The following is a 111,901-nucleotide window of genomic DNA, read 5'->3' as shown; positions in this document are numbered from 1 at the left end:
AGCATGTCTGAGGTAATGGCATTCGTGGAGCGCGAGAAGCTCTACGGGATGGGGGGCGGTCTCGTCGATCTGACCTTGTTGGCGTCCACGTTGATCACGCCGGGGGCGCGCTTCTGGACCCTGGATCGTCGTCTTGCAGCGTTGGCGGATCGTTTCTCGGTCGAATTCCGTCCGACTTCAAAGTGAGCTAAAGACGGCATGCGCCGGCGTCGGCCGCAGGGAAGGAATCGGAATAGAACAGGGCCTACTCTGGTCGTCGTGGCGCGGCAGCGTCAACTGGCTCGGGCGGCGGAACCGCCGCGCCGCAGTTCGGGCAGCAGCGTGTATCCGTATCAGCATTCGGGCGCTTGCGCTCCATCGCCGATGCAACCAGCTCCGCGCCCATGATCCCGGTCGGAAACGCGATGATCCCGTAGCCGAGCAAGATCGCGCACGACGTGATCAGCCGGCCGAGCGGCGTGACGGGTGTCAGGTCGCCGTAGCCGGTCGTACTCATCGTCACGGCCGCCCAGTAGACGCCGACCGGAATGCTCGTGATCCCGTGCTCCGGCCCTTCGACCAGAAAGATCACGGTGCCGAGTATCACGACGAGCACGAACATCCCGCCGATGAACACGAAGATCTTGCGCCGCGCGCGCGTGAGCGCCCGCATCAGCAACTGCCCTTCCTCGAGATAGATCGACAGCCCGAGGATGCGGAACACGCGCAGCAGGCGCAGCAGCCGCACGTCGATCAGCGCGTGCAGGCCGGGGAAGAAGAACGCGAGATAGGTCGGCAACACCGACACGAGATCGACGATGCCGAAGAAGCTGCGCGCATACGCGGCCGGCTTCTTCGCGGCGCAGAGGCGCAGCAGATACTCGGCGGAAAACAGCAGCGTGAACGCCCATTCGGCCGCGTAGAGCGCGTGGCCGTATTGCTGGTGCAGCTCCTGCACGCTGTCGGCCATCACGACGAGCACGCTCGCGACGATCAGCACGAGCACCGCGATGTCGAGCTTGCGCAGGAACGAAGGGCGGCGCGCGACTTGCGTGACGGCATCGCGCGCCGTATCGAAGGAGGACTGGATCAGCGAAATCATGGATCCGAGTGTACGGACCGCGTATCGCCGGGCCTATCGGACATGTCTGATTTGAGCCGGGCGGCATCCAGCCGCCGCGCTAGCGGTCAGATCAGCAGCGTGAGCGTGTGAAACAGCGCGAGATCCTCCTTGCGCGCCGAGCGCGCATGCTGGCGGATCACGTGCAACAGGCAGTCGATGAAGCAACGCGCCGCATCGCCGAGCGTGCTGCTGCGCCGCGTGACGATGCCGAGTTCGCTCGGCTCGAAGGTCTCCTTCAGCGGCAGCACGCGCATCCGCTCGCCGAATGGCGGCACCGCGGCGAGGATCGTCGGGCACCACGTGCACATGCCGGCCTGCTCGAGCATCGTCTGCAACATCGCGACCGACTGTGCGCGCACGATGCGCCGTTCGTCGATCCGCGCGCCGTGCCGCGTGAACAGGTAGTCGATCAGCGCGGCCTGGCCGTCGGCCGACGAATTCAGCACCCAGTCGCAATCGAGCAAATCGTGCACCGACGTCGCGCGCTCGCGCGGATGCCCGGCGCGCACCATCACCGACGTGTCGTAGCGCAGCAGCGGCTCGAACGCGAATTCGCGCGCGCCGCTGCCGGGCTGCACGTGGCCGAGCGCGAAATCCATGCTGCCGTCGCGCAGCAGCGGCTGCGCGACGGCCATCAGCGCTTCATAGAGTTCGAGGCGCACGTCGGACATCCGCTCGCGAAACTGCAGCACGGTCTCCGCGAGGAACGTCATCGTCAGCCACGGCGTGACGCCGACACTCAGCCGCCCCTCGACGCGCCCGCGCATCCGTTCGAGATCGCTCTGCGCATGCTCGAGCTGCTTGAGCACGAGCTTCGCGTGCGTGAGCAGCGTCTTCCCGTAGTCGGTGAAGCCGATGCCTTCCGGGGCGCGAACCAGCAGCGGCAGGCGCTCGCTGGCCTCCAGCTCGCGCAGCGCGCGCGTGACGGCCGCCTGCGACAGCCCCAGCGTGCGCGCCGCGCCACGGATGCTCCCGGCTTCCGCGCTCGCGACGAGCGCCTGCAACTGATGCAGCTTGATCGTGCTCATGGTGCGGGATGGTGTGAGAGGGGATGAATGCCGACAACGAAAGGTTGTCATCATAACGAAACTGCGGCTGTTCGCCGGTTTTTTCGCTGCCTACGATTTCGCCACGATCAGCCATTCCGGCGATCGGAAACCGGCACGTATCGAGGAGTATCGAGGGTGGATCGAGCACGAATTTCGCCTGAAATGGCGGCTATCGAGGCGGAGATGATCGCGCTGCGCCGCCGGCTGCACGCGCATCCGGAGCTGGGGTTCGAGGAACACGCGACGAGCGCGCTCGTCGCCGACTGCCTGACAACATGGGGTTATCAGGTGACGCGCGGCGTCGGCGGCACCGGCGTGGTCGGCACGCTCGCGCGGGGCGCCGGGAAGCGCCTGGGGCTGCGCGCCGACATGGATGCGTTGCCGATCCGCGAGACAACCGGGCTGCCGCATGCAAGCCTGCACGACGGCGTGATGCATGCGTGCGGCCACGACGGCCATACGGCGATGCTGCTCGCAGCGGCTAGGTGCCTGGCCGAGCGCGGGCGCTTCACCGGCACGCTGAACCTGATTTTCCAGCCGGCCGAGGAAGGGCTCGGCGGCGCGAAGCGGATGCTCGACGACGGGCTGTTCACGCGTTTCCCGTGCGATGCCGTGTTCGCGATGCACAACGTGCCGGGCCTGCCGGCCGGCGTGCTCGGCTTCTGCGACGGTCCCGCGATGGCGTCGGCCGACGAGGTGCGCGTGCGCGTGATCGGGCGCGGCGGCCACGGTGCGGCGCCGCACACGACGATCGACCCGGTGGTGGTCTGCGCGTCGATCGTGATGGCGCTGCAGACCATCGTGTCGCGCAACGTGAATCCGCAGGAGCTGGCGATCGTGACGACCGGCTCGATCCACGCGGGCACCGCATCGAACGTGATTCCGCCTCATGCGGATATCGAACTCAGCGTGCGCGCGCTGTCGCCGGACGTGCGCGCGCTGCTCGAACGGCGCATCCGCGCGATCGTGCACGGCCAGGCCGACAGCTACGGCGCAACGGCCGAGATCGACTATCGCTACGGCTATCCGGTGCTGGTCAACCATGCAGCGGAAACGGCATTCGCGCGGGACGTCGCACGTGAATGGGGCGGCGACGACGCGCTGATCCCGCATCTGCGGCCGATCGCGGCGAGCGAGGATTTCGCGTTCATGCTCGACGCGTGTCCGGGCAGCTACCTGTCGATCGGCAACGGCGACGGCGCGGCCGGCTGCGGGCTGCATAACCCCGGCTACGATTTCAACGACGCGTGCCTTGCAATCGGCGCGAGCTACTGGATCGCGCTCGCGGAGCGCTACCTCGCGTGAGCCGGACAGGCGGACACGCGGGACATACGGATTCGATTCACCTTCAACGACGGAAACAAGGAGACAGGCAATGAAACCATGGATGGCCGCGCTCGCAATGGCGCTGACGGCAACGACGATCGCAGGCGCCGCGCACGCGGGCGACTGGACGGGCAAGGAGATTCGCCTCGCGGTCGATCCCACGTACCCGCCGCTCGAATACAAGCAGCCGGACGGCACGCTGACGGGCTTCGGGATCGACATCACCAACGCGTTGTGCGCGGAGCTGCATGCGCGCTGCGTGTGGGTCGAGTCGAGTTTCGACGGGATGATTCCGGGGTTGCTCGCGCGCAAGTTCGACGTGATCGCGTCGTCGATGACGATCACGCCGAAACGCATGCAGCAGATCGCGTTCACGAACCGGATCTCGAATGCGCCGGCGCGGCTGGTCGCGCGCAAGGGTTCGCCGTTTCTGCCGACGGCCGCGTCGCTGAAGGGCAAGCGCGTCGGCGTCGAGCAGGGCTCCGCGCAAGCCGACTATGCGATCGCGAACTGGCAGCCGGCCGGCGTGCAGATCGAGTCGTACCAGAACCAGGACCAGGTGTACGCCGATCTCGTGACGGGGCGGCTCGACGCGGCGTTCCAGGCGTCGATCGCGGCCAGCGACGGCTTCCTGAAGAAGCCGCAGGGCAAGGACTTCATGTTCGTCGGCGCGGCGATCGACGACGCGAAATACTTCGGGCAGGGCGACGGCCTCGGGCTGCGCAAGCAGGACACCGACCTGCGCGACGCATTCAATCGCGCGCTGGCGACGATCCTCGCGAACGGCACGTATCAGCGGATCAACCGCAAGTACTTCGACTTCGACATCTACGGCGCGAAGTAAGCGGCACCGCATCATAGCGAGCGGGTGGGGATAATCAAATCAATAAGGAAAGCGAATGAACTGGAGATTGTTTTTCGTCGTGATGCCGGCACTCTGTGCGGTGCCGGCGTTCGCGCAGAGCAGCGTCACGCTGTACGGGCTGATCGATGCGGGCATCGACTATACGAACAACGTCGGCGGGCACGGCGCGTGGCAGATGGCGAGCGGCTTCGCGCAGGGCAGCCGCTGGGGGCTGAAGGGCACCGAGGATCTCGGCGGCGGCTACAGTGCGCTGTTCCAGATCGAGAGCGGCTTCAACGTGAACAGCGGCACGCTCGCGCAGGGCGGCCGGATGTTCGGGCGGCAGGCTTACGTCGGGCTCGGCAGCACGCGCTTCGGCACGCTGACGCTCGGCCGGCAATACGACGCAGTCGTGGATTTCCTTGCGCCGACGACCGCGAACGGCAGCTGGGGCGTCTATCCGTTCTCGCATCCGCTCGACAACGACAACACCGGCAATACGTTCCGGGTGAACAACACGGTCAAGTACGCGAGCCCGGATTTTGCCGGCTTCTCGTTCGGCGGCACGTACAGCTTCAGCAACGACACCGGGTTCGCGAACAACCGGCAATGGAGCGTCGGTGCGGAGTACGAGCAGGGCGGCCTGCTCGTCGGCGCCGCGTTCCTGAATGCGGACAACCCGGGCGCGACGGCCGGCGGCGCGATCGCGGGCGCGGGGTCGGTCGGCGCGGATGCGAACTTCGCGTCGGCGAGATTGCGGATTTTCGGCGCGGGCATCAACTACACCGCAGGGCCCGCGACGGTCGGGTTCGCGTATACGAACAGCAACGTCACGCGGCCGACCGCGAACGTCGGCTACCTGTTCGGCGACGAGACAATCGAACCGGTGACAGGGCCGCTCGCGGGCGGCGCGGTCACGGCGATCAAGTACCAGAACTTCGAAGTGAACGGCAGGTATCAGTTCACGCCGGCGTTCTTCGTGGGCGCGCAGTACGTGTACACGACCGTGCGCTACGACGCGACCACGGGCAGCGCGAAACCGAAGATCCATTCGATCGGGCTGATGGCCGACACCAACCTGTCCAAGCGCACCGACGTCTACCTGATGGGCGCGTACCAGCGGATTGCCGGCGACGCGACCGGCTCGTCGCTCGATCAGGCCTATATCCCGGGGGCGGCGGATCTATCGTCGACGTCGAAGCAACTGATGGTGCATGCGGGGATTCGGCACAAGTTCTGAGTGCGTGACGCGGGAAGACCGGCGGCCGGCATCGTGCAGGGCGCGCACTGCGTGCCCGGCGCGTGGGGTCGCCGGTCATTACTGCCCGAAGCGTTGCGTGACGGCATCCTTCAGCCGCGCGGCGGTCAGCTCGCCCATATGCGATTCGACGAGTTCGCCTTTCACATTGAAGAACAACGTGGTCGGCAGCCCGCGCGAGCCATACGCGTGCATCGCGTGCAGCGAAGGGTCGAGCAGCACGTGATCGAAGCGCAGGTTCTGCTGTTCGAGGAACGCGCGCACGGCTTGCGCGTTTTCCCCCTGGTTGAGCATCAGGACCGTGATGCCCGGATGGTCACGCTGCGCCTGTTCGAGGATCGGCATCTCACGGCGGCACGGCGCGCACCACGTCGCCCACAGGTTCACGACGACCGGCTTGCCGACGAAGCCCGCGGGCAATACGGGCGTCGAATCGAGCGCCTGGAGCGGCATCGTTGCAAGCGGCGGCGCGCCGCGCTGCAACGTCGCCAGCGTGCCTTGCGCGATGCCCCACGCGCCGAGGCCCGCGACGATGCCGGCCAGCACCGGCCGACGCAGCGCGGGCAGGCGGCGCAGACGCCAGCCGGCGAACACCAGCGCGGCCGCGATGCCGATGCGCGCGTCGAAGCCGCCGTCGCCGAGCGCGACGATCGCGCGCGGCGACGCCGCGTAGTCCGGCCACCATTGCGCGACGTAACCGGCACGCGCGGCAATCAACCCGAGCAGCAGCGCGTCGAGGATCAGGCCTGACGCGGTCTTGTGATGCCCGTCCGGCGGGCGACGCTGGATGACACGCGCGACGAGCCACGCCAGCAGCGCGGCGACGGCGACCGCGACGACGCGGATCGAGAAGGGACCGATGCTCAACATGAAATAGGAAGAATGGACGTGATCGAGCGGGACAGAAGACGGGATGGTCCGCCGCGACGATGAAGCGGTCGACGGTCGTGCGGCGTTTCGACCGGTTGCCGCGCATGGGGGTTCCCTCCGCGAACGTAACGGCGTGTTGCGGATCGCGACAGGCGCCCGGGGCAGCTCAGGACTGCGTGATGTGCACGCCGACGTGCAGCGAATCAGATCGGTCTGGTGTGGTGTCCGCCGGTATCCCGCACAGGGATCTCTCCTTGACGGCCGCTCCGCTCGCGAGCGGCCGCTTTTTTAGCGTCGTGCTTAGCGTGGTGCGTGCGGGCATGAGTATCTTGTGGCGGTCGGTGGGCGCGGCGGCATCCGATGCATATCGGCTGGTTCAGCGGGATGGGAACGCTGCAAGATGCGAGCGCTAGGCATTCACTTACGCATTGCCTGGCACCCGGTTGGCGGCTGGCGCGGCCGCTCGTTGGCGGCGACACAGGGCTGCCGCCATGGCCCGACGGGCCGCGCATCCACGAGCCGTCGGGCGCCGGGTCTTACAGCTTCTTCGACGCCGTCGATGCCGCGTCGCCTTGCGTTGCCGCGGTCGCCGGATCGAGCGTCGCGATCGTCTTCTCGGTGAATTTCTCGTACAGCCAGTCCATGCGCATGCTGTCGATGCCCGCGATACCGCCGAGCGCATACGACGCCGACACCTTGAAGTGGTCGAGCGGATGATTGTCGGCATCGGCGAACGTGACGGTGCCGTCGACGTAATCGCTGCCGGCCATGAAGCCGAACATGACGGCCGAGAAACTCGAGCGCACGCGAATGCCGGTGACTTCGACATTCAGGTGCATCGCATCGGTTGCATCCGCTTTGGCCAGCAGCTTGCGTGCGTCCAGTGCCTGTTCGATTTTTTCCTGCAGTTTCTTCGCATCGAACTTCAGGTTGTCTTTCAACGCTTCCTGCGCGGCGTTGTCGAGCGTGACCTTCACGATCACGGGTTTCTTGCCGAATTGGGGCGTCGATGCGGTCACGGTGGCCCCTGCCGGATCGCGGGCGTCGCGCGTCACGCTGCTGGCGCAGCCCGACAGGAAGCCGATCGTCACGAATGCCAGTGCGGCATGGCGGATAAGAGATTTCATGATTTGGTCTTTGATTGAGTTTATTTGAATGGGCCTTGTGGCCGAGCGGGAATTTAGCACGGCGCGATCCGATTCAAATCGCCGAATAGCGGGGGAAATCGATTCGGTATTGGGACGGCGCGGCGGGTTTGCACCGAGGAAGCGCCGAGACAATGTGCGGCGAGTGATGAGCGGCGTTGGAGATTTGCTACTGCTTTCGCGATGACATCGCTTCGCGGGCGATTACTGGCCGTTGCCCGCCCGTGCTTCACCGAGCCGATACGCGGTAAAGAACTCGTACCACGGCGACCCTTGCTCGACCGGCACGCCGAGTGCCGTCGTGCGCTGTTTCAGCGCGCCGAATACATCGTTGATGAGTGCGTTCAGCGCGTTATCGCGGAATGGAACCGGTCGCGTCCGCCCCGCGGCGAACGCCCCGTACGCAATCGCCAGCAGACGTTCGCGGTCATCTGTGCCCGCGATCGTCGCGTCGATCGTTTCGACGAAGCGCGGCCGGTCCTCTTCGCGCGCTGCGGACAGGCACAGGAACACGATCGCCGACAGTTCGTGCAGGTCCTTCCCGCGCAGCAGCGTGGGCAGTCGCGCAACGATCGGGCCCACTGGTTCCTCACGCAGCGCGTCGTCGAAGTCGAGCACGGCGGCCATCGGGTTCATGTCTGTTTTCAGGCGATCGAGCGCAGGCGGGGCCGACGACGCGCCGTCCGGCCCCGCAGCGGGCGGAGACCGCAACGCATCGGCCACGTGCTGCGTCCATTCCGGAAAAATCATCCGCACGTTGCCGAACTGCTCGCCGCCTTCCGCGGCCGGATTCCACCGATAGACGATCGTGCCGCCGCGAATGAACGGCGAATACAGGTGCTCGGGCGTTTGCGGCAGCGGCCGCCGGTTGATGGGCAGCCACGCGAGCGTGAGCCAGTCGTAGCGGCCCGTCGCGGGGACGGCAGCGCTCGAACTCGCGACGACCTGCCACGTGCCGCGATTCGCATAGCGGCGGCGCGCGTCGGGTACCGGGACGGTCCGGCCTTTGGCGGTGTCGAAATACGTCTTGCCCGTGACGTTCGCGCCGCTGTCAGCGGCCGGCGTGATGGTCGAGATGACCCACGACGCGCCGTCCGCCGACCGGTAGTCGGACGGCTTCAGCGTTGCTACGTCGTGCACCATGCGCGTTTCCGCGGCGACGGGGCTTGGCGGGGCATCGGCGGGCGCGGCGAAGATACTCGGCATGGCTTTCCTCGGAATCGGGGCGCGCATCGTCGAGCGGGGCGATGTGCGGCGGCACGGATGACGGTGTCGTAACTGTAGAACGTCGTGACCGGAAACGGAAACTGGCCGAATGGGGTAATCGGTGCACGCCGTTCGCCGCTTCGCTTACGATGTGCATCCTGAGCCAAGGACGCATATCGAGCGGGAGGGCGGGCGCATGACCGATACGAAAGCCATTGCCGAACACTGGGCGCGGGTTGCCGGCCAATGGATCGGCTGGGCCGGCAAGCCGGAGATTGGCTGTGGCGAAGGTCGCGTGCGCGACGCGGCCAGCGCAAGCCCGTTATGAGCGTGAGCAGGTCCCAGGCAGTGGGCGCGCGTGCCGCTGTTTTTGTGGATCAAGGCGCGGCCGCTGGGATGGGTGGGGCCGGGGTCGGGTCCGGGGGATTGAATCGGACGGACGTCAGGGTTTCTTGTCGTGATTGGCCAGCAATTCCGAGCGACCAATGATCGCTTTCGCGTTGCCGGCCTGATCGGCGTCTGAAAAACCGGCGGCCTCGATGACTGGCGTGAGCGCTTTGAATGCGACCTGCGGCTTGGCGCTGCGGAGTGATCCCATGCCTTCGTTCCATGCATGCAGCATCTGCTTCGCGGTCCAATGCCAGCGCGTCTCGTTCCTTGCTGCTTCGACGATATCTTTTCCCGTCGATACGGCCGAGTCGCACAGTGCTTCGACCATCTCGCGGTATTGCTTCGGCGGGATGCCGAGACGCGTGTTGAAAAAACGCTCCAGCGTCTTCCCGGGGGCCCACGTTTTTCGACCGTCGATGCTCAGCCCCGGCGGATTGTTCGCAAAGCGCGGATAAGCCTCCGTGGTGACTATGTCATAGGCAGGTGTGTAGATGACGTCGTCGATGTTCGAGTAGAGGAGTGCGATGTTCTTCGCGTGGCAGTCCGCGTTGCGCACGACGTAGTTGGTGATGAGTTGCCAGCCGAGTTGTTCGGCCTCCCGCCGCCAATTGGCAGGACCGATGTAGGGCTTTGTCGCGTTGAGAACCTGTTCGGTCGACGGACGGTACTTCTCGTGCGGCGGCAAGCCAAGCAGGCCGGCGCCGCCGATGACGGCCAGGAGCGAAAGGTCGGTTCCGTCGAGATAAGGGCCGAACTCCTCGCGAATCACTTGAAAAAGAAATCCTTCGGGCAGATTCTGCCGGAAGAAGGGATGCAGGTCGCGTGGCCAAATCCAGGCATCTTCGCGAACGGGCATGGTCAAACTGGCAAAGTCGGCATCGAGTGCGTCTGCGGTGTAGCGCAATGCATAGTCGTCCGCCTGGCGATAGAGATGCGCAACGAGTTTGCCTTTGACGTACACATGAAGCCGCATGGTCACGCGTCTCCCATCGTGCGCTGTTCGGCCAGCACGTCATCGAGGGTGCGCCCATGCCCGCGCTTCACCACGCGCAAGTCATAGCCAGCAGCCTCCAGCAGCCGAACGAGCGCAGATACGCTCATGTCGCCTCGCGCGAGTGTCTCCATCCGTGCGAGCGTCGTGCGTGCGACACCGGCGTGCGCGGCCAGCTCTTTCTGAGAAAGTCCTGCTGAATGGCGGACCGCTCTCAGCATCTCTCCAACATCGGCCAAGGTTGTCATTTGTAGCCCCAGGGCGTCAAAAGTCCTCACATTGACTGATGTTGTAGCCCTTGTGCTACAAATTCGCATGTAAAATTGGTGTCCGCAGGGCTACAAAATTGAACCGACAGGATGATTTTGTATCCCTGTGGCTACTGTGGCCGTTCTGCGGCGACAGCCATTGGCGGTGGTCCTGTTCCCGGACCGCGCGTACGGACAGGCTCCGTTCATGTCGCGGGCCTTTTCAGGACGGGGCGCGGTCAGAACTGGTCCCGGGTTTTTCCGGCCGCCCACGCGATGCGCAGCGCCTGCACGACGCGGCCGCGAAGGCCACGATCCTGCCGTTCATCGACGGCTTGCGGGACGGGTTTCGCACGACGGTCGGCGAGCGCGGACTGAAACTGCCGGTGGCGAGCGTCAGCGTATCGCGCGCCCGCGCGATGTACGGTTCGACAGACAAGGTCGTGCTGCTCGGCCACGCGCGCGTGCTGGCCTGATGCCGATGCCTTCGCGGCTTACCCGCGCATCGGCGGATTCAACCGCGCGAACGCCGCCTGCCGGCGATACGGAAAATACGGATACGGCGCTTCCACCGCGCTCGCCGCATCGAGCTTCGCGACCTGCGCATCGGTCAGCGCCCAGCCGACCGCCCCGAGGTTCTGCCGCAACTGTTCCTCGTTGCGCGCGCCGACGATCACCGACGACACCGTCGGCCGCTGCAGCAGCCAGTTCAGCGCGATCTGCGGCACCGTCTTGCCGGTTTCTTCCGCGATCGCGTCGAGCACATCGACCACGTCGTACAGGCGTTCGTCGTCGACCGGCGGCCCGTAGCTGGCCGTTTCATGCAGGCGGCTGCCTTCGGGCAGCGGCGCATTGCGCCGGATCTTGCCGGTGAGCCGGCCCCAGCCGAGCGGGCTCCACACCAGCGCGCCGAGGCCCTGGTCGGCGCCGAGCGGCATCAGGTCCCACTCGTAGTCGCGGCCGACGAGCGAGTAGTACACCTGGTTCGCCACGTAGCGCGTCCAGCCGTGCCGGTCGGCCTCCGCGAGCGACTTCATGATCTGCCAGCCGGCGAAGTTCGACACGCCGATATAGCGCAGCTTGCCCGCGCGCACGAGATCGTCCAGTGTCGACATCACTTCCTCGACCGGCGTGCCGGCGTCGAACGCGTGCAGTTGCAGCAGGTCGATGTAGTCGGTGTCGAGGCGGCGCAGCGCGTCGTCGACGGCGCGCACGAGCCGTGCGCGCGACGTGCCCGCGTCGTTCGGGCCGTCGCCGGTCGGCAGGCCCGTCTTGGTCGAGATCAGCACCTGGTCGCGGCGCCCCTTGAGCGCGGCGCCGAGGACGCGCTCGGACGCGCCGTCTGAATACACGTCGGCGGTGTCGAACAGGTTGACGCCGGCTTCAATGCAGATGTCGATCAGGCGGCGTGCTTCGTCGACCCCGGTATTGCCCCAGGCACTGAACAGCGGGCCGGCGCCGCCGAACGTGCCGGCGCCGAAGCTCAGGACAGGGACCTTGAGGCCGGAGCGGCCGAGCGTACGATATTCCATGAGCGTTTCTCTCGTCGTGTGAGCGCGGCGCGGCCGCGCGTCGATCGTCAGGCGACCAATGTACCGTTTGCGGCTTTCCCGGATAATCCAGAAGACGACGAAAATAACCTTCGGAAGGAGCGAACAATGCTGCTCGACAACCTCGCGCTGTTCCTGCACATCGTGGAGAAGGGCGGGCTGGCTGCGGCGGGCCGCGAAGTCGGCCTGTCGCCGGCCACGGTGTCCGAGCGGCTGACGGCGCTCGAGCGCCACTACGGCGCGGCGCTGCTCACGCGCACGACGCGCGCGATCAGCCTGACCGACGAGGGGCGCACGCTGGCGGAGGGTGCGCGACGCCTGCTGGCCGAGGCCGATGAACTCGAAAGCCGTGTGCGGCTGGGCGTGCAGACGCTGTCGGGGCCCGTGCGGCTGAGTGCGCCGGCCGATCTCGGGCGCGAGCGCGTCGTGCCGGTCCTCGACGCGTTCCTGGCCGAGCATCCGGGCGTGACGGTCGACCTGCATCTCGGCGACGGGTATGTCGACCTCGTCGGGCAGGGGCTCGATTTCGCGATCCGTCGCGGCACGCTGGCAGACAGTTCGTTGCGCAGCCGTTCGCTCGGCCGTGCGCGGCGTGTGGTGTGCGCGGCGCCCGCGTATCTCGCCGCACGTGGCACGCCGATGCACCCGGACGAACTTGCCGCGCACGACTGCATCGTGATGCGCTTCGGCCAGGAGCTGTATGCCGAATGGCCGTTCAGTATCGACGGCGCATTGAAGCGCGTGGTGGTGCGCGGCCGGCGCGTCGCCAACGACGGGGCGCTCGTGCGCGCGTGGTGCGTCGCGGGGCACGGCGTCGCGCTGAAATCGCTGGTCGACGTCGAACGGGAACTGGCGTCGGGCGCGCTCGTCGAGGTGCTCGGCGCGTTCTCGCCCGGCGACGTGGATCTGCAGATCGTCTATCCGGGGAGTGCGGCGCAGCCGCGGCGTGTGCGCGCGTTGATCGACAGGCTGGCGGAGGCGCTCGCGTAACAGCACGTTGCCCGCGCGGCCGGCGAGACGTTGCGACGGCGATCTCGCCGCGATCGCATCGAATGCGCGACGGTGCGTGCGGGCGCGCGGCATCGCAGGCTGAAACCGCTGTTCAAGCCCATTGCCCACATTTCGTCATTTAGCTAATATTCAAAACGTCAAACGAAGCCGAACCCCATGGACGACGTGATCCGCATCAGCGCCTTGGCCAACGAAAGCCGTCTCGCCGTGCTGCGCTGGCTCAAGCAGCCGCGCAAGCATTTCCCGCCGCAGCCGCACGGCGACTTCGACGAACTCGGCGTGTGCTGCACGTACATCACCGAGAAGCTCGGCATCGCGCCGGCCACGACGACGCGGCACATGCGCATCCTCGCGGACGCCGGGCTCGTGCAGGCGACCCGCGTCGGCAAGTTCACGTACTACAAGCGGATCGACGGCGCGCTGCAGCAGCTCGGCCGCGATCTCTCGCAACTCTGACCCTGACCGAGGCAACCGACATGGACGAACTCGCCCTGCTGGCCGACGCCGATCGGCGCGCGCACGCGTATCTGGCTGCAACGAACGAACGGCGCGCGTTTCCCGATGCGGCCGCGCTGGCCGGCCTCGCGGCGTTCGACGAAGCGCTGCCCGATACGGGACGCCCGGCCGACGACGTGCTGCGCCTGCTCGACGAGCACGGCACGCCCGCAACGGTCGCATCGAACGGCCCGAACTATTTCGGCTTCGTGATCGGCGCGACGCTGCCGGCCGCGGCGGCGGCCGAGCGGCTGATGCTCGCGTGGGACCAATGCGCGTCGTCGTACGCGAATTCGCCGGTGGCCGCAACGCTCGAGCGCCAGGCCGCGCGCTGGGTCGTCGAGGCGCTCGGATTGCCCGAAGGCAGCGCGGTCGGTTTCGGCACGAGCGCGACGGCCTGCACGCTCGTCGCGCTGGTGGCCGCGCGGCGCGCGCTGCTCGCGCGCAAGGGCTGGGAGATCGACGAGGACGGCCTGATCGGCGCGCCCGAGGTGAAAGTCGTGATCTCCGCGCTCGCGCACATCACGGTGAAGAAGGCGCTGCGCGTGCTCGGCTTCGGAATGAAGCGCATCGTCGTCGCGCCGGTCGATGCGCACGGCCGGATCGACCCGGCGCAGTTGCCGCCGCTCGACGACATGACGATCTTCTGCGTGCAGGCCGGCGAAGTGAACACCGGCGAATTCGATCCGTTCGCGGCATTGATTCCGCCCGCGAAGGCGGCCGGCGCGTGGGTGCACGTGGACGGTGCGTTCGGCCTGTGGGCGCGGGCGTCGTCGAAGCGCGCGCTGACGGACGGCGTCGACGGCGCGGACAGCTGGACGACCGACGGTCACAAATGGCTCAACACGCCGTACGACGGCGCGATGGTGATCTGCCGCGACGCGGCCGCGCTCGCCACCGCGATGAACAGCGACGCCGTATATCTGAGCGGCGCGCAGGATGCGCAGAAGAACCTGAACCTCGAATTCTCGCGACGCGCGCGCGGCATTCCCGTGTGGGCCGCGCTGCGTTCGCTCGGCCGTGCCGGCGTCGCGACGATGGTCGAGCGGCATTGCGCGCAGGCGGCGCGGGTCGCGGACGGCCTGCGGGCGGCCGGCTACGACGTGCTGAACCGCGTCGTGCTGAACCAGGTGCTCGTGCGCGCCGGCACCGACGAGGAAACGGCGGCGATCCTCGAAGCCGCGCAGGCGTCGGGCGACGTGTGGTTCGGCGCGACCGTGTGGCAGGGGCGGCCGGCGTTCCGGATCAGCGTGTCGTCGTGGCGCACCGAGGATGCGCACATCGATCGCCTCGTCGCATTGCTGACGAAGCTGCGCGGCGTGCACGTGGGGTGAGCGTCACGCGTCGTTTGCCGCCTGAATGGTTGCGCGTGCAACGTTCTGGCATTCGATGCAATGTAGCGCAGCCGGTGGGGTTCGCGGCACGTCTGCAAGCGTGAAAATATCGGACAATAGCCATTCCGCGCGGGCCGCGCCGGCACCGCGTCCAACCGAAGCATTCACGCTTGCGAGCTCCCCATGTCGACTCCCTGTCCCCGGGAATTGCTGAAGGCCGCCGATATCGCGAAGATGGAACCCACGCGCGCGGTGCATTCGCTCAATCCCAATGCCGTGCGTCTCAAGCGGCAACTCAGCGACCTGACCGGCCTGACGCAATTCGGCGTTCACCTGCTCACGCTGATGCCCGGTCACGAATCGGCCGAATATCACCGTCACCTGTACGAAGAAGAATTCGTGTACGTGCTGTCCGGCGCGGGCTCGGTGACGATCGGCGAGCGCACGAATGAAATCGGGCCCGGCGATTTCATCGGCTTTCCGCGCGGCGGCGAAGCGCATACGGTGCAGAACACCGGCGAGGCGCCGCTCGAATTGCTCGTCGGCGGGCAGCGGCTCGAACACGACGTGTGCGAATACCCGCGAATCGGCAAGCGGCTTTATATCGCGGGCGAGCTCGAGGAGTATGTCGAGCTGCCGAAACGGCCATGACGGTCGATTGCACGTCATTACCGGAGCAGGCCGTTCGGCCAATGAGGATGAATTCGCTTCCCCGCGGCCCCGTCGCGCTTATGATGCGGGAACGCCACTGACAGGGTCCCACGCCATGGACGCGCCGCTGCCGCCGATCTCTGCCCCGATTGCCGAAACCGACACCGAAACCGCTCCAGAAGCCGAAGCCGCCGGCGAGCCGCGCGCGTCGCGCGTGCACCGGCCGGTCGCGCTCGTCACCGGCTCGACGTCGGGGATCGGGGCGGCCGTCGCGCGTCGGCTGGCGGCCGACGGCTACGCGGTGATCCTGCATTCGCGCAGCTCGGCCGACGCCGGCCGCGCGATGGCGCGCGAACTCGGCGGCGCGTACGTGCAAGCCGATCTCGCCGACGATGCCGAACGCGTGCGGCTGATCCGCGACGCGCTCGCGGTGCACGGCCGGCTCGACGTGCTCGTGAACAATGCGGGCGTCAGCCGCGTGATTCCGCATGACGACCTCTCAGCGGCCACGCCCGACGTGTGGCGCGAGATGCATGAAATCAACGTGATCGCGCCGTTCCGGCTGGTCGCCGAAGCGGAAGCCGCGCTGCGCGAGTCGGCGTCGCGCGGGCGGGCCGGGTGCGTCGTGAACGTCAGCTCGCATGCGGGCATGCGGCCGAAGGGCGCGTCGATTCCGTATGCGGCCGCGAAGGCCGCACTCAATCACACGACGCGGCTGCTCGCGCGCACGCTGGCTCCCGCGATTCGCGTCAATGCGGTCGCGCCGGGGCTCGTCGATACGCCGCTGACCGCCGACTGGACGGAAGCGCAGCAGCTCTGGCGCGAACGCGCGCCGATGCGCCGCGCGGCGACGCCGGACGATATCGCGCAGACGGTCGCGATGCTCGTCGCGTCCGATTACGTGACGGGCGAGATCGTGATGCTCGACGGCGGCTTGAATCTGACGTGATGCACTGAGGCGGTGGACACGTATGGCGCGCGTGGCAGCCGGGTCATTCGAAGGCGCTTGCGATCAGCCGAGGTTCGACCGCAGCCGCGCGAGCGCCTGATCGTGCGTGCGCTCGAACTTGAGCGGCGTGACCGAGATATACCCTTCGCCGAGCGCAACCGTTTCAGAATCCGCATCGTCGTCGCGCGGTGCGCGCGCGAGCTTCAGCCAGTGATAGTCGATCTCGCGCGGATCGCGTCCCGACACGATCTCTACACCCTGCAGCGTGCCGGCGCCCTGGTTCGTCGCCTTCAGGCCACGCACGTCGTCGGCTGGCCGCGGCGGGAAATTCACGTTGAGGCACGCGTCGCTGTCCCAGCCGGCGGCGACGAGCCGGCGGATGACGTCCGGCGCATGCGCGAGCGCGGTGCCCCACGGCACCGCGTTGCGGTCGGTGAAGGCCTGGCTCAGCGCGACGGCCGGTACGCCGACCAGCATGCTCGTCATCGCCGCGCCGACCGTGCCGGAAAACACCGTTTCGGTGCCGAGGTTCGCGCCGCGATTCACGCCGGACAGTACGACGTCGGGCCGCGCGCCCTTCATCAGGTGGCTGACCGCGATCGCGACGCAATCGCCGGGCGTGCCGCGCACCGCGAAGCGCCGCTCGCCCTTGCGATGCACGCGCAGCGGTTCATGCAGGCTCAGCGAATGCGATGTGCCGCTCTGGTCCTCGGCTGGAGCCACGATCCACACTTCGCGCGCGAGTTGCGTGGCGACCTGTTCGAGTATGTCGAGGCCGGGAGCGTCGAATCCGTCGTCGTTGGTGAGCAGGACACGGTCGAACAGCGGGCGGGTTGCTTGCATCGGGGCGATCCTCGTGAAGGGCAATGGCAGCGGAGGTGCGGTGTGGCGCAATCCACAAGGCTAGCATTCCGGCGCGAGGATCGTCGTGTCGTGGAAGGTGCGTGCCGGTGCGGCAGTCCGGACCCGCTCAGCCGAGCAGGTAGCGCAGCAGGCCGGCCGACGCGACGCCGACGATGACCGTCGGCAGGATCGACAGGCGTGTCGCCGCGACGAGCGTGATCGCGAGCGCGAGCAGGTCGGCCGGGCGCGTCGACACGAACGCCGGCGCGATCACCGAGATCAGCACGCAGCCGGGCACGTTTTCCATCACCGACGCCATCCGCGGGCTCAGCGTGCGGTTGCGCAGCAGCACGTAGCCGAGAATGCGCGACAGGTAGGTGGTCGACGCCATCAGCACGATCGTCGCGACGGTGCCGAAATCCGGAAGCTCAGGCATCGCGAGGCTCCCACAGCAGCGCGGCGATCAGCCCCGCGCAGGCGCCGGCCGCGACATACCACGCACCGGGCAGCGCGAGATGGGTGGCCGCCGCGACGACGAGGCTCACGAACCACGGGCGGCTCGCACGCACGCCTTTCCACATCCCGCGCAGCAGCACCAGAAACACGGCCGTGAACGCCATGTCGAAGCCGTACTGTTCGACGTCGCCGATCGTCGGACCGACCGCCGCGCCGAGCGTCGTCATCGAGATCCACGTCAGGTAGAGTCCCACGCAGATGCCCGCGTAATAGGGCACGCTGATATGCGTGGCCGAGCGCTCGCGCGCGTCGGCGAGCGACATCGCCCAGCTCTCGTCGCACATGAAGAACAGCGCGACGAACGCGCGGCGGCGCGGCAGGCGGCGGAGGTAGGGCGCGAATGCGGCGCCCATCAGGATGTGGCGCGAATTCACGAGGAACGACATCGCGACGATCAGCGCGATGTGCGGCGGCGAGGTCCACAGATGGATCGCCGCGAATTCGGAGCCGCCGCCGAAGTTCAGGCCCGTCATCATCGGCACCTCGAACAGGCTCAGCCCTTTTTGCGCAGCCTGCGCGCCGAGCACCAGCGCGAACGGCACGAAACCCAGCATGACGGGCAGCGCCGCGCGCAAACCGCGACCCATCTCGGCGACATAGGCGGGCCTGTCGCGAAGCCCGGACGACGTTGAAACGCTACTGCTCATTACTCCTCCTTCGGGGGAGGAATTGTCTGCTTTTTTGACTCGAATCGGGTTGCGTTGTCGCCAGATTTTTCTCAGAATTTGGCATTGAACGTGTGATATGAGAATTTTTTGGAATCGGATGCCAAATGAAACTTGACGCTATCGACCGCCGAATCCTGAGCGCGCTGCAGCGCGACGGCCGCATGCAGAACGTGGAGCTCGCGCAGGAGGTCGGGCTGTCGCCGTCGCCGTGTCTGCGGCGCGTGCGGTTGCTCGAGGAAGCCGGCGTGATCGAGAAATACGTGGCCGTGCTGAACCCGGCGAAGGTCGGCAAGGGGCTGACGATCTTCACGCGCGTATGGCTGAAGGGGCAGGACGCGGAATCGGTGAACCGTTTCGCCGAGGCCGTCCAGCAGATGCCGGAAGTCGTCGAATGCCACCTGATGGCCGGCGACTGCGATTTCCTGCTGCGCGTCGTCGCGGCCGACATTGACGATTACCGGCGCTTCCAGATGGAATACCTGACGCGTATTCCCGGCGTGCTGAGCGTGAAGACCGACATTCCGATGCAGAAGGTCAAGCTCACGTCGGCGCTACCAACCTGAAGCGGGGCGGGGCGTGCGGCGATGCGTCGACGAGCGGTCATGGCACGGTGACAATCGCCCGATAAACTGACGGGGTGAGTCGCATCGCACGGATTGCCGGTGCGGTCGCACGCCGGTCGATGTGCAAGCAACTAACGGTCAATGCCGACGCGATCGGCCGAACGGCGCTGCATAGCGCGCCAGGTCGTGCGTCGCCGCGAATGCGTTTCTTCCTGTCGAGCCCTACATGCAGCCATTCAATACGCCGTGGAATTCGCTGGAAATCGTCAAGCTCGTGCTCGGCGTGCTGACGCCGTTGTCGGTCGCCTGTCTCGGCTGGCTCGTCGCGCGCCGGCTGAAGCGGCTCGAACTCGTGCAGTGGACCAATCAGCGGCTGATCGAAAAGCGGCTCGCGCTGTACGACACGGTCGCGCCGCAGCTCAATGCGCTGCTGTGCTTCTACACGTGGATCGGCTACTGGAAGGACATCTCGCCGGACGACGTGATCCGCGCGAAGCGCGACCTCGACCGCACGTTCCACATCTACCGCTACCTGTTCGACGACGACGTGTACGACGCGTATCACACGTTCATTCATGCGCTGTTCGAGATGCATACGGGGCCGGGCCGCGACGCGCGGATTCGCTCGCTGATCCAGGCGCCCGACGGCGACCGCAGCGTGCACGGCTCGTATGCCTGGAAGCCGGTGTGGTCCGAGCGTTTCGCGACCGCGAGCGTCGTGCCGAAGGACGACGTGCTGCGGCACTACACGCGATTGATGGAGCGGCTGCGCGTCGCGCTGGGGGCGACGCGCTGACGGCTTCGGCGATCGGGCGCCTCGCGCGCGTGCCGGTATCGAAATCCGGCATGGAAGCCGACCTTTTCGAGCGCGCGTGAGTCAGGCGAACGAGATCAGGAGCGTCTTGCCGCAAGCCGCCGCATACTTGCGCAGCGTATCGATGGACGGGGAATGCTGCCCGGTGGCGAGCGCGCGCTCGAGTCGAGTAATGGCGGGTGCTTTCGTGCCCATACGTTCCGCCACATCGGCTTGCGACAAGCCGGCCTCTCGCCGAGCAGCCAGCATCGCGTCGAGCAGCGCGAATTCCTCGCGATTCAATCGTCCGTATTCCGTGCGCACCGCGGGGTCCGCCAGTGCCCGCTCGCGGAGTTCCTTATAGGTTGTCATCTCGAACCTCCTTCAATCGACGACGCGCGATTTCCAGTTCCTTCAGCGGCGTCCATGGCGTCTTCTTCACGAAACAGTGGAGCATGACGATACGCCGCTCGACGATCGCGCGGTAAAACACTCCGGCAATACCTGCCGCGCCTTTCAAACGCATTTCGTACAGGCCGTTTCCCATCGATTGGGAGTGAGGTTCCCCGAGATTCGGGCCGTACCGTTCCATGCGGTCAGCGAGTGCAAAGTACCGGGCAAGCAGGGTCGTCGGCAACGATGCTACGCCCACCGCTACACGCTCATTGAAAAACCGGATCTCATAACCATGAGTCTGCATAGTAACAAATATGTTATGTCGATGCAAGAACGGTGACCGACCGCAGATGCGGACACAGGCGGTGGGTCAGACGTGAGGGGAGTTCGCGACCGTATTTCTTCGGTCGGAGAGATCGGTGACGATGTGCGGACCCGAGCGCGCTCGGGACATTCGGGCCCGGCAGACCGTGCGGTTCGGTGTCGGGGGGACCGCGTACTACGAAATTGCGACGGGGTTAGTCCCGCCCCGCCACCGCGAGCCGCGCCGCGAGACCCACGAATACCGACCCGAGCAGATACTGCGGCACCTTCGACGGCCGGCGGCGTGCGCCGATCCGCTGGCTCAGCCGGCTCGCGGACAGAATCACCGCGCCGTTCACGACGATGCCGATCAGGTTCAGCACCGTCGCGAGCACGAGAATCTGCACGGCGATCGAACCCTGTTCGGGCCGCACGAACTGCGGGAACAGCGCGAGCACGAACAACGCCATCTTCGGGTTCAGCAGGTTCGTCGTCAGCCCTTGGCGAAAGATCGTCGCGGTCGAGCGCTGACGTTGCGACGCGACGGGCGACAGCGCAGTCGCATCCGAACGGAATGTCTTCCACGCGAGATACAGCAGATACGCGGCGCCTGCGAAACGTACCGCGTCGTACGCGAGCGGCACCGCGACGAAGAGCTGCGACAGACCGAGCGCGGCCGCGAGCGCGTGACAGTAGGTGCCGGCCTGGATGCCCGCGAGCGTCGCGAAGCCGGCGCGCCGCCCCTGGCTCACGCTGCGGGACGCGATCAGCAACATGTCGGGGCCGGGTGTAACGGTCAGCGCGAGACACGCGCCGGAGAACAGCGCGAGCGTGGAAAAGTCGATCATGGCATTCCCTTTTGCTGGTGCGGCGTAAAAGGGAACCCAGTTTAGGAGGGCGTGCGAGGCCGGTCAATCGAGCGAACGGACGATGGCCGGACGGCACGGATCGCGTGGCGCGTGCATCGCGCATGCGCGGCCCGCACCCCCCTCACTGTTTGCGACAGGCCACCTGATAGTCGATCACGGTATTCGCGGATGGCCGGTCCGGCTCGCCGCCCACCGTCGTCACGCCGAGCACGCCGGCCGCGTTCCGGTAGCGCAGCGCGCAATACCCCATCCCGGTGCCCGAACACGCTTCGGCTTCGACGATGCCGTGCTTCGCGAGCGTCGCTGCGCCGTCCATCGCGTCCGGTTTCTCGCGCGGACGCAGCGGCTGCCAGCCATGCGCGATCAGTATCTTGCGTGCCGCGTCGAGCGGCTTGCCATACACGTTCGGCACGACCGCGTGGCCGTTGCAGTGTGTGCTTTCGGCGGCGACGCGGGTCAGCCGCAGTTCGCCGTTGTGTTCGTGCAGCTCGCCGACGGGCGGCGCCGGGCCGTCGCCGCCCCAGATCAGCAGCGCGCCGCTTTCCAGCCGATCGGCCGAGCCGAGCTGCCAGCTGGCCTTGCGTGCGGTGTAGCCGAGCGCGACGAGCGTCGTGTCGTCGAATACGCCGATATTGCCGTTGCGCGCGAAGCAGATCGCGCTCGTGCCGGCGCTGAATCCGCTCGCGAACGTGACGACCGTGTAGCGTCCGAGCGGTGCCTCGGACGTCACGATCCAGTTGCGCTGCGCGACCTCGCGGCCGGCCGCCGTGGTCGTTTTCGCGCGATATTGCGTGCAGAACGGATCGAGCGAACCGTTTTCAGGCGAGCGCGGCAGCGTGCCGAATGGCACGAGCGACGCCCCGGCGATATCGGAGCCCGTGCGCAGCGGCTCGGCCGATGCCGTGCCACCGAACGTGGCACTGGCCAACACCGCGATCGAAACGATCGAAGCAAGATGGCGGATGAGCGGTGACGCAATGGAAAGCAACACCCAGACTGTCCCCGGGGAAAGTGGAACGGGCGCGACAATCGCGCTTTTTCGCCCGTATGTCACGGTCGCGCGCACCGCCCGGCGGCACGCCCACGTGCCGCCGCCGACTCTCAGCCGTTCGCGACGACGTCGATGCGCAGCGCGTCGCCGCCCGCGACGATCGCCAGGAGACGATCGACGTTCGGGTGAGCGCCCGGACGATTGCGTGCGTCGGCCGTATGCTCGGCGAACACCGCGAGGCCGTGTTCGGCCGACTTCGCGTCGAGCGTGCCGAACGCCTGCTTCAGATAGTGGTACACCGCGAGCGAGCCCTGCTTGCCCGGCTGGTTCTCGATGGTCGCGACCACGTCGCCGTTCGCGCCGACGAGATCGATGCGCGCGATGCCGTCGATGGCCGGCAGTTGCGCGAGGTTGTCCTTGAATACTTGAGTCGGTTGAATCACTGAAAACACTCCGTCGGTTCGGTCATCGGCCAAGGTGCGTGGCCGGCCGTATCTTATCCGATCGGCTTGGTCGCGCCGCCGCCGCGGCACGCGTCGTACAGCGCGCCCGGCATCGCGACGCCGAATACCGCGTCGATCATCCGCGTCACGTTCGCCAGCGATGCCGCCGTGCCGACGCGTGCGGCGTCATGACCGCCCGGTACCGGTCAGCACACCCGCCTCGCGCGCGCGCTCGATGTCGGGGCTGCGATACGCGTGCTCGGGAATGTCGGCGAGCCGCGACGGATGCATCTGGCGCGGCGCCAGCCCGTAGAACTTCTGGAAGCTCATGATCAGCGGCGACCACTTGTCCGGATCGATGCGGTCCGGATGACCGTCCATCAGCAGGTCGGGGTGCGCGTGCACGCGCTGGATGCGCATCTCGAACACGCGAATGCGGCCGCGCAGGTCGGGCATGTCGTCGCCGATCCCGTATGTGGCCGCGACGACCGCCTCCATATGAACCGGGCATTCGAGCGCGCGCGGCGGCGCGACCGTTTGCGACGCGGCCTCGGTGAACCCGGCCGTGCCGAACTTGTCGGGTTCGAATACGTAGCCTTTCGCGCGCTTGCCGTCGGGCACCGGATACGTGCCGGTCGTGCGCGCGATCCGGTCGACCGCGTTCGCCTGCGCCGACGACGGCAGGTTCAGCACGCATTCGCCGGTGCGTAGCAGGTTGCGGGTGGTCTGCGAACTGGCGGCGATGCCGGTCACGCCGCGCCAGCCGAGCCAGAACGCGGACGAGATCGGCGCGAGATTGGCCGTGCCGTTTTCGTTCAGCGTGCTGACCAGCACGACGGGCGTGCCGAAGTAGAGGATGTTCGGTTCGGTGACGCAATGCGGCGCATTCATGGTCGAGTCCTTCGTTGACGGGATCGGTTCTCATGCTGAACCCGTCGCGGCGACGCGACGCTCCGAATCTTGTCGTGTCATTCCGAACGGTGCGCAAAAAGGCGCCGGCGCCGCGCCTGACCGAGCCGGCAATGCGTGGGCTTTTCCGCTACAGTAAGAAATCGAAGGCCGCGCCCGCTTTGCATCACGCGGGCGCGCGCAGTCACGTTCCGCCAACGCACACGAGGGCCTGATGGACACCGAGCAACGCTACACCGCCAACGCGCCGACCCGCGCGGAAGTCGACGCACTGGGCGGCGCAACCGTCATCGAATTCGGCGCGAACTGGTGCGGGATCTGCGCAGGCGCGCAGCCCGCGATCACGGCGTCGTTCTCCGCGCATCCTGCCGTGCGGCACCTGAAGATCGAGGACGGCCCCGGCCGTCCGCTCGGTCGCTCGTTCGGGGTGAAGCTGTGGCCGACGCTGGTATTCCTGCGCGATGGGGTCGAAGTCGCGCGCGTCGTGCGCCCCGCCGACGCGAAGCAGATCGAATCCGACGGCTTCGCCGCGCTGGCCTGAGGTCACGACGATGCAACAGGCCATCACGCACGTCGGCGTCGATACGCGCGGCAGCGGCCTCGTCGAAGTCACGCAGCAGGTGCGTGCGTTCGTCGACCAGCAGGCGATCCGCACCGGCCTGCTCACCGTGTTCTGCCGCCATACGTCGGCGTCGTTGCTGATCCAGGAGAACGCGGATCCGTCGGTGCAGCGCGATATCGGACGCTATTTCGCGACGCTCGCGCCCGAGGACGACACGCGCTACGAGCACGACACCGAAGGCGCCGACGACATGCCCGCGCATCTGCGCACCGCGCTCACGCAGGTGCAGTTGTCGATTCCGGTCGAGCACGGGCGCATGGTGCTCGGCACGTGGCAGGGAATCTATCTGTTCGAGCATCGTCGCGCGGCGCACCGGCGCGACATCGTGCTGCATCTGATCGGCGAGTAGGCAAAGCCGGCGAGCGGGCTAGCGGACGGAAACGCAAGCGGACGGAAACGCAAGCGGACGGAAACGCAAGCGGACGGAAACGCGTAACGCCGCGCCCGCGCGCGGCTCAGGCGAGCAGCTTCTCGACGAGCGCGCCGAGTTCGCGCAGGTGAACCGGCTTCGGCAGGAACGCGTCGAACGCCCGCTTGTTCTCGCGCAGCGCCGCCGATTCATACGCGCTGACGCCGAGAATCGCCGGATGCCGGCCGTCGTCGTCGGGCTCCGCCACCGCGCGAATGCGCCGCGCCACGTCGAATCCGCTCAGGTCCGGCAGTTCGAGATCGAGCACGACGAGGTCGTAGCGGCCCGTACCGAAGCGTGCGACGCCTTCCTGCCCGGTGCCGCACAGATCGGCCTCGACGCCGAGCGCCGACAGCATCGCGCCAAGCGTCTCGCGCGCGTTGTCGTTGTCGTCGACCACCAGCGCGCGCCGGTCGCGGTGCGGCAGCACGGGCGGCAGCGCGGGCACGTCGCCGGCCGCGGTGCCGGCCGTATCGACGCCGGGCACTTCGACCGGCAGCGTCACGACGAACTCGCTGCCTTCGCCGACCGCGCTGCGCACGTCCACATGCCCGCGCAGCGTCGTCACGATTTCGCGCACGACCGCGAGCCCCATGCCGATCCCGTCCACGTGCAGCCCGACCGCGTCGTTCGCGCGATAGAACGGCTCGAAGATCTTCGACAGATGCTGCTTCGCGATGCCGGCGCCGGTATCGCGCACGGCGATCTTCACCTGCTGGCCGGCCGGCGCATCGGCGAGCGTGATCGCCACCGTGATCGAGCCGCCGGCCGTGTACTTGACCGAGTTCTCGATCAGGTTCGACAGCACCTGTCGCAGCAGCTTGCGATCGGAGCGGATCGCGAGGCCGGGCGGCTCGACGCGCTGCGTGACCGTGATCCGTTTCGTCGCGATCCGCTCGCGCAGCGGTTCGAGCGCCTCGGCAAGCAGCGGCGCGATGCCGACGGTATCCAGTTCGGCGACGCGTTTCGTCGAGCGCAGCTTGATGTAGTCGGTGAGGTCCTTGACGAGCGCTTCCAGCGACAGCGCGGAATTCTGCAGCCGCCGGATCGTCTTCAGGTTCGCGTCGGACTGCGGGCGTGCGAGCAGGATCTCGATCGATCCGCAAATCGCCTGCAGCGGCGTACGCAGTTCGTGGCTGACCATCCCGAGGAACGCGTTCTTGGCCTCGATCATCTCGAACGCGCGGTCGGACGCCTTGCGTTCCGCATCGAGCGCCGCGTTCTGCCGTTCGAGCAGGTCGTCGCGCGTGCGCATCGTATAGAACAGCAGCAGGAACAGTGCGCACAGGATCACACCGAGCACGATGCCGAGGATCAGGATCGCGCGCTGCTTGTCCTTCAATTGATGGAACGTGAAATCGCGCTGCGCCATTTCGATCGCGCGGAAGTAGTTCGCGAGGCCGTTGACCTTCGGCCAGTACGCATTGACTTCGTCGATCACCTGCCGCGCCTGCTTCGGCGAATCGCGCAGCAGCGGCACCTCGCGCTTCAGGCGCGTCATGAATTCGCCGAGCGCGTCGATCTCGTTGCGCGCGCGCGGGATGCGCAGCCAGTATTGGGACACTTCGGACGGCCGCTGCATGAACCCGAACGACACCGACAGGCTGTCGAGCTGCATCTGCACGTGATCGAAATCGTCGTCCTCGCGCGTCGCGTAGAGAATCAGCTGCCGGTCGAAGCGCGTATAGACGTTCCGGTATTGCGCGGCGGTCCAGAACACGCCTTCACGCGGCCCCTCGAGCACGCCCTCGTTGACCGAGGTGGCGAGGAGATCCCACAGCAGGAACGCCCACGCGGCGAACCCCATGATCCACAGCGAGCCGAGGATCAGGATGATCTTTCTATTTTTCCATCGCCGCCGCGTCATGTTACTTCACGGTCAGACCGATGATCTGCCACGCGAACTTCGCTTCGCCGAGCGGCGTCTTCAGTTCGTCGGGATACTGGTCGCGCGGATACATGATCCACAGCGGGCCGTAGTTGTCGTTGCCGAGCACCTTGCCGTTCATCGTCCGCGCGAGGATCACGCCGTACCTGGCCGCATCGGACACGGGAATCGTGAACGTGTACTCGTCGATGCAGCGGAATTCGATCTGCGTGCCGTGCGCGCCGACCGTCTTCAGCACGTCGGACAGGCGCGGGCCCGTGAAGGCGGCCTTCGGCGTCCAGCTCGTCGACGTGACGATCGTATGTTGCGGCAGCGCCATCAGCGCCTGCTCGGAAAAGACGTAGGTCATCTTCCCCTGCTGGTTGCTCTTGCTGATCTTGCCGTCGACGGTGAACGTGAACGACGACGCGGCCCATGTCGCGGCAGCCATCCCGAGCAGGCAGGCCGTCAGCAGGCTTTTGGTCCAGATGGTTGAAACGCGCATGTCTTTTCCTCGGTCTGGTGATGCGTGTAGCGGGTTGTCGCGCCGGTCGCCGTTCCCGGCGCCCGGTTCTCAGTTCGTCGCCGTCGCCGCCGGCAGCGTGAGCTTCAGCTCGCGGGCGACTTCCGCGAACAGGATCGGCAGGCGCACCGGCTTTTCTTCGCAGCGCGCGTTGTAGTGCGACACGATGTGCGCGATCTCGTCCTCGCTCGCTTCGCCGGTCGAGATCTTGCCGGTCAGCAGGAAGATCGGCGCGCCGCTGTTCTCGCTCGAGCGGATGCCGCGCACGAGTTCGGCGGCCGTCTGGTCGCCGAGCATCCAGTCGAGGATGTAGCCGTCGAAATCCTCGACTTCCAGCGCCTTGCGGAAGCTCGCGCCGTCGAAGTACGGAATCGCGTTCACGCCTTTCTCGATGAAATATTCACAGACCGTTTCGGCGACGTCGTGCGAATCGTCGACCACGGCGATCCGAGCCGCATACACGTTCGGCTGCGCGGAGCGCAGCTCGATCACGTCGACCGGATACGTGCGGCCCTCGCGTGCGTGCTGGCGTTCGGTGACGATCCATTCGCCCTGCCACTGCAGCGCGACGAAGTCCGTTTCGATCTGGCTGGTGGCCTTCGTCGAGATTGCCGCGCGGCAGCGCAAGCGCTTCGATTCGATCACGAACGTCGCGTCGATCATCTCGGCCGCGGCCGGCTGCGTGCCCTTGTCGTCGAGCAGGATCGCGGGCGGCACGCCGAAGTGCGTCGCGATGTCCTGCAACTGCGACAGGTTCCACGGGATCAGGCCCTTCATCTTGCGCGTGACGACCGAGAAGCTCAGGCCGAGCACGTTCGCGATCGTCGTGTTGTGACTTCGCGGCGGAATGCCGTTCCGGTTCAGGAGATCGCGCACCTTGTTGGCGGTGATGAGATCGACGTTGGCCTGCTCGGTGGTGGACATCTCGATGGGGTCTCCAGGGGTTTTGGTGAGGAAGAGCATATCAAAGCTGACGCGTCACGCAAACTTTAAACACGCGAAGGGCCTTGACATGCCATTTTTCTCCATTATTATTGCTCACCACGTCACTATTGTTTGTCGCGTCATGTTTGGAGCGCGATGCCGGCACAGTCGGGGCAGCGAAAAGCGGCGGCAATGAAACAGTGACGGAACGATTCGAAGAGAGCCTGAGAGAGCCTAGGGATGCGTGTCGGCGTTGGCGGATGGAATTGTATCCGCTGCGCCGCGCGCAAACCGGGTACGAGCTCGCGGGGTGGAATAGCTCGAAGCATTGCGGCGCCGATAAAACTTGAGGAAAGTACCCATGTATCGCCGTTTACTCGCACCGGGGCTGCTGTTGCTGCTGGGTGCGTGCGCGCAGGATCCGTCGGTTACCGCCGGCACGGTACGGATCTGCGACGACACAGGTTGTTCTTATCGCCCTAAAGATCAGGTCTCCTATCAAAAAAGGGACGATGCGGAAGACCGGGACGATCCACGCATCGCCGCGCTCAAGCAAACCGCGAAGACCCAGCCGAAGGCCGCCTACGACCTCGGCCTGCGCTATTTCCGCGGCGACGGCGTGCGCCAGGACAGCTACCAGGCGCTCAAGTGGATGCGCGAGGCCGCCGAACGCGGCGACCTGAACGCGCAGAAGGCGCTCGGCAGTTTCTACCTGTTCGGTCTCGAGGAAATGGGCTCGGATGCGCGCGAAGCGGAGAAGTGGCTGTCGATCGCGGCCGGCCGCGGCGACAAGGAATCGAAGAAGCTGCTCGACCTTGCACGCAAGGCCAAGAAGGAAGACGAAGAAGACTGGAAATGGCGCACGCAATGGCGTGACGTCTATTACGGCTACTGGTACTCGGGCTATCCGTACTACGGCGTCTGGCAGCAGACGTACTGGTACTACTGACCGGGTATCGAGCAACGGGGCGGCAGCGGGGAGACCACCATCGCGCGCCACGCCGGGGGGCTTATCGAAGTTCGCACGAACACATAAGCCGAACAACGACGCTAATCGATCGATAACGACATGAAGACCAACCTTTCCCAACGTCTCACTCAAGGCGCGCTGGTTGCAGCGCTTGGCGCGTCCGTCGCGGGTTGCGGCGGCGTGGTGACGCCCGGCGGGCAGAACGCCGGCGTGACAGGCGCGGCGGCCGGCGGCGCGAGCGCCGGCGCCGATTCGCAACTGCAGCGCTGCCCGTCGCCGCTCGGCACGATCGCGGTCGACGACGGCCGCAACGCCGACTGGTGGGGCCAGTTCGGCAGCGCGACCAAGGTGACGAGCATCGATCCGCTGCTGCGGCTGGCGGTGCAGCAGTCGAACTGCTTCGTGATCACGTCGATCGGCAACCAGAAGAGCGACGCGCGCCTGTCGCGCATCACGCAGTTGCAGCGCAACTCGGGCGAATACCGCGCGGGCTCGAAGCAGCAGAAGGGCCAGCGCGTCGCGGCCGACTACTACATGGAACCGCAGATCGTGATCAACGATTCGCCGATCGGCGGGATCGGCAGCATGATCGGCGGGCTGATCGGCAACAGCGCGGTGGCGGCGGTGGCGGGCCACCTGCAGACGAAGGCGTCGGTGGTGACGCTGACGCTGTTCGACGTGCGCTCGGCGGTGCAGATCGCGGCGTCGGAAGGCAGCTCGACGGCGACCAACTACGGCGCGGCGCTGGGCGGCTTCGGCGGCGGGGTGGGCGGCGCGCTGGCGGGCTTCTCGTCGACGCCGGAAGGCAAGGCGACGGTCGTCGCGTTCATCGACGCGTACAACAAGATGGTCGTCGCGCTGCGCAGCTACAAGGCGCAGGACGTCAAGGGCGGGCTGGGCCGCGGTGGGCAACTGCAGGTCAATTGACGTCGCCGGGCCGGCGGGGGCCGCCGGCCGACTCCTGATTTCTGATTCTTGATTCTTGATGGTCGGTGCGCGCGGCGTGATTCGCGCGTACGGGCTTCGTTCGTCCCGTTCGTTTGGAAGGTGATCCCGATGAAAGCCGTTGCACTGATCGCATTGACCTGCCTCGCGCTGACCGCTTGCGGCGGCGACGACAATTCCTCGCCGGCTTCGTCAGGCGGATCGGGCACGAGCAACAACGGCGGCAGCGGCGGGACAGGCGGCACGGGTTCGGGCGGAACGGGTTCCGGCGGCAGCGGCGGTTCGGGTGGTTCCGGCGGCAGCACACTGACGTGGCGCTACGAGGCGCAGCCTGTTGCGGCCGACCAGGCGAGCTTCCTGACGCTGGTCAACAGCGAAGGCGCGAAGGGCTACCGCTATCTGGGCGACTACTTCTACAGCGCGGCCAACGGTGGCACGCAGTCGATCTTCGTGAACGACGGCACCGCTCAGACGTATACGTACCAGTTGCAAACGGCGTCGTCCGACATGACGTCCTTCGTCAACGCGGCAAACGCGCAAGGGGCGAGCGGCTACCGGTACGAAGGACCGCTCACGTACGGCGATCTCTATCGCAAGGACGGCGGCTCGTCGGCCACGTACACGTACACGACGACCGGCCTGCCGGCCGATGCGAATGCGTTCCTCACGCAGGCGAACGGCCAGGGCCAGTCGGGCTACTGGTTCGTCGGCCCGCTGATGGTCGGGGCCGCGCAGGCGAACGTATACATGAAGAACAACGCGTCGAACGCGACCTATACGTACGACGCGCTGGCGCCGACGTCGACCGTGAACGACTTCATCGCGCAGGCCAACAGCGAAGGCGCGAAGGGTTATCGTGCGAAGGGCGCGATGGCGTTCGGCACGGCGATCTCGTGGATCTACGTGAAGGACCAGACGCAATCGCCGACCTTCACGTACCAGTCGGCCGCGATCCAGTCGACCGGCGCGAGCTTCGTCCAGCAGTCGAACACGTTCGGTGCGCAGGGCTCGGCCTACCTGAGCGACCTCGCGCTCGGTTCGCCCGTGCCGGCGATGGCGTCGTTCTATTTCACGCCGAAGAACTGCACGGGCTTCCTGTGCACGACGCTGAATCCGCTCACGCAGAACTGAGCGGAAACGTCCGGCGCGGCAGCGTCGCGCGGGGCAGTCATTCGCGAATGACCTGCGCGCGTCCCATCGAGTGCCTCAGGTGCGACCCGCGATGCGTGTCCGCATCTTTTGCCGCCGGCTTGCCGGCGGCATTTCGTTTACGCGTACACCGCGCGTTGCCGTTCCCCTGCGTGACGCAGCGGCCCGGATCAGACGAAATGTCGCATCAAAGACTCGGTCAAGTTCAAAAAAATTATTCAAATTATTCAGACGAGTACTAAAAAGGACTGCATCGACTGATTTCCCCCGAGTCGTTTGGCATGATCGGGACAATTCCATCCCTTTCATTCCATCGTGACGTCCGTTCGGGCCGAGCATCCGCTCGACCGCGGAACCCGACGCGTCGTCGCGCCAGGCTATGCCGTACAGCACGCTTCAGTCCATTCGCCGCTATCAGAGCATTTCGATGTTCGGCGGCGCCATTGTCGTGACGATCCTGATCCTCGTCGCCTGCGGGCTCGGGATCGTTTCGATCGTCTACGGCTACCTGGACGGCGAGCGGCGCAATTTTCTGAACGGCGTCGAGGAAACCGTCGACGAGATTCAGGTGAGCGAGACGTCGTTCCGCAACGGCGTCGCGAATACGCAGCTGATATGGCGCGAGCTGGACCCCGCACCGGCCGACGTCGTGGACGGATTCTTCGCCAACGGCGAGCAGCTCGCGATCAAGCCGTATCCGTCGCTGGTGGTCGGTGTACCGGGCCAGACGGCGCAGCGCGACGAGGTGGCGCGCTATCTCGCGCTGTCGTTCATGCTGTCGCGCATCTGCGCGGCGAGTTCGCTCAATCGCGGGCGCACGTTGGAGGGGTACCACTACAGCACCCGCACGGGACTGTTCGGTCTCGTGCCGCATCTGTCGCGCGACAATCCGGCGCTGGCTACCGCCGATGCGCGCGCGCACGTGCTCGACGCATTGCGCATCGACTTCACACACACGCCCGAACTCGGTGCGGACGGTCGGCCGCACGTGCACTGGCTGCCGCCGTACGTCAACCCGGTGACTGGGCAGGCCCGCATCCGGATCGCCGCGGAGGCGCGTGCCGACGGCCGGCCGTTCGCGGTGCTCGTGACCGAGTATGCGCCCGAGTATCTGCTGTCGTGGCTGCAGGATCGTCATGCGACCGGCGTGTTCTTCATCACGGCCGCCGACAACCGGCTCATCACGGTCGATCCCGCCGTCGAGCGCACGCAGGCGCTCGATGCGCGTCTGCTCGAGCTGGACGTCGCGCACGGGCTCGCGGCGCCGGCCGAGGCGATGTTCCGCGACGGCACGATCGTGTTCCGCGGTCCGCTCGGCGCGACCGGCTGGACGATCGCCTATATGCTGTCGTGGGCCGACGTCGCGGCCGCGATCGGCGTGCAGGCCGGTGCGCTCGTCGCGGCATCGCTGCTGGCGATCGCGGTGATGTGGCTGTTGCTCATGCGTTTCTACCGGCGCGTGCTCGTGCCCGTCTACGCGCGCTCGGCCCGCGTGTTCGACAGCGAGGATCTGTGCCGCAGCGTGATCGGGATGGCGCCGGTCGGCATCGGGCTCGTGTCGCTGTCCGATCGCCGCGTGATCCTGGCGAGCGACGTGCTGGCGCAGATGCTCGTGCCGTACGGTGGCAATCCGCAGGCGCTGACCGCGCAGGTCCTCGCGCAATACGAGGTGTTCGTCGCGGACGGCGGGGCGGGCAGGACGATGATGACCGAACTCGTGCTCGACGCGCACGGCGCCTCGCCGCTGCATCTGGAGGTCATTGCGCACGGCGCCCGTTACCAGGGCGAGGACGTGATGATCGCGGCCTTCGCCGATACGTCCGCCCAGCGCCGGCTCGTGCATCAGCTCGAGGAAGCCGTGCGCGCGGCCGATTCGGCGAATGCAGCCAAGTCGTCGTTTCTCGCCGCGACGAGCCATGAGATCCGCACACCGCTGAATGTGATCCTCGGCAACCTCGAGCTGCTCGAGCGCACGGCGCTCGATGCCTCGCAGCAGAGTCGCGTACAGACGCTGCGCGCATCGGCCGAGGGCCTGCTCGCGATCGTCAGCGATATCCTCGATTTCTCGAAGATCGAGGCCGGTGCGATGTCGGTCGAGTCGATCGAGTTCGACGTGATCGCCGTGATGGAGCGCCAACTGGCCGCGTTCGCGTCCGTGACGAAGGCGAAAGGGTTACCGCTGTTTGCCGATATCGATGCGAGCGACGCGCAGCGCATGCGCGGCGATCCGACGCGGCTCGCACAGGTGGTCGGCAACCTGTTGAGCAACGCGATCAAGTTCACGAGCGAAGGGCGCGTCGTCGCGCGCGTGGCGGTGGGACGCAACGCGCGCGGCGCGCCCGAGCTCGCGATCGGCATCGAGGATACGGGCATCGGGATCGATCCCGCGCAGCAGGCGAGGCTGTTCAAGCCGTTTTCGCAGGTCGACGCGTCGATCACGCGGCGCTACGGCGGCACGGGGCTCGGGCTCGCGCTGTGCGATCGGCTGGTCGCGGCGATGGGCGGGACGATTTCGGTCGACAGCGCACCGCGCGTCGGCAGCCTGTTTACCGTTCGCCTGCCGTTGCGCATGGCCATTGCGCCGAAATGTCCGGTCGGCGCGGGCGCCGGGCAGACGCTGATCGTCGTGTCGCCGGAGGATGCGTGGCGCACGTTCGCGTTTCCCCATCTGCGCGCATGGGGTTTCGATGTCGCGATGCATCCGAGTCCGATCGGAATGGCCGCCGGGTGCCTCGCGCGTGCTCACGCGATCGTGCTCTTCGGCGATTCCGATCGATGGCGGCGCGACGAGCTCGACAGCCTCGGAGGGGGTACGCCGATCGTGCTGGCCACCCCAGACGGCCCGCTGCAGCCGGACGTTGCGGGCCGCACGATTCGCGTGTCGAGCTATTCGCTGAGCGGGCTGCGCACGGCGATCGGGCAGGCGCGGGTCGCGACGGCGGAATCGCGGCGCGGGACGCGTGGCGCTGCGGATGCCGGCCGGCGGGCGGTGCCGGCGGTGCCGGCATCCGATGCGCGCGGGCTGAGGGTGCTGGTTGCCGACGATACGTCGGTCAACGGCTCGATCTTCCGCGAACAGCTCGACGTGCTTGGCCATACGGTCCGCTGCGTGTCGTCCGGCGCGGCGGCGCTCGATACGCTGGCGAACGGTGCATGGGAGGTGCTGCTGCTCGGCGCCGACCTGCCCGACATGCCGGCCCGTGAACTGGCGGAGGTCGTCCATGCGCGCGCGCTGCCGTGCGACATGATCGCCGTGGTATCGCACCTGGGGCCGGACGACGCAAGGCGTTATGCGGTATCGAACGTCGAATGCGTGTTGACCAAGCCCGTGACGCTGGCGGACCTGCGCCGCAGTCTGGCGCGCATCGCGCGGCGGCGCGGGACGGGCGCGCCCGCCGAAGCGGCAGACAGGCGACGGGCATCGGATGCGATGGCCGCAACGGTGGATTGGCCGGGACGATAAGAAAACGACACGCGAAGGCAGCGCAGACCGCCGGCGTCAAACAGGGAAGGCAGACACGCGGCATCGTGCCGGTGCCGCGTGATTTCGACTGAAGAAGGAAGGGTAAGGCCGTGCGCTATATAGGAAAGGTGTTCGGGCTGCTGCTTGGATTCGCGACGTTGCCGGAGAAATCCAGACGGGATTTCCTCACGAAGCTGAACGAATTCATGATGATGTCGCCGTCGCAGAAGCGGCGGGCCATCACCGAGTGGCAGCACGCCGCGGGCGATGGAGCGGATGAACCGGGCAAGTCAGTGGACAAACGATAGACAGGCTGCGGCTCGGGCCACCCCGCAGGGCAGAACGGATCGACGGCGTTGGGGCGCCGTCGATTGGGCGTGCATGGGCGGCGGATCGCCGAAAGGGTCTGCCGCGGCAAGGCCGTGCCCGGTCACGGCGGATGGCGAGGCGACTATTGCGTCGAGCCCCGGCCGCTGTGCGTGGCCGCACGCCGGTGCTCCCGGTCGCACTCCGTCGCATTGAGGCAACGCAGAACCCGCCTATTATCTTAAAATTACGCTGCGCACCGCCCGGTTCGCTGAACACCGCAACGCGATCGTGTTGCGAGATGGATTCGAATCCCGGCGCGTCGCACAACATGGCACGTCGGGCCGCGTGTATCGGGAGAAGAATAGAGATGGATGAATTTTTTGTGCGAGTGATGGTGGCAGACGATCATCCATCGTCCGCACTCGGGATGTCGCAGGCACTCGCGGGCAGCAGCACGATCAGGCTGCTCGGTACTGTCTCGAATTCGACCGACCTGGTGGCGATGCTCGACGAGCAGCAGAGCGACGTGCTCGTCGTCGACTACGTGATGCCCGGCGGCAAGTATGGCGACGGTCTCGCGTTGCTGTCGTTTTTGCAGCGCCGCTATCCCGCGCTTCATCTCGTGACGATCACGATGATCGACAACCCGAGCGTGCTGCATGCGATTCAGCGGCAGGGTGTCGGATGCATCCTCAGCAAATCCGACGCGATTTCGCATCTGGTCGGCGCGGTACACGCCGCTTACGTCGGCGCGAATTATCTGTCTCCGTTCGTCAAGCAATTGCTGGAGGGCACCGAGTCGTCGTCGGGCACACGGGTGCTGACGGCCCGCGAGATCGAAGTCGTGCGACTTTACGGGGCCGGCCTGACGGTGGGTGAGATCGCCGTTCAGCTTCACCGCAGCAAGCAGACGATCAGTTCGCAGAAGTCGAGCGCGATGAAGAAGCTCGGCATCGTGCGCGATGCCGACCTGATCCGCTACGCCAGTGAAGGCAAGCTCCCGGACATGCCCGGCGCCGACGCGCCGGCGCACGGCGAATAGCGGCATGCGATGCGCGATCCCGTGTCGGTTCCGGCGGCGAGCAACGGCTGCCGGCACACGTTTCGGCACGCGATAGTCGATGCCCGCCAAACTGAAGCGATTCGCCAGCCAGGTCGCCCATGCCGGCCGCAAGCCGTTCGATCCCGGCCGGGTGCGCCGTCAGCAGCAGTTCCTGCTGTATGGCGGCGGGATCGCGGTCACGCTGTTCATTCTGATTTGCGCCGCGCTTGTCGTGCGGCTCGACGTGCAGGACTATCGCGCGCAGGCGCGCTCGACTTTCCTGTACCGGGAAGCGCAGTTCTTCGGGAGCATGCAGGCGGCCGACATGGTGCTGGCGACCTACGGGAGCCGGATCGAGCAGCTCTGGAATCAGGGCGCACGGCCGTCGCCCGACGCGCTGACACAATTCTCGGCGGCGGGCGGTGTGCTGGGCGCAAGCAACGGCGCGGGTGGCGAGACGCTGCTCGCCTTGGCGGAAATCACGCCGGATCGCCCCGCCGCATCGTATGCTGGCTATCTCGGTGCGTTGCTCGGCCTGTTCCGGAAGGACGACCGGTTGGTCCCGACGCAACCCTCTGCGCTTACATCCGACACCGAACCGTTCGGTGGCTACCTGATCGGGCTCGATGGCCGGTTTCTCGCCGTCGTGGGGCCGGGGCTCGTCGCACGCGCCCGTTCGCTCGGGCCGGGCATCGATCTGACGGCGCTGATTGCCCGGACGATGCCGACCGGGGTCGCGAAACAGAAGGCGTTCATTCAGAGCCGGCTGGTCATGCTCGATCGCCGTTTCGACCCGTTGTCCGGACGGGACGTCGTGCGGTTCGCGCGTCGGCTCGACGACGCGGCCGGACGGCCGTTCGGATGGCTCGTCGTCAACGGGGCGTACCGGGTCGACGATGCGATGGTGCCGCGTTCCGACGATGAGGACGTCGCGGTCGTCGACGCGCGCGGGAACATCGTCTTCGGGCGCGAGCGCGACCCGGCGATGATCGAGCGCGCGCTGCGCGACGCGCGCGAACCGTTAGGCGAAAACGTGGCCGTGCGACGGCGCGGCGCGCGCTTCATCGTCTACGATCGCTTGCCCGGGTCCAGCCTCGTCGTGATGACGACTTTCTCGTGGCGCAGCGTATTGACGGCAACCCTCGTCAGCTTGAGCGTCACGCTCGGCGCCGCGCTGTTCGGCATCGTGCTGCTCTGGTCGACGATCGTGCTGTTCGATCGCCGCGCGCTGCGTCCGGCGAACCGGCGCGCGATCCGCCTGATCGAGAGCGAGGCATTCAACCGGACGCTGATCCGCCACGCGCCGGCCGGGTTGCTGCTGCTGTCGGTGGCGGACGGCGAGACGATGCTGCGCAACGATGCGGTGCTCGCATACGACCGCGGCGTGCCCGGGCTGTCGCTCGGCAAGCGCATCTGGCAGGCCTACCGCGAGCGCCACGCGGGCAGCAGCGCCCGGCGCGGCGTCATGCAGCACGAACTGGCGATCGAGCACCCGGATCACGACACGGTCTATCTGGCGGCACAGGTCGTGCGAACCCGGTTCCGTGGCGTCGATGTGTTGCTGTGCACCTTGACCGACGTCACCGCCCGCAAGCTGACGGAAGACAAACTGAAGGAAGCGCGCATGGCGGCGGATGATGCGAACAAGGCGAAATCGACGTTCCTCGCGACGATGAGCCACGAGATTCGCACGCCGCTGAACGCGATCGTCGGCAACCTCGAGCTGATGGCGCGCGCCACGCTGCCGTCGATGGAGCAGCGCCGGCTGCAGACGGTCATGTCGTCGTCGGATGCGTTGCTGCGCGTGATCAACGACGTGCTCGATCTGTCCAAGGTCGAATCCAACCAGATGGCGCTGGAAGCGGTTCCGTTCGATGTGCGTGCCGTTCTGCACGACGTCGCGGCGATCTTCCGCCCGCTCGCGGACGCGAAGCATCTCGCGCTCGAATGCCGGATCGCGCCGGAACTGGCCGACGGCTACGTCGGCGACCCGAGCCGCCTGCGTCAGATCGTGTCGAATCTCGTCAGCAACGCGATCAAGTTTACCGAGCACGGCAGCGTGACGATCGATGCGCGCTTGGCCGGCGCATCGGGCGACCGGCGCGGCGTCGAGATCGCGGTGCGCGATACCGGGATCGGCATTCCTCCGGAAGGCCTGCCGACGTTGTTCGATGTGTACGTTCAGACCGATCCGTCGATCTACCGGCGCTTCGGCGGCACGGGGCTCGGGCTGCCGCTTTGCCGGCGTCTCGTGCGGCTGATGCAGGGCGATCTGACCGTCGCGAGCCGGCCAGGCTCGGGCACGACGTTCACGGCGTCGCTGCCGCTGTCCGACGCGCCGCACGGGTGGCGGGCCGCGTTCGACGAGCCGGAACCCGGGGCGCCGCCGCTGCCGATCCTTGCGGACGACGAGACCCCGCTGCGCGTGCTCGTGGCGGAGGATCATCCTGCGAGCCGCACGCTGCTGCGCGATCAGCTGGATGCGCTGCATTGCGACGCCACGCTCGTCGCGAATGGCGTCGAGGCGATGCGTGCGTACTTCCAGCAGCCGTTCGACGTGGTGCTGACCGATCTCGGCATGCCCGAACTCGACGGCTTCGCGCTCGCGAATTTCCTGCGCGAGCAGGGTGCGACCGTGCCGGTGATCGCGATGACCGCGCATGCGACCGACGAGGACCGGCGCCGCTGCGTGCAGGTGGGGGCGGTGGAAGTCGTGCTCAAGCCGTTGTCGATCGATGCGCTCGAGGCGGTGTTGCGTCGGCACGGGGGGCGTGGTGCGGCGGAGACCGGCGCTCGTCCGGCCGATTTCAGCGGTCGAACGCCGCCGGTGATGACCGACGAAATCCGCGAGAAATTGCGGGCTGCGACGCTGCGCTCGCTCGCGGCGATTGACGAGGCGCTGCCGCGCGGCGACGCCGTTCCTGTCAGGATCGAGCTGCACTCGATGCGGGGCGGCTTCGCGCTTGCCGACAATACCGAAGCGCGCGACGCCTGCGCAGCCATGGAGCGTATCGTGAACGAGGGCGGAGCCGAGGCGCTCCGGGCTCACTGGGTTGCGTTCCGCAGCGAGATCGAACGGCATCTCGAGCGTTGACTCCGGGGCGCAGCCGTTCGGCGCTCAGGCCAGGTCTGGCCGAAGCCCGCGCGTGGCCGCACGACTGATAACTCATCGTAAAGGTCGGCACTGCAAATGCCGTGGCGACCTTTACGATGAGCTACCAGTAAGGTGGCGGGCCGGTTTCGAATGGCCCGGACCGGAAACGAGATGGCCGGCAGTTTCGTCGAAGCCGCCGGCCATTGATTTTTCCGCCCCCCACTTTTGAAACGAGCGGGGGCCGTCACGCCAAACCCTACGGTTTCAACGCACCATTATCAGTCGACGGGACCGTACTGCCACCGTCCGTCGATCTTGCCGAAACTCATGCCGACCGTCGAATAGGGCTGGCCCGGGCCGCTGGCCGAGCTGGTTTCGATGTGGCCGCTCTCCGTATTGAACCCCACCAGTCGGCCCCAGTAAAACGGACCGTAGACCGGCGACACCAGGTTCAGACGGCTGCTCGACGTCGAGGCCCGGATCGTGCCGGCGTTTTCACCGACCAGGCCGCCCAGGTTCGAACGGGTGCCCGCAATCGTGCCGGTGGACGATGCATCCTCGATGAGGGCGTCCTTGTCGTTCAGGCCCGCCAGGCCGCCGACGTTCGAGTCGTCCGCCGCAGCATTGCCCGACGCCGACGCATGACGCACGATCGCCTTGTTGCCGCGGTTCGCGCCCACCAGTCCGCCGGCACGGCTACCGTTGCCGGCCGTCACGTCGACGGCGGCCTGCACGGTGTCCAGCAGCCCCGTGTTCAGGCCCACGAGCCCGCCAACGTCGCTCCCATCTCCTGCGCTTGCCTTGCCTTCGGCGCGCGCGTTCGACACGGTGCCGTCGTTGGTACCGACGAGCCCGCCCACGTGGCTGTTGCGGCCGGCCTTCACCGTGGCCGTGGCGTGCGCGTTGCGGATCGTGCCGCGGTTCGCGCCGGCCAGGCCGCCGACATGGCCGCTCGCGAGGTCGGTCACGTCACCGGTCGAGCGCACGTCGTCCAGCGTGCCGCGCGCGTTTTCGCCGATGAAGCCGCCGATCGCCTTCGCACCGGCGGCCGTGACCGAGCCGGAGGCGGACGCGTTCGCGATCGTGCCGCCGTCGCGGTTCTTGCCGACGAAGCCGCCGACATACCCGCCTTTGCCTGCCGTGACCGTGGCGGAGGTCGACGCGTCGCGAATCGTGCCGTAGTTGACGCCGACGAAGCCGCCGGTGCTTGTGTTGTCGCGACCGGACACGCGCCCGCCGCTCGACGAGCGAACGATGCGGCCGCCGTTCATCCCGACGAGCCCGCCGGCACTCTGCACGTCAGGGTTGAACTGCTGGTCGAGCGGGATGCCGGGGCGGCCGGCGAGCGTGACGTCGGCGAAGGCTTCGCTGTCGGCGATCGTGCCGACGTTGGAGCCGACCAGCCCACCCACGATGAACGCGTTGTTGCTGCCGGATACGCGCCCGGCGAAGCGCGCGCGATCGATGGTCCCGACGTTCCGGCCGACGAGGCCGCCCATCTGGACCGTGTCCCTGCCGTTGTACGACACGCTCATGTTTTTCGCGGTGACGTTGGTGATGCGTCCACCCAGATTGTCGCCGACGAGGCCGCCGACGAACGCAGCGCGGGCGGCCGAGGTGCCGTCGACGACGAGCGAATCGAGCGTCAGGTTCGCGAGCGTGCCGCTGCTTTGCCCGAACAGGCCGATGTTCGGGCCGGTGTTGGTGATCGACAGCCGGCTGATCGTGTTGCCGAGGCCGTCGAACACGCCGTGGAACGCGCGGTCGCCGCCGATGCTGCGGAAGCTCGCGTTCGCGCCGTCGATCGTGTTGCCGATCACGTAGCGGCCGCCCAGGTTCGCATCGATGCTGCGCAGGTCGGCAACGGTATGCAATACCTTGTAGTCCTCGCCGTTCGCGCGGAACGACGCGTTGTCGCCGGACAGCGTCACGACGGCTTTGTCGTTCAGCGTATGACCGTTCTTCGCGTTGAGCTCGAGGTGCGCGTTGCGGCCGGTGAGCTTGACTGCTTCGTTGATACGGATCTTGTCGGCGGCATTGACGTTCAGGCTGGCGTTGGCGCCAGTGGCGGACAGCGCCTGCTGCAGATCGACGTTGCCCTTCTGCGAGGTCAGCGTGAGCGAGCGATCGCTGTTCCAGGCGACCGGGCCGCTAACCGTCAGGTCGCCTTGCGTGTTGGTCAGTGCGACGTTGGTGGTGCCGAGGTTGAGCGACAGCGTGTCGGCGTCGATCGACGCGCCGTCCGGATAGAGGCTGTCGGCCTGGTTGCGTGCGACGCCCGCGTTGGCGGCTTCGACGGTCCAGGTGCCGGCGGTGTCGCCGGCGCGCGTGTCGACTGTGGTGTCGCGTGCGACGCGAACCTGTTCGCCGCGCGTGATGACGGAGCCGGCCGGTGCGCCGGCTTCGGCCGCGCTCGTATCGAGCTTGCCAGCGACCTTGACGGTGCCGCCGTCGAGCGTGATCTTGCCGGCGCGGTTGGCGAGGCCCTTCGCTTCGATCGTGCCGGTGTTGTTGACCACGGCGTTCAGCAGGTTGCCGGCCGCGTGCGCGGTCATCAGCACTTCGCCGCCGTCGGCTTTCAGCAAACCGCCGTTGGTGGCCTGCGCGTCGACCGCACCGCCCTCGACCTGCAGGCTGAGCAGGTCGTTGCCGTCGAAGTTGACCTTGAACGCGTTGCCGGCGCCGAGCGCGACGCGGCCCATCTTCGCCTGGATCACGCCGTTGTTGGACACGCGCGCGCCGAGCAGCGCGACGCTGCCGCCGTCGGCGGCGGTGATGTGGCCGTCGTTGACGATCGACGCGGTGGAGTGACCGGAGAAGCGATAGTTGCCGGCGAGGAAGTCGGCGTCGGCGATGTTCTGGGTGGACGCGACGAGGCCGCCGACGTTGATCTGCGCGCCGGAGCCGAACAGCACGCCGTTGGGGTTGACGAGGAAGACCTTGCCGTTGGCGTCGAGCTGGCCCTGAATCTGGCTGCCGTTGTTGCCGACCACGCGGTTCAGCGCGATCGACTGCTTGCCGGGTTGATGGAACGCGACGCGCTCGTTGCCGGCGATGCTGAAGTCGTTCCAGTTGGTGATGAGCTTGTCGGTGTGCTGGTTGATGGACATCGACTTGCCGTCGTTTTCGCGAATGATGTCGGCCTTGCCGGCGGTGATGTTCTCGCCGGTGGGCAGTGCGAAGGCGGGCATCGCGGTGAAGCCAAGCAGGGAGAGGACGGCGGCGGCGCGCTTGGCGCTGCCGGGCTTGGCGCGGCGGCGCGCGGTTTCCCCGACTGCGCTCCAGCATCCCTGGGTCTGGTTCCAGACCAATGCGTAGGTCTTGTTCATGAGATTGTTGTTCCTATGGAAAGGTACAGGGTGTTCGCTTCGTATCGATACGTATACCTAACGAAACGGGAAAGGCCGAAGGCATGCAGGACGCACGCTTTCGACGATGCGGGCGACGGGGCCGCCCGTGCTACTTGCGGCTCGCTCCTGCCTGGCGGGCCGCTTGTCGTGTACCGCTCAGAAATACTGGGCGGCTTGCAACCAGACGCTCGGCGACCGCGTGGCCGACGCGACCGGATCGGCGTAACCGACCGGCAGCGCGGCGGTGAGATTGATTTGATGGCGCGCGCCGAACCAGCTCGCGCCGATGCCGAGCGACGACAGCGGCACGGTGTTGCGCTCGCGGGACCATCGCTGCTTGCTGAGCTGGATGCGGCCCGTGTCGGCGAACGCGCTCAGTTGCCAGCCGGGCGCGACGAGATAGCGCAGTTCGGCCGTGGCCTGCCAGCCCTGATCGCCGCTGCCGGCGCCGAGTGCGAATGCACGCACGCCGTACGGGCCGCCGAGGCTGAATTTTTCCGATGCGTCGAGATTGCGCGACGACAGCTGCGCGCTGAATTGGGTGTAGAGCTGGAATCGCGCGCCGAGCGCCTGCAGCCGCAGCGCGCTGACATTCAGCTTCGCGAACTGGCCTTGGGTATGGACGTAGTAGTCCATGTCGAGCGGATCGTTGCCGCTCAGGTGGCCGATGCCGAGCGTGGCGGAGAAGCCGGTCCGGCCGCCGCCGCCGAGGGTGTCCTGATGGTTGCCGCTTACGCCGAACGACCACAGGTCGACGGTCTTGTCGTTGACCACGTCGAACGCGCCGTACACGTCGCGCAAATGCTTGTTTTCGTAGATGACCTGCGCGTCGAGGCTCGTGCGCCTGCTGCGCAGCAGCGGCTGCGTGACGAACGCGGAGCGAACGTCGGCGCCGCCGTGGTAGCGGAGGTCCTTGAGGCTGCCGCCGATCCGGTAGTTCATGTCGGAATACGCGACGCCGACGCGCGTCGATGCGGGGCCGACGGGCAGTTGATACGACGTGCGGTAATAGCGCTGATTCGTATTGCTCGTCAGTCCGCGCAGCGAGAAGCGATCGCCGACGCGCAGCGGCGCATTGACGTCGACGCTGCCGGTCGCGCGGTAGCGGCCGGTCAGCGGATCGCCGAAGTTGTCGAGTTCGATCGAGCCGGTGGCGAAGCGGCCGGGTTCGGCATCGATCACGAGATCGGTCGTGCCGGGTTCGGCGCCGGGCCGCAGCGTGCCCTTCGCATCGACGCCGGGCATCTCGTTCAGCAGCATGAGGCTGCGCTCGAGGCGGTTGCCGTGCGCAATCTCACCGGGCTGAAGCGACGCAAGCGGCTGCCGCAGCGCGCGGTCGAGCACGCGTGTGCGGTTGTGCAATTCGATCTGTCCGTAGCGGCCTTCGACGACAGCGATGCGCACGACACCGTGTTCGATGTCCTGGCGGGGAAGATACGCGCGGGCGAGGACGTAGCCGTGTTCGCGGTAGTACGTCGTGATCCGGTTGGCGGCCTGCTGCAGATCGCCGAAGCTCAGGTCGCGGCCGACGAGATCGGCGAGCAGCGGGTCGAGCTGTGCGGCGGGAATGGCCGCATTGCCTTCAACGGCGAATGCGCTGACCGGAATGCGTGGGCCGCCAGCCGCAGCAGGCGAGGGCGCTTCGCTTGGCGCAGGCATCGCGAGATCGGGCGCGGCCGGAGCGGGCAGCGCCGGGCGGAGCGTCTCGACGTCGCGTAGCGACTGTCCCGCATTGGGGACTTGGACTTGTGCATGCGCGAGACCGTGAAACGACAGCGCGAGACCGGTCAGGCACGCGATGCGGAACGGGCGGGAGCGCTTTCGGACGGTAGGATCGGGGCGGCAGGACGGCCAGGCACCGGGCATGGCCGCTGGCGTGGCGGGAGGAAGAGCGGGTACTTGCGCCGGCATCGGGGGCGTCCCGGGCACGGCGTCGAGAGAACGGATGAAATGGATTTTCGACCTCGAACGGTTGCGCCTTTGGGCCGAAGCGTGGTCTTCCGCTCCGGCCGTTTGGATTGCCGACGATGTTACGAAATGGTTCCCTCAATGAATATGGAACAAGTACGAGCGACTTGTTTCCATCATTCATTCTTGTCAGATTCTTCGATTCAATCGCGTCCGTGCTCAAGACGCTGCTGCACGGCGCTTCCGCGACAACCGGTGCTTCAAGACAGCAAGTATCGGCCGCTCGATCCACGCATGGCAGGCACAGCCGCATGCGCAGACAGCGGCCAGCGTCGCGAGCGCAGCCGCTGTGCCCGACCACGTGCCGGCGTCGAGGCGCACCCCGACGATCTTGTTCGCTGCACCGATCACGTACGGATGCAGCAAATAGATCGAATAGCTCGCATCGCCGAGGCGGGCGAGCATCGCGTTCCCGATCGTCCAGCCCCGCAGGTCGAGCGCGACCGCGGCGACGATCAGCATGCAGGCCGGCACGCCCCACCAGACGACACGTTCAAAGCCGGTCGGCGTGCCGGACAGGGTGGCGGCGAGCGGTATCGCCGCGAGCGCCGCTACGGATGCCGCGAGCCACGCGAAGCGCGGAAGTCGCCCGGCGATGCCGGTTTCCAGCAGGCGGCAGGCGAGTACCCCAAGCCCGAATTCGAGCACGAACGGCTGACCGAGATGGGCGGCGACTTCGCCTGCCGGGCCGCCGGCGGCCACGTACGCGCAGAACAGCGCAAGCGCGAGCGCCGCGAACGTCGTTGCATGGCGGGCGCGGACGAACCACATCGATCCGGCGATGACGAGATAGAACAGCATCTCGTATTCGAGCGTCCAGCCGTTGAGGTTCAGCGGCCCCCAATGGCCGTTCTCCTTCACGTATGGCACGAAAAGCAGCGACTTGACGAGATAGTCGAGGCCGGCCGTCGTCGAATTCAGCCATTGGGGCTTCACGACCGCGATCGCGAACACGCCCAGCGTGGTCAGCCAGTAGAGCGGCACGATCCGGATCAGGCGCCTGCGCAGGAAGGCGTGCCCCTCGCGCGGCGCGACGACGGACATGATGAACCCGCTGATGACGAAGAAGATATCGACGCCGGCCTGCCCGAACGGAAGCGTGCCCATGTGATAGCCGACGACGGCGAGCGCCGCGAAGGCGCGTGCACACTGGAGGTTCCGGAAGATGCCGGTCTGGACGGGGAAGGTTTGCATGTCGGGTTTAGCGGGTGATGTCCTTGTGCGGCAGGCGGGCGGGAGTCGGCGTGCCGTTCGTCGCGGCATCGCGCTTTGGCCGGCGTCGACCGGCACGCGGTTCGAATCCCGCGAACTGAAGCGCGCACAGCAAGGCGACGCTGGACAGGTGGCGTGTATAGCTGCCGAGATCGGGTTCGAACAGCATCGATACGGCGACGTGACCGATGACGACGCAGGCGAGCAGGTCGCGGGCCGGATGCGTGCGATGCCGTGCACGACGCCACACGGCGGCCAGCGCGATCCACACGAACAGCTGCATCGCGACTTCCTTGGGGCCCACGTCGAACAGCAGCGGCAGATTCAACCGCAGCACCGCGTACGCATAGTTCGCGCAAAAGGCGACGAACGAATCGGGCGCGACCGGGTTGTAGAAACTCGTGCGCGCGCCGAACGGCGAACCGTAGGCGAGATAGTCGGCTGCCATGTCGCGGGGATGCTGGAGCAGGTAGTACACGTCCGGCGGCAGCAGGAACAGCGCGATCGCGGCAGTGCCGAGCAGCAAGGTCTTGCCGCGCCATGACAGGTGCCGGAACAGGAGCGCGGCCAGCGCGACCGCGAGAATCAGCGCGAAGTAGCTGCGCACGACGGCCGCGTAGCCGGCGTAGAGCGCAACGACGGCCACGAAGGTCCAGGCGGCCGGGCGACGCCGCGCGATGCTGGCCAGCACGAGCGCGATCAGCACGACGAGCGTGTCCTTGCTTGCGACGAACAGGTTGAAGAACACACACGGCGCCAGCAGTACGACGGTCGCGGCCAGCGACCCGACGCGGCGGCCTTCGCCGACGATCCGCCAGATGAACGCCGTGCCGATCGCGGCAACGAACAGCGACGTGCCGGCCGGGCCGAGCAGCGCATAGAACTTCGCGACCGCATCGAACGACGTGCCCTCGTAGGTGCTGCCGCCGCCGATCTGGCTCTGGATCTTCTCCGCGTCGCGGAACACGAACTCGGGCAGGAACGTGCCGGCCTTTGCGTAGACGATCCAGTAGACGAATACGATCATCGCGCCGACGGCGCGCGTCACGCCGCGGCTCAGTGCCGGGCCACCGGCAATCAGGTTACGCAGCATGCGGGGCGGCCTCCGTGCGTGCGGCCGCACGGGACCGGCCGGTGCGCGCGACGATCAGCGCCAGCGTGGCGACGATGCCGGCGCTTGCCGCCAGATGGGCGATGGCCGCCCCCATCGCACCAGCGTGAACGATCAGGCTCCATGCGAGCGGCAGGTACGTCAGCGCGAGCGCGATCATCGACAACATCGCGGCGCAGCCGGCACGCAGCGCGATCGCGGCCGTCCACAGCACGTCCGCCGCGCCGCGCAGCACGAACGACACGAGCAGTGTGGCGAGCAATGCGACCTGCCCGGTGCCCGCGGGCTCGTGCGCAAACGCGAACAGGTCACGATGCAGCGCAAGGACCGCGGCCCCCGCGATCGAGGTGACGGCCACGCTGGCCACCGTCGCGCGCACGGCGAGCCGGGGGAACGTGCCCGGTGCGTCGGACAGCACGCGCACGAAGCGCGGGCCGGCCGTCACGACGACGGTCGAGAAGGCGAGCGCCTGGATCGCGTTGGCGATCGACCACGCGAATACGTACCGGCCGAGCGCATCGGCGCTCAGGTGGCCGCCGCCGATGAACCGCTCCGCGTATTGCAATGACGCGAGGACGATGCCGGCCACGTAGAACGGCAACCCGTGCCGCCAGATCGACAGGACACCGCGCTCGCGCACGGCCGGTGCGCGCGTCGCCTGCGGGCGGTCGTGCGCCTGGCGTGCAACCGCGCCGATACGCCGCCACGAAAGCACGACGACGCACGTATTGGCCGCGAACCACAGCGCGAAAACCGATTCGATCGAATGCAGGGCGCCGACGAGCAACCCCGCTCCCGCGACGCCGGCCCATGCGCCGGTGCGGACGAACAGCAGCAGCGAGCCGGCGCGAGGTCGATGCAGCGAGAACAGCCAGCCGTTCGCCTCGAATGCCGCATGCTCGGAGAGCGCGACGAGCAGCACGCACCACGCGAGCCGCGTCGACAGGCCGACGCGGGCGAGCAGGGCCGCGTCACCGTTGGCGGTCGCCACGGCGAGCGTCGCGACGAGCGTCAAGTAGAGGCCGCCGTACGCGACGCAGAGGGTGCGCATCGCGCCGAACGCGGGCAGCGGATCGGGTTCGCTGAGCCGCCGGTTGAGTTCGGGACTGAAGCCGAGGCCGAGCAGTTTCGATGCGATCACGGCGGCGGCGACCGCGAGCCCGTACGCGGCGACCGCGTCGAAGCCGAGCGTACGCGCGACGATGATCGCGAGCGTGAATTTCAGGCCGAGCGCCAGGCTGCGCAGGAGCAGGCGCGTCAGCATGGCATGGCCTCGTCGGCTTCGACTTTTGTTTCGATGTCGGAATCCGCACGACGGGCCGCACGCAGTGCGTCGATCACGCGTGCGCGTGCGGCACGGATGCTCGCAAAGCCGCCCTGCGCGGCGTTCCGGAACGCCGCAGCTGCGCCAGGTGCGAGGATCGTCCGGCAGACGCGTGCCGGATCGAAATCCGCGCCGTTGATGACCCAGTCGTCGAGCTTCATGTTCGCATACGCACCGAAGCCCTTGCGCTCGTAGCTGACGTGGAAGGCGGGTACGCCGTGCAGGATCGATTCCAGCGCGCCGTGCAGGCGAACCGATACCGTGACGTCCGGCCGGTCGGTTTCGAGAAGCGTCTTGAGCGGCGTCAGCGGTTCCCGGATGCCGAGGCTGCGGTAGTACGCGGGATCGTCGTTGCCGCGCCCCGTGCTTTGCACGGCAAAGCTGACCCGGCACGTTGCGCGCACCTGCTCGATCAGCCGCGCGATCGATGCGTCGTAGCGCGCGCGTCGTTTCGCGCTCCACGCGGGTGCGCGGCGCAGCACGAATGCAACATGGCGCGCGGTGTCGCTGTTCGGCGGGGTTTGCCGAAGGATGGTCTCGCTGCGATACCCGAAGTCGAGCACCGCCAGATCCGGCACGCGCCGCGTATTCGGATTCGCGGCGAGGAAGGCGGCGGAGCGGTCGTCGCGCACGAACACCGAATCGAACGCGCCGAGCAGCGACTGCAGATGCATGGCGACGGCGCGTGAGGACAGCACCGGGCCGATGCTTTGCGGCAGATAGACGGCGGGCTTGCCGGAGGCAAGCGCAACCCGCATTTGCAGCAGGTGGCCGGCTTCGAGCTTGAGCGCTTCGATGGCCGTGCGCGCGCGCAGATAGCCGCCACCGACGCCGACGATCAGGTCGACTTCGTCGAGCAGGCGGCGCAGTGCTTTCAACCTGCCGTTGATTCGAACGGGCAGCGCGGCGGTGGCGGCGCCGATCAGCCGGTTCGTGCCGCGCTCCGCGAGCACGGGCGCCGCGCATACGTCGTCGTACGCCGGAAACGAAGCCGGATCGGCCGCGACGATCGACACGCGGACGGCATCGCCGAAGGCCTCCCGGAGCAGGCCGACGGACAGGTCGACCAGCAGGCCGTCACCGGAATTGCGGGCGCTGTACGCGTGCAGCAGCGCGACGTGAATGGGGGGCGTCATGCCGGGCCTCGTCTGGAAAGGGTGTGATAGAGGTCGAGCGTGTGCGCGACCATCGTCTCGGCCGAGAATTGACCGAGGGCCGCCGCGCAGTTCGCTCGCATCGCGTCGCGTGCGGCCGGATCGTTGGCAAGCGCGACGATCGCGCGGGCGAAGCGCGTCGTGTCGTCTTCGTTCGGCACCACGACGCCGATGCCATGCGTGTCGATCAGCTCGGTCGCGCCGGATACCCGCGTGGCGACGATCGGCACATGCGCGGCCATCGCTTCGAGACACACGTAGGGAAAGCCTTCGTAGCGGCTCGGCAACGCGAACAGGTCGAACGCGGAGAAATAGCGGCTCGCGTGGTTCACGCGGCCGACGACGTGAAGATTCGGCGGAAGATCGTCGGCCTCGTTGCCGGCCGCCGTGACGAAGTCGCCGGACCCGATCGCGACGATCTGCACGGTACGGCCGCATTGGCGATACACGCCGCGCGCAATCCGCACGAGACGGTCGATGCCTTTCTGATGATCGAAGCGCCCGACGAAACCAACGACGAGGGCGTCGCGCGCGACGCCGAGTGCGTGTCGTGCCGCCTCGCGCGGCATCAGGGCGGGCGGTCGGACGCCGTTGACGATCGTGTCGACGCGCGCGGCCGGAATGCCGAGCGCTTCGTTCAGGTGTTGCGCCTCGTCGCGCGAGACGGCGACGATCCGGTGCGTGCACAGGCGGCCGAGCAGCCGCTCGATGGTGCCGTAGAACCGGCGCTGGCGGGTACCCAGCGTCGGGTTCAGCGTATAGACCGCGTGCGGCGTGTACACCTGCCGCCACGGCCCCGGGCACAGGCGTGCGATCGCGCCGGCTTTCGAGCTGTGGCTGTGCACGATGTCGGGACGGATGCGCAGCAGGTGGCGATAGACGTGGGCGACCGCGAGCGCGTCGCGCCAGCCGACCGCGCGCTGCATCGGCACCGCATGCACGCTTGCACAGCGTGACAGCACGCGCGCATCGAGGATCGTTGTGTCGAAACGCGGGCCGTGCGGCACGATCAGGTGCAGTTCGATGCCGTCGATTGCGGCGAGTCCGTCGATCAGGTCGGCGAGATGGACGGCCACGCCGCCGCCCGCGGCTTCGACGACGAGCGCGATCCGCAGGCGCGCCGCGCGGGCCGGGGCTTGCCGGGAGCCCAATTCGGTCGTGGCGGAAACGTCCGCCGGCGCGGCATCGCGTATCGCGACGCGTTCGAGGTGACGGGCATCGCTCATCGCGGCTCTCCCCGGCGGCGGGACACGAGCGCGCGCAGCGTGCGGCCGATCGACGATGCCAGGCCGCAACGCGGCGGTGCGTAACGGTACTGCGTATAGCGATAGGCGCCGTAGCGCGAGCTGTACCGGCCGATGTGCGGATCGACGCCGTTGAGCAGCACGCCGCTCGCGGCGATACCGTTGTGCGCGAGGCGCCGCATGGCTTCGTCCAGTTCGGCGACGCGTGTCGTGGCGGCACGTGCCGTGAGCAGCACGGTGCCGGCGTGGCGGCCGAGCGTGACCGCGTCGGTCACCGCGAGAATCGGCGCCGCATCGATCACGACGACGTCGTAGCAGGCCGACAGCACGTCGAGCAGCGCGGCGACGCGTTCGTCGGCAAGCAGCTCGGACGGATACTCGGGCACCGCGCCGGTCGGGATGAAATCGAGGCGCGGCACCACGTCGCGGCAGGTCACGTCGGCTGGCGCGGCCGTGCCCGACAGCAGCTCGGCGAAGCCGCGCTCGCGCGGGACACCGAGCGATTCATGCAGATGACCCTTGCGCAGGTCGCCGTCGACGAGCAGCACGCGCTCGCCGTTGGCCGCGAGCAGCGCCGCGAAATTCGCCGCGACGAACGACTTGCCCGCACCCGGCGCCGGGCCGGTCAGCAGCAGTACATTGTTGCGTGCGCCCTGCATCGCGAAGCGCAGCGCGGTGCGCAGGCTCCGCAGGCTTTCCACGGCCGGATCGTGCGGGTGCCGCGCGCTCAGCAGGTTCGGCCCCGGCGCGTGCTGCGCGATGCGCCGCGCCATCTGCCGCTGGGCCGCCGAATCGGGAATCGTCGCGTAGACGTCGATGTCGAGATGACGCTCGATCTCGTCCGCGTGACGGACGCCGCCGAACAGGAAGTCGCGCGCAAAGGCGAGCGCGATGCCGAGTGCGAGCCCGATCAGCGCGGCCGCCGCGATCACGACGGGTCGCTTCGGGCGTACGGGATCCTCGGGCACGATCGCCGTATCGACGAGCCGCACGCTGCCGGTCTTGCCGGCCTTGACCAGCTCGAGCTGCTGCGTGTTCGCGAGCAGCGCCGTATAGAGATCGGTGTCGACCTTCACGTCGAGCATCAGCCGCACGGCGTTCTGCTGCAGGTCGGGCAGCCGTCGCACCTGATGCTCGAAGCCGCGCTGCTCGCGGCCGAGCGTGGCGATCTGCGCGTCGAGCGCGACCATGTCGGGGTGGCCCGGCGCGAAGCGCGCGGCCATCTCGTCGCGCTTTTGCTGCAGCTCGAGGCGGCGCGTGGTCGCGTCGGCCGTCTGCTGCAGGATCAGCTTCGCTTCCTCGGTCAGGTCGATCGTGCCGTTCGCGTTGCGCATGTCGGTGTAGCGCTGCTCGGCGTCCTGCAACTGGCGCTTGAGCACCGGCAGCTGCGCGTTGAGGAACGCGAGCGATTGCGCCGCGTCGGCGGACTTGCGCTCGATGTGCTGGCGCACGTAGTGGTTCGCGACTGCCTGAAGCTGCGCCTGGATCCGTTGCGGATCGGGGCCGCGCAGCGTCGCGACGATCACGCCCGACTGCTTGATCTTTTCCTGGACGTCGAGGCCGCGCCGCAGCGTGTCGATCGTCTCGGCGCGCGATTCGCGCACGAGCGTGAAGCGGGTGGCCGGGTTCGCATCGACGCGCGCGACGTCGATCGCGATCGGGCCGCTCGCGGTCGGGAAGGTTTCCACGTGCCCGATGCGGCCGGTGACGGCCGACGGCAGCGCGGGCCCGGTCAGCCGGTAGCGCTGGCCGTCGAGCAGCGTCAGCTCGAAGCGCTCGCCTTCGAGCGGCCGGGGCACGTCGAAGCGCGCGACCGCGATCGCTTCCTCGCCCCACGCATAACCGCCGAACCCGAGGAGGCCGGGGTGCGCGAGGCCGGTGTTGAAACGCGACACGAAATCGCCGACCAGCGGAAAGCGCTTCGGCTGCACGACGATGTAGCTGCGCAGCTCGTCGACGGCACGCGTGACGACGAGCCGCGACGCGAGAATCTGCGCTTCGGCCGCGGCGCTCGACTTGATGTCGAACAGCGACGACACGTCGCCGAGCATGCTGTTCGCGGCGGCTGGGTCGCCGCTGTCCTCGACCTGGAGCAGGATGTCGGCCTGGTATTGCGGCGGGGCGAGAAATGCGTACAGCGTGCCGGCGCCGACGCAGGCGGCGGTTGCCAGCGCGATCAGCCAGCGTTGGGACACGAGCACGTCGACGACGCCGGCGAGGTCGAGCTCGGCGCCGCGATCGTGCGATCGCTCGCGGGAAACAGGAGAGGTCATCGATTCGGTCCGGAAAGCGGGGTGGAGGGGGAGGCGGCCGGCGCGATGCGCACGCACCACGCGTCGACACCGCGCTCGATGAGCCGCAGGCTGTGTTCGAACGACGCGCGCGGGCCGAGATACGGGTCGGGCACGTCGAAGCCCTGACCGGTGCCGCCGAGGCGGAACACGCGGCCGCACAGGAACGGGTGGCGGCGCTCGAGCCAGCGCTTCTGCTCCAGGTCCATCGTCAGGATCAGGTCGGCGCGTGCGGCGTGCCGTGACGACACCTGGCGCGCGCGGTGCGTGGCGAGGTCGAGGCCGCGCGCGCGCATCAGGTCGATGGCGTGCGGGTCGGCCGGCTGGCCGTCGAGCGCGCCGATCCCGGCCGACTGCACGTCGACGCCGGGCAGGCGCGCGCCGAGCAGCGCCTGCGCCATCGGGCTGCGGCAGACGTTGCCGACGCACACGACGAGCAGCGTGGCGATGGCGCTCATTTGACGGCGAGCGCCGCGGCGGCGCTGGTGCTGACGCCGGGCAGCAGCAGGCTCAGCACGCGGCTGAAGCGCACCAGGCCGTTGCCGTCGACGTAGACGATGTCCTTCGGCTGCAGCGCGAACTCGTTGGCGAGCACCATCGACACGGGGGAGCGCGCGTCGAGGTGGAACACCTGCGGATCGCTCGTCTGCGAGCCGCGGATCACGAACATCTGCGCGGCGTCGGCGGTATTGGCGTTCACGCTGCCGGCCTGCGACAGCGCGTCGGACAGCGTCAGCCGGCCGTCGCGCAGCGGTACCGCGAGCGACGGCTTGTTCACTTCGCCCATCACGTACACGCCGTAGTCGCTGCGTGCCGGCACGTGCAGCAGGTCGCCGGCGGCCAGCACGACGTCGGCGGGATTGCGGCCGTCGCGCAGCATGCGCGTCAGGTCGAGCGGATAGGACACGCCGTCGCGCACGAGCGTCATGCGGCTCTGGTCGGCGGCCGTGCCGAGCCCGCCCGCGCGGCCGAGCGCTTCGTAGAGCGTCATCGGCACGTCGTTGACGGGCTGCGCACCCGGCGTGCGGACTTCGCCGTCGATATAGACCTGCTGCGAGCGGAACGACGCAACGCGCAGCGTGACTTGCGGATTGCGATAGACGCGCGACAGCGCGGCGGCGATGCGTGCCTGCGCGGCGTCGGCCGTGAGACCCGCGACCGGCACGCTGCCGGCGAACGGGAACGCCAGGTTGCCGTGCGAATCGACGACGAAGCCCGCGACCGGGTCGGCCGCGCGCGGCGCGTTCTGCTGCGCGGCGCCTTGCGCGGCGGCGAGTTCGGGGTGATCCCAGACGGTGATCTGCAGCACGTCGCCGGGGCCGAGGCGATAAGCGCCGGGCGCGGCTGCCAGCCGGTCGGATGGCAGGTGCTGTTGCTGCGCGGCCTGTGCGTCGAGTTGGCGAATCAGGCTGGCGTCGATCGTCGTGATCCGGAACGGAACGCTCCCGCCGGTGTTCGCGTGTCCGGCAGGCTGGCCGTCGGCGGCGGGGGGCGGTGCGCTCATCTGCATGCCGGGTGAGAATGCACAGGCCGAGAGCGCGACGCTGACCGCTGCGGCCAGCAGCGTGCGCATGCGGTAGGGACGTGCGGATCCGGCCCGCTCGATCGTGGCGGAAGTCATCAGTCATCCTTATCGTGATGCGGCGACGCGCGGTGGCGGTGCCGCGTGCGTATCAGTACGCGTTGCGGTGGGACCAGCCGCGCAGGGCGGTGGCCAGGACGATGCGCATGTCGAGGGCGAACGACCAGTTGCGCAGGTAGTGGAGATCGGCTTCGACGCGGCGCTGCATCTTTTCCACGCGATCGGTCTCGCCGCGCAGGCCGTTGATCTGCGCCCACCCGGTGATGCCCGGCTTGACGCGGTAGCGGTGGATATAGCCGTCGACGATCTTCCGGTAGAGGTCGTCGTGCTCGAGCGCGTGCGGGCGCGGGCCGACGACCGACATCTCGCCGCGCAGCACGTTGAGGAACTGCGGCAGCTCGTCGAGGCTCGTGCGGCGCAGGAACGCGCCGACCCGTGTGATGCGCGGATCGTCGCGCGTCGCCTGGTGCACTTCACTGCCCGTGTCGTGCAGCCGCATCGTGCGGAACTTGAAGATCGTGAACGCCTGGCCGTCCGCGCCCTTGCGTTGCTGGCGGAACAGGACGGGGCCGTGCGACGACAGCCGGACTGCTGCCGCGATCGCGAGCAGCAGCGGCGCCATGCCGACGAGGACGGTGGCCGCGAACACGCGATCGAAGATCGCCTTGTGCAGCAGCGCGCGCGACGACAGCGGCGACGCGACCAGGTTGATCGCCGGTGCACCGACGAGGTCGATCATTTCGCCGTCGAACATCGCGAGCTTGCTGACGTCCGGCATGAAGCGGATGTTGACGAGATCGTCGCGGAATGCATCGAGCACGGCCATCACGATGCGCGCCTCGCCGATCGGCAGCGCGAGCCAGACTTCGGGAATCGCGTGCGTGCGGACATGCTGTGCGAACGTATCGAGATCACGGAAGCGCGGCATGCCGCCCGGGCTCGTCGTATCGGCGCGGGCGATATCGAACATCGCCGCCGCGCGGAATCCGGCCGACGGCACACTGGCGATGCGGTCGAGCACGGCGTCGCGATGGGCGCCGGAGCCGACGATCGCGACGAGGCGATCGCTTTCCTGCGGGCTGCCGATCCGTTCGAGCGTCGTGCCGGCGACGACGCGCGACGCGACGAGCGCGATGCCGCTCGTTGCGGTCCAGAGCAGGTACCAGGGCAGCGGAATGGCGAGGGTCGGCGCGAGCGCCCGCATCACGAGCGCCGCGCCGGCCTGCGCGATCAGCCACGCGAACGCGATGAGCAGTGCGGTGCGGTGCCTGGCGGGGCGGGCCGGTGCGTGGTAGAGCCGGAGTGCGGGAAACAGCATCAGCGCGAAGGTCGCCGCGCAGGCGACGGCGGCCAGTTCGGACGAACGGTCGACGTTCGTGCCAGGCAACACGAGCGCGGCGGCCAGCGCGCCGAACGAAATCAGTGCGACGTCGGCAATGCGCGCGATCAGGCCGCCTGCGGCACGCGCTGCATGTGCGTGCCGTGGTTCGAATGAAGTATCCATATACCCTCCTGCTGCCGTTCTGATTGAGATGGACGCCCGTTGTCCCGATTGCGACGCGATATCGCACGCTCGGCCGGAGCGGAGCGTGACCGCTGTTTCCACTGCATGGGAAATGCATCGGGGAAGGAGGCGCTGCTGCGGTGGTGCCGGTCGGCCTGATGAGTTGCGACGGATCTTTTCGAGCTTGGCGCCATGAAGGGCGAATGCTTGCGAAACGTTGCGGCCGACTCGATGGGGTCAATTTTCAGGAAGCAGGGGCCTGATTTATATAGAACGCCTACTAAATTCCAGGGGAATGGATTAGTACGAGTACGAATCAGTGGAATTTCTGTCCGAATGAACGAATGACGGAGTCGGACTTGACTTTAGAAAGACGTGCGATGCCGGGTCGTCGAGGTGGACGGATCGCAACAAGCGGAGCGCGGCGGGCGAAGAAGGGCGGGATTGTGGCAGCCGAAGAAATGGCGTGCGGGACGGCGGGCGCGTAGAGGGAGCCGCAGCAACGGTGAGCGGGGCGATTGCCGTGATCAACGCGCCGGCGCGCGACTCGTGGCACGCCGGCGTTTCATGTCAATCCGGTCACCCGTTCCGGAAAATCTCGCTATACGCGCTCAACGCCGGCACGCCGCCGAGATGCGCATACAGCACCTTCGACCCCGGCTCGAATTCGCCGAGCCGGACCTTGTCGCGACAGGTGCGCTCGTTCATGGTACTCAAGGAGATTCTTTCGACGCATGCGCTGCCGGTGTAGCGCATCGTGATGCGGCTGACCGCGCATGCTGTGTTGGCGGCGTGCGGGCAAAACGAAGTGAGCGCGATCGGCACACGGAGTCACACCTGTTGCGCCGCACGACCACGGCCAACCTCCACGCGTTCGAACACGGCGGTAAAGGCATAGCCTCGCTCGTCGCCGTGACAAGTCGACGCGCTACCGCTTGCGCCGTGTCGGGTCGATGCCGTTTTGTTCGAGTAGCTTTCGCAGTCTTGTGTTATTGCCCCACAGCGTAGCGAAGGCTATCAACATCACGAGTTTTGTGGTCGCACCAAGCAATTCCGAGACCGTCGCATCCGGACCTAGCGTCTTTAGCGCGCCCATCATCTCAAATTGTGTGCTCGTGTTCCGCGACTATCTTGCGGGAAATGTGTCGAGTGGAGACTCGACGAAAATTCTTGAGACGGTTGAAAAAGCGCTCGACAACATTGCGTGTGCGCTCAGCGTTGCCACGGCGCTCCGCCGGGCTGCCGCACCGTTTTTCCGAGCCGTTCGCGCGCCGTGTGCAGCATTGCCTCATCGAGTTCACCGTCATCCGCCAGCGCCTTCAACGCGGCGAGCACGATGCTCGCTCGATCGACTTCGAAGAACGCGCGCAGCGCCTCGCGCGTATCGCTGCGGCCGAACCCGTCGGTGCCGAGCGTCACGTAGCGGCGCGGCACGTATGCACGGATCAGCTCGGGCACCGCGCGCACGTAGTCGGTCGCCGCGATCACGGGGCCTTGCGTCGCGGCAAGCTGCTGCGTGACATAAGGCTCGGCCGCCGTGTCGCCGAGTCGCGACAGCCGTTCGGCTTCCATTCCGTCGCGTTGCAGTTCGCTGAAACTCGTGACGCTCCACACGGCGGCATCGATACCCCAGTCGTCCTTCAGCATCCGCTGCGCGGCGAGCACTTCGCCGAGGATCGCGCCCGCGCCGAGCAACTGCACGTGCGCCGTTGCGTTCGAACCGGACGGCAGCCGGTGCATGCCCTTCAGGATGCCTGCGCGTCGCGTGGCCGGATCGTCGTCGGGCATCGACGGCTGCGCGTAGTTCTCGTTCATCACCGTCACGTAATAGAACACGTCGCGCTGTTGCTCGACCATCTCGCGCATGCCGGCATCGACGATCGTCGCGACTTCGTACGCGAACGCCGGATCGTACGCGCGGCAGTTCGGGATCGTGGACGCCGCAAGATGGCTGCTGCCGTCCTGGTGCTGCAGCCCCTCGCCGCCGAGCGTCGTGCGGCCCGATGTCGCGCCGACGAGGAAGCCGCGCGAGCGCTGGTCGGCGGCGGCCCAGATCAGGTCGCCGATGCGCTGGAACCCGAACATCGAGTAGTAGATGTAGAACGGCAGCATCGGCAGGTCGTGCACGCTGTACGCGGTCGCCGCGGCGATCCACGACGACACCGCGCCGGCCTCCGAGATGCCTTCCTCGAGGATCTGCCCGCGCGTGTCCTCGCGGTAGTAGAGCATCGAGCCGAGATCCTCCGGTTCGTAGCGCTGCCCGAGCGGCGAGTAGATGCCGACCTGCCGGAACAGGTTCGCCATGCCGAACGTGCGCGCTTCGTCCGCGACGATCGGCACGACGCGCGGGCCAAGCGCCGGATCCTTCAGCAGCGCGGCCAGCATGCGCACGAGCGCCATCGTCGTCGACATCTCGCGGCCCGCCGCATCCAGCGCGAACGCACCCCAGGCCGGTGTCGGCGGGACGGTGAGCCCCTCCGACGCCACCATCCGCCTTCTGGGCAGATAGCCGCCCAGGGCAGCCCGGCGAGCGTGCAGGTAGCGCATCTCGGGGCTGTCTTCGGCGGGTTTGTAGAACGTGAGCTGCTCGACGTCGAGATCCGACAGCGGCAGCCGGAAGCGGTCGCGGAACGCCTTCAGGTCGTCGACGTCGAGCTTCTTCTGCTGGTGGGTCGTCATCCGGCCCTGGCCGGCCGTGCCCATTCCGTAGCCCTTCATCGTTTTCGCGAGGATCACGGTCGGCTGGCCGCGATGCGCGAGTGCGCGCGCATACGCGGCGTGCAGCTTGCGTGCATCGTGGCCGCCGCGGCGCAGGCGATCGATTTCCGCGTCGGTGAGCTGCGCGGCGAGGGCGTCGAGCGCCGGGTCGCGGCTGAAGAAGCGCGCGCGGTTGTACGCGCCGTCGTTCGCGGAGAAGGTCTGGAACTGGCCGTCGACGGTGTCGGCGAACGCGCGGGCGAGCGCGCCCGCATGGTCGCGCGCGAACAGCGGATCCCAGTCGGATCCCCACAACACCTTGATCACGTTCCAGCCGGCACCGGCGAACAGCGCCTCGAGCTCGTCGATCACGCGGCCGTTGCCACGCACCGGGCCGTCGAGCCGCTGCAGGTTGCAGTTGATCACGAACACGAGGTTGTCGAGCCCCTCGCGCGCGGCGAGCGACAGCGCGCCGAGCGATTCGGGCTCGTCCATCTCGCCGTCGCCGAAGAAGCCCCACACCGTGCGCGCGGCCGTGTTCGCGAGGCCGCGATGCTGCAGGTAGCGCATGAAGCGCGCCTGGTAGATCGCGTTGATCGGGCCGATGCCCATCGAGCCGGTCGGGAACTGCCAGAAGTCGGGCATCAGCCACGGGTGCGGATACGAGCACAGGCCGGGCCCGGCGATCTCGCGGCGGTAGTGCTTCAGGTGCGCGTCGTCGAGGAAGCCTTCGAGATACGCGCGCGCATAGACGCCCGGCGACGAATGCGGCTGGAAGTAGACGAGGTCGCCGCCCGTGCCGCGTTCACCGTGTTCACCCTGTTCGCTGCTGCCGTCGGCCGCTGCCGCGCGGAAGAAATGGTTGAAGCCGACTTCGAACAGGTCGGATGCCGACGCGTAGCTCGCGATGTGGCCGCCGAGCTCGCCGTACGCGCGGTTCGCACGCACGACCATCGCGAGCGCGTTCCAGCGCAGCGCGGCGGACAGCCGCTCTTCGAGCTCGGCATCGCCCGGGTAGGGCGGCTGGTCGTGTGCGGCGATCGTGTTCAGGTACGGCGTGACGGGCCCGCGCGCCGCCGCCAGGCCGCTCGCGTGCGCATGGGCGGCGAGCCGGTCGAGCAGGAACTGCGCGCGGTCCTTGCCGACGTGCGCGAGAACCGCGTCGAGCGCTTCGAGCCATTCGGCGGTTTCTTCCGGGTCGGCGTCGGCGTGCGCGAGGTTCGCGCGCCGCGTGGCGTCGAGTCCGTTCGACAGGTCCGTCATCGCAGGTCTCCCGCGCACCGGTTCGAAGCGGTGCGCAATCAGTGGCAATCGGTCGGATCATGCTACCCGCCGATCTGCAAAATATGCGTCTGATTTCATTGGGATTTCTCGTGCGGATAGTGTAAATATTCCGGTTATGGCCACTCTTCCGGAATATTTCGACCATGAGCGCAAACCCGCGGCGGCTCGACCGCATCGACATCGGCATCCTGAACCAGCTTCAGCAGAACGCGCGGATCACGAACGCGGAACTCGCGCGCGCGGTGAACCTGTCGGCCACGCCCTGCTTCAACCGCGTGCGCGCGCTGGAGAAGCTCGGGCTGTTCCGGCAGCAGGTCACGCTGCTCGACCCGGAGCCGCTCGGGCTGCGGATCAACGTGTTCATCCAGGTCAGCCTCGAGAAGCAGGTCGAGGATGCGCTGCAGCGCTTCGAGGAAGCGATCTCGCAGCGGCCCGAGGTGATGGAGTGCTACCTGATGTCGGGCGACGCCGATTACCTGCTGCGTGTCGTGATGCCCGACATGCGCACGCTCGAGCGCTTCATCATCGAGCGGCTGACGACGATTCCCGGCGTGTCGAACATCCGGTCGAGCTTCGCGCTGAAGCAGGTGCGCTACAAGACCGCGCTGCCGCTGCCGGCGGCGGGGCTGACGCTGGTCGATCCGGACGAGTCGGCGTCCGACTGGAGCTGAATGTGCGTCGGCGGGCGAAACCGCCGGCTTGCCGACGAAACGGCGACAGTCGCCCGACACCGCCGAAAGGGATCGAACGAAACGTGCGCAAGTGCGTTGCACGTTCACGACGCCTCGCGAAACGATCGCGTATGCTCGTCCGTTCCGTGGCACAGGAGGCCATCGGAGTCGGTTCATTCGTGTGACGACCCATCAACGAGCGAGGGCACCATGGCAAGACAGACGATGGCGGAATACCTGGCGAAGACGCTGGCGGCAGCGGGCGTCGAGCGCATCTGGGGCGTGACGGGCGACAGCCTGAACGGCCTGTCGTTCAGCCTGAGCCAGATCGGCTCGATCCGCTGGATGCATACGCGGCACGAGGAAAGCGCCGCGTTCGCGGCCGGCGCGGACGCCGCGTCGACCGGGCGGCTCGCGGTGTGCGCGGGCAGCTGCGGCCCCGGCAACCTGCACCTGATCAACGGCTTGTACGACTGCCACCGCAATCACCAGCCGGTGCTCGCGATCGCCGCGCACATTCCGTCGACCGAGATCGGTCTCGGCTACTTCCAGGAAACCCATCCGCAGGCGCTGTTCCGCGAATGCAGCCACTTCGCGGAGCTCGTGACCAACGCGTCGCAGTTCCCGCGCGTGCTCGCGCGGGCGATGCGCACGGCGATCGACGAGCGCGGCGTCGCGGTGATCGTGCTGCCGGGCGACATCGGGCTCGGCGACGGCCCGGAAGAGCCGCCGGCGTGGAGCGAATCGGCCCCGCCGTCGATCCTGCCGGCCGATGCCGATCTCGACCGGCTCGCGGCACTGCTCAACGCGTCCGACGCAGTCACGCTGCTGTGCGGCAGCGGCACGCAGGGCGCGCACGACGAGGTGGTCGCGCTGGCCGACACGCTCGGCGCGCCGGTCGTGCACGCGCTGCGCGGCAAGCAGTTCGTCGAATGGGACAACCCGTTCGACGTCGGGATGACGGGGCTGATCGGCTTCAGCTCGGGCTATCACGCGATGGAATCGTGCGACACGCTGCTGATGCTCGGCACGGACTTCCCGTACCGGCCGTTCTATCCGTCGAACGCGAAGGTCGTGCAGATCGACTGGAAGGGCTCGCAGCTCGGCCATCGCGCGCCGCTCGCGCTCGGGCTCGTCGGCACCGTGAAGGAAACGATCGCGGCGCTGCTGCCGCGCTTGACGCGCAAGACCCAGCGGCGCTTCCTCGAGAACGCGCTGAAGCACTACGCGGCCGCGCGCAAGGGGCTCGACGATCTCGCGGTGGCCGAGCCGCCGGGCCGCGCGATCCATCCGCAATACCTGACGAAGATCGTCGACGAAGTCGCGGCGGAAGACGCGATCTTCACGGCCGACGTCGGCACGCCGACGCTGTGGGCCGCGCGCTACCTGACGATGAACGGCAAGCGGCAACTGCACGGCTCGTTCAATCACGGGTCGATGGCGAATGCGATGCCGCAGGCGCTCGGCGCGCAGGGCGCGCATCCGGGGCGGCAGGTGGTGTCGCTGTCGGGCGACGGCGGGCTGTCGATGCTGCTCGGCGATCTGCTGACCGCACGCCAGCTCAAGCTGCCGGTCAAGATCGTCGTGTACAACAACAGCCTGCTCGGCTTCGTGTCGATGGAGCTGAAGGCGGCCGGCTATCTCGACACGAACGTCGACCTGAGCCCGACCGACTTCGCGGCGATCGCGAAGGGCGCCGGTATCTTCAGCGTGCGCGTCGAGCATTCGGAGAACGTCGAGCAAGCGTTGCGCACGGCGTTCGAGCATGACGGGCCGGCGGTGGTCGATGTTGTCACGTCGAAGTACGAACTCGCGATGCCGCCGAAGATCGAGCTCGCGCATGCGAAGGGCTTCAGTCTGTTCATGCTGCGCGCGATCCTCAGCGGGCGCGGCGACGAAATCGTCGAACTGGCGAGAACCAACTTGCGGTGAAGGTCGGTCGCGCGCCGTGTGGCGAGCATGGCGCGCGGTTCACAGCCCGGGCCGTGCCGCCGGCTCTCGCACGGCTTGGGCTGCCAACCTCCATGCGGCGGGCGGATAGTGGTTTGCGGGAGAGGGACATCGCGGGCCGAAGTCCCGACCCCATTTGTGTCGCCGGGCGCTGACAGTCGACGATTTCGCGGAGACCCGGACGGCGCTGCAGCCGATCCGGCACGAATTAGTCAGGCAAATCAGGGTCAATCTTCACGTCACCTTAAGTTTGCGTTTCCTAGAATCGATTGACCGTCGCGCGTCCTGCGGCGGGTCGATTCGCCCCAGGAGGATGCGCATGAACCTTGCCCGTATCGCCGTAGCCCTGTCCCGCGCAGTCGTCGGCCCGCCGCCGCTGACCGCGCAAGCGTTCGAGGCCCGCGTATGACGTGGCCGAACGCGTGGCGTGTCTCGGCACTGTTCGTGCGCGAGTGGGTCGGCCGGCCGGCTGCGGTGGGCGCGTTGTGCCCGAGTTCGCGCCATCTGGCGCGCGAGATGGCCGACACGGTGCCGGACGGCGACGGGCTCGTCGTCGAACTCGGGGGCGGCACCGGCGCGATCACCGCGGCGCTGCTCGAACGCGGCGTTGCGCCGCGACGCCTCGTCGTGGTCGAACGCTCGCCGGCGTTCGTGCGGCATCTGCGGCGACGCTTTCCCGGTATCTCGATCGTGTCGGGCGACGCGCGACAGCTCGAACGGTTGTTGCCGCCGGACGCCACGGTCGACGCGATCGTGTCGTGCCTGCCGCTGCGCACGCTGCCGCGCGAGGACGTGACGGCGATCGTCGGTCAATGTCATCGCGTGCTGTCGGCCGCCGGCGTGATGATTCAATTCACCTACGACCTGCGCCCGCCCGGCCGTCACCCGCTGGGCGATTCGTCATTCGTCGCGTGCGACAGCCGGATCGTCTGGGCCAACCTGCCGCCCGCGCGCATCGTGACCGTGCGTTGCGCCGCCGCATACGCAGGCTGACCGCGACGGCTTCTGCTTTGCTCGCCGCCACCCGCAGGCGCTAGACGCGCGCGCTGTCCGTCACGTGCACCGCGGGCCGCGACGCAACCCGCTTGATGAAGCGGTCGAGCGGCGTCGCATAGCCGCGTGCGATGACCGCACTCAATGCTGCCGACAGCGCCAGATAGGCGACCAGCAGCGCGAGCTTGTCGTCGCCATGCGTGGCAGACGGCGGCCAGAACGTGCGCAGCGCGCCGAGCACGATCAGATGGAACAGATACAGCTCGTAGCTGAGCCGGCCGCTCCAGCGCAGCGGCGCGAGCAGGCGGCCGTGAGCAGATGTGTGTTTCGCATGCGCGCCGATCAGCAGCACGGCCGTGCCGAGCGCCATCGCGGATACGCCGAGCACGTGGCTTTCGGCGATCGGCCACGCGAGATAGAGCGCCGTCATCGCCGTTGCCGCGAGCCATTGCACGGGCGCGGCCGCGAGTCCCTGCCAGCGCGCGCGTTCGGCGAGCAGCGCGGTGCAGCAGCCGATCGCGATGCCGTCGAAGCACGCGAAGTACGCGTACAGGAAGCCGCCTTCGTCGCCGGGATGCGTGTAGCGATACACGGGACCGGTCGCGGCAATCAGCAGCCAGAACGCGAACAGCCGCGTGTCGCGACGCAGCGCGATGCACAGCAGCGGAAACGACAGGTAGAACACCTCTTCGACCGACAGCGACCACAACACGCCGAGCGCGTAGTTGACCCATCCGTATGCGCCGATCAACACGTTCATCCAGAACGTGAGCGACGCCAGGTTCACGAGCCAGTACGACACGGCGATGCCCTGCGGCGCATGGTTCGTGAAGATCGGCACGCCGGCCGCCGCGAGGCCGTCGACGAGCGCGAGCAGCAGAAGCAGGCACGGGACGATCCGCGCAATGCGCGACACGTAGAACGCACGCACGTCGAGCGCACCGAGGCTGCCCCAGCGGCGGCGCGCATTGGACGCGATCAAGTAGCCCGAGATCGCGAAGAACATCGTCACGCCGTAGTTGCCGTTGCGCACGATCGCATGGACCGCGTCCCAGCCGAGCACGCGCGCGAGCGCGGTGTCGCGCAACGGATACGCGATGTTGAAGTGATGCAGCAGGACGAGCAGGATCGACACGCCGCGCAGCAGGTCGATGCGGGCATTGCGGGGACCGGCGCTCATTGTGGCCGGGCCGGTTCGGCGAGCGTCGGCAGCGCCGCGAGGAACGTGTCGCGCGAGCGCAGGCCCGCATTCGGCGTTTGCCGCTCGTCGTCCTGGATCAGGTTCGCGAACACCAGCGTGCGCGGCCCTTTCGTCGCCCAGCCGACGAACCAGCCGTACGCGTGCGCAGCATCGTACCTGGAGCCCGGCGAGCCGGTGCCGGTCTTGCCGTGCACGGTCCAGCCGCCCGGTTGCGCGTCGATCAGCGTGATGCGCTCGGTCATGTCGTATGCGTGTGCGCTGACGGGCAGCGTCCGCTGCGCGATCTTGCGCATGAACGCGACCTGTTCGAGCGGCGAGATCCGTAGCGACGAATTGACCCATGCGCCCATCACGCCGGGGAGTTCGCCCTGCTGGCTGGTGACGTCGGCGTTGCCGTAGCCGAATGCGCTCGTGTACTGCTGGAAGCGTCCTTGCCCGAGTGCCTGCGCGACCTGCTCCGAATACCAGAAGATCGACAGCTTCATCCAGCGCGCCGGGTCGGTCGGTTCGCGCCACGGCGCGCCGCCCCAGTCCGGGTAGCCGGCGTGGAAGTCGAGCGTGGGCGTGTGCGCGTCCTTCAGCACGCCGGCGTCGAAGCCCATCAGGCTGATGGCGACCTTGAACGTCGATGCCGGCGTCACGCGAGTCGTGCAGTCGCCGTGCTGCACGAGCATCTTGCCGGTGGTCGCGTCGGCGACGACGGTGCAGACGGGATGGGCGTGAGAGGACGCGGCGGCCAGCAGGCCGGCGAAGACGAACAGCGTGTCGCGCCAGTGTTTCAAGTGCAGCTCCTTGGAAAGCATGCGGAAGGTGTGCGGGATGGGCGGGAAGCGGGAGGAAGGCCCGTGCGCAATCGAAGCGACGGCCGGCATCGGAGATGAGGTCTATTGCAGCCGTCGGGATGGGCCACAGTGTATCGGCGGATCGCCGGCTGCTGACCTGTCATGGTTGACGGGGCACGCGTGCGGCCTTCGCCGTTACCGCGGCTGCGGTCAGGGGCTGCCCGTGGTTGCGACGCGTTACTGGTCCGGCTCCAACCCGAAGTGCAGGAGCGTTTCCCGGCGACAACGTGCTTCCGCGTCGGCTACCGAGATGACGCTCAGCGTGCTCTTCGATCGGTCGATCGGCCCCACGTCGAAGACTTTTCGTTGCGGTGGCGCAGGCGAGTGGAGAACCGGCAGGGTATCGCGCGCGACGGTAGCCGTATTTGAAGCATGCGTGTGTCCATCACGACGTTCGTGCGTGACGAGCCCGGCAATGAGTGGCTTGAACTGCGAGAAGCGAATGGGACGATTGGCGTTCGGCGCGCGACGGCGTCCGGCCGTGGGCTTCGTGATCCGGAATCCGGCGATTGAACGGTGTTTCTGAGTCATCCGTATATCCCTTTTTCGATCAAGTATCGTTGCAGCGCCAGGACGGACGCGCCATCAGGCACAACGTTGAACGTCATCACGCGATGCGATCCGGCCGCGCGCCAGAAGTCTCGCCCGGAGCGCGTCGCGTAAAGCGCACGCAGAGACCGAAGCGATCCGTCGGCCAGCCCGACCGGATAGCCCTGAAAATACTGGAACAATGCGGCCTCGTCGCCATGCGGGCCGGGAATGGGCGCATCGAAACCCAATCGTGGCCACGCGTAATACCCGCACAGCCGACGCCCACCGGGCTCGGGTGGCGCTTTACGGCCGCCTATTGCGAATGCGGTGATCCGCGCGATTTTCAACCTATCGCACGCCCTGACGATCCGCCACGGCATCGCCGCACCGAGCCCGACGACAGCGTTATCGGCGAGATCGACGGCCCCGAGTTCGGGTAGGGACGCGTCGTGGGTTTGAAGCACGGATACGCGGTTCTCCGATCGGATCAGTCCCGGATGGGTGACGGAGAATGTCAGTCGATTCGTGCTATCGAGATACGCCTGAATATCCGACCCGGCAGGTGTGCCGCACAGCGAAACCGGCAGTTCGTCCGGCACGTCGCCGTCCAGGCCGAGGCGCGCGGCGATATCCAGATCGTTGCGATCGACCGTGAGCCGATCGTCGAAGTACGGCATCTCGTATGGCAGGACGCGACTGAGATCGACACGCTGGACGATCATGGCTGCAGGCGACGAGTGGAAAGCACCCAGCATATCGCCGCGAATCCGGCGGGCCGAGTCCACCAAACGGCTGATCGGCGTCGAAGGGATTGCCCGACGGCGCAAGCGCGACGTGCGGGGCGCGATCCCTGCACATGCATGCCGTTTTTTGCACGACCGACCCGTTTTTTTGCACGGCGTTGATACGGCCTCTTCTAAGCTGGGCATGTGTCGAACAGCCGAGACGGCCTCCGTCCGCGCCATGACGTTCATTCATCCCTTTCCCACGTTCGATGTCACCGGCCGCCGGTTGCGCGCCGGCGCGCCCGCCAACGTCGTGCCGTCCCCGCCGCCGCGCCCGCGCGTGCAACTGCCCGTCACGCTGACGGCCGACTCCGTCGACGCCGCGCACGCCCGGCTTGCCGCGTTGCTGCATTCCCCGCTCGGCGTGTACGTCGTCAGCGCCCGCGCCGTGCGCAACGTGATCCACGTGCAGTTCGACATCGCGCCGGAAGACCTGGATTTCGCGCTGCACACGCTGATCGCGCAGCAAGTCGACGCGGTGATCGGGCCGGTCGCGCGTCGACTATGCGTCCGGCCCGCCGTCCGTTGAATCGGGAACGGCGATTGCTCGGCTAATCCGCCGCCGACTCGCCCGCCGCCGTGCTGTCCGCCGGCTGGCGACGGCGGACGTTTGTGCGCTGCGTCGAACGCGGCGCTACCCCTGAACAGGGAGGGCCTATGTACCTTACGGAAGAAGTGCGTATTGCGCGCCCGGCTGCCCGTCGCGCGCATACCGCGGCGTTGCCGTCGGGCAGGCAGCTTGCCCGGCAGTTGATGGTGACGGTTCGCGCGGCGGACGTGCTGCTGCGCCAGGCGATTCGCGTGCCCGATCGCCATCAGTGGTCGGTCGACGCCGAACGCGTCGATGCGGCCGGCGGGCCGCTTGCCGCGTGGGATTCCCACGTGACGTTCCGCATCGTCAAGGCATTCGCGCCGGCGTTCGATGCGGACGCGTGCGCGGCCGACCCCGATCAAGCGGCGGTCGAGATCCGATTGTTTCTTCCCGAACAGGCTTACGTCGCCGAGCGGCGCATCGGCGTCTTCGGCCGACGGCACGGCCAGCGGTTCAGCGCGACGCTGTCGGTCACGTCAGGCTCGCAGTGGGGCGGCCGGCGCAGCGAGCACGTTCCGCCGGCCGGGCGGTACGTGCACGGCGACACGCTGGAAGCGCTCGTCGATACGGTCGCCGGCATCGTCAATGCGGCGTTGCGCGCGGCCGGGCATGGGTGACCTCGTGGCGAGCGGCCGCCGACGGGCTCACGCGTCGCCGGTCTGCCCGGTCTGCCGCTGCAGGTCTTCCATCAACTGTTCGGCGAGGAAGTCGCACGGCGGCCGTTTCGACTTCGTGCTGCGCGCGAGAATCAGCTCGAGCGGCGGCAGGTCGGGCAGACCGTGCGAGCGGCCGAGCATCGACAGTTGCGCGGGGATCGCGCAGCGGGCGAGCGGCGCGACCGCGAGGCCGGCCTCGACCATGCTGAGCAGCCCGAGCAGGCTCGGGCTTTCATACGACGTCCGGTACGGCACTTTCGCGCGTTCGAGGCTGCGGATCGCGTTCTCGCGCGCGACGCTGCCCGGCATGAACACCGCGATCGGCAGCGGCCGCTCCTCCCAGACGCGCGGCCCGTTCGTCATCGCGGCCCACGCCATCGGCTCGTGGCGGATGAAGTCGCCGGTGAGCCCCTTGATGCGCGTCCCGCAGACGAGATCGACGGTGCCCTCCTTGATCAGCGGCGCGAGCGCGCTGCTCGGCAGCCCCATCACCTGGATCTCGACCTTCGGGTAGGTCGCGGAGAATTTCTTCAGCACCGACGGCAGCAGCGACGACGCATAGTCGTCCGGCACGCCGATCACGACCTTGCCGGTCACTTCCGGCCGCACCACGGCCGCCCATGCCTCGTCACGCAGCGCCAGCATTCGCCTGGCGAACCCCAGCAACACCTCGCCCTCGCGCGTCAGCACGATGCTGCGCGGCTTGCGCACGAACAGCGGCCGGCCGATCGCGTCTTCCAGGCTCTTGATCTGCATGCTCACGGCCGACTGCGAGCGGTTCACGGCCTCGGCCGCGCGGGTCATGTTGCCGGTTTCCGCGACGGCGACGACGGTGGCCAGCACGTCGTGATCGAGCATCTTCATGGGTATCAGGAAAACTGAACGTAACGATCAGCATTATGCGTTTTTATTGTTGCTGTGTGTCTGCCATAGTGCGATCACGCTGGCGTTTCGCCCGAGGGGGCGCGGCGATCGGGCCGGACGATCCGGCGGGCGGGACTGAACAGGAAAGCGTGGTGAATCGATGATGGACCATCCGTTGCGCGCCGCACTGGCCGCGGAATTGCATGCCCGGCCGTTCCTGCGGCTCGCCGAAGCCGTGTCGCTCACGCATTACGCGATCTACGCGGACGGTCAGCCCGACATCCACGAAACGCTGCTGCACGCGCTGTGCCGCGAGACCGGCATCGACGCGCCGCACGAAGGCGCGACGCACTACGCGGTGCAGTCGCCGTGCGGCTGGCACCTGAAGTGGGAGCGCCACACCGAATTCTCGACCTTCACGTTCGTCGCGCCGCGTCGCGACACCGGTTATTTCGACGATCTCGCGATCGACGGCATTCCGGCTGCGTGGTTCGCGCGGCTCGCCGGTATCCGGTTCGTCGCGGTGCGGATGGAACTGCTGTCCGGCGACGCCGCGCGGCGCGTGTGCGGCGACCTGCGCCGCTGGATCGACGGGCCCGCGCTCGTCGGCAGCAACGTGCTCGGCGGCGGCAAGGTGTTCTGCGACTGGCACGTGCGCGACGACGGCTTCATGCGTTTTCTGGTGGTCGACGACGATTTCCGCGAGGAGCAGGGCGGCCGGCTGTTGCAGCGCCTGTACGAAATCGAAACCTACCGGATGATGGCGCTGCTGGCGTTGCCCGTCGCGCGCAGGATGAGCCGCGAGCTCGACGAGATCCATGCGGCGCTGCATGCATTGATGCAGCGGATGGACGCGAGCGGCGCCGATGGCGACGACACGGCGCTGCTCGTCAAGCTCACGCATCTCGCGGTGCGGGTCGAATCGTTGTCGGGATCGGGCGCGCGCTTCAGCGCGTCGCGCGCGTATGAAAAGCTCGTGCTGGCGCGCATCCACGAGTTGCGCGAGGAGCGTATCGAAGGGATGCCGACGATCGCCGAATTCATGGAGCGGCGCTTCGCGCCGGCGATGGAAACGTGCCGCAGCGTATGGGCGCGCCATGAACAGATCGCCGCGCGGATCGCACGCGCGGTCGACCTGTTGCGCACCCGCGTGAATCTCGCGCAGGAAAAGGACGTCACGCGGCTCTTGGCCGGCATGGAGCGCACCGCGCGCAACCAGCTTCATTTGCAGCACGCGGTCGAAGGGCTGTCGGTGGCCGCTATTTCGTACTACGTGCTGTCGCTCGCGACGGCGGCGTTCAAGGCATTGCACGTAATGAACCTGCCGGTCGACCCGGAACTGGCGGAAGGGCTGCTGATCGCGCCGGTCGTGTTCGCGGTGATCCACATCACGCGGCGCACGCGTGCGCAGCTTGCGCGGTCCGAGGCGGCGCATGACGGCGCGCCGGTGCCTGCGGCGGCGTTGAAGCAGGCTGGCTAGAACATCAACGACATATCAAGGCAAAGGAGTGGAGATGACTTTTTCGCGGAATCAAGCGGGGTTTTACAGCGGTTTCGATGCCGTGTTCGACGAGCCGGTGCCGAACGATGCCGGTGTGCCGGAAGCGGCGCGCGTGACGTCGTATCAGGCCGTGCTGCAGGAACCGATGACGTCGCTCGTCGGGAATACGCTCGATCGGCCGGAGGTCGCGGCGGTGGCGATTCTCGGGTACAACTGACGCGCGTTTCGTTCGCATCGTTTCGACATAACGCCGGCGTGTCATTCGAGCGAAACGCCGGACGTCCGAGCGGAACGGCCTTGTCTTCCGTTCCGTGTGACTGCATTCAGCCGGACGCCTTTTGCGCGTCGCACGAGCGCTGCCTTCCCTCTTCGATCTTTCCGCCCCTGTGCGAGCGCCAGTTCGACGAACGCACGCGCGGTCGCACTCCGATACGCGCCCTTGCGCTGCAACAGCACGGCCGTGACGATCGGCGTGATCGTCGTGAGCCGGATGATGATTGCGCACGAGCGGTGCCGGATGGCCGACTTGAAGGCGGCGTTCGCAGCGGCGCGAGCGCATGACGCTCCCGCGATATCGAGCGACCATCACGCGTCGCCACGGAGCATGACGACGCGCTATAGTCGTGCGACGCCGGTCGCAGATGCCCCACGCCCGGTGGTCCTTTCATGCACGTGTTCGCCTCGATGACAGCCCATCCCGACGTTACCCTTCAATTGACCGACACCGAGCAACCGGCCGCCCGAGACTTCATCAGCCGCAAGCTCGGCGAATTCAACCACGCGATGACGGGGCGCGCCGATACGGCGGCGCTCGACGTTTACGTGACCGACCCCGCGACCGGCGACGTATTGGGCGGTCTCACCGGCCGCACGTCGCTCGGCCTGTTCTTTATCGATCTGTTCTATCTGCCCGAATCGCTGCGCGGCGGCGGCTTCGGCAGCCGATTGCTGCGCGAGGCCGAAGTGGAAGCGAAGCGGCGCGGTTGCGCGCGTGCGGTGCTGTACACGATCTCGTTCCAGGCGCCCGATTTCTATCGAAAGCACGGTTACGAGACGTTCGGCGAAGTGCCGTGCGAGCCGGAAGGCGCGGCGCGCGTGTTCATGGTCAAATTGCTTTGAAGCGGTTCGCGTTGCGCGGCAAGCACGCTCGCGCAGCGCGAAAGTCGGCATCCGGGCGTCGGCATCGGGCGTCGGCATCGGGCGTCGGCATCGGGCGTCGGCATCGGGCGTCGGCATCGGGCGCGGGGCGGGCATCGCTGAATGCCCGCCCCGCGCCGGCGGGGACCGGCCTCGTACGAACCCGCACGGGGCGCATGCCACGCGTATCAGCAATGCTCCAGCGCGTACGACAGGTCGGCGATCAGGTCGTCCGGATGTTCGAGCCCGACCGACACGCGAATCAACCCTTCCGACACGCCCGCCGCTGCGCGCGCCTCGGCCGGCACGCCCGAATGCGTCGTCGACGCCGGATGGCAGATCAGCGACTCCGTGCCGCCGAGACTGACCGCGGACTTGAAGAGCGTCAGGTGGTTGATGAACCTGAATGCCTGCTCGCGGCCGCCGTCGAGGATGAACGCGAACGTCGAGCCGGGCCCGCTGCACTGACGCTGGTAGACGGCCTGGTAGGCCGGATCGTCGATGAGCTCGGGGTGCAGCACGCGCACCGGCCGATGCGGATTGTCGGCGAGCCAGCGCGCGACGGCGCTGCCGCTGCGCGCGGCCTGCTGCATGCGCAGCACGAGCGTTTCCATCGAGCGCGTGATCATCCACGACGAATGCGGGTCGAGCTGCGAGCCGAGCGTGCTGCGGAACGCGCGGATCTTCGTGATCAGGGCACGGGTGCCGGTGACGCCGCCGGCGACGAGGTCGCTATGCCCGCCGATGTATTTCGTCAGCGAGTACACGCTCAGGTCGATGCCCTGGCGCGACGGCTTCTGGTACAGCGGCCCGAGCAGCGTGTTGTCGCAGACCGACAGCGGGCGATAGCCGTGGCGTGCCTCGAACGCATCGATCTCGCTGCGCAGCCCTTCGAGGTCGAACAGCGCGTTGGTCGGGTTGGCAGGCGTCTCGATGTAGCACATCCGCACGTGCCCCTTCTGCACGGCGGCTTCGAGCGCGGCGCCGATCGCCCGGGTGGACAGCCCGTCGGCGATCACCTCGGAGCGAATGCCCCACTCGGGCAGGAACTTCGAGATCAGCGTTTCGGTGCCGCCGTATAGCGGCACGGACTGGACGACGCAGTCGCCCGGCCGCAGGAAGGTCAGCAGGATCGCGGCGATCGCGGACATGCCGCTCGACGTCACGACGGCGGCTTCGGAATCGTCGAGCAGCGCGAGGCGATCCTCGACGATCTCGAGGTTCGGGTGATTGAACCGGCTGTAGACGAGGCCCGCGCTTTCACCTTCGGGCAAAGGCTTGCGCCCGGCCACGACGTCGAAGAATTCGGCGCCGTCCTCTGCGGTGCGGAACGCGAACGTCGACGTGAGGAACACGGGCGGCTTCACCGACCCTTCCGACAGGAAAGGATCGTAGCCGTACGACATCATCTGGGTTTCGGGATGGAGTTCCCGGTCTGCAATCTTGCGCTTGTGGTAGTTGCGATAGGCCATGCAGTGCTCCGTGCGGGGTGGTGAGGAACGGCCGTTGCAGCGGTGGCATGACGCGTGCGGCGCCGGGTAGGCACCGTTTGTCGCGACCGCGTGTGGCGATACTACCCCGAAGGCGCTGCTTCGTGACGCACCCCTGACACTATCGTCAGGGTGCGGCCCGCCCGACGATCATGTCGTAGAGCGCACGCGCCGCGGGCGACAGTTGCGCATTCCTGCGCGTGACAAGCACGAGCGTGCGCGACACCGACGGCTCGACGAGCTCGATCGTGCGGATCATCGGATACGCGTTCTTCTGGATCGCAAGCTTCGGCACGACGGCCGCGCCGAGCCCTTCCGCGACGAGCCCGAGCGCCGTCGAACTGCGCTGCACCTCGTAGAACGAATGCAGCGACACGCCGCTCGTCTTCAGCGCGCCCTCGAGCAGCCCGCGATTGCCGCTCACTTCGCCGGCGAAGATCAGCGGATGCGGCTGCAGCGCCGCCCAGCGGATGCGCCGCCGCTTCGCGAGCGGGTGATCGTCGCGGCACACAAGTACGTAAGGATCGTGCGTGAGCGGCACGCTGACGAGTTCCGGGTGCTGGTCGCCGGCGATGCTGATGCCGAATTCCGCCTCGCGCCGCAGCACGGCCTGCAGCACCGACGCCGACGCGTGATCGAGAATCTTCACGCGATCGTGCGGCCGGCGCCCGGAGAACGCGCGCAGGATACGCGGCAGGTACTGCACGCCGACCGTTGGCACGCACGCGATCGTGACGTCGCCGCGCTGGCTCAGGCCCGTCTCGCGGATTTCGGTCAGCGCGTCCGACAGTTCGTTCAGCAGCCGGCGCGCCTGCGGCAGGAAACGTCGGCCGATCTCGGTCAGCGTGGTGCGGCGCGTCGTGCGTTCGACCAGCGCGACGCCGAGATACGCTTCGAGCTTGCGCAGCCGCTGCGTGATCGCCGTTTGCGTGACGTGCAGCGTATCGGCTGCCTGCCGGAAGCTGCCGCCGTCGGCGATCGCGACGAAAGCCTGGACACCGAGCGTATCGATCTTCATCAGAATTTTGAATCAATCACGATATTAAATTCATTTTACTGAAGGTCGCCGGCCGTCGCAGAATGCGCTGCATCGACGGCCCGTTGCATCTCGTGCGCGGATGCGCCGCCGCTCCCCTGTCGACAAGGAGATTCATCGTGACGCCCCCCCTCGATCAATATGCGAACCAGTACGTGCAGTTCGAGGACGAACGCACGCGGCCGGTGCGCGACCTGCTGGCTGCCGTGCCGAACACGCCGATCCACACCGCGATCGATATCGGTTGCGGGCCCGGCAATTCGACGGAAGCGCTGATCGCGCGCGCACCGGACGCGACGATCCATGGGATCGACGCGTCGGCGGACATGATCGCGGCCGCGCGCAAGCGCCTGCCGGCGCTGCGTTTCGACCTTGCCGATGTCGCCGCCTGGGACGATCCGGGCGGCTATGACCTGATCCTGTCGAATGCGGTGCTGCAATGGGTACCTGCGCACGACACGCTGTTCCCGATGCTCGTCGGCCGGCTCGCGCCGGGCGGCCATCTCGCGGTGCAGATGCCCGACAATCTCGACGAACCCGCGCACCGGCTGCTGCGCGAAGTCGCCGCGGCCGGGCCGTGGGCCGACAAGCTGAAAGGCGCGGCGCGCACCGAGCGGTTCGATGCGCGCTATTACCATGCGCTACTCGCGCCGCTGTGTTCGCGTGTGGACGTGTGGCGCACGATCTATTACCACCCGCTGCGCGGCGGCGCGGAGGCGGTCGTCGAATGGTTCAAGGGCAGCGCGCTGCGGCCGTTTCTCGCGGCGCTCGACGCGTCGGAACAGCGCGCGTTCGTCGCACGCTATCGCGACGCGCTCGCCGGGCCGAACGGTTATCCGGTACAGGACGACGGCACGGTGCTGCTGCCGTTTCCGCGCCTGTTCATCGTGGCGACGCGCAAGTAACGCGGCAATGCCCCAGCATTGACGCGACGGATCGCGGTGCGTCAGCGCACCGGCTGCACCGATGCCGGGTCGACCGTGCGGCTTCGCGCGATCTGCCCGTCGCGCAGGTCCTTGTACCAGAACAGTGCGACTTCCCCGGCATGCTCGCCACCGGCGTACAGGAAGCGATCGTGGCCGCCGAGCGCGAAGCCCGCGCGCGCATACGTCGAGCACGCGGCGACGTTGTTCGCCTGCGTTTCGAGCCGCATGAAGCCGAACCCGTAGCTGCGCGCCCACGCTTGCGCGGCCGCGAGCAGGAGCTGCCCGATGCCCTGGCGCCGGCAGTGGCGGTCGACGGCCAGTTCCGCGATCTCGGCCATGCCGTTCCAGCTTTCCTCGATCGCGACGAACCCGGCGAGCCGTTCGCCGGCCGTCGCGCGAAAGAGCGCCGTTCGGCCCGACGCTTCGCTCGCCCAGCCGGCCGGATCGAAGCCGTAGTCCTTGCGCCGCGGCGGCAGCGCGCGAAGATCGAGCAGGTCCTGAAACGGCGCGTTCAGTTCCCACGCGATGTCGAACGAGAAATCGCATTCGTCCAGTTCGTCGGCGGCAAGCGCGATCGCCGGTTCGATGCTGATGTGTTCGGCTTGATCCATAGGTCGGTGTCCTGTCTTCGCCGGGATGGCGTGATGGTATCCGTGATGCAATCGTCGGTGCGATGAATACGCGCCGCATCGCGTCCTTGTCGTTGCTTCGTTCATTGCGCCGGGACGCCGACGCAGCGGCTCGGGTCAGCCCGGGATGGCCGGCGGTGCGCCGCCGTCGTGCGATCCGGCGGCGGGAAGCACGGCGGTGGCCGAACCCCACGCGGCGAGTTCGCGCTTCGTGCGTACGCCGAGCTTCGCGAATGCGCGCTTCACGTACGACTCGGCCGACGCGACGCGCACGCCGAGAATGTCGGCGGTTTCCGGCACGGTCTTGCCGGAGAGCAGATGCTTGCAGGTTTCGTATTCGCGTTTCGACAGCTTCACGCCGTCGGCCGCGAGCCGCGCATCGAATTGCGCGAGCGGATGGACGTCGGGCGTCGCGTGCGCGATGCGCCGCGCGGCGGTGGTCGACGCATGCAGTTCGAGCAGCGGAAACAGCATGTCGCTGATGCTGCGAAAGCGGTTCATCTCGGCGAGCGTGAACGGCGGCCGGTCGCGACCGCGCTCCAGCGCGATCGAATGCTGCGAATAGCGGGTGCCGCGTGCGAGCACGCATTCATGCCCGATATGCACGTCGTCGAACAGCCGCTGGCGGAATTCGCCGGGCGGGATCGCCGCGATGTCGCGCACGACGAGCATCGTGCCGGTCTTGCCGCGCAGCCCCGCGAACAGCGGGTCGCTGTCGAGAAAGCGCTCGTAGTAGAGCGTCATCACGTCGGAGATTTCGGTGGACGCGGCGCCGATGCCGCTGCTGCCGATCCATTCGCAACGGTAGCCGGTGGGCATCGTGCCGTCGACGCGCGAGCGTTCGACGTGCGCGACGTCGAGCGGCACGATGTCGTTCAGCAGTTGCGTGAGGCGCGGCACGAAGTGCGGCGTGCCGACCGTCTCGATCAGCTCGCCCAATGCCTTGAACGACACGTTGAGGCGATCGTCGTCGCGATGGATGGAGTTCACGTTGAGCAGCATGCGGTTCCGAAGGGCCTGTTCCGCCCGTGACGCGCGTTCCATTGATACGAAAAAAGAAGGTGTTGGGCGACCATGGGAAGGGCCATCCGTTCGCTCCGTAGAACGTCGCGTGTCACCCCGAAGCGGGTATACCGGGGAAGTGTAAACGAGTCACTGGCCTTCGCCGTTTCCGCGTGCGACTACGCGTCGATACGCTCCACCTTGCCGACGAGCAGCCCGTACGACAGACTGCCCGCGAGCGCCATCGCGGCGATGTACGTGATCGCGCGCGAGAAGTCCGTGCCGTCGACCAGCAGCCCGATCACGATCGGCGTCGCGATCGCGGACAGGTTGCCGATCAGGTTGAACACGCCGCCCGTGAGGCCGATGAGCCGCGCGGGCGCGAGCCCCGACACGAGCGACCACGTGATCGACGCGAAGCCGTTGCCGAAGAACGCGATCGTCATGAACGCGATCACCCAGCCGGTGGAGCTCACGTAGTTCGCGCCGACGATGCAGGTCGAGATCAGCAGCCCCGAGATGATCGGCAGCTTGCGCGCGAAGCCTTGCGAGGCGCCGCGCCGCATCAGCCGGTCCGACAGCACGCCCGAGCTGAGTACGCCGACGAACGCGGCGAGGAACGGCAGCGACGCGAGGAAGCCCGACTTGATGAAGTCCATCCCGCGATACTTGACGAGGTAGGTCGGGAACCACGTGAGGAAGAACCACAGCGTCGAGTTCAGCGCGAACTGGCCGAGGTAGATGCCCCACAGCTTGCGCCGGCCGAGCACGACGCCGAGGTCGCGCCACGTCGACGGTGCGCGTTCGGTGCGCGCCGCGATGCGGTCCTCGAGATCGACGAGGCCGCCGCCGTCGCGGATCAGCGCGATTTCGGCCGCATTGACGCCGCGCAACGCGCGCGGCTCGCGATACACCGCATACCAGATCGCGGCCCATGCGATCCCGGCGAGGCCGGTCGCGACGAACACCATCTGCCAGCCGAGATGCGCCTGCAGCCACGCGAGCACCGGCGTGAGGAACGCGAGGCCGACGAACTGGCCCGACGTATAGCCGCCGATCGCGCTCGCGCGTTCGCGGGTCGGAAACCACGTCGTCACCACGCGGTTGTTGATCGGGTAGGCCGGCGCTTCCAGCGCGCCGACCGCGAGACGCAGCACGATCAGCCCGACGAACGAACCGGCGAAACCGAGCAGCAGCGTCGCGGCCGACCACAGCGCGAGCGCCCCCGCATACAGCACGCGCGGCGACACCTTGTCGACGAGCCAGCCGCCCGGAATCTGCATCAGCGCATAGGTCCAGCCGAACGCGGAGAACACGAGGCCCGCGCGGACCGGATCGATGTGCAGTTCCTTGAACAGCTCGGGCGCCGCGATCGACAGATTGCTGCGGTCGAGATAGTTGATCACGACCGTGACGAACAGCAGCGCGAGGATCAGCAGCCGTTTGCGGCTCGGCGGCGTGGCCGGGGCTGTGGCCGCGGCTGCAGTCGCGCGGGCGGCGGATAGGGATTCGGACGAGGCGCCGACATGCGCGGATGGCCGCTCCGGCGGGTGGGCATGGGTGCGTGACGTGGATTGGGCCACGGTCGTCTCCTGTGTTCTATGCGCCGGCCGGCGCTCGCGAACGAGGCAGCCGGATCGAATGGCGTTGGGGCGAACGTTAGAGCCGTGGCGCGGCGTGCGTCAACATCTGGACAGGCATCCCTATTAATGGGAAGTTGGGCGTTCAGTATGTGGGAATGAGTGCAGGCGGGCCGGGGGTAGCGTCGTGGCGAAGGACAACGAGCGGACGGTCGGTCAGCCGTGCGTGCTGTCGTCACGATAGCCGTTCTTGCCGACGAAGATCTCCTTCAGCGCGGCGCGCAGCGTGACCGGATCGTATAGACCGGGCGCGAGATGGATCACGTAACGCGTCTGGCCGTCGAGACGCGCGGCGACGCCGGGCTCGATCTCGACGTCGATCGTATCGTCGGTCAGCCGCACCGACAGATCCTTGACGCGTACGTTGAGCTGGTCGCGCACCATCACTTCGATCAGCGTGTCGTCCGGAAAGCGCGACAGCGCGAAGCAATAGTCCTGTTCCGCATCGTGACAGTAGATGTTGGCGAAGCTTTCGTCGTCGTCGAGGTCGGACGTGGCCGCGCCGACGGTAGCGTGAAGTTCCATGAACGTGGTTCCTGCTGAAGGGTTATTTGTGAGCGTGCATCGTCGTTTCGGGTGCAGCCGCGGTGTCGGGTATCGCATCGGCCAGCACATCGCGCGCCTTCAGCCACAGCCCGAATTCGCGCATCACGTCGACCACCGGCCGCAGCCGGTCGCCGTCGGCGGTGAGATCGTACTCGACGCGCACCGGCACTTCCGGATAGACGGTGCGTCGCACGAGCCCCGCGTCTTCCAGCGCGCGCAGGTCGAGCGTCAGCATGCGCTGCGAGATGCCCGGCATGTCGCGCCGCAGGTCGCTGAAGCGGCGCGGCCCGTCGAGCAGATACGACACCAGCAGCAGCCGCCAGCGGCCGCCGAGCAGGCGCATCGCTTCTTCAACGGAACATCCTGTCGCACTCGTTTTCATCGAGCTGGTTCCTGGTCGGTAAATTTTTTGTGACTACGGCACAAACGACTGCCGTCTTCTCAGCGCTGCGCCGATGCGAGATATTAGCGCCCGCGTCGCGGCGAATCGATACCTGGACAACCCACGAAGGACACGCATGAAGCTCTATCACGCTCCCGGCAGCTGTTCGCAGGCGATCTGCATCGTACTGCGCGAAGGCGGATTCGACGCGGAGATCGTCAAGGTCGACGCGCGCAAGCATGTCGTCGATGGCGGCCGCGATTACTACGACGTGACCGAACTCGGCTACGTGCCGCTGCTCGAACTCGACGACGGCACGATGCTGCGCGAAGGGCCGGTGATCGCCCAGTATCTCGCGGACCAGCGCCCGGAAGCCGCGCTTGCGCCCGCTTACGGCACACTCGCGCGCTACCGGCTGATGGAATGGCTGAACTTTCTCGGCACCGAGATCCACAAGGGCTTCATCCCGCTGTTGTATGCGGTGCAGGCGGGGAAGTACGTCGAGCCCGTGCGGCAGAAGCTCGATGGCCGCTTCGCGTGGATCGACCGCCAGCTCGACGGCAGGACGTTCGTCACCGGCGACACGTTCACCGTCGCCGATGCGTACCTGTTCGCGCTGACCGGCTGGGGCAAGGCCGACTGGATGCGTTCGGTGTACAACGCGGAAATCGACCTGAGCCGGCATGCGCATCTGCGTGCGTGGTACGAGCGGGTGCGCGCGCGGCCGGCGGTGCAGGCCGTGCTGGCGGCGGACAACCTGCTGCGATGACGCGCGACGGCCGTCGCGACGCAGCGCCATGCCGCAACAGCCCGCGCTATAATCGCCGCCATGAAACTGTTTCGGACCTTCATCCTGCTGCTGCTGTGCGCGGTGCTGCCCATCACTGGGCTGGCAGCCAGCGGCCTGACCGGCGAATGTCCGATGCAGCAGACGATGTCGATGGAGGCGGACACCGGCATGAAGATGGCCATGTCCGCCGACATGCGCGGCTGCGATTCGATGCAGCCGTCATCCGCCGATCACGCGAAGGCCAAAGCCAAGGGCACGGCCTGCAAGGTGACGGCCCAATGCCAGTTCGGCAGTCTCTACCACCCGGCAGCCCGCGCCGACGTCAGCCGTCCCGCCGCATTCGCCAGCACGATCGTCTTCCACTACACGCAGTCCGTCCCGGCGCGCGACCCGAGCGGGTTGTGGCGCCCCCCACGCTTCAGCTGATCCCGATTTGACCGGTTCGCCGCGCACGCGGTGAGGTTCGTCCTGTGCGCAGGACGGGGAATCCCTTTGGGTTCCGATTTGGGGTTACACCATGTCATTCGATTTCCGCACGCTGCGCATGCCGCGTGCATGTCGGCGCGCGCCCGTACCGTGGGCCGCGCTGCTGATGGCGGGCGCCGTTCACGCGCAGCAGTCGCCGCTGACGCTGGACGCCGCGCTGCAGTCCGCCACCGATCGTTCCGCGTCGATGCAGGCCGCGCAGGCTTCCGTGCTCGCGCGTTCCGAAGCGGCCGTCAAGGCCGGCCAGTTGCCGGACCCGATGCTCAAGGCCGGCATCGACAACCTGCCGGTCAACGGCGGGCAGCGCTTCACCGTCGGCCAGGATTTCATGACGATGCGCCGCATCGGCATCGAGCAGGAATGGGTGTCCGGAGACAAGCGGCGGCTGCGTACCGCGCTCGCCGACGAACAGGTCGGCCGCGAGCGCGCCGGCTATCTCGTGCAACTGGCGGCCGTACGCCGGCAGACCGCGACGGCGTGGCTCGATGCCATCTATGCGAAGCAGGCGCTCGCGCTTCAGCAGGCGCTGCTCGGTCACATGAACCATGAACTCGACGCGACGCAGGCGTCGTATCGCGGCGCGAAGGCGAGCGCGGCCGATGTCGTCCAGGCGCGGGCCATGCTCGCGCAGACGCAGGATCAACTGCTGAAGGCGCAGCAGGTCTACCAGACCGCGCTCATTGCGTTGTCGCGCTGGACCGCCGTGCCCGTCGACGATGTCGCGGGCACGCCGCCCGCACCGGTGTCGTTCGTGTCGTCGTTGCCGCCCGATGAATTGCGGCTGTCGCAGCCGGCGCTCATCACGGCCGCGGACGATATCGCCGTCGCCGAGGCCGATACGGCCGTCGCGAACAGCGAGCGCAGCCCGAACTGGACGTGGGAAGTCGCGTACCAGCAGCGCGGCGGCGCGTATTCGAACATGGTGTCCATCGGCGTGACGATCCCGCTGCCGCTCGATCGCAAGAATCGCCAGAACCGCGACGTGGCCGAGAAAGCCGCGCTCGCGACGAAGGCGCGCCTGACGTACGAGGACACGCTGCGCCAGGTGCAGGCCGATATCCGCACGCAGTCCGCGACGCTCGCGAGCGGTCGCGCGCGCATCGCGCATCTCGGCGACGCGTTGCTACCGGCCGCCGATCAGCGCGTGCAGCTCGCGGCGGCGGCATACCGCGCCGGCACGGGGTCGCTCGCCGACACGTTCGCCGCGCGGCGTGCACAACTCGACGCGCAGTTGCAGGTGCTCGATCTCAGGCGCGAGGTCTCGCAGACCTGGGCGCAACTCGAATATCAGGTCGTGCCGTCGGCGACGGCCGCCGCGCAGTGAAGGAGACGCTCATGACAAGGCAATCACTGATGCGTGCGGCGCTGATCGCGTTCGCCGGTGCGGCGCTCGCCGGCGCTGGCTATTTCGCGGGCGTTCGCCATGCGACGCGCGGCGCGGCGACGGCCGCCATGCCCGCCGCCGCGCCGTCGGGCGTGCCGGCTCAGCAGGCCTCGCGCAAGGTGCTGTACTGGCATGACCCGATGGTGCCGAACCAGCACTTCGACAAACCGGGCAAATCGCCGTTCATGGACATGCAGTTGCAGCCCGTCTATGCGGACGAAGGCGGTGCCGCGGCGGGCATCCGGATCGATCCGGGCCTGCAGCAGAACCTCGGCATTCGCTATGCGACCGTGCGCCGGCAGCAGACGGCGGCCGGCTTCGACGCGGTGGGCACCACGCAGTTCGACGAAGCGCGCGCGGCGGTCGTGCAGTCGCGCGTGACGGGCTACATCGATCGTCTGTATGCGCGTGCGCCGATGCAGCGCATTGCGAAGGGCGCGCCGGTCGCATCGCTGTTCGTGCCCGACTGGCTCGCGCCGCAGGAGGAATATCTCGCGCTGAAGCGCGGCGGCATGGACGGCAGCCTGCTCGACGCGGCGCGCGCACGGATGCGGGCGCTGTCGATTCCGGACGGCATGATCGCGGCCCTCGACCGCACCGGCCGCGCGCAGACGCACGTCGTGCTGAGCGCGCCGGAGGCCGGCGTCGTCAGCGAGCTGAACGTGCGCGACGGCGCGATGGTCGCACCCGGCCAGACGCTCGCGAAGATCGCCGGGCTGTCGACGCTGTGGCTGATCGTCGAGGTGCCGGAAGCGCTCGCCTTGAACGTGCAGCCGGGGATGTCGGTCGACGCGACGTTCGCCGTCGATCCGGCCCGGCATTTCAGCGGCCGCATCCGCGAAGTGCTGCCCGGCATCAGTACGGGTAGCCGTACGCTGCAGGCGCGGCTGGAGATCGACAACGCGTCGCTGAAGCTCACGCCCGGCATGCTGATGCGCGTGAAGGTCGCCGCGCAGGAGAAGGCGTCGCGCCTGCTCGTGCCGTCCGAGGCGGTGATCGCGACCGGCCGGCGCACGATCGTCATCGCGAAGCACGGCGACGGCCGGCTGCAGCCGGTGTCGGTGACGGTCGGCAACGACGTCGGCGGCGACACGGAAGTGCTCGGCGGGCTGAACGAAGGCGACACGGTCGTCGCGTCGGGGCAGTTCCTGATCGATTCGGAAGCCAGCCTGAAAAGCGTGCTGCCGCGGCTGGAGCGGGCGGCAGGCACAAGCGCGGCCGCCTCATCCGCGACGGCAACCGCGCCGGCTTACGAAACCACCGGCAAGGTGGAGAAGGTCACGGCCGACGACATCACGTTCTCGCATCAACCGGTGCCGGCGCTTGGCTGGGGCGCGATGACGATGGCGTTCGGCAAGCCGTCGGCGCACGCGTTTCCGGACGTGAAGCCGGGCCAGACCGTGCGTTTCGCGTTCACGCAGACCGATGACGGTTACCGACTGACGAAGGTCGAGCCGCAGGGAGGCGAGCGATGATCGCGCGAATCATTCACTGGTCCGTCCATCACCGGTTTCTGGTGCTGCTGGCCACCGTGCTGCTCGCGGCATGGGGCGTGCATTCGCTGCGACAGACGCCGCTCGACGCATTACCCGACCTGTCGGACACGCAGGTGATCGTGAAGGCGTCGTATCCGGGCAAGGCGCCGCAGGTCGTCGAGGATCAGGTGACCTATCCGCTGACGACGACGCTGCTCGGCGTGCCGGGCGCGAAAACCGTGCGCGCGTACTCGTCGTTCGGCGACGCGTTCGTCTACGTGCTGTTCGACGACCGCACCGATCCGTACTGGGCGCGTTCGCGCGTGCTCGAATACCTGAGCCAGGTGCAGAGCCGCCTGCCGGCGGGCGCGACCGTGTCGCTCGGGCCGGATGCGACCGGCGTCGGCTGGGTATACGAATACGCGCTCGTCGATCGCACCGGTCACCACGATGCCGGGCAACTGCGCGCGCTCAACGACTGGTTCCTGAAGTTCGAGCTGAAGGCCGTGCCGGACGTATCGGAAGTGGCGAGCATCGGCGGCATGGTGCGCCAGTACCAGGTCGTGCTCGATCCGGACAAGCTGCGCGCGTACGGCATCACGCAGGCGACGGTCGCGGAGGCGCTCGGCAAGGCCAACCAGGCCTCCGGCGGCTCGGTCGTCGAGCTGGCCGAGTCGGAGTACATGGTGCGCTCGTCCGGCTACCTGCGCACGCTCGACGATTTCCGTCACGTCGTGCTGCGCACCGACGACACCGGCACGCCCGTCCTGCTCGGCGACGTCGCGCGCATCCAGGTCGGCCCGGCGACGCGGCGCGGGATCGCGGAGCTGAACGGGCAGGGCGAGGTGACGGGCGGTGTCGTCGTGATGCGTTCGGGCAAGAACGCGCTGACGACGATCGACGCGGTGAAGGCGAAGCTCGCCAACCTGAAGCGCTCGCTGCCGCCCGGCGTCGAGATCGTCACGACGTACGACCGCTCGCAGCTGATCGAGCGCGCGGTGGACAACCTCAGGGACAAGCTGATCGAGGAATTCGTGATCGTCGGGATCGTGTGCGCGGTGTTCCTGTTCCATCTGCGCAGCGCGTTCGTCGCGATCCTGTCGCTGCCGCTCGGCGTGCTGGCGGCGTTCATCGTGATGCGCTACCAGGGCGTGAACGCGAACCTGATGTCGCTCGGCGGAATCGCGATCGCGATCGGCGCGATGATCGACGCGGCGATCGTGATGATCGAGAACGCGCACAAGCATCTGGAAGCATACGACCGCGCGCATCCCGGCGAGCCGATCACCACTGCGCGCCGTTGGGAAATCGTCGCGGCGTCGGCCGCGGAGGTCGGGCCGGCACTGTTCTTCTCGTTGCTGATCATCACGCTGTCGTTCGTTCCGGTGTTTTCGCTGGAAGGGCAGGAGGGCAAGCTGTTCGCGCCGCTCGCGTTCACGAAGACCTATACGATCGCGGCCGCCGCCGGGCTGTCGGTGACGCTGGTGCCGGTGCTGATGGGCTATCTGGTACGCGGCCGCATTCCGCCCGAGCACGCGAACCCGATCAACCGCGCGCTGATTCGCCTGTACCGGCCGCTGCTCGAAGCGACCCTGCGGCGCCCGTGGGCCGCGATCGGCGTCGCGGTCGTCGCGCTCGTGCTGACCGCCGTGCCGTTGTCGCGGCTCGGCAGCGAATTCATGCCGCCGCTCGACGAAGGCGATTTGCTGTACATGCCGACCGCGCTGCCGGGCATCTCGGCGGACAAGGCGAGCGAGTTGCTGCAGCAGACCGACCGGCTGATCAAGACCGTGCCGGAGGTCGACACCGTGTTCGGCAAGTCGGGCCGCGCCGATACCGCGACCGACCCGGCGCCGCTCGAGATGTTCGAGACGACGATCCGCTTCAAGCCGCGCAGCGCGTGGCGGCCGGGCATGACGCCGGAGAAGCTCGTCGACGAACTCGACCGGACGGTGAAGGTGCCGGGCTTGTCGAACGTATGGGTGCCGCCGATCCGCAACCGGCTCGACATGCTGTCCACCGGGATCAAGACGCCGGTCGGCGTGAAGATTTCCGGGCCGGACCTGGCGGGGATCGACGCGATCGCGACGCAGGTCGAGGCAGCCGTGAAGCGCGTGCCGGGCGTGACGTCCGCGCTCGCGGAACGGCTGAACGGCGGCCGCTACATCGACGTCGACATCGACCGGCTCGCCGCCGCGCGTTACGGGCTGTCGGTGGCCGATATCCAGTCGGTCGTGTCGTCGGCGATCGGCGGCGAGGACGTCGGCGAAGTGATCGCCGGGCGCGAGCGCTTCCCGATCAACATCCGCTATCCGCGCGAGATCCGCGATTCGCTCGAGAACCTGCGGCAACTGCCGATCGTCACCGCGCGCGGCGCGCAGATCCGCCTCGGCGACGTCGCGCACGTCGCGATCGCCGACGGGCCGCCGATGATCCGCAGCGAAAACGCGCGGCTGTCCGGCTACGTGTACGTCGATCTCCGCGGTATCGATCTCAGCACGGCCGTCCGTGCGATGCAGCAGACCGTCGCGCAACAGGTCGCGTTGGCGCCCGGCTATTCGATCGCGTGGTCGGGTCAGTTCGAGTACCTCGAACGCGCGGCGGCGACGCTCCGCACCGTCGTGCCTGTCACGCTCGTCGTGATCTTCGTGTTGTTGTTCGTCACGTTCGATTCGGCGGCCGACGCGTTGCTGCTGATGTCGACGGTCCCGTTCGCGCTGGTCGGCGGGTTCTGGCTCGTGTGGGCGCTCGGCCATGCGGTGTCCGTCGCGACGTCGGTCGGTTTCATCGCACTGGCCGGCGTGGCCGCCGAATTCGGCGTCGTGATGCTGCTGTACCTGAAGGGCGCGCTGCAGCGCCGGCTCGATGCCGGCGAACCGCTGACCGATGCGTTGCTGCTCGACGCGATTCGCGAAGGCGCGGTGTTGCGCGTGCGGCCGAAGGCGATGACGGTCGCCGTCGTGCTCGCCGGGCTCGTGCCGATCATGATCGGCCACGGCGCCGGCTCCGAAGTCATGCAGCGCATCGCCGCGCCGATGGTCGGCGGCATGGTCACGGCGCCGCTCTTGTCGATGTTCGTCATTCCCGCCGCGTGGCTTCTGCTTCAGCGCCGTCGTGCGCGAAGCGCGGGCCGCGCGCGGCATTCCGATGCAGTTCCTTCCGGCACGAACGTGCCATCTATCCCAACCGGAGAATCACGTTGAAGATGAATCAATTGATCGCTACTGCCACCGCTGTCGTCGCGCTGAGTGCGTTCGCGGTACCGGCGTTCGCCGCCGGCGAGATGTCGGGCATGGACATGTCCGGCATGAAGATGTCGTCGGACGGTGCGGCGGAATCGAATGCCGCGCTGACGGACGCCGAAGTGAAGAAGGTCGATGCCGCGAGCGGCAAGATCACGCTGAAGCACGGCGCGCTGGAGAACGTCGGGATGCCGCCGATGACGATGGCGTTCAAGGCGAAGGACGCGGCGATGCTTGCTCAAGCGCATGCGGGCGACAAGGTCAGGGTGCGGATCGAGAAGGTCGACGGTACGTTGACGATCGTCAAACTCGTCAAGGGTTCCTGATCGTCCGGATGCGGGCGTTGCCGTCGCCCGCGTCGGGTGCCATGAAACGCGCCGCGCCGACGTGTTCGTCGGCCGGCGCGCCCGACCGGCATTCAGCGCGTCAGCGTCACCACCAGATACCCCGCATACCCCGCGCCGTTCGCGAGCAACGCCCAGATCGCGAGCCCGCGCGTGCGTGCATTGACGCGCAGCCAGGCCGCCGCCGCGAGCGTGACGATCACGCCGGTCAGCACTTCGGGGCGCGGCTCCCACGGCGTCAGCATGATGCCGATCGCCGGCAGCAGCGTGCCCTGGAACACCATCGCGCCGGTGATGTTGCCGAACGCGAGCGTGTCCTTCCCGCGGCGAATCCACAGCACGCTGTTGACCTTCTCCGGCAGTTCCGTCGCGATCGGCACGATGATCAGCGACAGCAGCAACGCCGACACGCCGAGCGCGTGCGACACGCCTTCCACACCGTGAATGAAGCCCTTCGCGCCGCCGACCAGCAGCGCGACGCCGATCAGCAGTTGCAGCAAGATCGTCGACAGGTTGGTCGGCAGGCCGACGCGCGACAGGAACATTGCGTGCGGCGCCTCGGTGCCGTGACCGGCGTCGACGAGCCCGGTCGACGCGCGGAACGTCAGCACGACGTACACCACGTAGAGGCCGACCAGCATCGCGGCGAGCAGCGCGCGCACGGTCCAGTTGTGATGCGGGACGAACATCGCGACGGTCGCCAGCGAGAATGCGGCGAGGAAGGTGTTCATGTCGCGCACGAAGCCCGTGCGTTCGGGCGCGATCGTGCCGCGCAGCCCGCGCGAGCGGATCACGGCGAGCGCCATCAGGAGCGTGGTGAGCGTCGCGAGCATCAGCGGCGCGCCGAGAATCGCGCCGACGCCGATCTCCTCGTTCACGGCCTGGTTCGACGTGCCGCCGGCCAGCGCGAGCAGCGGCACCATCGTTTCGGGCAACGCGGTGCCGACGGCCGCGAACAGCGAGCCGGTCACGCCTTCGGAAATCTTCAGGCGTTCGCCGAGATGTTCGAGCGCATTGGTGAAGACTTCGGCGGCGATGAGGATGACGATCAGCATGAACGCCAGTTCGACGAACATGAAGGTCATGCGGCACCTCCGCGGGCAGCGGTGGCGTGAGGGAGACGAGCGGGAAGGAACATGGGGACTCCCTGGTCGGACGCTGACGAACCATGACACATCCGCCGGCGTCCGACCAGGAACGACGCGATGTGCCGATGGTCTCGCCAAGCCGATCAGGCCGAACGCGCCACGGCCGCGGGCCGAGTGTGTTGACGCGCTCGCTTTCCGGTGACGGAAAGCAGGCTACTCCCCAAAGACGAAAACCAGTCTAGCCGAGCGGTTTTCGTTCGACAAGCCTTCGTCTCGAAAAATATACCCCTCCGTCCTATAGGGGAAAGCGTCCGGAGATATACTCCCCTACCCTATACAGGAGCCATCGATGAGTCATACCGTTCGCGAGAAACAGAAGCTGCTGAACCGCGTGCGCCGTATCAAGGGGCAGGTCGAAGCGATCGAGCGCGCGCTGGAGGAAGAGCGCGGCTGCAACGACGTGCTGCAACGGATCACGAGCTGCCGCGGCGCGATGAACGGCTTGCTGGCCGTCGTGCTGGAAGACCACATCCGGTCGCATCTCGTCGATGCGGATACGCCCGACGCACACGAAGGCAGCGCGACCGAGCAGTTGATCGAGGTCGTGCACAGCTATTTCAAGTAAGTCACCGGATCGAAACATGAACGAATTCAACGGCGCGGCGGCGGGCGGCGCGCACAGCCACGCGTTCCTGGGCGCCGCACATGCGCGCAACGAGCGGAAGACGTGGATGGTCATCGGCCTGTGCACGGCGATGATGATCGCCGAGATCGTCGGCGGCACGCTGTTCGGCTCGCTGGCGCTGGTCGCCGACGGGCTGCACATGTCGACGCACGCGGGCGCGATGCTGATCGCGGCGCTGGCCTATACCTATGCGCGCCGGCACGCCGACGATCCGCGCTTCGTGTTCGGCACCGGGAAGCTCGGCGACCTGGCCGGCTTCACGAGCGCGATCGTGCTCGCGATGATCGCGTTGCTGATCGGCTATGAGGCGATCGCGCGCCTGCTGGCGCCGGTGCCGATCCAGTTCGGCGAAGCGATTCCGATTGCGGTGCTGGGGCTTGCGGTGAATCTCGCGAGCGTGTGGCTGCTGAGCGGCGATCATCATCACGCGCATGGGCACGGCCACCACGATGACCGTGATCATGACCACGACGACGCGCACCACGCGCATCATGCTCACGGTTCGCACTCGGCCGCGCATCGCGACCACAACATCCGGTCGGCCTACGTTCACGTGATCGCCGATGCGGCCGTGTCGGTGCTGGCGATCGTCGGCCTGCTGCTCGCGCGCGCGTTCGGATGGGTCTGGATGGACCCGCTCGCGGGCATCGTCGGCGCGCTGGTGATCGCCAACTGGGCGTATGGGCTGATGCGCGATACGGGCGGGATCCTGCTCGACGTCAACGTCGACCGCAGGCTGACGGACAACGTGCGCCGCGCGATCGAGGCGCTCGGCGACAAGGTCAACGACCTCCATGTATGGCGCGTGGGCCCCGGGCACATGAGTGCGATCGTGTCGGTCGAATCGGGCGACGCCGCGCGCGACGCGCGTTTCTACCATGCGCTGCTCGCGCGCTTCGACGGCGTGTCGCACGTGACCGTCGAAGTGATGACGCGTGGGAAGGCAGCCTGATCGTGGCCGTGAAATCGCCGTGTATCGGGCTGTGCGCGTTCGACGGCCGCACGGGCTTTTGTGTCGGCTGCCTGCGCACGCGCGACGAGGCGCGCGACTGGAAGAAGCTGACCGATCATCGCCGACACCAGATACTGAACGATCGTACGCGGCGGCAGGCGAAGCTGCGGCGCGACGCGGCGCAATAGCAAGCGCGCACGCGCGCCTCGGTCTGCGATCAGGGTTGCGAGCATGCGGTAGCATCACAGGCATTCGGCATCACGATGCCTGAACCGGGAGCGATCCATGCAGACCGACGCACCGACCGGCATTCTTCGGCAGATTCCGCGCAGCGTGTGGGTGCTCGGCTGCGTCAGCCTGCTGATGGACGTGTCGTCCGAAATCATCCACAGCCTGTTGCCGATGTTCCTGATGGCGGGCCTTGGCGCGAGCGCGACGACGATTGGCGTGATCGAAGGGATCGCCGAGGCGACGTCGCCGGTCGTCAAGGTGTTCTCCGGCACGCTGAGCGACTACCTGCGCAATCGCAAATGGCTCGCGGTCGCCGGCTACGCGCTCGGCGCGCTCAGCAAGCCGCTGTTCGCGATCGCGCCGACGATCGGCGTCGTGGTGACCGCGCGGATCGTCGACCGCATCGGCAAGGGGATTCGCGGCGCGCCGCGCGACGCGCTCGTCGCCGACGTCACGCCCGTTCACCTGCGCGGCGCCGCGTACGGGTTGCGCCAGTCGCTCGACACGGTGGGCGCGTTCCTTGGGCCGCTGCTGGCCGTCGTCATCATGCTGGTGTGGCGCGACGATTTCCGCCTCGCGTTCTGGCTGGCCGTGATTCCCGGCGTGCTGGCCGTGGCGCTGCTCGCGTTCGGCATCGACGAGCCGGCGCGTGCGCCGGGCGAGAAGCGCGTGAACCCGATCCGCCGCGCGGTCGTCGCGCAACTCGGCGCCCGCTACTGGTGGGTCGTCGCCGTCGGCGGCGTGTTCGCGCTCGCGCGTTTCAGCGAAGCGTTCCTGGTGCTGCGCGCGATGGGCAGTGGCGTGCCCGTCGCGCTCGTGCCGCTCGTGATGGTCGCGATGAACGTCGTGTATGCATTGTCCGCTTACCCGTTCGGCAAGCTCGCCGATACGACGAGCCACACGAAACTGATGGTGATCGGGCTCGTGCTGCTGATTGCCGCCGACATCGTGCTGGCGCACGGCGCGCATTGGCCGGCCGTATTCGTCGGCGTCGCGCTGTGGGGACTCCATATGGGGATGACCCAAGGGCTGCTCGCGACGATGGTCGCGCAGGCCGCGCCGGCCGAATTGAGAGGCACGGCGTTCGGCGTGTTCAACCTGATCAGCGGCATCGTGACGCTCGTATCGAGCGTCGTCGCGGGCGTGCTGTGGGATCGGGCGGGCGCCGCGGCCACGTTCTACGCGGGGGCTATCTTCAGCGCGGCGACCATCGTGCTGCTCGTGTGCGTTCGTACGTCGTTCGCCGCCGCGCAGGAACGCTAGCGCCGAGCGCGGCGGCGCGTCGTCTAACTATCGGTGTCGCGCGGAAAGTAGAGCGCGAACGTCGTGCGCCCGTCGCGGCTCGCGACTTCCACCTTGCCGCGATGCAGCTCCGTGATCGACTTCACGATCGCGAGCCCGAGCCCCGCGTTGCGCGCCGCGCCGTGCCGCGACGAATCGATCCGGTAGAAGCGCTCGAAGATCCGTTCGACCTGTTCGGGCGGAATCGCAACGCCGCGATTCGTGACTTCGACGACCGCGTAACCGCATTGGGTCGACACGGCCAGCTCGATCGTCGATGCGGCTTCCGCGTGTTCGAGCGCATTCGACGCGAGATTGCTCACCGCGCGCCGGAACAGCGTCGCGTCCGCGACGACCGGCGCTTCGCCATGCACGTCGATGCGCACGCCGGCTTCGTCGGCCAGCGCCTGGAAATACGACGCGAGCCGGCGCAATTCGCTGCCCGCGTCGAGTTCGGCGGCCTTCAGGTGCTGCCGCGCGTTGTCGGTGCGGGCGAGAAACAGCATGTTCTCGATCATCCGCTGCAGCCGTTCGCATTCCTCGATGTTCGATTCGATCAGCGCTTCGTATTCGTCGGCCGTGCGGGCACGCGACAGCGTGATCTGCGACGAGCTGATCACGTTCGCAAGCGGCGTGCGCATGTCATGCGCGAGATCCGACGAGAACTGCGACAGCCGCACGAACGCGCGTTCGAGGCGGTCGAGCATCCGGTTCACCGACGTGGCGAGCTCGCGCAATTCGACCGGGCCGCCGCGCGCGTCGAGGCGTGCGTTCAGGTTGTGCGCCTCGATGCGCGACGTCTGCCGGCCGAGGCTTTCGACCGGGCGCAGGCCGCGCGACGCGACCGCGTAGCCGAGCGCGCCGACCAGCAGCGCGCCGACGGCCGCCGCGAGCCAGATATCGACGCGATAGCTTTCGAGCAGCGATTGCCGATCGGTCGCCGTGCGTGCGAGTGCGACCTGGATCGTTTCGCCGGACGGCAGTGTCTCGCGTGCGGACACGCAGCGCGACGTGCCGATGCCGGGCGGCGCGCAGGTGAACGGGCCGTCGGCGCTGCCTGCCCGATGCGATGCGGCGATCACCGACGCGAGCGTGTTGCCGGCTTCGTCGGAATGCTCGACGAGCGGACGGTTTTGCGCATCGTAGATGCCGAGGTAGACGCCCGGATGCGACAGCAGCACGTCGTGGAACACGGCCGGGTCGGCGCGTAGCGCGGCCGTCGATCCGCTGGCACGCGCGAGCTGCAGGAACTGGTTGAGCTTGCCGGAGATCTCGATGTCGTCGCGCCGCGTCAGCTCGGCGGACAGCGACCGGTACAGATACGCGCCGGTCAGCGCGAACACGAGCGCCGCGACCGCGGCGAACGCGAGCGTCAGGCGCCGCAGCAGCGAATACGAAGCGGCGTGTGCGGTCACGAACGATCCTCGAGCACGTAGCCCATCCCGCGGATCGTGTGGATCAGCTTCTTCTCGTACGCGTTGTCGATCTTCGCGCGCAGGCGCTTGATCGCCGCGTCGACGACGTTCGTGTCGCTGTCGAAATTCATGTCCCAGATCTGCGACGTGATGAAGGTGCGCGTCAGCACCTCGCCCTCGCGTTCCGCGAGCAGTTGCAGCAGCGCGAATTCCTGCGCGGTGAGGTCGATGCGGGTGTCGGCGCGCCGCACGCGGCGCTTGAGCAGATCGATTTCGAGATCGGCGACGTGCAGGATGTCGCGCACGTTGCGCGGCGCACGCCGCAGCAGCGAGCGGATGCGCGCGAGGAACTCGGCATACGCGAACGGCTTGAGCAGGTAATCATCGGCGCCGAGCTCGAGCCCGGCGACCTTGTCCTCGATCGCGTCGCGGGCCGTGAGCAGCAGCACGGGCGTCTGCTTCTGCGCGCGCAGCCGCTTGAGCACCTCGAAGCCGTCCAGTTCCGGCAGCATCACGTCGAGCACGACGAGATCGAAATCCTCGTGCAGCGCGAGGAACAGCCCGTCCTGGCCGTTTTCCGCGACATCGACCGTGTAGCTCGCCTCCATCAAGCCCTTCCGGAGGTAGGACGCCATCTTGGGTTCGTCTTCGACTATCAGTATCCGCATGGTGAGGCAGGCCGTCCGTGATTCCAGCCGGTCAGTGTAACGCCAGAGCGTACGGCGCCGCGCGTGCGCGAACGATGATCGGCGGATGACGGAATTGTCATGAAAGGCCGGTCATGTTTCGGCCATGTCGTCGTCACCGCGGCGGCGATAAGCTGCGGCCGTCTTGTCCCCGGAGCGTGCCGTCGTGCGACGCGCCGGCCCTAACGATCATTGCCTGCCTGATTTCGCATCCATGTCGTACTGGCGCACCTTCCTCGTCGTCGTGTTGCTGGCGCTGAGCCTGCCGATCCAGTCGTTCGCGGCTGTTTCGATGCCGTGCGCGGGCGCTGCCGTGCCGCATGAGGACCAAGCGCTGCACACGATGCCGACCGCGCAGGACGGCCATCACGATCACGCGCGGCATGCGTCGTCATGTGCCGCGTGCGTGTCCTGCTGCTTCGGCTCCGCAATGCCGGGCGCGCTCGAGGCGCCGGCCGCGGCGAGCGTCGGCGTCACGACCGTCGCGCCGCCGCGTTCGGCCGGGGACGTGTCGTTCCTGACCGGCGGCATCGACCGGCCGCCTCGCAGGATGCCCGTCTAGTTCCTGTCCGCGGCCGACCCGCCGCGATCCGCTATTTGCTCCGGCCACCGCATCACGCTGCGCCGGACGACTTACGACGAGACATGTTCATGCGATTGATCATTGCGGCGCTGTGGGGCGCGGCGGCCCTCGTGCCGTCGCTCGCGCCCGCGCAAACCGCGTTTCCCGACCCGGCGGACGCCGCCGCGTCGGTGCCGGACGTCACCGTGACGTCCGCGTTCGATGGCTACCAGCGGTATGAGGACGACGCAGGCCCGGGCTGGAAGCAACTGAACCGGGAGGTGGTGGAGCGACCTGCGAAAGGGCGCACGAGCGGCGGCGCGGCCGGCAACGGCGCCGCCCATTCGACGCACGGAGGGGCCACGCGATGACGACGCTCGCGATATCGCCTCGGATCGGCGCGGCCGCGGTCGTGCTGACGCTCCTCGCGGGCTGCACGACGTTTTCGAAGGACGGCGGGTTCGACGCCGTGTCGTCGGTCGCATCGGAACGCATCGGGAAGGACGCGGTAGTGGTGCGGACCGACGCCGACCGCGAAGCGGTCGACCGGCGGACACGGGAATTGCTGGCGAAACCGCTGTCGATGGGCGACGCGGTGCAGGTCGCGCTGCTGAACAACCGCGGGCTGCAGGCGTCGTACGCGGAACTCGGGCTGTCGGAGGCCGACCTCGTGCAGGCCGGCCGGCTGCCGAACCCGCGCTTCGCGTTCAGCCGCACGCGTGCCGGCGACGGCGAGCTGACGCTCGGCCGCACGTTCTCGGCGAACGTGTTCGCGCTGCTGACGATGCCGCTCGCGACGAAGATCGAACGCCGCCGCTTCGAGCAGACCAAGCTCGAAACGGCCGACGCGATGCTGAAGGTCGCGGCCGATGCGCGCCGCGCCTACGTGGAAGCGGTCGCCGCCGAGCAGGCCGCGAACTATGCGCAGCAGGTGCGCGACGCCGCGAGCGCGGCCGCCGAACTCGCGCTGCGCATGCGGCAGGCCGGCAACTTCAGCCGGCTCGACTACGCACGCGAGCAGGCGTTTCATGCCGATGCGGTCGCCCAGTACGCGAAGGCGCGCCAGCAGGCCGTCGCCGCCCGCGAGAAGCTCACGCGCGCGATGGGGCTGTGGGGCGAACGCACGCGATACGCGCTACCCGAACGCTTGCCGGATTTACCGAAGGCGCGCCCGGACCTGCCGGATCTCGAACGCTTCGCGATGAGCAACCGCCTCGACATCCAGGCGGCGAAGCTGCAGACGCAGGGCGTCGCGTCGTCGCTCGGCCTGAGCAAGGCCACGCGCTTCGTCAACGCGGTCGAACTCGGCTACGTGAATGACTACGAAACCGGCAAGGGCCACGAGCACGGCTACGAGATCAGCGTCGAGATTCCGCTGTTCGACTGGGGCGGCGCGAAGGTCGCGCGCGCCGAGGCGATCTACATGCAGTCCGCGAACCGGCTCGCGAAAACCGCCATCGATGCGCGCTCCGAAGTGCGCGAATCGTACGCGGCTTACGTCACCAGCTACGACGTCGCCACGCACTACCGCGACGAAGTCGTGCCGCTGCGCAAGACGATCTCCGACGAACTGCTGCTGCGCTACAACGGGATGCTCGCGAGCGTGTTCGAGCTGCTGACCGATGCGCGAGAACAGGTCGGCGCGGTCAACGGCTACATCGACGCGCTGAAGGACTACTGGCTCGCGGAAACCGATCTGCAGATGGCGGTCGGCGGCCGGTTGCCGTCGTCGGGTGCTACGCCGCGCGCGACGAACTCCGCCGAATCAGCACCCGAATCCGCTTCGAAGGCCGACGCTGCGCCGCAGCCGGCTTCCCCTCCAGCGGCGCCGCCGGCGCCCGCCACGCAACCGCATCCGGAAGGTCATTGACATGGTGTCCCGTCGACAATTTCTCAGCGGCTCGGGCGCCGCGCTGCTCGGTGCGGCGATGGTCAGCAAGGCCGGCGCCGCGTCGCTGCCCGAAGCGCCCACGATGGCGAAAACCGGCACGCAGCCGCCGCTCGTGCCGCCGAACGGCCGCCCGTACACGCCCGTCGCGACGCTGAACGGCTGGTCGCTGCCGTGGCGGATGAAGAACGGCTGGAAGGAATTCCACCTGACGGCCGAGCCCGTCGTGCGCGAGATGGCGCCCGGCATGAACGCGAACCTGTGGGGCTACAACGGCCAGTCGCCGGGCCCGACGATCGAGGCCGTCGAAGGCGACAAGGTCCGGATCTTCGTGACCAACCGGCTGCCCGAGCACACGACGATCCACTGGCACGGGCTGCGGCTGCCGAACGGGATGGACGGCGTCGGCGGCCTCACGCAGCCGCACATTCCGCCCGGCAAGACCTTCGTCTACGAGTTCCAGCTCGAAGCGCACGGCACGTTCATGTATCACCCGCACGCCGACGAGATGGTGCAGATGGCGATGGGGATGATGGGCATGTTCATCGTGCATCCGAAGGATCGCGGCACGATGCCGGTCGATCGCGATTTCGTGTTCCTGCTCGCCGCGTACGACATCGACCCGGGCAGCTACACGCCGCGCGTGAACGAGATGACCGATTTCAACATGTGGACCTTCAACTCGCGCGTGTTTCCGGGCATCGATCCGCTGCCGGTGCGCGCCGGCGACCGCGTCCGGATTCGTTTCGGCAACCTGACGATGACGAATCACCCGATCCACCTGCACGGCTACAGCTTCGAGGTCGCGGGCACCGACGGCGGCTGGATTCCGCCGGCCGCGCGCTGGCCCGAAGTGACGGCCGATGTCGCGGTCGGCCAGATGCGCGCGATCGAGTTCACCGCCGATCGTCCGGGCGACTGGGCGTTCCATTGCCACAAGTCGCATCACACGATGAATGCGATGGGCCACCAGGTGCCGAACCTGATCGGCGTGCCGCAGAAGGATCTCGCGAAGCGGATCGGCAAGCTCGTGCCCGACTACATGGCGATGGGCAGCACGGGCGGCGCGATGGGCGGCATGGAGATGCCGCTGCCCGACAACACGCTGCCGATGATGACCGGCACGGGCCCGTTCGGGCCGCTGGAGATGGGCGGCATGTTCACGGTGCTCAAGGTGCGGCAGGGGCTCGGCCGCAACGACTATCGCGATCCGGGCTGGTTTCGGCATCCGAAGGGCACGGTCGCGTACGAATACACCGGCGAATTGCCGGACGGCTGAAGCAGCACGCGGCGGCCGCACCGATGCGGCCGTCGATTTCCATTCACTCACACGGGAGTCGACACGATGAAGAAAGGACTGGTTCTGATGGCGACGGGGTGCGCGCTGGCGTTCTCGGCCGCGTCGTACGCGGCCGGCGACATGGCCGGCATGGACATGAGCGGCGGCGCGAAGCAGGGCGCCGCGGCGGCGCAGCGCATGTCGCACGGCGAGATTCGCAAGATCGACATGGCCGCCGGCAAGCTGACGATCAAGCACGGTCCGCTGGAGAACCTCGGGATGGATGCGATGACGATGGTGTTCAAGGTCAAGGACCCGGCGATGCTGTCGCAGGTCAAGGTGGGCGATACGATCGACTTCGTCGCCGAGGACGTGAACGGCGCGCTGACCGTCGTCGAACTGAAGAAGCCGTGATGCGGAGCGCGAACATGACCAGCACGATTTCCGGAGGGCTCGCCGCGTTCGCCGCGGCGGCCGCTCTCTTCGCGATGACACCGGCCGCGGCTTCGGCCCACGGCAAGCTCGAAGGCGCGGTGCCAGCGGCCGGCGGCACGGTCGACGCGGCGCCCGACGCGTTGCGGCTCACGTTCAACGAAGATCTCGAACCGGCGTTCAGCTCGGTGAAGGTGTCCGACGCGAGCGGCAACGCCGTCACGCAGGACAAGGCGAAGGTCGATGCGTCGAATCCGCGCGTGATGACCGTCGCGATACCGAAGCTTGCGGCCGGCGCGTACACGGTGCAGTGGGTGGCGATGACGGCCGATGCGCATCGCACGAAGGGCACGTATACGTTCCGGGTGAAGGGATGAACGACGGCATCGTCGGCCTGCTGCGGCTCGTGTCAGTGGTGATCCAGAACGCCGGGTTCGCGGTCGTCGTCGGCGCGTTGCTCGGCCGGCACTGGCTCGCGCGCGGCGCATCCGCGTGGCAGCGCGGCGTCGGGCGTCGGCTCGTCGCGACGCTGCGCAGCGCGTCCGTCGTATCGCTGCTCGCGAGCGTCACCGCGTTCTGGGCGCACTGCGCGCTGATGAGCGAAGTGTCGCTGTTCGACGCGGGGCCGGCGGTTTATTCGATGCTCGCGGGCACCGGGTTCGGCCATGCGTGGCTGGCCGGCACCGCATTCATGCTCGTCGTCGTGCTGCTGTCGTTCGTCTCGCATGCGAACGACACGCGGTTTCCGTTCGCGATGGTGGCCGCGCTCGCCGGTGTCGCGCTCGCTCGCAGCAACGGCGGGCATCCGGTGGACGCCGGGCCGTTCAGCGTCCCCGTGTGGGCCGACTGGCTGCATCTGCTGGCGATCAGCGCGTGGGTCGGGCTCGTGCTCGTGACGGCGTTCGGCGTGATGCCGCGGCTCGTCCGCATGCCGGCGAGCGAACGCGCGACGGGCGCATCGTTCGTGCAGTCGCTGTCCGATGCGTCCACTTACGCGCTGGTCGTACTGTTCGCGACCGGCACGTACAACGGCTGGCGCGGTGTCGATACGCCCGCCAACCTGTTCGCGTCGACGTACGGGCAGATCCTGCTGCTGAAGCTCGTGCTCGTGCTGATTGCCGCGATGCTCGGCGGACACAACCGGTTCTTCGGGATGCCGAAGCTGCTCGCCGCGTTGCAGGACCCGGCCGTCGCGATGCCGGCCGGCGCGTTGAAGCGGTTCGGCACGGTGCTGCGCGTCGAGGCGGTCGTGCTCGGCGGCGTGCTGATGGTGGCGGCCGTGCTCGTGTCGAGCGCGTTGCCGGGGACGGTCTAGCGCGGCGTTTTTTCGGCGGAGGATTCGCGGCATGAGCGACGCGCGGCAGTACGACGCATGGCGATCACGGCATGATGACGACAATTACATCGGCCTGTCTGCCGATTACCAAAAACTGTCACCGAGCGCCGCTAAGCTTTCGCCACCCTCACAACCGGGATTCCCGCCATGCGTTCGACAATCCGCCTGTTTGCCCCGCTATTGCTGCTCCCGACGCTCGCCGCGCCGGTATTTGCCGCCACTGCCGCGCCCGTCAGCGCGAACTGCGGCGGCAGCACGACGCCGATCGCCGATATCCAGGGCCCGGGCGCGCCGTCGCCGCTCGCCGGTCAGAACACGTCGATCGAAGCCGTCGTCACTGCCGATTTCGGCGGCACGGACGGCTTCGGCGGCTTCTTCGTCCAGCAGGCAGACGCGCAGCGCCGCAACCAGCCGGGCGTGTCCGAAGGCCTGTTCGTCTATGCGCCGAAGGTGCGTGCGAAGGCCGGCGATCTCGTGCACGTGACGGGCAAGGTCGAGGAGAAATACGGGCAGACGCAGCTCACGCTGGCGGGCGCGATCGCGGTGTGCGCGAACGGCCAGACGGTCACGCCCGCGACGCTCACGCTGCCGGTCGACAGCCCGAACGCGTTCGCCGCGTACGAAGGGATGCGCGTGCGCCTGCCGCAGACGCTGAGCGTCACCGACAACTACGAACTCGGCCGCTACGGCAGCGTGATGCTGAGCAACGGCCGCCTGCGTACGCCGACGAGCGTCGTGGCGCCCGCGCAGGCCCGGACGCAGATCGATGCGAACGCACGCAACCGCCTGATCCTCGACGACGGCTCGAACAAGCAGAACCCCGCGACCGTGCCGTATCCGGCGCCGGGCCTCGCGGCCGCGAACACGCTGCGCGCGGGCTACACCGTGCGCGACGTCGAAGGCGTGCTCGAAGTGCGTTACGGCGCATGGCGCGTACAGCCGATGCCCGGCGCGGCCGTGCCGGCGTTCGACAAGCGCGAGAACCCGCGCACGAACGCACCGGCGCGCGATCCGAAATCGAACCTGCGCGTCGCGTCGTTCAACGTGCTCAACTACTTCAACGGCAACGGTCTCGGCGGCGGCTTCGACGATCCGGACAACCGCGGCGCGAAGACGTTCGAGGAATTCCAGCGCCAGGAAGCGAAGATCGTCAGCGCGCTGAAGGCGATCGATGCCGACGTGATCGGCCTGATGGAAATCCAGAACAACGGCTACGGCGAACTGAGCGCGGTGCGCCAGCTCGCGGCGAAGCTCGGTGCCCAATGGCGCGTGGTCGATCCGGGCACGTCGCGGCTCGGCGGCGACGCGATCTCGGTCGCGATGATCTACGACAGCCGCAAGGTCGAACCGGTCGGCCGCGCGGCGACGCTCGCGATCGACGACAAGAACCGCCAGCCGCTCGCGCAGTCGTTCCGGCTGGTCGGCGGCAACAAGCAGGCGCTGACGGTGGCCGTGAACCACCTGAAGTCGAAGAACTGCCCGGATGCCACGAACGACGATCTCGACCAGGGCGATGGTCAGGGCTGCTGGAATCCGACGCGCACGCGCGCGGCGGCGAAGGTCGCCGACTGGCTGGCCGGCAGCCCGACGGGCGTCAAGAGCCAGGGCGTGCTGCTGATCGGCGACTTCAACAGCTACACGTACGAAGACCCGATCCGCACGCTCGAATCGCGCGGCTATCGCAACCTCGTCGCGCGCTGGATCGGTGCGAATGCGTACAGCTACGTGTACAACGGCGAAGCCGGTTATCTCGACCACGCGCTCGCGACGCTGCCGCTCGCGTCGCACGTGAAGGCCGTGCACGAATGGCACATCAACGCGGACGAGCCGCTCGCGCTGCAGTACACGCTCGCGTACAAGTCGGCCGAGCAGCAGAAGACGTTCTACGCGGCCGATGCGTATCGTTCGTCGGATCACGATCCGGTGCTGATCGATATCGCGCTGCCGGGCGGCGGGAAGTAAGCATGGTTTGAGTCTCGACGGCGGGCGGCGTGCGGCAATACCGTACGTCGCCGTCCGTCCGGCAAAGCCGTTTGAATGCCGGGTAAATAATGCCGCGAAGAATTAATCGAACCGGTATTTTATGGATGACGCAGTGCACATCGATGCCGCGATTGAAGCGTGATTGAAACGAATCGAATCATCGAATGACTTGCGCATGCTGCGGCATTGCCTTAATCGATCGGCGATAATAAAAATGAAAGAATAATCCGGTCGATTTGAAGGCTTTGAATGCGCTTGTCCAATACGCGAGCGGCTTATGCGTTGTGCGGGAAAAGCAAAATATTCGGCACGGCATTGCCGATAAAGACCACGCTGCCCGAATAATCCTGTTTTCTTTCAAATACCAGACACTGTCCGCCCTTCGCATCATTGCGGGATTTTTAATATCCGAATGATCTTTGACAACGCGGCGCAGCACCGCCTATTTTTGTGGTGTCGTAAATTTTAGTCATATAAAAGTTGGCCAAACTGCAGGGGGCGCGTCCGAGCACCATTCTCGCCAGCAGTTTGCTGTGTCTGTATCAAGTTCAGTCTCTGAGAAGTCCAATCCCCCAACCGCCGACTGCCGACCGTGCAACGCGAGTGGCGGGTCGGCCTGCGCGTGTCGCAGGCGTTGGCGGCCTTTGTGACGCGGTATCCGAAGCCAAAGGAAAGAGATGAAACCAGACAGGAGCAGTACCGGCAGCCGCCGTGTTCGTCGCGGCCGGCTGGCCCGGCTAGGCGCATTGACCTTCATGACACTGGCGCTCGCGGCCTGCGGCGGCGACGATTCGTCGTCCGTCGGCGCGTCGAGCCTCGCGCAGGCCACCGCGAGCCAGCAGGCCGGCGCGCAGGCGGCCGGCACGCAGGCGCCGGCCGCCAACCAGCCGTACGTCGACCCGGTCGCGTACTCGATGAACGCGACCGACGGCCTCGCGCCGTCGCAGGTGTCCGAGAAGGCGGCTGTCATGCATTACCAGTGGACCGGCGGCGGCAAGACGATCGACTACACGACGACCACCGGCCACCTGACCGCGCAGGACGCGAACGGCAATGCGGAAGCGTCGATGTCGTATGTCGCGTACACCGCGCCCAGCACGAACGGCAAGCCGCGCCCGGTCACGTTCGTCTACAACGGCGGGCCCGGTTCGTCGTCGATCTGGCTGCGGCTCGGCTCGTTCGCGCCGACCCGCGTGGCCACCCCCGATCCGCTGTTCGGCAACAACTGGCCGAACTATCCGCTCGTCGACAATGCGGAGAGCCTGATCGACACCACCGACCTCGTGTTCATCGACCCGCCCGGCACCGGGCTGTCGGAAGCCGTGTTGCCGAACACCAACCAGAAGTACTGGGGTTCCGACGTGGACGTGAACATCATGCGCGACTTCATCCAGCGCTACCTGAACGTCAACGGCCGCGGCACGTCGCCGATCTACCTGTACGGCGAATCGTACGGCACGCCGCGGACCGACATGCTCGCGCTCGCGCTCGAATCGGCCGGCGTGCACCTGACGGGGATCGTGCTGCAGTCGGCGATCCTGAACTACTTCGCGGATGCAGTGGAAGCGGTGGCGATCACGCAGTCGACCGAAGGGCTGCTGCTCGATACCGATACGGTGGCCGGCTATCTGCCCGGCTATGCGGCGGTCGCCGCGTACTTCAACCAGGTGTCGCCGGCGCCGGTGAACCAGGATCTGTACGCACTCCAGACGGAACTGTTCACGACGCTGATCTACAGCCAGTTGCAGAAGTATTCGCAGTCGTGGGTGTTGAGCCAGCTCGGCATTCCGGATGCGCTCGGCACGCCGGTGTTCCCGAGCGATGCGACGCTCAGGCTGTGGTCGATTCCATCGAGCCTCACGCAGCAGGCGCTGCGCGACTACTTCAACGCGAATCCGTTCGGCACGAGCCTGCTGCCCGGCACGACGATCGGCCGGTATGACGGGCGCGTGTCGTTGCCGAACTCGGACCCGCGGCTGCAGAACGACGGCGATCCGTCCGACATCCTGATCTCGCAGCCGTTCACGAACGCGCTCGCGACGCAGATGCCGGACTACCTCGGCTATACGGCCCCGAACGCGACGTACCTGCCGCTGAACGACGACATCATCGGCGTCTGGGACTTCTCGCACGACGGCCAGCCGATGCCGGACACGATCCCCGATCTGCTCGGTGCGCTGCAACTCAACCCGAAGCTTCGCGTGCTCGCGGAGAACGGCTACCACGATCTCGCGACGCCGTTCTTCAACACCGAGAAGCAGCTCGCGCGGCTGCAGACGGTGAAGGGCCTGCATCCGAAGCTGCAGGTGAATTTCTTCCAGGGCGGTCACATGATCTATCTGGACGACGTCGCCCGTCCGCTGATGAAGCGGGATTTGCAGACGTTCTACAAGGGCGCGCGGATTCCGACGGCGCTGACGCTGCACATGCTGCCGCCGCCGTGGCCGGATGAAAACCCGCCGAGCGTACCGACCGGCAGCGCGCCGGGTGCGACGACGGCGACCACGCTGGCGGCCGCCCCTTGAGCGACGGAGTCCTGATCAAAGGAACCTTCTATTCATCCATTGAATGCGAGCGATCATGTCCCTAATCCAATTGATGCGGCGTATGTCTCCGTTGATCGTGCTCGGCGCCGTGATGAGCACTGCCTACGCGTTGCCGCCGCAGGCGGTGGCGCCGGTGAAGCTGCCGCACGGCGGGCGCGGTGTCGACGGTCCGTTCTTTCCGGCCACGCGGGCGGCGCCGGTGTTGCCGTCGACCGGCGCGACGTTGCAGCAGCAGGCGCAGCAGCGCGTCGACGCGCGGCTCGGCGCCAATACCGTGCTGAGCAACGGCGCGGCCGTGACGAAGGCGCAGGCGCAGAGCAGCGGGCTCGGTTTCGTGTCGAAGCACTTCGACGAGATCGACGCGAAGCACACCGGCCGCGTGACGATGAGCGATGTGCGGCAGTTCATCCGGCAGCGGCAGGTGCAGGCGCAGCAGGAACAGCAGGACGAGTGATGTAGCAGGCAGGGTGGCGGCCGGCGCGGCTTTCCGTCGCGCGGGCCGGCTTCGTGCCTGAACGCAGGGGGGGCGGGTGTAGTGGCGGGCGGTTTACGCCGTGCGTCGTTCGGACAGCCGATTCCACAGCATGCCGGAGCGGCTGCCGCTGCGGCAATACGCGAGCACCGGCTTCGGCAGCGTGTCGACCAGCGCGCCGAACGCGTCGACTTCCGCGTCGCCGATGCGGTCGCGTTCGACCGGCAGGTAGCGCGCGTCCATGCCCAGTTCGCGCGCGGCAGCGGCGATCTCCTCGAACGCCGGCTGATCCGCGCCTTCGCCGTCCGGCCGGTTGCAGATCACTGCACGGAAACCGGCATTGCGGATCGCCTTCAGGTCGGCCGGCGTGATCTGCCGCGACGCGGTGAAGCCGGTCGCCGCCGCCGCCCGACATTGCTCGATCGCCCGCGCGAAACAGGCGACCGCGAAGTCGACGTCCTGTTCCGTCGTGAAACGCCCGAAACTGATGCGCACGGTGCGGCCGGCCGTTTCCGCATCGAGACCGATCGCGGTCAGCACGTGGGACGGCGCGCCGCTGGTCGAATTGCAGGCGGAGGTGGACGACACGGCAAGCGCTTCGCCGAGCATGAACGGGAAAAAGCCCTGCGCATGTACCGTCAGGCTCAGCGTGTGCGGGATGCGGCGGGCCGCGGCTGCGTTCTGCGTGACGTCGCCGAGCGCGAACAGCGCGTCGGTGAGCCGCGCGCCGAGCGCCGCGATCCGTGCGGCTTCGCCGTCGAGTTTGTCGGCGGCGAGTTCGCATGCGACGCCCATGCCGACGATCTGATGCGTGGCGAGCGTGCCCGAACGCAACCCGCGCTCGTGGCCGCCGCCGTGGATTTGCGGGGCGATCCGGCTCGCGATCTCGCGTCGGACGAACAGTGCGCCGATCCCCTTCGGGCCGTACACCTTGTGGGCGGACATCGACATCATGTCGATGCCGAGTGCGCGTACGTCGATCTGCGTCTTGCCGAGCGCCTGCGCGGCGTCGACGTGGAGCAGCGCGCCGGCGGCGTGCACGATGCGGGTGATCGCGCCGATGTCGGTCAGCGTGCCGATCTCGTTGTTCACGAGCATCAACGACACGAGGCCGGTGTCGGGGCCGATCGCGGCCGCCACGGCGTCGGCGGTGATTTCGCCGTTCGCGTCGGGCGTCAGGAAAGTGACCTGCATGCCGTGCTTCGACAGGTTCGCCATCGTGTCGAGAATGGCCTTGTGCTCGAGGCGGCTCGTGATCAGGTGACGCTTGCCGGTCGCGTTTTCCGCATAGCCCTTCAGCGCGAGGTTGTTCGATTCGGTGGCGCCGGACGTCCAGACGATTTCGTCAGCATCCGCGCCGATGAGTGCGGCGACCTGTGCACGGGCGTGCTCGACCTTGTCTTTCGCGAGCCGGCCGGCGACGTGCGAGCTGGATGCGGGGTTGCCGAAGATGCCGTCGAAGCCGAGGCAGGCCGTCATCGCTTCGATCACGCGGGGATCGGCGGGGGTCGTGGCTGCGTAGTCGAGGTAGTGCAGCGGGGGGGTGTCGCTCATGTCCGTTTTTTGCTGATTGCGTAGTGACGGAAATGATACGGGGGACAGAAGGGAAAAAGGATCCAAAGTTGGCTGAGGATTCAGCTCTAAGTGGAATTAATTTTTCTTTGCATGGGAAGTTGGGGAATTAGTTTCTCCGCCGGTTCGCTGGCCGGAATCGTCGCGATTACGTCGCCCCATCGAGGCCGGGTTGGGTCGATAACCGGTGCGCATCCCGCACCCATGCCAGCAGCGCCTGCTCGTACCTCGACGGAATCGTGACCGTGAGCGTCGTGAGGCGGGCGGCGTTGCATGGCAGATCGAGATAGCGTCGCCAGGCTTTTCGCACAAGTTGCGACATCGCGGAGTGCGTCATGCCGAGTTCGGCGGCCAGCGCCCGTTGTGATCGGCCCTTCACGAAAATCTCGTGCAAGGCCCATTGGTTCAGCGGCTTGATCCGCGTATCCTGCATCCGCAACAGCCGAAACTGTTCGTCGGTCATGCGTCGGGGCGTCGGCATTCAGACCCGCCCCGAATGTTGAAGCGACGAGATCAATTCCGCGCCGCACGAAGTCTTGTGGCCGTCGAACGCGGCGGCTCCGCCTTCGATGTCGAAGGCCGGGTCGCCTTCGGCAATCGTGCAGGCGCCATGAATCGGACACGAGCACGCGTCGCCGATACGAGCGACCGCGCGCCCCATCACCGTGCTTTTTCGGGCGCCGGATTCGACCCGGCCGCCGTGGGTGTGCGTATCTTCTACCCGGATAATTCCCCGCATGGGATTCCGTCCTCCAAATGGTTTGAGGTCTGACGCGGCGATCACGTTCGGACGAAGCGATTTGCCACGCCGGTGTGCATCACCATGAATAGCCTTGCATGCCGTAATTTGTATCGTGTCGGCGGCCCGACCACGGCAGGTTGCCACCGAAGTGATTGATCCGGCCGATGGCGAAACGCAGACGATCCGACCCAATAATTATTGGGCAGCATCCCGACTATTGAATTGGCTCGCAATTCTTTCGATCTTCCTCCGACGGTCCGCGGTGTTGGGCCGCATCCATCCAACCCAGATTAAATTGGGTATAGCTGTAGTGACATAACAGCGTGGGCTTTCCAGCGACGCTTTTGTCATCGACGGTTAAGGCGTCAAGTGTGAGAGGTACAGAAGGAAATGTAACATCAGCTAACGCGATTTGATCGGCTCTATACTTGATGTTGAACTTTCCAACCCAATATTCCGTCGCCTTGCCTGATACGACACGATAGCCGGTCGGCGCTGTTTTTGGTGAAACATAATACAAGGCCATCGACTGATGTAGCCGCACATCATCGCCCCCCGAAAATCGAAATAGGTCGCTGGGAACAAATAGATCGGTCGGATAATTCTTTCTTTCATAATGCGGTTTCGGTTGTCTAGCAAAAATCCATTGATGCTCGTCATCGTAAACGACCAACTGAATATCTATAGCCACAGGGCTGGCGAGAGAATTGTAATCTTCAATCTGCATGTAGCTCGGATAGCGATTCCCTTTATCGGCAACAAGGTCATCGGGAATTGCAAACACGATTTCTGGGTAGTTATTGAATGCACCCATGAAACGATATTTGGTGCCGGGTACATAGGCGGAGATCGGGCGGCGCATGGGTAAATTCGTACCTTGGACTTTCCAACTAATCGGACGTGCATCCAGAAGGCTTTTCCAATCGGGTTTTGTTCCGCTCTTCAAGGCGACCAGATTTTGCCATTTACAGTCGCTGTTCCGATCATAGCAACTATTATACAAATAAAGACTGATGCCCTCGTTTTCCAGCGTCAACCACGGACGTGGTTCAGCCGGAAAGCTATAAATTTTCTCGTAAGATTTCGTTGAAAAATGCGGCACAATTATCGGCGGGCAACCGGCTAGCAACACACTTATCGGCAGCGCCACGATCAATTTTATCTTTTTCAAATATTTGGATTTTAATGTCCGGAGCATGCTATTCATACCATTCCGCTATTTTCATATCGTCATTGTTAATCTGGAATCATGGTGGTGACGAAAGGAAACACCATGAGCGCCACCAAACCGGGCGCGATAGCAAATGGCTGCACTCGACTCCTGTTGCTAGACGCGGCGGTTACGTTCACATGCAGCGCGCCGCCAAGCCGATGTGCATCACCACGAATAGCCTTGCATGCCGTAATTTGTGTCGTGTCGGCGTCCCCACCACGGCAGGTAGGCGTTGTTTCCGCCGCGTGCGCGGAACCAATCCTTGTCGGGATCGATCGGCGTGAGTTTCGACGGTGGCCGGACAACGACCGCGACGGGATGCTCGGGATCGGTCGTGCCGGCGACGAGTGCGTTGCCGCCGAAGTGGTTGATCCGGCCGATGGCGAGCGCGACATCTGTCAGTGCGCTGCCGGTTCCCATGTCGCCAAGTAGGGCGGCCGTGTTGAATGTCTGTTTGCGGTGGTCGTATTCGGGGAGGGTTTCGGTCAACGTCTGCGCGAGGGTGGCAAGGCGTGACGATGATGCGTCGCTGCCTTTACCTGCGTCGTGAACGATGTAGTCGAGGTCAGGGGCCGTGATGCCAGCATTGCGTGCCGCTTGGTCGATGGTCGCCTTCCACGCCTGCACGGCGCGGGTCGTGCCGACCTTCTTCGGAAAATCAAGCGTGTTACCGGTTGCGGCCTTGCCGATCCACGCGAGCGGTTCACGCTCGGTGTTGAAGGTTGGGCCGGCGAGGAACAGCACGACAAGGTTCTCGTTGATCTGCGCGTCCGTGGGCGGGAAGTTGGGCGCGTCCCAGTTGATCGCCCAGACGCTCTTGTCGGGGTTCGCCCGCAAGTAGTCCAGTGCCTTGTTCAGCGATGTAAAGCCTGCGTTCGCGCCGCCTTGGGTGATTTGCACGTCGGGGGGCGTGTCGCGGCTCCACATTTTTCGGAAATACGGATTGCCGATCAAGAACGTCTTTCGAATCGAATCGCGCAAGTAGCTTTGCGAGTCGTCAACTTCGAGTCGATTCGGAATGGCAAGTTCGACACGAATACCCGCGAGTTCGCGCCAGTTATTTTTATCGTCGGGGCTCACCGTGTAGAAGTATTTTTGGTTAGACGCATAGCGCGAGCTAAGCAGTAGAGGAAACATGTACATGTACTTGTGATAGAAGCCCTTGAACGTCTCCTCGCCTTCGTTACCGTATGCAATACCCGCTACCGATTGCAAGGTGGTAAACGACTTCGGATCGGTGCGAACCATATCGTCATTCTTGTTTGGAACGGCAAGCCCTTGCGTCCATAACAACTGCCATTCGGTGGGGTAGTCCCTACGTTGCAATGGATTCAGCCACATCAGGCCAACAACCTGTGCGACGAACGGTTTAGCCGGCTCGTCGGCAGCAAGTGCGGTATTCTCCGCGGGCTCACGGGAAGGTGCGGCTTGTGCGGGACGCATCACGGCGGTGGCGAGCAGAAACACCATGAGTGCAGCGAGGCCGGGTACTACAACGAATCGTTTCATCCAATCTCCGATTTCCAAATGGGCCGGGTCGGGTTGTTCAACGTGTGTCATCAGCGAGGCCATGAGTACGGTTGCGATCAGCCATGTCGAAACGGCGGCGGCGACACGTCGCGGCCGTGTGGCGATTAGCGTCTTCAAATCACCCCCCCGACCTTCAGATAGAACTCACCTTCACGTTCGTCCACAATCGCGTCGGGTATATTTCCTTCGCCTTTCTCCATGTGTGCCCATTCCTGCGTCGGTAGATCACCAAGAAAACCACGCGAAAAATAATCAAAGTACTTCTTGTTTGGATGACCATCGGGGATACCTTGCCCCATTCGCCAATCCGCCTCGACGCGCAACGATTTAAGTTGCTTCTCCGTCAGGTAGCACAGACCCACCGCAACGTCATACGCGAGCGCCTTCTCGGCATGCTCGGGGTTAGTCATCGTCGTAGAGTGATTGGTTGGACTGTTGATCGCCCCGCGATCGAGCCAATCGACAATCTGCTTGTCGCGCCATTCCTTGTAGCCCTCCGGCATTTCGCTCTTGCCGTCCTCACCGATCACGTGGCCATCCCCATCGAGCCATTCCGTATTCAGCGTGCGCCGCGCTTCCATCCGCATCAACGCGCGATCCTCATAACGCTGTCCGGCTTCGCTCTCGGCCGTCCCTTGTGCGACGCTGTCCTTGTTCTTCGCCTCGTACTGATCGTAAGGATCGTCCGCGCGCTTGTCTGCCTCGCTCTTGCTTGCGTCGCGCCATGCGGCCGGCGGATCGTTGCCTTCGTTGAAGTCGCTTGTCGCATTGCCGTCCTTCGTTTCGATGGGCTTGCCGAAACGCAACGCTTGCGGCGGGAACGGTTCGTCGAGTGCCGGCGCGTCCGCTACCACGCTCCAGCCCTTCGGCGGATTGGCGTTCACGCGGAACATATTCAATGTCGAGCTGATCTGGGTCACGAAAAACATGATCGGCGCGGATGCAAGCGTGGCCGCCACCCCGAACACGGACTCGTTTCCCTTGAGCGCACCGATGAGATTGAATTTGGCCGGCGGCGAAGGCGGATACCAGAATCCCGACGTCGTTCCCTCTTTGCCATGCCGCCAGTCATCCTCCCGATACCGATAGCGTTTCTGCACGCCAACCTTGAAGCCGGAGGCAAAGACGCGCTGCGTCAGCACGCCGGGGACACCGATATCGTTCAGCTCGTTCTCGTCGATGCCGCGCCAGCCGATGCCTTGAACCGTGACCGCCGAAATCACCTGATCGTGTGGACAGCAATACGCGGTGACGCGACCATAAGTCGATTCGTTCAGGCCGTGGCGAGCCCGATCCTCTTGTGCCGCATAAGACCGCTTGCTGGTCGGTGATACCCGTTCGTTGGCCATGTCTTCATCGATCTTGCCGGCGGGCAGTTCGTAGGCTTTGCGCGTGCCGATGATCGACAGAAACTTGCCGAACGTTTTCGTGCGGGCGGCGTAGGTCTGCCGTCCGCGACGACCGCTGCCGTCCCTGGTCGCGCGTTGCGACCAGGTATCCATGAACGTATCGGATGGATTCGGGCCGTCTGCGCGCGCAAGGCTGTACGGCGCATTCGCCAGTACGTAGGCATCCGCCACGCAATGCCCGCTACGTCCCCACGGATCTTCGACATCGGGCAGTGCATCGCCGAAGAACGCCGCCGTCAGGCCCACGATGTTGCCCTGGCTATGGCATACGACGGTAATCGGCACGTCGGCCTGCATGCGGCGAATCGACTCGATCAGCCTCGCGAGGCGCAACGCCGCGAGCACGCCATATGCGCGGGGCGGCGCGCGATACAGCGGCCGGTTGGTCGGGTTGATCCCCTGGACGGTCAACCACCCGGCAGCGCGGTCGTCGAGACCGCCGTGCCAGAGATCGGGCAGGCTCGCGCAGCCGTTCGTGAACGGGCCGCCGCCCCAATAGTCCTTCTCGTTCAGGAAAATCTTGTCGCCGTACTCTTTCAGCTCTGCGGCGGTTGCCCTATAGCCCCATCGGAAATGAATGACGGGAGAGAAGGACGGGTCAGATTTGATGTAGTTGCCGGACCAAAGCTTCGGATTAAGAAACCCATCCGGCGTCACGCTTTCCGTGTACTTCGCCGGCACCAATTGCCCGGCGTCGATGCCGTGATACATCAATTGATCGTCCAGCCGGCCGAGCCGGCGATTCAGGCCATCGCACAGCCCCTGCTCGGCGGCTTCGAACCATTCGCCTTCGGAGTTCACGCCATGGACGAAGATGACGATACCAGGCAACGGCATTTGCTTGATACAGATCAGCCGGGTGTCTTTCGTCCACATCGAGACGCCGTCGCTCCGACCGACGACGATCTGAGGTGGCTCCGGGCGCGGCGCAGCCGTATCGGCCACATCGGTCTTCGCGGCGTGCTCGTTGGTGCGGGCGCTCGCGGTCGGTCGAGAATCGAGAGATGAGTCGTTCATCCGGACTCCTATGCTTTCGTTAAACATTCTTCTTGATGAACTTCACCGCCAGCCTCTCGAACCGGTCGGTATCGACGGCCGGCAGTTCCCCGGCCGGGTCGGTCGTCAAACTCGACAGCGTTCCCGATGCCTTTCGAATCTGTCCTTCGAATCCCGGCGCTGCATGACCATCCGTCGGGCGGACCAGCTTCGGGACGCGGCCGAGCGGACTTTGATCGAATGTCGGCAGGTCGACGCTCATGCTGGCGGGGCCGTCCCACGCATGACCATCGGATTTCACGGTGAACTTGCCGGGGCATCCCAATTCGATATCGCCACCATGCAGCTTGAGATACGCGCCGCCCGCCGTGACGAATACGACTTCGTCGCTGGCCGTGCCGGCAAGCCTGCCATCGGCCGCGGTCAACTGGATGTTTTTGCCGGACTCGATTTGCGTGTCGTCGTGCTGCGATTGAAGGGTCACTTTCCCGTGGTTCGCAATCGCCGATACGCCGTCGCCGTGCGCGAACATCGCGACGCCATGCCCGGCATGCAGATTGATTCGCTCGCCGCTCGTGATCTGCATGTGTTGCTGCGCGATCTGATCGATGTTCTCGCCCGCATACGTGACATGCGTTTTCGGCGTGACGTTCAGCGACCCCGCTTGCGCACCGAACGCCATGAACGCGGATGCGTCGCCGGTAGCGCCGGATTCCGACCCGCCGGGTTTCCAGTGACGGAAAGCATTGGCGATGTT

The 111,901-nt window shown here is 66.8% G+C and carries 105 protein-coding genes, 3 pseudogenes and 1 riboswitch (2 of these 109 cut by a window edge); of the genes and pseudogenes, 53 read left to right on the top strand and 55 right to left on the bottom strand.

Annotation, left to right across the window (positions count from 1 at the left end; genetic code table 11):
- Positions 1 to 186: the 3' portion of a type II toxin-antitoxin system VapC family toxin gene (locus KR541_RS19315; protein WP_216089735.1), read on the top strand. The gene continues 195 nt to the left of window position 1, outside the view; only the last 186 of its 381 coding nucleotides appear in the window; its start codon lies off the left edge, out of view; the stop codon is at positions 184 to 186.
- A 58-nt stretch (positions 187 to 244) separates the two neighbouring features.
- Here the strand turns inward: KR541_RS19315 and KR541_RS19310 are convergent, their stop codons facing one another.
- Complete coding sequence (locus KR541_RS19310) at positions 245 to 1,081, bottom strand: ion transporter (RefSeq protein ID WP_124639190.1); 837 nt, start codon at positions 1,079 to 1,081, stop codon at positions 245 to 247.
- Positions 1,082 to 1,167: 86 nt separating this feature from the next.
- Positions 1,168 to 2,130, bottom strand: a complete 963-nt coding sequence (locus KR541_RS19305; protein ID WP_176016722.1) for a LysR substrate-binding domain-containing protein — start codon at positions 2,128 to 2,130, stop codon at positions 1,168 to 1,170.
- A gap of 156 nt (positions 2,131 to 2,286) precedes the next feature.
- Between KR541_RS19305 and KR541_RS19300 the strand changes: the two genes are divergently transcribed.
- From KR541_RS19300 to KR541_RS19290, 3 genes are all read left to right on the top strand, one after another.
- Entirely contained in the window at positions 2,287 to 3,456 is a 1,170-nt protein-coding gene (locus KR541_RS19300) for a M20 aminoacylase family protein (RefSeq protein ID WP_050017904.1), read from the top strand.
- Between the two features lie 70 nt (positions 3,457 to 3,526).
- Positions 3,527 to 4,321 carry an ABC transporter substrate-binding protein gene (locus KR541_RS19295; protein WP_213346591.1) on the top strand — a complete coding sequence of 265 codons (795 nt, stop codon included), beginning with the start codon at positions 3,527 to 3,529 and terminating at the stop codon, positions 4,319 to 4,321.
- 55 nt (positions 4,322 to 4,376) lie between these two features.
- Positions 4,377 to 5,561: a porin gene (locus tag KR541_RS19290; protein WP_176016720.1), complete on the top strand. Its 1,185-nt coding sequence runs from the start codon at positions 4,377 to 4,379 to the stop codon at positions 5,559 to 5,561.
- 78 nt (positions 5,562 to 5,639) lie between these two features.
- Here KR541_RS19290 and KR541_RS19285 read toward each other — a convergent pair whose 3' ends face one another.
- The 3 genes from KR541_RS19285 to KR541_RS19275 all read right to left on the bottom strand — a co-directional run bounded on the left by KR541_RS19285 (position 5,640) and on the right by KR541_RS19275 (position 8,800).
- Positions 5,640 to 6,449, bottom strand: coding sequence for a TlpA family protein disulfide reductase (locus KR541_RS19285; protein WP_089489991.1), 810 nt, complete (start codon positions 6,447 to 6,449; stop codon positions 5,640 to 5,642).
- 536 nt (positions 6,450 to 6,985) lie between these two features.
- On the bottom strand, positions 6,986 to 7,576 hold the full coding sequence (locus tag KR541_RS19280) for a DUF4410 domain-containing protein (RefSeq protein WP_050017900.1): 591 nt from the start codon (positions 7,574 to 7,576) through the stop codon (positions 6,986 to 6,988).
- 222 nt (positions 7,577 to 7,798) lie between these two features.
- A complete protein-coding gene (locus KR541_RS19275) occupies positions 7,799 to 8,800 on the bottom strand; it encodes a hypothetical protein (RefSeq protein ID WP_050017899.1) in 1,002 nt (333 codons plus the stop codon).
- A gap of 196 nt (positions 8,801 to 8,996) precedes the next feature.
- Between KR541_RS19275 and KR541_RS36950 the strand changes: the two genes are divergently transcribed.
- Positions 8,997 to 9,128: a hypothetical protein gene (locus tag KR541_RS36950; protein WP_256975834.1), complete on the top strand. Its 132-nt coding sequence runs from the start codon at positions 8,997 to 8,999 to the stop codon at positions 9,126 to 9,128.
- A 114-nt stretch (positions 9,129 to 9,242) separates the two neighbouring features.
- Here the strand turns inward: KR541_RS36950 and KR541_RS19265 are convergent, their stop codons facing one another.
- A complete protein-coding gene (locus KR541_RS19265; RefSeq protein ID WP_089489993.1) occupies positions 9,243 to 10,163 on the bottom strand; it encodes a HipA domain-containing protein in 921 nt (306 codons plus the stop codon).
- A 2-nt stretch (positions 10,164 to 10,165) separates the two neighbouring features.
- On the bottom strand, positions 10,166 to 10,429 hold the full coding sequence (locus KR541_RS19260; protein ID WP_089489994.1) for a helix-turn-helix domain-containing protein: 264 nt from the start codon (positions 10,427 to 10,429) through the stop codon (positions 10,166 to 10,168).
- Between the two features lie 98 nt (positions 10,430 to 10,527).
- Between KR541_RS19260 and KR541_RS19255 the strand changes: the two genes are divergently transcribed.
- Entirely contained in the window at positions 10,528 to 10,905 is a 378-nt protein-coding gene (locus KR541_RS19255) for a hypothetical protein (RefSeq protein WP_143328924.1), read from the top strand.
- 18 nt (positions 10,906 to 10,923) lie between these two features.
- On the opposite strand, the gene KR541_RS19250 is transcribed toward KR541_RS19255, so the two are convergent.
- Positions 10,924 to 11,961, bottom strand: a complete 1,038-nt coding sequence (locus KR541_RS19250) for an aldo/keto reductase (protein WP_089489995.1) — start codon at positions 11,959 to 11,961, stop codon at positions 10,924 to 10,926.
- A 126-nt stretch (positions 11,962 to 12,087) separates the two neighbouring features.
- On the opposite strand from KR541_RS19250, the gene KR541_RS19245 reads away from it, so the two are divergent.
- The 5 genes from KR541_RS19245 to KR541_RS19225 all read left to right on the top strand — a co-directional run bounded on the left by KR541_RS19245 (position 12,088) and on the right by KR541_RS19225 (position 16,419).
- Positions 12,088 to 12,969: a LysR family transcriptional regulator gene (locus KR541_RS19245; protein ID WP_216089734.1), complete on the top strand. Its 882-nt coding sequence runs from the start codon at positions 12,088 to 12,090 to the stop codon at positions 12,967 to 12,969.
- A gap of 177 nt (positions 12,970 to 13,146) precedes the next feature.
- Entirely contained in the window at positions 13,147 to 13,446 is a 300-nt protein-coding gene (locus KR541_RS19240; protein ID WP_050017894.1) for an ArsR/SmtB family transcription factor, read from the top strand.
- Positions 13,447 to 13,466: 20 nt separating this feature from the next.
- Positions 13,467 to 14,819, top strand: coding sequence for a pyridoxal phosphate-dependent decarboxylase family protein (locus KR541_RS19235; RefSeq protein WP_050017893.1), 1,353 nt, complete (start codon positions 13,467 to 13,469; stop codon positions 14,817 to 14,819).
- A gap of 183 nt (positions 14,820 to 15,002) precedes the next feature.
- On the top strand, positions 15,003 to 15,470 hold the full coding sequence (locus KR541_RS19230; RefSeq protein ID WP_124594904.1) for a cupin domain-containing protein: 468 nt from the start codon (positions 15,003 to 15,005) through the stop codon (positions 15,468 to 15,470).
- Positions 15,471 to 15,585: 115 nt separating this feature from the next.
- On the top strand, positions 15,586 to 16,419 hold the full coding sequence (locus KR541_RS19225) for an SDR family NAD(P)-dependent oxidoreductase (RefSeq protein WP_089489997.1): 834 nt from the start codon (positions 15,586 to 15,588) through the stop codon (positions 16,417 to 16,419).
- 63 nt (positions 16,420 to 16,482) lie between these two features.
- Here KR541_RS19225 and surE read toward each other — a convergent pair whose 3' ends face one another.
- From surE to KR541_RS19210, 3 genes are all read right to left on the bottom strand, one after another.
- Entirely contained in the window at positions 16,483 to 17,262 is a 780-nt protein-coding gene (gene surE, locus KR541_RS19220; protein ID WP_089489998.1) for a 5'/3'-nucleotidase SurE, read from the bottom strand.
- 127 nt (positions 17,263 to 17,389) lie between these two features.
- On the bottom strand, positions 17,390 to 17,698 hold the full coding sequence (locus tag KR541_RS19215) for an AzlD family protein (protein ID WP_050017889.1): 309 nt from the start codon (positions 17,696 to 17,698) through the stop codon (positions 17,390 to 17,392).
- A complete protein-coding gene (locus tag KR541_RS19210; RefSeq protein ID WP_050017888.1) occupies positions 17,691 to 18,425 on the bottom strand; it encodes an AzlC family ABC transporter permease in 735 nt (244 codons plus the stop codon). Before KR541_RS19210 ends, KR541_RS19215 begins: the two co-directional genes overlap by 8 nt.
- 125 nt (positions 18,426 to 18,550) lie before the next feature.
- On the opposite strand from KR541_RS19210, the gene KR541_RS19205 reads away from it, so the two are divergent.
- Both KR541_RS19205 and KR541_RS19200 read left to right on the top strand, forming a co-directional pair.
- Complete coding sequence (locus KR541_RS19205; protein WP_039322714.1) at positions 18,551 to 19,009, top strand: Lrp/AsnC family transcriptional regulator; 459 nt, start codon at positions 18,551 to 18,553, stop codon at positions 19,007 to 19,009.
- Between the two features lie 226 nt (positions 19,010 to 19,235).
- Positions 19,236 to 19,805 carry a hypothetical protein gene (locus tag KR541_RS19200; protein WP_050017887.1) on the top strand — a complete coding sequence of 190 codons (570 nt, stop codon included), beginning with the start codon at positions 19,236 to 19,238 and terminating at the stop codon, positions 19,803 to 19,805.
- Between the two features lie 81 nt (positions 19,806 to 19,886).
- Here KR541_RS19200 and KR541_RS19195 read toward each other — a convergent pair whose 3' ends face one another.
- From KR541_RS19195 to KR541_RS19170, 6 genes are all read right to left on the bottom strand, one after another.
- Complete coding sequence (locus KR541_RS19195) at positions 19,887 to 20,174, bottom strand: helix-turn-helix domain-containing protein (protein WP_050017886.1); 288 nt, start codon at positions 20,172 to 20,174, stop codon at positions 19,887 to 19,889.
- Positions 20,161 to 20,439 carry a type II toxin-antitoxin system RelE/ParE family toxin gene (locus KR541_RS19190; RefSeq protein ID WP_235356316.1) on the bottom strand — a complete coding sequence of 93 codons (279 nt, stop codon included), beginning with the start codon at positions 20,437 to 20,439 and terminating at the stop codon, positions 20,161 to 20,163. The genes KR541_RS19195 and KR541_RS19190 overlap by 14 nt, the downstream gene beginning before the upstream one ends.
- A 277-nt stretch (positions 20,440 to 20,716) precedes the next feature.
- Positions 20,717 to 21,349 carry a LysE family translocator gene (locus tag KR541_RS19185; protein WP_050017885.1) on the bottom strand — a complete coding sequence of 211 codons (633 nt, stop codon included), beginning with the start codon at positions 21,347 to 21,349 and terminating at the stop codon, positions 20,717 to 20,719.
- 142 nt (positions 21,350 to 21,491) lie between these two features.
- Positions 21,492 to 22,361, bottom strand: a complete 870-nt coding sequence (locus KR541_RS19180; protein ID WP_050017884.1) for a PASTA domain-containing protein — start codon at positions 22,359 to 22,361, stop codon at positions 21,492 to 21,494.
- A gap of 110 nt (positions 22,362 to 22,471) precedes the next feature.
- Entirely contained in the window at positions 22,472 to 22,804 is a 333-nt protein-coding gene (locus tag KR541_RS19175) for a DUF2322 family protein (RefSeq protein ID WP_050017883.1), read from the bottom strand.
- 186 nt (positions 22,805 to 22,990) lie between these two features.
- On the bottom strand, positions 22,991 to 23,695 hold the full coding sequence (locus tag KR541_RS19170; protein ID WP_050017882.1) for a flavin reductase family protein: 705 nt from the start codon (positions 23,693 to 23,695) through the stop codon (positions 22,991 to 22,993).
- Positions 23,696 to 23,927: 232 nt separating this feature from the next.
- Between KR541_RS19170 and KR541_RS19165 the strand changes: the two genes are divergently transcribed.
- Positions 23,928 to 24,254 (top strand): thioredoxin family protein, encoded by a 327-nt coding sequence (locus tag KR541_RS19165; RefSeq protein ID WP_050017881.1) that lies wholly within the window; start codon positions 23,928 to 23,930, stop codon positions 24,252 to 24,254.
- A 10-nt stretch (positions 24,255 to 24,264) separates the two neighbouring features.
- On the top strand, positions 24,265 to 24,684 hold the full coding sequence (locus KR541_RS19160) for a secondary thiamine-phosphate synthase enzyme YjbQ (protein ID WP_050017880.1): 420 nt from the start codon (positions 24,265 to 24,267) through the stop codon (positions 24,682 to 24,684).
- A gap of 106 nt (positions 24,685 to 24,790) precedes the next feature.
- On the opposite strand, the gene atsR is transcribed toward KR541_RS19160, so the two are convergent.
- The 3 genes from atsR to KR541_RS19145 form a co-directional block, all read right to left on the bottom strand.
- Complete coding sequence (gene atsR, locus KR541_RS19155; RefSeq protein ID WP_050017879.1) at positions 24,791 to 26,611, bottom strand: hybrid sensor histidine kinase/response regulator AtsR; 1,821 nt, start codon at positions 26,609 to 26,611, stop codon at positions 24,791 to 24,793.
- A gap of 1 nt (position 26,612) precedes the next feature.
- A complete protein-coding gene (locus tag KR541_RS19150) occupies positions 26,613 to 27,116 on the bottom strand; it encodes a putative pterin-binding protein (protein ID WP_050017878.1) in 504 nt (167 codons plus the stop codon).
- 69 nt (positions 27,117 to 27,185) lie between these two features.
- Positions 27,186 to 28,058, bottom strand: coding sequence for a response regulator (locus KR541_RS19145; protein ID WP_050017877.1), 873 nt, complete (start codon positions 28,056 to 28,058; stop codon positions 27,186 to 27,188).
- Between the two features lie 361 nt (positions 28,059 to 28,419).
- Between KR541_RS19145 and KR541_RS19140 the strand changes: the two genes are divergently transcribed.
- The 7 genes from KR541_RS19140 (at position 28,420) to KR541_RS19110 (ending at position 39,030) form a co-directional block, all read left to right on the top strand.
- A complete protein-coding gene (locus tag KR541_RS19140) occupies positions 28,420 to 29,007 on the top strand; it encodes a tetratricopeptide repeat protein (protein ID WP_216089733.1) in 588 nt (195 codons plus the stop codon).
- A 120-nt stretch (positions 29,008 to 29,127) separates the two neighbouring features.
- A complete protein-coding gene (locus KR541_RS19135) occupies positions 29,128 to 29,955 on the top strand; it encodes a hypothetical protein (RefSeq protein WP_050016075.1) in 828 nt (275 codons plus the stop codon).
- 129 nt (positions 29,956 to 30,084) lie between these two features.
- On the top strand, positions 30,085 to 31,104 hold the full coding sequence (locus tag KR541_RS19130; protein ID WP_050018242.1) for a hypothetical protein: 1,020 nt from the start codon (positions 30,085 to 30,087) through the stop codon (positions 31,102 to 31,104).
- Between the two features lie 397 nt (positions 31,105 to 31,501).
- A complete protein-coding gene (locus KR541_RS19125) occupies positions 31,502 to 34,585 on the top strand; it encodes an ATP-binding protein (RefSeq protein WP_050018238.1) in 3,084 nt (1,027 codons plus the stop codon).
- 119 nt (positions 34,586 to 34,704) lie between these two features.
- On the top strand, positions 34,705 to 34,893 hold the full coding sequence (locus KR541_RS19120) for a hypothetical protein (RefSeq protein ID WP_205781944.1): 189 nt from the start codon (positions 34,705 to 34,707) through the stop codon (positions 34,891 to 34,893).
- Between the two features lie 368 nt (positions 34,894 to 35,261).
- Positions 35,262 to 35,936: a response regulator gene (locus KR541_RS19115; RefSeq protein ID WP_050018240.1), complete on the top strand. Its 675-nt coding sequence runs from the start codon at positions 35,262 to 35,264 to the stop codon at positions 35,934 to 35,936.
- 79 nt (positions 35,937 to 36,015) lie between these two features.
- Positions 36,016 to 39,030 carry a hybrid sensor histidine kinase/response regulator gene (locus KR541_RS19110; protein ID WP_050018241.1) on the top strand — a complete coding sequence of 1,005 codons (3,015 nt, stop codon included), beginning with the start codon at positions 36,016 to 36,018 and terminating at the stop codon, positions 39,028 to 39,030.
- A gap of 278 nt (positions 39,031 to 39,308) precedes the next feature.
- On the opposite strand, the gene KR541_RS19105 is transcribed toward KR541_RS19110, so the two are convergent.
- The 12 genes and pseudogenes from KR541_RS19105 to KR541_RS19050 all read right to left on the bottom strand — a co-directional run.
- Complete coding sequence (locus KR541_RS19105; protein ID WP_089488952.1) at positions 39,309 to 42,359, bottom strand: two-partner secretion domain-containing protein; 3,051 nt, start codon at positions 42,357 to 42,359, stop codon at positions 39,309 to 39,311.
- A gap of 177 nt (positions 42,360 to 42,536) precedes the next feature.
- Positions 42,537 to 44,039 (bottom strand): ShlB/FhaC/HecB family hemolysin secretion/activation protein, encoded by a 1,503-nt coding sequence (locus KR541_RS19100; RefSeq protein ID WP_235356332.1) that lies wholly within the window; start codon positions 44,037 to 44,039, stop codon positions 42,537 to 42,539.
- A 468-nt stretch (positions 44,040 to 44,507) separates the two neighbouring features.
- Positions 44,508 to 45,542: an acyltransferase family protein gene (locus KR541_RS19095; protein WP_124631820.1), complete on the bottom strand. Its 1,035-nt coding sequence runs from the start codon at positions 45,540 to 45,542 to the stop codon at positions 44,508 to 44,510.
- Positions 45,543 to 45,549: 7 nt separating this feature from the next.
- Positions 45,550 to 46,653, bottom strand: a complete 1,104-nt coding sequence (locus KR541_RS19090; protein WP_050018197.1) for a hypothetical protein — start codon at positions 46,651 to 46,653, stop codon at positions 45,550 to 45,552.
- Positions 46,643 to 47,935 (bottom strand): polysaccharide biosynthesis protein, encoded by a 1,293-nt coding sequence (locus tag KR541_RS19085; RefSeq protein ID WP_216089732.1) that lies wholly within the window; start codon positions 47,933 to 47,935, stop codon positions 46,643 to 46,645. Before KR541_RS19085 ends, KR541_RS19090 begins: the two co-directional genes overlap by 11 nt.
- Positions 47,929 to 49,131: a polysaccharide pyruvyl transferase family protein gene (locus KR541_RS19080; protein WP_216089731.1), complete on the bottom strand. Its 1,203-nt coding sequence runs from the start codon at positions 49,129 to 49,131 to the stop codon at positions 47,929 to 47,931. The genes KR541_RS19085 and KR541_RS19080 overlap by 7 nt, the downstream gene beginning before the upstream one ends.
- Complete coding sequence (locus tag KR541_RS19075; protein ID WP_080334429.1) at positions 49,128 to 50,375, bottom strand: glycosyltransferase family 4 protein; 1,248 nt, start codon at positions 50,373 to 50,375, stop codon at positions 49,128 to 49,130. The genes KR541_RS19080 and KR541_RS19075 overlap by 4 nt, the downstream gene beginning before the upstream one ends.
- Positions 50,372 to 52,666: a polysaccharide biosynthesis tyrosine autokinase gene (locus KR541_RS19070; protein ID WP_050018200.1), complete on the bottom strand. Its 2,295-nt coding sequence runs from the start codon at positions 52,664 to 52,666 to the stop codon at positions 50,372 to 50,374. The genes KR541_RS19075 and KR541_RS19070 overlap by 4 nt, the downstream gene beginning before the upstream one ends.
- A complete protein-coding gene (locus KR541_RS19065) occupies positions 52,663 to 53,142 on the bottom strand; it encodes a low molecular weight protein-tyrosine-phosphatase (protein ID WP_213346574.1) in 480 nt (159 codons plus the stop codon). The genes KR541_RS19070 and KR541_RS19065 overlap by 4 nt, the downstream gene beginning before the upstream one ends.
- Positions 53,139 to 54,305 carry a polysaccharide biosynthesis/export family protein gene (locus tag KR541_RS19060; protein ID WP_050018202.1) on the bottom strand — a complete coding sequence of 389 codons (1,167 nt, stop codon included), beginning with the start codon at positions 54,303 to 54,305 and terminating at the stop codon, positions 53,139 to 53,141. Before KR541_RS19060 ends, KR541_RS19065 begins: the two co-directional genes overlap by 4 nt.
- A gap of 52 nt (positions 54,306 to 54,357) precedes the next feature.
- The gene (locus tag KR541_RS19055) at positions 54,358 to 55,770 is read right to left on the bottom strand and encodes an undecaprenyl-phosphate glucose phosphotransferase (RefSeq protein ID WP_089488958.1); all 1,413 of its coding nucleotides are present in this window, start codon (positions 55,768 to 55,770) and stop codon (positions 54,358 to 54,360) included.
- Between the two features lie 579 nt (positions 55,771 to 56,349).
- A pseudogene (locus tag KR541_RS19050) lies at positions 56,350 to 56,457 on the bottom strand (1-aminocyclopropane-1-carboxylate deaminase); the annotation flags it as partial.
- 1 nt (position 56,458) lies between these two features.
- Between KR541_RS19050 and KR541_RS36740 the strand changes: the two are divergent.
- Positions 56,459 to 56,521, top strand: a pseudogene (locus KR541_RS36740) (Lrp/AsnC family transcriptional regulator); the annotation flags it as partial.
- Positions 56,522 to 56,982: 461 nt separating this feature from the next.
- Here the strand turns inward: KR541_RS36740 and mdeB are convergent.
- Positions 56,983 to 59,730: an alpha-ketoglutarate dehydrogenase gene (gene mdeB, locus KR541_RS19045; protein WP_089488959.1), complete on the bottom strand. Its 2,748-nt coding sequence runs from the start codon at positions 59,728 to 59,730 to the stop codon at positions 56,983 to 56,985.
- A gap of 164 nt (positions 59,731 to 59,894) precedes the next feature.
- Between mdeB and KR541_RS19040 the strand changes: the two genes are divergently transcribed.
- The 3 genes from KR541_RS19040 (at position 59,895) to KR541_RS19030 (ending at position 63,365) form a co-directional block, all read left to right on the top strand.
- The gene (locus tag KR541_RS19040; RefSeq protein WP_050017644.1) at positions 59,895 to 60,422 is read left to right on the top strand and encodes an Lrp/AsnC family transcriptional regulator; all 528 of its coding nucleotides are present in this window, start codon (positions 59,895 to 59,897) and stop codon (positions 60,420 to 60,422) included.
- Positions 60,423 to 60,632: 210 nt separating this feature from the next.
- Positions 60,633 to 62,354, top strand: a complete 1,722-nt coding sequence (poxB, locus tag KR541_RS19035; protein WP_124631815.1) for a ubiquinone-dependent pyruvate dehydrogenase — start codon at positions 60,633 to 60,635, stop codon at positions 62,352 to 62,354.
- Positions 62,355 to 62,777: 423 nt separating this feature from the next.
- On the top strand, positions 62,778 to 63,365 hold the full coding sequence (locus KR541_RS19030) for a class I SAM-dependent methyltransferase (RefSeq protein WP_050017647.1): 588 nt from the start codon (positions 62,778 to 62,780) through the stop codon (positions 63,363 to 63,365).
- Between the two features lie 40 nt (positions 63,366 to 63,405).
- Here the strand turns inward: KR541_RS19030 and KR541_RS19025 are convergent, their stop codons facing one another.
- From KR541_RS19025 to KR541_RS19010, 4 genes are all read right to left on the bottom strand, one after another.
- The gene (locus KR541_RS19025; RefSeq protein ID WP_124631814.1) at positions 63,406 to 64,545 is read right to left on the bottom strand and encodes an acyltransferase family protein; all 1,140 of its coding nucleotides are present in this window, start codon (positions 64,543 to 64,545) and stop codon (positions 63,406 to 63,408) included.
- Positions 64,542 to 65,369, bottom strand: coding sequence for an OXA-1043 family class D beta-lactamase (blaOXA, locus tag KR541_RS19020; protein WP_425542623.1), 828 nt, complete (start codon positions 65,367 to 65,369; stop codon positions 64,542 to 64,544). The genes KR541_RS19025 and blaOXA overlap by 4 nt, the downstream gene beginning before the upstream one ends.
- Before the next feature lie 216 nt (positions 65,370 to 65,585).
- Entirely contained in the window at positions 65,586 to 65,939 is a 354-nt protein-coding gene (locus KR541_RS19015; protein WP_124554315.1) for a hypothetical protein, read from the bottom strand.
- Positions 65,936 to 66,661, bottom strand: a complete 726-nt coding sequence (locus tag KR541_RS19010; protein WP_216089730.1) for a hypothetical protein — start codon at positions 66,659 to 66,661, stop codon at positions 65,936 to 65,938. The genes KR541_RS19015 and KR541_RS19010 overlap by 4 nt, the downstream gene beginning before the upstream one ends.
- Before the next feature lie 241 nt (positions 66,662 to 66,902).
- On the opposite strand from KR541_RS19010, the gene KR541_RS37045 reads away from it, so the two are divergent.
- The gene (locus KR541_RS37045) at positions 66,903 to 67,253 is read left to right on the top strand and encodes a hypothetical protein (protein WP_050017652.1); all 351 of its coding nucleotides are present in this window, start codon (positions 66,903 to 66,905) and stop codon (positions 67,251 to 67,253) included.
- Positions 67,254 to 67,381: 128 nt separating this feature from the next.
- Complete coding sequence (locus KR541_RS19000) at positions 67,382 to 67,933, top strand: hypothetical protein (protein ID WP_050017653.1); 552 nt, start codon at positions 67,382 to 67,384, stop codon at positions 67,931 to 67,933.
- A gap of 27 nt (positions 67,934 to 67,960) precedes the next feature.
- On the opposite strand, the gene KR541_RS18995 is transcribed toward KR541_RS19000, so the two are convergent.
- A complete protein-coding gene (locus tag KR541_RS18995) occupies positions 67,961 to 68,836 on the bottom strand; it encodes a LysR family transcriptional regulator (protein WP_027782171.1) in 876 nt (291 codons plus the stop codon).
- A gap of 160 nt (positions 68,837 to 68,996) precedes the next feature.
- On the opposite strand from KR541_RS18995, the gene KR541_RS18990 reads away from it, so the two are divergent.
- From KR541_RS18990 to KR541_RS18975, 4 genes and pseudogenes are all read left to right on the top strand, one after another.
- Positions 68,997 to 70,316 carry a DUF3422 family protein gene (locus tag KR541_RS18990; RefSeq protein ID WP_124631812.1) on the top strand — a complete coding sequence of 440 codons (1,320 nt, stop codon included), beginning with the start codon at positions 68,997 to 68,999 and terminating at the stop codon, positions 70,314 to 70,316.
- Positions 70,317 to 70,350: 34 nt separating this feature from the next.
- Positions 70,351 to 70,554, top strand: coding sequence for a hypothetical protein (locus KR541_RS18985; RefSeq protein ID WP_050017655.1), 204 nt, complete (start codon positions 70,351 to 70,353; stop codon positions 70,552 to 70,554).
- A 237-nt stretch (positions 70,555 to 70,791) separates the two neighbouring features.
- A pseudogene (locus tag KR541_RS18980) lies at positions 70,792 to 70,887 on the top strand (putrescine ABC transporter permease PotI); the annotation flags it as partial.
- 134 nt (positions 70,888 to 71,021) lie between these two features.
- A complete protein-coding gene (locus KR541_RS18975) occupies positions 71,022 to 71,456 on the top strand; it encodes a GNAT family N-acetyltransferase (RefSeq protein WP_050017693.1) in 435 nt (144 codons plus the stop codon).
- A gap of 206 nt (positions 71,457 to 71,662) precedes the next feature.
- On the opposite strand, the gene KR541_RS18970 is transcribed toward KR541_RS18975, so the two are convergent.
- Positions 71,663 to 72,946 carry a cystathionine gamma-synthase family protein gene (locus KR541_RS18970; RefSeq protein WP_089488965.1) on the bottom strand — a complete coding sequence of 428 codons (1,284 nt, stop codon included), beginning with the start codon at positions 72,944 to 72,946 and terminating at the stop codon, positions 71,663 to 71,665.
- A 145-nt stretch (positions 72,947 to 73,091) separates the two neighbouring features.
- Complete coding sequence (locus KR541_RS18965) at positions 73,092 to 73,982, bottom strand: LysR family transcriptional regulator (RefSeq protein WP_089488966.1); 891 nt, start codon at positions 73,980 to 73,982, stop codon at positions 73,092 to 73,094.
- 137 nt (positions 73,983 to 74,119) lie between these two features.
- Here KR541_RS18965 and tam point away from each other — a divergent pair, with 137 nt between their 5' ends.
- Entirely contained in the window at positions 74,120 to 74,905 is a 786-nt protein-coding gene (gene tam, locus KR541_RS18960; protein ID WP_050017658.1) for a trans-aconitate 2-methyltransferase, read from the top strand.
- 41 nt (positions 74,906 to 74,946) lie between these two features.
- Here the strand turns inward: tam and KR541_RS18955 are convergent, their stop codons facing one another.
- From KR541_RS18955 to KR541_RS18935, 5 genes are all read right to left on the bottom strand, one after another.
- Positions 74,947 to 75,537, bottom strand: a complete 591-nt coding sequence (locus KR541_RS18955) for a GNAT family N-acetyltransferase (protein ID WP_124639396.1) — start codon at positions 75,535 to 75,537, stop codon at positions 74,947 to 74,949.
- Positions 75,538 to 75,672: 135 nt separating this feature from the next.
- Entirely contained in the window at positions 75,673 to 76,557 is an 885-nt protein-coding gene (locus KR541_RS18950) for a helix-turn-helix transcriptional regulator (protein WP_124631810.1), read from the bottom strand.
- A 179-nt stretch (positions 76,558 to 76,736) separates the two neighbouring features.
- Positions 76,737 to 78,140 (bottom strand): MFS transporter, encoded by a 1,404-nt coding sequence (locus tag KR541_RS18945; protein ID WP_216089729.1) that lies wholly within the window; start codon positions 78,138 to 78,140, stop codon positions 76,737 to 76,739.
- Positions 78,141 to 78,353: 213 nt separating this feature from the next.
- Positions 78,354 to 78,722, bottom strand: a complete 369-nt coding sequence (locus tag KR541_RS18940) for a hypothetical protein (RefSeq protein WP_050017662.1) — start codon at positions 78,720 to 78,722, stop codon at positions 78,354 to 78,356.
- Between the two features lie 22 nt (positions 78,723 to 78,744).
- Positions 78,745 to 79,125, bottom strand: a complete 381-nt coding sequence (locus KR541_RS18935; protein ID WP_050017663.1) for a winged helix-turn-helix transcriptional regulator — start codon at positions 79,123 to 79,125, stop codon at positions 78,745 to 78,747.
- A gap of 136 nt (positions 79,126 to 79,261) precedes the next feature.
- Here KR541_RS18935 and gstA point away from each other — a divergent pair, with 136 nt between their 5' ends.
- The 6 genes from gstA to KR541_RS18905 all read left to right on the top strand — a co-directional run bounded on the left by gstA (position 79,262) and on the right by KR541_RS18905 (position 86,828).
- A complete protein-coding gene (gene gstA, locus KR541_RS18930) occupies positions 79,262 to 79,894 on the top strand; it encodes a glutathione transferase GstA (RefSeq protein ID WP_050017665.1) in 633 nt (210 codons plus the stop codon).
- 60 nt (positions 79,895 to 79,954) lie between these two features.
- Entirely contained in the window at positions 79,955 to 80,341 is a 387-nt protein-coding gene (locus KR541_RS18925; protein ID WP_216089728.1) for a hypothetical protein, read from the top strand.
- A 91-nt stretch (positions 80,342 to 80,432) separates the two neighbouring features.
- Positions 80,433 to 81,725, top strand: coding sequence for a TolC family protein (locus tag KR541_RS18920; RefSeq protein ID WP_216089727.1), 1,293 nt, complete (start codon positions 80,433 to 80,435; stop codon positions 81,723 to 81,725).
- 11 nt (positions 81,726 to 81,736) lie between these two features.
- A complete protein-coding gene (locus tag KR541_RS18915; RefSeq protein ID WP_216089726.1) occupies positions 81,737 to 83,260 on the top strand; it encodes an efflux RND transporter periplasmic adaptor subunit in 1,524 nt (507 codons plus the stop codon).
- Positions 83,257 to 86,463 (top strand): efflux RND transporter permease subunit, encoded by a 3,207-nt coding sequence (locus tag KR541_RS18910; protein ID WP_216089725.1) that lies wholly within the window; start codon positions 83,257 to 83,259, stop codon positions 86,461 to 86,463. The genes KR541_RS18915 and KR541_RS18910 overlap by 4 nt, the downstream gene beginning before the upstream one ends.
- Entirely contained in the window at positions 86,460 to 86,828 is a 369-nt protein-coding gene (locus tag KR541_RS18905; RefSeq protein ID WP_124631804.1) for a copper-binding protein, read from the top strand. Before KR541_RS18910 ends, KR541_RS18905 begins: the two co-directional genes overlap by 4 nt.
- 92 nt (positions 86,829 to 86,920) lie before the next feature.
- Here the strand turns inward: KR541_RS18905 and KR541_RS18900 are convergent, their stop codons facing one another.
- A complete protein-coding gene (locus KR541_RS18900) occupies positions 86,921 to 87,931 on the bottom strand; it encodes a sodium:calcium antiporter (RefSeq protein ID WP_204384004.1) in 1,011 nt (336 codons plus the stop codon).
- A 61-nt stretch (positions 87,932 to 87,992) separates the two neighbouring features.
- Positions 87,993 to 88,172, bottom strand: a riboswitch (yybP-ykoY riboswitch).
- A 111-nt stretch (positions 88,173 to 88,283) separates the two neighbouring features.
- Between KR541_RS18900 and KR541_RS18895 the strand changes: the two genes are divergently transcribed.
- From KR541_RS18895 to KR541_RS18880, 4 genes are all read left to right on the top strand, one after another.
- Positions 88,284 to 88,559, top strand: a complete 276-nt coding sequence (locus tag KR541_RS18895) for a metal/formaldehyde-sensitive transcriptional repressor (RefSeq protein WP_124554331.1) — start codon at positions 88,284 to 88,286, stop codon at positions 88,557 to 88,559.
- 16 nt (positions 88,560 to 88,575) lie between these two features.
- A complete protein-coding gene (dmeF, locus tag KR541_RS18890) occupies positions 88,576 to 89,571 on the top strand; it encodes a CDF family Co(II)/Ni(II) efflux transporter DmeF (protein ID WP_050017675.1) in 996 nt (331 codons plus the stop codon).
- A 2-nt stretch (positions 89,572 to 89,573) separates the two neighbouring features.
- A complete protein-coding gene (locus KR541_RS18885; protein ID WP_080334385.1) occupies positions 89,574 to 89,759 on the top strand; it encodes a DUF1289 domain-containing protein in 186 nt (61 codons plus the stop codon).
- 97 nt (positions 89,760 to 89,856) lie between these two features.
- A complete protein-coding gene (locus tag KR541_RS18880) occupies positions 89,857 to 91,065 on the top strand; it encodes an MFS transporter (RefSeq protein ID WP_216089724.1) in 1,209 nt (402 codons plus the stop codon).
- A gap of 23 nt (positions 91,066 to 91,088) precedes the next feature.
- On the opposite strand, the gene KR541_RS18875 is transcribed toward KR541_RS18880, so the two are convergent.
- Together KR541_RS18875 and KR541_RS18870 are read right to left on the bottom strand one after the other, a co-directional pair.
- Positions 91,089 to 92,498, bottom strand: a complete 1,410-nt coding sequence (locus KR541_RS18875) for a heavy metal sensor histidine kinase (RefSeq protein ID WP_216089723.1) — start codon at positions 92,496 to 92,498, stop codon at positions 91,089 to 91,091.
- Positions 92,495 to 93,166 (bottom strand): heavy metal response regulator transcription factor, encoded by a 672-nt coding sequence (locus tag KR541_RS18870; RefSeq protein ID WP_050017679.1) that lies wholly within the window; start codon positions 93,164 to 93,166, stop codon positions 92,495 to 92,497. The genes KR541_RS18875 and KR541_RS18870 overlap by 4 nt, the downstream gene beginning before the upstream one ends.
- Positions 93,167 to 93,398: 232 nt before the next feature.
- Here KR541_RS18870 and KR541_RS18865 point away from each other — a divergent pair, with 232 nt between their 5' ends.
- The 10 genes from KR541_RS18865 to KR541_RS18820 all read left to right on the top strand — a co-directional run bounded on the left by KR541_RS18865 (position 93,399) and on the right by KR541_RS18820 (position 103,664).
- A complete protein-coding gene (locus KR541_RS18865; RefSeq protein WP_050017680.1) occupies positions 93,399 to 93,746 on the top strand; it encodes a hypothetical protein in 348 nt (115 codons plus the stop codon).
- An 89-nt stretch (positions 93,747 to 93,835) separates the two neighbouring features.
- Positions 93,836 to 94,117: a hypothetical protein gene (locus KR541_RS18860; RefSeq protein WP_050017696.1), complete on the top strand. Its 282-nt coding sequence runs from the start codon at positions 93,836 to 93,838 to the stop codon at positions 94,115 to 94,117.
- On the top strand, positions 94,114 to 95,616 hold the full coding sequence (locus KR541_RS18855; protein ID WP_089488974.1) for a TolC family protein: 1,503 nt from the start codon (positions 94,114 to 94,116) through the stop codon (positions 95,614 to 95,616). Before KR541_RS18860 ends, KR541_RS18855 begins: the two co-directional genes overlap by 4 nt.
- A gap of 1 nt (position 95,617) precedes the next feature.
- Positions 95,618 to 96,913, top strand: a complete 1,296-nt coding sequence (locus tag KR541_RS18850) for a multicopper oxidase family protein (RefSeq protein WP_050017682.1) — start codon at positions 95,618 to 95,620, stop codon at positions 96,911 to 96,913.
- Positions 96,914 to 96,979: 66 nt separating this feature from the next.
- Positions 96,980 to 97,327, top strand: a complete 348-nt coding sequence (locus tag KR541_RS18845; protein WP_050017683.1) for a copper-binding protein — start codon at positions 96,980 to 96,982, stop codon at positions 97,325 to 97,327.
- A gap of 14 nt (positions 97,328 to 97,341) precedes the next feature.
- Positions 97,342 to 97,722: a copper homeostasis periplasmic binding protein CopC gene (copC, locus tag KR541_RS18840; RefSeq protein ID WP_050017697.1), complete on the top strand. Its 381-nt coding sequence runs from the start codon at positions 97,342 to 97,344 to the stop codon at positions 97,720 to 97,722.
- A complete protein-coding gene (locus KR541_RS18835) occupies positions 97,719 to 98,660 on the top strand; it encodes a copper resistance D family protein (protein WP_216089722.1) in 942 nt (313 codons plus the stop codon). The genes copC and KR541_RS18835 overlap by 4 nt, the downstream gene beginning before the upstream one ends.
- A 168-nt stretch (positions 98,661 to 98,828) precedes the next feature.
- Positions 98,829 to 100,643, top strand: coding sequence for an ExeM/NucH family extracellular endonuclease (locus tag KR541_RS18830; protein WP_216089721.1), 1,815 nt, complete (start codon positions 98,829 to 98,831; stop codon positions 100,641 to 100,643).
- A 698-nt stretch (positions 100,644 to 101,341) separates the two neighbouring features.
- Positions 101,342 to 103,189 carry a S10 family serine carboxypeptidase-like protein gene (locus tag KR541_RS18825; protein WP_216089720.1) on the top strand — a complete coding sequence of 616 codons (1,848 nt, stop codon included), beginning with the start codon at positions 101,342 to 101,344 and terminating at the stop codon, positions 103,187 to 103,189.
- A gap of 82 nt (positions 103,190 to 103,271) precedes the next feature.
- Positions 103,272 to 103,664, top strand: a complete 393-nt coding sequence (locus KR541_RS18820) for a 2-oxoglutarate dehydrogenase (protein ID WP_245170090.1) — start codon at positions 103,272 to 103,274, stop codon at positions 103,662 to 103,664.
- Between the two features lie 93 nt (positions 103,665 to 103,757).
- Here the strand turns inward: KR541_RS18820 and KR541_RS18815 are convergent, their stop codons facing one another.
- The 7 genes from KR541_RS18815 to KR541_RS18785 all read right to left on the bottom strand — a co-directional run.
- The gene (locus KR541_RS18815; protein ID WP_216089719.1) at positions 103,758 to 105,236 is read right to left on the bottom strand and encodes an aminotransferase class V-fold PLP-dependent enzyme; all 1,479 of its coding nucleotides are present in this window, start codon (positions 105,234 to 105,236) and stop codon (positions 103,758 to 103,760) included.
- A 166-nt stretch (positions 105,237 to 105,402) separates the two neighbouring features.
- On the bottom strand, positions 105,403 to 105,717 hold the full coding sequence (locus KR541_RS18810; RefSeq protein WP_050017699.1) for a TrfB-related DNA-binding protein: 315 nt from the start codon (positions 105,715 to 105,717) through the stop codon (positions 105,403 to 105,405).
- An 18-nt stretch (positions 105,718 to 105,735) separates the two neighbouring features.
- Complete coding sequence (locus tag KR541_RS18805; RefSeq protein WP_050017691.1) at positions 105,736 to 105,993, bottom strand: PAAR domain-containing protein; 258 nt, start codon at positions 105,991 to 105,993, stop codon at positions 105,736 to 105,738.
- A 217-nt stretch (positions 105,994 to 106,210) separates the two neighbouring features.
- A complete protein-coding gene (locus tag KR541_RS18800; protein WP_216089718.1) occupies positions 106,211 to 107,203 on the bottom strand; it encodes a hypothetical protein in 993 nt (330 codons plus the stop codon).
- 171 nt (positions 107,204 to 107,374) lie between these two features.
- Entirely contained in the window at positions 107,375 to 108,718 is a 1,344-nt protein-coding gene (locus tag KR541_RS18795; protein WP_080334389.1) for a virulence factor, read from the bottom strand.
- 134 nt (positions 108,719 to 108,852) lie between these two features.
- The gene (locus KR541_RS18790) at positions 108,853 to 111,165 is read right to left on the bottom strand and encodes a T6SS effector phospholipase Tle3 domain-containing protein (protein ID WP_216089717.1); all 2,313 of its coding nucleotides are present in this window, start codon (positions 111,163 to 111,165) and stop codon (positions 108,853 to 108,855) included.
- Between the two features lie 19 nt (positions 111,166 to 111,184).
- On the bottom strand, positions 111,185 to 111,901 hold the 3' end of the coding sequence (locus KR541_RS18785) for a type VI secretion system Vgr family protein (protein ID WP_216089716.1). It continues 2,046 nt past the right edge of the window; only the last 717 of its 2,763 coding nucleotides appear in the window; its start codon lies off the right edge, out of view — the gene reads right to left on this strand; its stop codon occupies positions 111,185 to 111,187.

It is taken from the genome of Burkholderia sola (assembly GCF_905400185.1).
Taxonomy (GTDB): Bacteria; Pseudomonadota; Gammaproteobacteria; order Burkholderiales; family Burkholderiaceae; genus Burkholderia; species Burkholderia sola.
Note: the sequence above shows the minus strand (reverse complement) of the source record. Positions and strands in the feature narration are given on the sequence as shown.

Excerpts from the sequence above, each read along its gene's own strand:
- KR541_RS19310 (WP_124639190.1), bottom strand. The coding sequence starts at position 1,081 with ATGATTTCGCTGATCCAGTCCTCCTTCGATACGGCGCGCGATGCCGTC.
- KR541_RS19305 (WP_176016722.1), bottom strand. The coding sequence starts at position 2,130 with ATGAGCACGATCAAGCTGCATCAGTTGCAGGCGCTCGTCGCGAGCGCG.
- KR541_RS19295 (WP_213346591.1), top strand. The coding sequence starts at position 3,527 with ATGAAACCATGGATGGCCGCGCTCGCAATGGCGCTGACGGCAACGACG.
- KR541_RS19290 (WP_176016720.1), top strand. The coding sequence starts at position 4,377 with ATGAACTGGAGATTGTTTTTCGTCGTGATGCCGGCACTCTGTGCGGTG.
- KR541_RS19285 (WP_089489991.1), bottom strand. The coding sequence starts at position 6,449 with ATGTTGAGCATCGGTCCCTTCTCGATCCGCGTCGTCGCGGTCGCCGTC.
- KR541_RS19280 (WP_050017900.1), bottom strand. The coding sequence starts at position 7,576 with ATGAAATCTCTTATCCGCCATGCCGCACTGGCATTCGTGACGATCGGC.
- KR541_RS19275 (WP_050017899.1), bottom strand. The coding sequence starts at position 8,800 with ATGCCGAGTATCTTCGCCGCGCCCGCCGATGCCCCGCCAAGCCCCGTC.
- KR541_RS36950 (WP_256975834.1), top strand. The coding sequence starts at position 8,997 with ATGACCGATACGAAAGCCATTGCCGAACACTGGGCGCGGGTTGCCGGC.
- KR541_RS19265 (WP_089489993.1), bottom strand. The coding sequence starts at position 10,163 with ATGCGGCTTCATGTGTACGTCAAAGGCAAACTCGTTGCGCATCTCTAT.
- KR541_RS19260 (WP_089489994.1), bottom strand. The coding sequence starts at position 10,429 with ATGACAACCTTGGCCGATGTTGGAGAGATGCTGAGAGCGGTCCGCCAT.
- KR541_RS19250 (WP_089489995.1), bottom strand. The coding sequence starts at position 11,961 with ATGGAATATCGTACGCTCGGCCGCTCCGGCCTCAAGGTCCCTGTCCTG.
- KR541_RS19245 (WP_216089734.1), top strand. The coding sequence starts at position 12,088 with ATGCTGCTCGACAACCTCGCGCTGTTCCTGCACATCGTGGAGAAGGGC.
- KR541_RS19240 (WP_050017894.1), top strand. The coding sequence starts at position 13,147 with ATGGACGACGTGATCCGCATCAGCGCCTTGGCCAACGAAAGCCGTCTC.
- KR541_RS19235 (WP_050017893.1), top strand. The coding sequence starts at position 13,467 with ATGGACGAACTCGCCCTGCTGGCCGACGCCGATCGGCGCGCGCACGCG.
- KR541_RS19230 (WP_124594904.1), top strand. The coding sequence starts at position 15,003 with ATGTCGACTCCCTGTCCCCGGGAATTGCTGAAGGCCGCCGATATCGCG.
- KR541_RS19225 (WP_089489997.1), top strand. The coding sequence starts at position 15,586 with ATGGACGCGCCGCTGCCGCCGATCTCTGCCCCGATTGCCGAAACCGAC.
- surE (WP_089489998.1), bottom strand. The coding sequence starts at position 17,262 with ATGCAAGCAACCCGCCCGCTGTTCGACCGTGTCCTGCTCACCAACGAC.
- KR541_RS19215 (WP_050017889.1), bottom strand. The coding sequence starts at position 17,698 with ATGCCTGAGCTTCCGGATTTCGGCACCGTCGCGACGATCGTGCTGATG.
- KR541_RS19210 (WP_050017888.1), bottom strand. The coding sequence starts at position 18,425 with ATGAGCAGTAGCGTTTCAACGTCGTCCGGGCTTCGCGACAGGCCCGCC.
- KR541_RS19205 (WP_039322714.1), top strand. The coding sequence starts at position 18,551 with ATGAAACTTGACGCTATCGACCGCCGAATCCTGAGCGCGCTGCAGCGC.
- KR541_RS19200 (WP_050017887.1), top strand. The coding sequence starts at position 19,236 with ATGCAGCCATTCAATACGCCGTGGAATTCGCTGGAAATCGTCAAGCTC.
- KR541_RS19195 (WP_050017886.1), bottom strand. The coding sequence starts at position 20,174 with ATGACAACCTATAAGGAACTCCGCGAGCGGGCACTGGCGGACCCCGCG.
- KR541_RS19185 (WP_050017885.1), bottom strand. The coding sequence starts at position 21,349 with ATGATCGACTTTTCCACGCTCGCGCTGTTCTCCGGCGCGTGTCTCGCG.
- KR541_RS19170 (WP_050017882.1), bottom strand. The coding sequence starts at position 23,695 with ATGAATGCGCCGCATTGCGTCACCGAACCGAACATCCTCTACTTCGGC.
- KR541_RS19165 (WP_050017881.1), top strand. The coding sequence starts at position 23,928 with ATGGACACCGAGCAACGCTACACCGCCAACGCGCCGACCCGCGCGGAA.
- KR541_RS19160 (WP_050017880.1), top strand. The coding sequence starts at position 24,265 with ATGCAACAGGCCATCACGCACGTCGGCGTCGATACGCGCGGCAGCGGC.
- atsR (WP_050017879.1), bottom strand. The coding sequence starts at position 26,611 with ATGACGCGGCGGCGATGGAAAAATAGAAAGATCATCCTGATCCTCGGC.
- KR541_RS19150 (WP_050017878.1), bottom strand. The coding sequence starts at position 27,116 with ATGCGCGTTTCAACCATCTGGACCAAAAGCCTGCTGACGGCCTGCCTG.
- KR541_RS19145 (WP_050017877.1), bottom strand. The coding sequence starts at position 28,058 with ATGTCCACCACCGAGCAGGCCAACGTCGATCTCATCACCGCCAACAAG.
- KR541_RS19140 (WP_216089733.1), top strand. The coding sequence starts at position 28,420 with ATGTATCGCCGTTTACTCGCACCGGGGCTGCTGTTGCTGCTGGGTGCG.
- KR541_RS19135 (WP_050016075.1), top strand. The coding sequence starts at position 29,128 with ATGAAGACCAACCTTTCCCAACGTCTCACTCAAGGCGCGCTGGTTGCA.
- KR541_RS19130 (WP_050018242.1), top strand. The coding sequence starts at position 30,085 with ATGAAAGCCGTTGCACTGATCGCATTGACCTGCCTCGCGCTGACCGCT.
- KR541_RS19125 (WP_050018238.1), top strand. The coding sequence starts at position 31,502 with ATGCCGTACAGCACGCTTCAGTCCATTCGCCGCTATCAGAGCATTTCG.
- KR541_RS19115 (WP_050018240.1), top strand. The coding sequence starts at position 35,262 with ATGGATGAATTTTTTGTGCGAGTGATGGTGGCAGACGATCATCCATCG.
- KR541_RS19110 (WP_050018241.1), top strand. The coding sequence starts at position 36,016 with ATGCCCGCCAAACTGAAGCGATTCGCCAGCCAGGTCGCCCATGCCGGC.
- KR541_RS19105 (WP_089488952.1), bottom strand. The coding sequence starts at position 42,359 with ATGAACAAGACCTACGCATTGGTCTGGAACCAGACCCAGGGATGCTGG.
- KR541_RS19100 (WP_235356332.1), bottom strand. The coding sequence starts at position 44,039 with ATGCCTGCGCCAAGCGAAGCGCCCTCGCCTGCTGCGGCTGGCGGCCCA.
- KR541_RS19095 (WP_124631820.1), bottom strand. The coding sequence starts at position 45,542 with ATGCAAACCTTCCCCGTCCAGACCGGCATCTTCCGGAACCTCCAGTGT.
- KR541_RS19090 (WP_050018197.1), bottom strand. The coding sequence starts at position 46,653 with ATGCTGCGTAACCTGATTGCCGGTGGCCCGGCACTGAGCCGCGGCGTG.
- KR541_RS19085 (WP_216089732.1), bottom strand. The coding sequence starts at position 47,935 with ATGCTGACGCGCCTGCTCCTGCGCAGCCTGGCGCTCGGCCTGAAATTC.
- KR541_RS19080 (WP_216089731.1), bottom strand. The coding sequence starts at position 49,131 with ATGACGCCCCCCATTCACGTCGCGCTGCTGCACGCGTACAGCGCCCGC.
- KR541_RS19075 (WP_080334429.1), bottom strand. The coding sequence starts at position 50,375 with ATGAGCGATGCCCGTCACCTCGAACGCGTCGCGATACGCGATGCCGCG.
- KR541_RS19070 (WP_050018200.1), bottom strand. The coding sequence starts at position 52,666 with ATGACCTCTCCTGTTTCCCGCGAGCGATCGCACGATCGCGGCGCCGAG.
- KR541_RS19065 (WP_213346574.1), bottom strand. The coding sequence starts at position 53,142 with ATGAGCGCCATCGCCACGCTGCTCGTCGTGTGCGTCGGCAACGTCTGC.
- KR541_RS19060 (WP_050018202.1), bottom strand. The coding sequence starts at position 54,305 with ATGACTTCCGCCACGATCGAGCGGGCCGGATCCGCACGTCCCTACCGC.
- KR541_RS19055 (WP_089488958.1), bottom strand. The coding sequence starts at position 55,770 with ATGGATACTTCATTCGAACCACGGCACGCACATGCAGCGCGTGCCGCA.
- mdeB (WP_089488959.1), bottom strand. The coding sequence starts at position 59,730 with ATGACGGACCTGTCGAACGGACTCGACGCCACGCGGCGCGCGAACCTC.
- KR541_RS19040 (WP_050017644.1), top strand. The coding sequence starts at position 59,895 with ATGAGCGCAAACCCGCGGCGGCTCGACCGCATCGACATCGGCATCCTG.
- poxB (WP_124631815.1), top strand. The coding sequence starts at position 60,633 with ATGGCAAGACAGACGATGGCGGAATACCTGGCGAAGACGCTGGCGGCA.
- KR541_RS19030 (WP_050017647.1), top strand. The coding sequence starts at position 62,778 with ATGACGTGGCCGAACGCGTGGCGTGTCTCGGCACTGTTCGTGCGCGAG.
- KR541_RS19025 (WP_124631814.1), bottom strand. The coding sequence starts at position 64,545 with ATGAGCGCCGGTCCCCGCAATGCCCGCATCGACCTGCTGCGCGGCGTG.
- blaOXA (WP_425542623.1), bottom strand. The coding sequence starts at position 65,369 with ATGCTTTCCAAGGAGCTGCACTTGAAACACTGGCGCGACACGCTGTTC.
- KR541_RS19015 (WP_124554315.1), bottom strand. The coding sequence starts at position 65,939 with ATGACTCAGAAACACCGTTCAATCGCCGGATTCCGGATCACGAAGCCC.
- KR541_RS19010 (WP_216089730.1), bottom strand. The coding sequence starts at position 66,661 with ATGATCGTCCAGCGTGTCGATCTCAGTCGCGTCCTGCCATACGAGATG.
- KR541_RS37045 (WP_050017652.1), top strand. The coding sequence starts at position 66,903 with ATGACGTTCATTCATCCCTTTCCCACGTTCGATGTCACCGGCCGCCGG.
- KR541_RS19000 (WP_050017653.1), top strand. The coding sequence starts at position 67,382 with ATGTACCTTACGGAAGAAGTGCGTATTGCGCGCCCGGCTGCCCGTCGC.
- KR541_RS18995 (WP_027782171.1), bottom strand. The coding sequence starts at position 68,836 with ATGAAGATGCTCGATCACGACGTGCTGGCCACCGTCGTCGCCGTCGCG.
- KR541_RS18990 (WP_124631812.1), top strand. The coding sequence starts at position 68,997 with ATGATGGACCATCCGTTGCGCGCCGCACTGGCCGCGGAATTGCATGCC.
- KR541_RS18985 (WP_050017655.1), top strand. The coding sequence starts at position 70,351 with ATGACTTTTTCGCGGAATCAAGCGGGGTTTTACAGCGGTTTCGATGCC.
- KR541_RS18975 (WP_050017693.1), top strand. The coding sequence starts at position 71,022 with ATGACAGCCCATCCCGACGTTACCCTTCAATTGACCGACACCGAGCAA.
- KR541_RS18970 (WP_089488965.1), bottom strand. The coding sequence starts at position 72,946 with ATGGCCTATCGCAACTACCACAAGCGCAAGATTGCAGACCGGGAACTC.
- KR541_RS18965 (WP_089488966.1), bottom strand. The coding sequence starts at position 73,982 with ATGAAGATCGATACGCTCGGTGTCCAGGCTTTCGTCGCGATCGCCGAC.
- KR541_RS18955 (WP_124639396.1), bottom strand. The coding sequence starts at position 75,537 with ATGGATCAAGCCGAACACATCAGCATCGAACCGGCGATCGCGCTTGCC.
- KR541_RS18950 (WP_124631810.1), bottom strand. The coding sequence starts at position 76,557 with ATGCTGCTCAACGTGAACTCCATCCATCGCGACGACGATCGCCTCAAC.
- KR541_RS18940 (WP_050017662.1), bottom strand. The coding sequence starts at position 78,722 with ATGGAACTTCACGCTACCGTCGGCGCGGCCACGTCCGACCTCGACGAC.
- KR541_RS18935 (WP_050017663.1), bottom strand. The coding sequence starts at position 79,125 with ATGAAAACGAGTGCGACAGGATGTTCCGTTGAAGAAGCGATGCGCCTG.
- gstA (WP_050017665.1), top strand. The coding sequence starts at position 79,262 with ATGAAGCTCTATCACGCTCCCGGCAGCTGTTCGCAGGCGATCTGCATC.
- KR541_RS18925 (WP_216089728.1), top strand. The coding sequence starts at position 79,955 with ATGAAACTGTTTCGGACCTTCATCCTGCTGCTGCTGTGCGCGGTGCTG.
- KR541_RS18920 (WP_216089727.1), top strand. The coding sequence starts at position 80,433 with ATGTCATTCGATTTCCGCACGCTGCGCATGCCGCGTGCATGTCGGCGC.
- KR541_RS18915 (WP_216089726.1), top strand. The coding sequence starts at position 81,737 with ATGACAAGGCAATCACTGATGCGTGCGGCGCTGATCGCGTTCGCCGGT.
- KR541_RS18910 (WP_216089725.1), top strand. The coding sequence starts at position 83,257 with ATGATCGCGCGAATCATTCACTGGTCCGTCCATCACCGGTTTCTGGTG.
- KR541_RS18900 (WP_204384004.1), bottom strand. The coding sequence starts at position 87,931 with ATGACCTTCATGTTCGTCGAACTGGCGTTCATGCTGATCGTCATCCTC.
- KR541_RS18895 (WP_124554331.1), top strand. The coding sequence starts at position 88,284 with ATGAGTCATACCGTTCGCGAGAAACAGAAGCTGCTGAACCGCGTGCGC.
- dmeF (WP_050017675.1), top strand. The coding sequence starts at position 88,576 with ATGAACGAATTCAACGGCGCGGCGGCGGGCGGCGCGCACAGCCACGCG.
- KR541_RS18880 (WP_216089724.1), top strand. The coding sequence starts at position 89,857 with ATGCAGACCGACGCACCGACCGGCATTCTTCGGCAGATTCCGCGCAGC.
- KR541_RS18870 (WP_050017679.1), bottom strand. The coding sequence starts at position 93,166 with ATGCGGATACTGATAGTCGAAGACGAACCCAAGATGGCGTCCTACCTC.
- KR541_RS18865 (WP_050017680.1), top strand. The coding sequence starts at position 93,399 with ATGTCGTACTGGCGCACCTTCCTCGTCGTCGTGTTGCTGGCGCTGAGC.
- KR541_RS18860 (WP_050017696.1), top strand. The coding sequence starts at position 93,836 with ATGCGATTGATCATTGCGGCGCTGTGGGGCGCGGCGGCCCTCGTGCCG.
- KR541_RS18855 (WP_089488974.1), top strand. The coding sequence starts at position 94,114 with ATGACGACGCTCGCGATATCGCCTCGGATCGGCGCGGCCGCGGTCGTG.
- KR541_RS18850 (WP_050017682.1), top strand. The coding sequence starts at position 95,618 with ATGGTGTCCCGTCGACAATTTCTCAGCGGCTCGGGCGCCGCGCTGCTC.
- KR541_RS18845 (WP_050017683.1), top strand. The coding sequence starts at position 96,980 with ATGAAGAAAGGACTGGTTCTGATGGCGACGGGGTGCGCGCTGGCGTTC.
- copC (WP_050017697.1), top strand. The coding sequence starts at position 97,342 with ATGACCAGCACGATTTCCGGAGGGCTCGCCGCGTTCGCCGCGGCGGCC.
- KR541_RS18835 (WP_216089722.1), top strand. The coding sequence starts at position 97,719 with ATGAACGACGGCATCGTCGGCCTGCTGCGGCTCGTGTCAGTGGTGATC.
- KR541_RS18830 (WP_216089721.1), top strand. The coding sequence starts at position 98,829 with ATGCGTTCGACAATCCGCCTGTTTGCCCCGCTATTGCTGCTCCCGACG.
- KR541_RS18825 (WP_216089720.1), top strand. The coding sequence starts at position 101,342 with ATGAAACCAGACAGGAGCAGTACCGGCAGCCGCCGTGTTCGTCGCGGC.
- KR541_RS18820 (WP_245170090.1), top strand. The coding sequence starts at position 103,272 with ATGTCTCCGTTGATCGTGCTCGGCGCCGTGATGAGCACTGCCTACGCG.
- KR541_RS18815 (WP_216089719.1), bottom strand. The coding sequence starts at position 105,236 with ATGAGCGACACCCCCCCGCTGCACTACCTCGACTACGCAGCCACGACC.
- KR541_RS18810 (WP_050017699.1), bottom strand. The coding sequence starts at position 105,717 with ATGACCGACGAACAGTTTCGGCTGTTGCGGATGCAGGATACGCGGATC.
- KR541_RS18805 (WP_050017691.1), bottom strand. The coding sequence starts at position 105,993 with ATGCGGGGAATTATCCGGGTAGAAGATACGCACACCCACGGCGGCCGG.
- KR541_RS18800 (WP_216089718.1), bottom strand. The coding sequence starts at position 107,203 with ATGAATAGCATGCTCCGGACATTAAAATCCAAATATTTGAAAAAGATA.
- KR541_RS18795 (WP_080334389.1), bottom strand. The coding sequence starts at position 108,718 with ATGAAACGATTCGTTGTAGTACCCGGCCTCGCTGCACTCATGGTGTTT.
- KR541_RS18790 (WP_216089717.1), bottom strand. The coding sequence starts at position 111,165 with ATGAACGACTCATCTCTCGATTCTCGACCGACCGCGAGCGCCCGCACC.